Annotated in this window: 101 protein-coding genes, 3 tRNA genes, 8 pseudogenes and 1 riboswitch (2 of these 113 cut by a window edge); of the genes and pseudogenes, 29 read left to right on the top strand and 83 right to left on the bottom strand. The window is 40.3% G+C overall.

Annotated elements, in window-relative coordinates:
• On the bottom strand, nt 1-746 hold the 5' end (the start) of the coding sequence (locus NQ550_RS05405; RefSeq protein WP_025581025.1) for a TOTE conflict system archaeo-eukaryotic primase domain-containing protein. It extends 2,227 nt beyond the left edge of the window; only the first 746 of its 2,973 coding nucleotides appear in the window; it begins with the start codon at nt 744-746; its stop codon lies off the left edge, out of view.
• Between the two features lie 355 nt (nt 747-1,101).
• Here NQ550_RS05405 and NQ550_RS05400 point away from each other — a divergent pair, with 355 nt between their 5' ends.
• Nucleotides 1,102-1,287, top strand: a complete 186-nt coding sequence (locus NQ550_RS05400) for a hypothetical protein (protein ID WP_014080774.1) — start codon at nt 1,102-1,104, stop codon at nt 1,285-1,287.
• Entirely contained in the window at nt 1,280-1,888 is a 609-nt protein-coding gene (locus NQ550_RS05395) for a hypothetical protein (protein WP_025581026.1), read from the top strand. Before NQ550_RS05400 ends, NQ550_RS05395 begins: the two co-directional genes overlap by 8 nt.
• 47 nt (nt 1,889-1,935) lie before the next feature.
• On the opposite strand, the gene NQ550_RS05390 is transcribed toward NQ550_RS05395, so the two are convergent.
• Nucleotides 1,936-2,070 (bottom strand): hypothetical protein, encoded by a 135-nt coding sequence (locus NQ550_RS05390; protein ID WP_255610876.1) that lies wholly within the window; start codon nt 2,068-2,070, stop codon nt 1,936-1,938.
• A 251-nt stretch (nt 2,071-2,321) separates the two neighbouring features.
• Between NQ550_RS05390 and NQ550_RS05385 the strand changes: the two are divergent.
• The 3 genes and pseudogenes from NQ550_RS05385 to NQ550_RS05375 all read left to right on the top strand — a co-directional run.
• Nucleotides 2,322-2,756, top strand: a pseudogene (locus tag NQ550_RS05385) (tetratricopeptide repeat protein); the annotation flags it as partial.
• 315 nt (nt 2,757-3,071) lie between these two features.
• Nucleotides 3,072-4,403 (top strand): hypothetical protein, encoded by a 1,332-nt coding sequence (locus tag NQ550_RS05380; protein ID WP_259839443.1) that lies wholly within the window; start codon nt 3,072-3,074, stop codon nt 4,401-4,403.
• Between the two features lie 591 nt (nt 4,404-4,994).
• Nucleotides 4,995-5,468, top strand: coding sequence for a hypothetical protein (locus NQ550_RS05375; RefSeq protein ID WP_025581274.1), 474 nt, complete (start codon nt 4,995-4,997; stop codon nt 5,466-5,468).
• 40 nt (nt 5,469-5,508) lie between these two features.
• Here the strand turns inward: NQ550_RS05375 and NQ550_RS05370 are convergent, their stop codons facing one another.
• Both NQ550_RS05370 and NQ550_RS05365 read right to left on the bottom strand, forming a co-directional pair.
• A complete protein-coding gene (locus NQ550_RS05370) occupies nt 5,509-5,775 on the bottom strand; it encodes an HNH endonuclease signature motif containing protein (protein ID WP_025581273.1) in 267 nt (88 codons plus the stop codon).
• Nucleotides 5,747-5,995: a hypothetical protein gene (locus NQ550_RS05365; protein WP_025581272.1), complete on the bottom strand. Its 249-nt coding sequence runs from the start codon at nt 5,993-5,995 to the stop codon at nt 5,747-5,749. The genes NQ550_RS05370 and NQ550_RS05365 overlap by 29 nt, the downstream gene beginning before the upstream one ends.
• Before the next feature lie 310 nt (nt 5,996-6,305).
• Between NQ550_RS05365 and NQ550_RS05360 the strand changes: the two genes are divergently transcribed.
• The 4 genes and pseudogenes from NQ550_RS05360 (at nt 6,306) to NQ550_RS05345 (ending at nt 8,247) form a co-directional block, all read left to right on the top strand.
• Nucleotides 6,306-6,530, top strand: coding sequence for a hypothetical protein (locus NQ550_RS05360; protein ID WP_025581271.1), 225 nt, complete (start codon nt 6,306-6,308; stop codon nt 6,528-6,530).
• Nucleotides 6,531-6,576: 46 nt separating this feature from the next.
• A complete protein-coding gene (locus NQ550_RS05355) occupies nt 6,577-6,942 on the top strand; it encodes a hypothetical protein (RefSeq protein WP_259839440.1) in 366 nt (121 codons plus the stop codon).
• A 302-nt stretch (nt 6,943-7,244) separates the two neighbouring features.
• A pseudogene (locus tag NQ550_RS23025) lies at nt 7,245-7,518 on the top strand (transposase); the annotation flags it as partial.
• A gap of 201 nt (nt 7,519-7,719) precedes the next feature.
• Entirely contained in the window at nt 7,720-8,247 is a 528-nt protein-coding gene (locus NQ550_RS05345; RefSeq protein WP_172730354.1) for a hypothetical protein, read from the top strand.
• A gap of 341 nt (nt 8,248-8,588) precedes the next feature.
• Here the strand turns inward: NQ550_RS05345 and NQ550_RS05340 are convergent, their stop codons facing one another.
• The 14 genes from NQ550_RS05340 to NQ550_RS05275 form a co-directional block, all read right to left on the bottom strand.
• Nucleotides 8,589-8,909, bottom strand: coding sequence for a SymE family type I addiction module toxin (locus tag NQ550_RS05340; RefSeq protein WP_025580718.1), 321 nt, complete (start codon nt 8,907-8,909; stop codon nt 8,589-8,591).
• Nucleotides 8,910-9,064: 155 nt separating this feature from the next.
• Nucleotides 9,065-9,286, bottom strand: coding sequence for a helix-turn-helix domain-containing protein (locus tag NQ550_RS05335; protein ID WP_025580720.1), 222 nt, complete (start codon nt 9,284-9,286; stop codon nt 9,065-9,067).
• Nucleotides 9,258-9,710 carry a sigma factor-like helix-turn-helix DNA-binding protein gene (locus NQ550_RS05330; protein ID WP_025580721.1) on the bottom strand — a complete coding sequence of 151 codons (453 nt, stop codon included), beginning with the start codon at nt 9,708-9,710 and terminating at the stop codon, nt 9,258-9,260. The genes NQ550_RS05335 and NQ550_RS05330 overlap by 29 nt, the downstream gene beginning before the upstream one ends.
• A 171-nt stretch (nt 9,711-9,881) precedes the next feature.
• On the bottom strand, nt 9,882-10,454 hold the full coding sequence (locus tag NQ550_RS05325; protein ID WP_025580722.1) for an accessory gene regulator B family protein: 573 nt from the start codon (nt 10,452-10,454) through the stop codon (nt 9,882-9,884).
• Between the two features lie 43 nt (nt 10,455-10,497).
• A complete protein-coding gene (locus tag NQ550_RS05320; protein ID WP_207719683.1) occupies nt 10,498-11,364 on the bottom strand; it encodes a hypothetical protein in 867 nt (288 codons plus the stop codon).
• A gap of 192 nt (nt 11,365-11,556) precedes the next feature.
• Nucleotides 11,557-11,937 carry a hypothetical protein gene (locus NQ550_RS05315; protein ID WP_156331211.1) on the bottom strand — a complete coding sequence of 127 codons (381 nt, stop codon included), beginning with the start codon at nt 11,935-11,937 and terminating at the stop codon, nt 11,557-11,559.
• A gap of 43 nt (nt 11,938-11,980) precedes the next feature.
• The gene (locus NQ550_RS05310) at nt 11,981-12,643 is read right to left on the bottom strand and encodes an ABC transporter ATP-binding protein (protein ID WP_025580726.1); all 663 of its coding nucleotides are present in this window, start codon (nt 12,641-12,643) and stop codon (nt 11,981-11,983) included.
• 15 nt (nt 12,644-12,658) lie between these two features.
• On the bottom strand, nt 12,659-13,519 hold the full coding sequence (locus tag NQ550_RS05305; RefSeq protein WP_025580728.1) for a hypothetical protein: 861 nt from the start codon (nt 13,517-13,519) through the stop codon (nt 12,659-12,661).
• Nucleotides 13,520-13,529: 10 nt separating this feature from the next.
• Nucleotides 13,530-14,297, bottom strand: coding sequence for a hypothetical protein (locus NQ550_RS05300; protein WP_025580729.1), 768 nt, complete (start codon nt 14,295-14,297; stop codon nt 13,530-13,532).
• Complete coding sequence (locus tag NQ550_RS05295; protein ID WP_025580731.1) at nt 14,290-14,595, bottom strand: hypothetical protein; 306 nt, start codon at nt 14,593-14,595, stop codon at nt 14,290-14,292. The genes NQ550_RS05300 and NQ550_RS05295 overlap by 8 nt, the downstream gene beginning before the upstream one ends.
• A gap of 22 nt (nt 14,596-14,617) precedes the next feature.
• A complete protein-coding gene (locus NQ550_RS05290; protein ID WP_025580732.1) occupies nt 14,618-15,724 on the bottom strand; it encodes a hypothetical protein in 1,107 nt (368 codons plus the stop codon).
• Between the two features lie 482 nt (nt 15,725-16,206).
• Nucleotides 16,207-16,356, bottom strand: coding sequence for a cyclic lactone autoinducer peptide (locus NQ550_RS05285; RefSeq protein WP_156331212.1), 150 nt, complete (start codon nt 16,354-16,356; stop codon nt 16,207-16,209).
• Between the two features lie 137 nt (nt 16,357-16,493).
• The gene (locus NQ550_RS05280) at nt 16,494-17,771 is read right to left on the bottom strand and encodes a sensor histidine kinase (protein WP_025580734.1); all 1,278 of its coding nucleotides are present in this window, start codon (nt 17,769-17,771) and stop codon (nt 16,494-16,496) included.
• Nucleotides 17,752-18,519, bottom strand: coding sequence for a LytR/AlgR family response regulator transcription factor (locus NQ550_RS05275; RefSeq protein ID WP_049947386.1), 768 nt, complete (start codon nt 18,517-18,519; stop codon nt 17,752-17,754). Before NQ550_RS05275 ends, NQ550_RS05280 begins: the two co-directional genes overlap by 20 nt.
• A gap of 140 nt (nt 18,520-18,659) precedes the next feature.
• On the opposite strand from NQ550_RS05275, the gene NQ550_RS05270 reads away from it, so the two are divergent.
• The 6 genes from NQ550_RS05270 (at nt 18,660) to NQ550_RS05245 (ending at nt 22,264) form a co-directional block, all read left to right on the top strand.
• Entirely contained in the window at nt 18,660-18,986 is a 327-nt protein-coding gene (locus NQ550_RS05270; protein ID WP_081703318.1) for a helix-turn-helix transcriptional regulator, read from the top strand.
• A gap of 331 nt (nt 18,987-19,317) precedes the next feature.
• Complete coding sequence (locus tag NQ550_RS05265) at nt 19,318-19,695, top strand: plasmid mobilization protein (RefSeq protein WP_025580738.1); 378 nt, start codon at nt 19,318-19,320, stop codon at nt 19,693-19,695.
• Nucleotides 19,682-20,341, top strand: a complete 660-nt coding sequence (locus tag NQ550_RS05260) for a relaxase/mobilization nuclease domain-containing protein (RefSeq protein ID WP_242833670.1) — start codon at nt 19,682-19,684, stop codon at nt 20,339-20,341. Before NQ550_RS05265 ends, NQ550_RS05260 begins: the two co-directional genes overlap by 14 nt.
• An 8-nt stretch (nt 20,342-20,349) precedes the next feature.
• Nucleotides 20,350-21,009 (top strand): hypothetical protein, encoded by a 660-nt coding sequence (locus NQ550_RS05255; RefSeq protein ID WP_242833672.1) that lies wholly within the window; start codon nt 20,350-20,352, stop codon nt 21,007-21,009.
• A gap of 135 nt (nt 21,010-21,144) precedes the next feature.
• Nucleotides 21,145-21,942, top strand: coding sequence for an Rpn family recombination-promoting nuclease/putative transposase (locus tag NQ550_RS05250; protein ID WP_020993387.1), 798 nt, complete (start codon nt 21,145-21,147; stop codon nt 21,940-21,942).
• 103 nt (nt 21,943-22,045) lie between these two features.
• Complete coding sequence (locus tag NQ550_RS05245) at nt 22,046-22,264, top strand: DUF6219 family protein (RefSeq protein ID WP_008705630.1); 219 nt, start codon at nt 22,046-22,048, stop codon at nt 22,262-22,264.
• Between the two features lie 396 nt (nt 22,265-22,660).
• Here NQ550_RS05245 and NQ550_RS05240 read toward each other — a convergent pair.
• From NQ550_RS05240 to NQ550_RS05140, 22 genes and pseudogenes are all read right to left on the bottom strand, one after another.
• Nucleotides 22,661-22,846: pseudogene (locus tag NQ550_RS05240) on the bottom strand (ABC transporter ATP-binding protein); the annotation flags it as partial.
• A gap of 232 nt (nt 22,847-23,078) precedes the next feature.
• A pseudogene (locus NQ550_RS05235) lies at nt 23,079-23,333 on the bottom strand (reverse transcriptase/maturase family protein); the annotation flags it as partial.
• 86 nt (nt 23,334-23,419) lie between these two features.
• Nucleotides 23,420-24,184 (bottom strand): ATP-binding protein, encoded by a 765-nt coding sequence (locus tag NQ550_RS05230; protein ID WP_055057942.1) that lies wholly within the window; start codon nt 24,182-24,184, stop codon nt 23,420-23,422.
• Nucleotides 24,181-25,752 carry a Mu transposase domain-containing protein gene (locus tag NQ550_RS05225; RefSeq protein WP_055057941.1) on the bottom strand — a complete coding sequence of 524 codons (1,572 nt, stop codon included), beginning with the start codon at nt 25,750-25,752 and terminating at the stop codon, nt 24,181-24,183. Before NQ550_RS05225 ends, NQ550_RS05230 begins: the two co-directional genes overlap by 4 nt.
• A gap of 150 nt (nt 25,753-25,902) precedes the next feature.
• A pseudogene (locus NQ550_RS05220) lies at nt 25,903-26,067 on the bottom strand (reverse transcriptase domain-containing protein); the annotation flags it as partial.
• Entirely contained in the window at nt 26,060-26,119 is a 60-nt protein-coding gene (locus NQ550_RS22760) for a hypothetical protein (RefSeq protein ID WP_416386328.1), read from the bottom strand. The gene NQ550_RS22760 and the pseudogene NQ550_RS05220, both read right to left, overlap by 8 nt.
• Before the next feature lie 758 nt (nt 26,120-26,877).
• A complete protein-coding gene (locus NQ550_RS05215) occupies nt 26,878-31,548 on the bottom strand; it encodes a P-loop NTPase family protein (protein ID WP_025580498.1) in 4,671 nt (1,556 codons plus the stop codon).
• Nucleotides 31,541-31,747 (bottom strand): helix-turn-helix domain-containing protein, encoded by a 207-nt coding sequence (locus tag NQ550_RS05210; RefSeq protein ID WP_465221264.1) that lies wholly within the window; start codon nt 31,745-31,747, stop codon nt 31,541-31,543. The genes NQ550_RS05215 and NQ550_RS05210 overlap by 8 nt, the downstream gene beginning before the upstream one ends.
• Complete coding sequence (locus NQ550_RS05205) at nt 31,731-31,913, bottom strand: hypothetical protein (RefSeq protein WP_259840331.1); 183 nt, start codon at nt 31,911-31,913, stop codon at nt 31,731-31,733. Before NQ550_RS05205 ends, NQ550_RS05210 begins: the two co-directional genes overlap by 17 nt.
• Nucleotides 31,914-31,926: 13 nt before the next feature.
• Nucleotides 31,927-33,498 carry a recombinase family protein gene (locus tag NQ550_RS05200; protein WP_025580495.1) on the bottom strand — a complete coding sequence of 524 codons (1,572 nt, stop codon included), beginning with the start codon at nt 33,496-33,498 and terminating at the stop codon, nt 31,927-31,929.
• On the bottom strand, nt 33,485-33,916 hold the full coding sequence (locus NQ550_RS05195) for a recombinase (protein ID WP_025580493.1): 432 nt from the start codon (nt 33,914-33,916) through the stop codon (nt 33,485-33,487). The genes NQ550_RS05200 and NQ550_RS05195 overlap by 14 nt, the downstream gene beginning before the upstream one ends.
• Nucleotides 33,917-34,474, bottom strand: coding sequence for a recombinase zinc ribbon domain-containing protein (locus tag NQ550_RS05190; RefSeq protein ID WP_025580491.1), 558 nt, complete (start codon nt 34,472-34,474; stop codon nt 33,917-33,919).
• Between the two features lie 6 nt (nt 34,475-34,480).
• On the bottom strand, nt 34,481-34,900 hold the full coding sequence (locus NQ550_RS05185) for a very short patch repair endonuclease (protein ID WP_025580490.1): 420 nt from the start codon (nt 34,898-34,900) through the stop codon (nt 34,481-34,483).
• Nucleotides 34,869-35,129, bottom strand: a pseudogene (locus tag NQ550_RS05180) (ParA family protein); the annotation flags it as partial. The pseudogene NQ550_RS05180 and the gene NQ550_RS05185, both read right to left, overlap by 32 nt.
• 125 nt (nt 35,130-35,254) lie before the next feature.
• Nucleotides 35,255-35,434 (bottom strand): hypothetical protein, encoded by a 180-nt coding sequence (locus NQ550_RS05175; protein WP_025580488.1) that lies wholly within the window; start codon nt 35,432-35,434, stop codon nt 35,255-35,257.
• A gap of 305 nt (nt 35,435-35,739) precedes the next feature.
• Nucleotides 35,740-37,239: a UvrD-helicase domain-containing protein gene (locus NQ550_RS05170; RefSeq protein WP_025580487.1), complete on the bottom strand. Its 1,500-nt coding sequence runs from the start codon at nt 37,237-37,239 to the stop codon at nt 35,740-35,742.
• Nucleotides 37,236-38,915 (bottom strand): ATP-dependent nuclease, encoded by a 1,680-nt coding sequence (locus tag NQ550_RS05165; protein WP_025580486.1) that lies wholly within the window; start codon nt 38,913-38,915, stop codon nt 37,236-37,238. The genes NQ550_RS05170 and NQ550_RS05165 overlap by 4 nt, the downstream gene beginning before the upstream one ends.
• A gap of 65 nt (nt 38,916-38,980) precedes the next feature.
• Nucleotides 38,981-39,865 (bottom strand): DUF2971 domain-containing protein, encoded by an 885-nt coding sequence (locus NQ550_RS05160; protein WP_025580485.1) that lies wholly within the window; start codon nt 39,863-39,865, stop codon nt 38,981-38,983.
• A 98-nt stretch (nt 39,866-39,963) separates the two neighbouring features.
• Complete coding sequence (rlmD, locus tag NQ550_RS05155; RefSeq protein WP_025580483.1) at nt 39,964-41,640, bottom strand: 23S rRNA (uracil(1939)-C(5))-methyltransferase RlmD; 1,677 nt, start codon at nt 41,638-41,640, stop codon at nt 39,964-39,966.
• A gap of 5 nt (nt 41,641-41,645) precedes the next feature.
• The gene (locus tag NQ550_RS05150; protein ID WP_022380962.1) at nt 41,646-42,593 is read right to left on the bottom strand and encodes a 3'-5' exoribonuclease YhaM family protein; all 948 of its coding nucleotides are present in this window, start codon (nt 42,591-42,593) and stop codon (nt 41,646-41,648) included.
• 84 nt (nt 42,594-42,677) lie between these two features.
• Complete coding sequence (locus tag NQ550_RS05145; RefSeq protein WP_161233701.1) at nt 42,678-43,943, bottom strand: S1C family serine protease; 1,266 nt, start codon at nt 43,941-43,943, stop codon at nt 42,678-42,680.
• A 312-nt stretch (nt 43,944-44,255) separates the two neighbouring features.
• Nucleotides 44,256-44,340 (bottom strand) — tRNA-Leu (locus tag NQ550_RS05140).
• Between the two features lie 480 nt (nt 44,341-44,820).
• Between NQ550_RS05140 and NQ550_RS05135 the strand changes: the two genes are divergently transcribed.
• Genes NQ550_RS05135 through NQ550_RS05125 form a run of 3 tightly spaced genes read left to right on the top strand, consistent with a single transcriptional unit; the run spans nt 44,821 to nt 49,324 of the window.
• Nucleotides 44,821-47,202 carry an endonuclease MutS2 gene (locus NQ550_RS05135; protein WP_025579808.1) on the top strand — a complete coding sequence of 794 codons (2,382 nt, stop codon included), beginning with the start codon at nt 44,821-44,823 and terminating at the stop codon, nt 47,200-47,202.
• 11 nt (nt 47,203-47,213) lie between these two features.
• On the top strand, nt 47,214-47,915 hold the full coding sequence (locus NQ550_RS05130; protein WP_025579807.1) for a response regulator transcription factor: 702 nt from the start codon (nt 47,214-47,216) through the stop codon (nt 47,913-47,915).
• The gene (locus NQ550_RS05125; protein ID WP_008705652.1) at nt 47,912-49,324 is read left to right on the top strand and encodes a sensor histidine kinase; all 1,413 of its coding nucleotides are present in this window, start codon (nt 47,912-47,914) and stop codon (nt 49,322-49,324) included. The genes NQ550_RS05130 and NQ550_RS05125 overlap by 4 nt, the downstream gene beginning before the upstream one ends.
• Nucleotides 49,325-49,509: 185 nt before the next feature.
• Here NQ550_RS05125 and ade read toward each other — a convergent pair whose 3' ends face one another.
• From ade to NQ550_RS05045, 16 genes are all read right to left on the bottom strand, one after another.
• On the bottom strand, nt 49,510-51,234 hold the full coding sequence (gene ade, locus NQ550_RS05120; protein ID WP_025579806.1) for an adenine deaminase: 1,725 nt from the start codon (nt 51,232-51,234) through the stop codon (nt 49,510-49,512).
• A gap of 278 nt (nt 51,235-51,512) precedes the next feature.
• The gene (locus NQ550_RS05115) at nt 51,513-53,489 is read right to left on the bottom strand and encodes an oleate hydratase (RefSeq protein ID WP_025579804.1); all 1,977 of its coding nucleotides are present in this window, start codon (nt 53,487-53,489) and stop codon (nt 51,513-51,515) included.
• Between the two features lie 324 nt (nt 53,490-53,813).
• Nucleotides 53,814-54,383, bottom strand: a complete 570-nt coding sequence (locus NQ550_RS05110) for a TetR/AcrR family transcriptional regulator (RefSeq protein ID WP_008705658.1) — start codon at nt 54,381-54,383, stop codon at nt 53,814-53,816.
• A 27-nt stretch (nt 54,384-54,410) separates the two neighbouring features.
• Nucleotides 54,411-54,911: a tRNA (cytidine(34)-2'-O)-methyltransferase gene (locus NQ550_RS05105; protein ID WP_008705660.1), complete on the bottom strand. Its 501-nt coding sequence runs from the start codon at nt 54,909-54,911 to the stop codon at nt 54,411-54,413.
• A 70-nt stretch (nt 54,912-54,981) separates the two neighbouring features.
• Nucleotides 54,982-55,578 carry an AIR synthase-related protein gene (locus tag NQ550_RS05100; RefSeq protein ID WP_020993393.1) on the bottom strand — a complete coding sequence of 199 codons (597 nt, stop codon included), beginning with the start codon at nt 55,576-55,578 and terminating at the stop codon, nt 54,982-54,984.
• Nucleotides 55,579-55,719: 141 nt separating this feature from the next.
• Nucleotides 55,720-57,396 carry a B12-binding domain-containing radical SAM protein gene (locus NQ550_RS05095; RefSeq protein WP_008705665.1) on the bottom strand — a complete coding sequence of 559 codons (1,677 nt, stop codon included), beginning with the start codon at nt 57,394-57,396 and terminating at the stop codon, nt 55,720-55,722.
• 6 nt (nt 57,397-57,402) lie between these two features.
• Nucleotides 57,403-57,705 (bottom strand): thioredoxin, encoded by a 303-nt coding sequence (trxA, locus tag NQ550_RS05090; RefSeq protein WP_008705666.1) that lies wholly within the window; start codon nt 57,703-57,705, stop codon nt 57,403-57,405.
• 111 nt (nt 57,706-57,816) lie between these two features.
• Nucleotides 57,817-58,725 carry an NAD(P)/FAD-dependent oxidoreductase gene (locus NQ550_RS05085; protein ID WP_020993394.1) on the bottom strand — a complete coding sequence of 303 codons (909 nt, stop codon included), beginning with the start codon at nt 58,723-58,725 and terminating at the stop codon, nt 57,817-57,819.
• 261 nt (nt 58,726-58,986) lie between these two features.
• Nucleotides 58,987-60,225 carry a serine hydroxymethyltransferase gene (gene glyA, locus NQ550_RS05080; protein WP_008705668.1) on the bottom strand — a complete coding sequence of 413 codons (1,239 nt, stop codon included), beginning with the start codon at nt 60,223-60,225 and terminating at the stop codon, nt 58,987-58,989.
• 179 nt (nt 60,226-60,404) lie between these two features.
• The gene (locus tag NQ550_RS05075; RefSeq protein ID WP_020993395.1) at nt 60,405-61,475 is read right to left on the bottom strand and encodes a hypothetical protein; all 1,071 of its coding nucleotides are present in this window, start codon (nt 61,473-61,475) and stop codon (nt 60,405-60,407) included.
• A gap of 85 nt (nt 61,476-61,560) precedes the next feature.
• A complete protein-coding gene (locus tag NQ550_RS05070) occupies nt 61,561-63,681 on the bottom strand; it encodes a glycoside hydrolase family 3 C-terminal domain-containing protein (RefSeq protein ID WP_025579801.1) in 2,121 nt (706 codons plus the stop codon).
• A gap of 80 nt (nt 63,682-63,761) precedes the next feature.
• Entirely contained in the window at nt 63,762-65,321 is a 1,560-nt protein-coding gene (locus tag NQ550_RS05065; RefSeq protein WP_025579799.1) for a response regulator, read from the bottom strand.
• Nucleotides 65,314-67,101: a sensor histidine kinase gene (locus NQ550_RS05060; protein WP_025579797.1), complete on the bottom strand. Its 1,788-nt coding sequence runs from the start codon at nt 67,099-67,101 to the stop codon at nt 65,314-65,316. Before NQ550_RS05060 ends, NQ550_RS05065 begins: the two co-directional genes overlap by 8 nt.
• A 121-nt stretch (nt 67,102-67,222) precedes the next feature.
• Nucleotides 67,223-68,071, bottom strand: a complete 849-nt coding sequence (locus NQ550_RS05055) for a carbohydrate ABC transporter permease (RefSeq protein WP_025579796.1) — start codon at nt 68,069-68,071, stop codon at nt 67,223-67,225.
• Between the two features lie 3 nt (nt 68,072-68,074).
• Entirely contained in the window at nt 68,075-68,977 is a 903-nt protein-coding gene (locus tag NQ550_RS05050) for a carbohydrate ABC transporter permease (RefSeq protein ID WP_025579795.1), read from the bottom strand.
• Nucleotides 68,978-69,272: 295 nt separating this feature from the next.
• Nucleotides 69,273-70,640 carry an extracellular solute-binding protein gene (locus NQ550_RS05045; protein WP_025579794.1) on the bottom strand — a complete coding sequence of 456 codons (1,368 nt, stop codon included), beginning with the start codon at nt 70,638-70,640 and terminating at the stop codon, nt 69,273-69,275.
• Nucleotides 70,641-70,997: 357 nt separating this feature from the next.
• Here NQ550_RS05045 and NQ550_RS05040 point away from each other — a divergent pair, with 357 nt between their 5' ends.
• Both NQ550_RS05040 and NQ550_RS05035 read left to right on the top strand, forming a co-directional pair.
• The gene (locus NQ550_RS05040) at nt 70,998-72,182 is read left to right on the top strand and encodes an iron-containing alcohol dehydrogenase (RefSeq protein WP_008705680.1); all 1,185 of its coding nucleotides are present in this window, start codon (nt 70,998-71,000) and stop codon (nt 72,180-72,182) included.
• 116 nt (nt 72,183-72,298) lie between these two features.
• Nucleotides 72,299-72,371, top strand: a tRNA-Phe gene (locus tag NQ550_RS05035).
• A 155-nt stretch (nt 72,372-72,526) separates the two neighbouring features.
• Here NQ550_RS05035 and NQ550_RS22755 read toward each other — a convergent pair.
• Nucleotides 72,527-72,628, bottom strand: coding sequence for a DUF6783 domain-containing protein (locus NQ550_RS22755; RefSeq protein ID WP_349826277.1), 102 nt, complete (start codon nt 72,626-72,628; stop codon nt 72,527-72,529).
• Here NQ550_RS22755 and NQ550_RS22430 point away from each other — a divergent pair.
• Nucleotides 72,591-72,764: pseudogene (locus tag NQ550_RS22430) on the top strand (DUF6783 domain-containing protein); the annotation flags it as partial. The gene NQ550_RS22755 and the pseudogene NQ550_RS22430 overlap by 38 nt on opposite strands.
• On the opposite strand, the pseudogene NQ550_RS23020 reads toward NQ550_RS22430, so the two are convergent.
• Nucleotides 72,747-72,800, bottom strand: a pseudogene (locus NQ550_RS23020) (DUF6783 domain-containing protein); the annotation flags it as partial. The pseudogenes NQ550_RS22430 and NQ550_RS23020 sit on opposite strands and share 18 nt — an antisense overlap.
• Nucleotides 72,801-72,910: 110 nt before the next feature.
• Between NQ550_RS23020 and NQ550_RS05030 the strand changes: the two are divergent.
• Nucleotides 72,911-74,194 carry an O-acetylhomoserine aminocarboxypropyltransferase/cysteine synthase family protein gene (locus NQ550_RS05030; RefSeq protein WP_025581303.1) on the top strand — a complete coding sequence of 428 codons (1,284 nt, stop codon included), beginning with the start codon at nt 72,911-72,913 and terminating at the stop codon, nt 74,192-74,194.
• Between the two features lie 149 nt (nt 74,195-74,343).
• Here the strand turns inward: NQ550_RS05030 and NQ550_RS05025 are convergent, their stop codons facing one another.
• Entirely contained in the window at nt 74,344-75,483 is a 1,140-nt protein-coding gene (locus tag NQ550_RS05025) for a 3D domain-containing protein (RefSeq protein ID WP_025581302.1), read from the bottom strand.
• Nucleotides 75,484-75,789: 306 nt separating this feature from the next.
• On the opposite strand from NQ550_RS05025, the gene NQ550_RS05020 reads away from it, so the two are divergent.
• The 3 genes from NQ550_RS05020 (at nt 75,790) to NQ550_RS05010 (ending at nt 76,516) form a co-directional block, all read left to right on the top strand.
• Nucleotides 75,790-76,035 (top strand): type II toxin-antitoxin system RelE family toxin, encoded by a 246-nt coding sequence (locus NQ550_RS05020; protein ID WP_008705686.1) that lies wholly within the window; start codon nt 75,790-75,792, stop codon nt 76,033-76,035.
• Nucleotides 76,036-76,039: 4 nt separating this feature from the next.
• Nucleotides 76,040-76,273 carry a hypothetical protein gene (locus tag NQ550_RS05015; RefSeq protein ID WP_008705688.1) on the top strand — a complete coding sequence of 78 codons (234 nt, stop codon included), beginning with the start codon at nt 76,040-76,042 and terminating at the stop codon, nt 76,271-76,273.
• 170 nt (nt 76,274-76,443) lie between these two features.
• Nucleotides 76,444-76,516 (top strand) — tRNA-Gly (locus NQ550_RS05010).
• Between the two features lie 323 nt (nt 76,517-76,839).
• Here the strand turns inward: NQ550_RS05010 and NQ550_RS05005 are convergent.
• The 11 genes from NQ550_RS05005 to NQ550_RS04955 form a co-directional block, all read right to left on the bottom strand.
• A complete protein-coding gene (locus NQ550_RS05005; protein ID WP_008705691.1) occupies nt 76,840-78,024 on the bottom strand; it encodes a phosphoribosylaminoimidazolecarboxamide formyltransferase in 1,185 nt (394 codons plus the stop codon).
• A 129-nt stretch (nt 78,025-78,153) separates the two neighbouring features.
• Entirely contained in the window at nt 78,154-78,867 is a 714-nt protein-coding gene (locus tag NQ550_RS05000) for an IMP cyclohydrolase (protein ID WP_008705693.1), read from the bottom strand.
• A gap of 71 nt (nt 78,868-78,938) precedes the next feature.
• A riboswitch (ZMP/ZTP riboswitch) is annotated at nt 78,939-79,019 on the bottom strand.
• A gap of 91 nt (nt 79,020-79,110) precedes the next feature.
• Nucleotides 79,111-79,815: a peptidoglycan recognition protein family protein gene (locus NQ550_RS04995; RefSeq protein WP_081703264.1), complete on the bottom strand. Its 705-nt coding sequence runs from the start codon at nt 79,813-79,815 to the stop codon at nt 79,111-79,113.
• A 245-nt stretch (nt 79,816-80,060) separates the two neighbouring features.
• Complete coding sequence (guaB, locus tag NQ550_RS04990) at nt 80,061-81,518, bottom strand: IMP dehydrogenase (protein ID WP_008705695.1); 1,458 nt, start codon at nt 81,516-81,518, stop codon at nt 80,061-80,063.
• A 109-nt stretch (nt 81,519-81,627) separates the two neighbouring features.
• Nucleotides 81,628-82,131, bottom strand: coding sequence for a DUF6106 family protein (locus NQ550_RS04985; RefSeq protein ID WP_025579651.1), 504 nt, complete (start codon nt 82,129-82,131; stop codon nt 81,628-81,630).
• 369 nt (nt 82,132-82,500) lie between these two features.
• Nucleotides 82,501-84,120 (bottom strand): chaperonin GroEL, encoded by a 1,620-nt coding sequence (gene groL / locus NQ550_RS04980; RefSeq protein ID WP_025579650.1) that lies wholly within the window; start codon nt 84,118-84,120, stop codon nt 82,501-82,503.
• Nucleotides 84,121-84,251: 131 nt separating this feature from the next.
• Nucleotides 84,252-84,536, bottom strand: a complete 285-nt coding sequence (gene groES, locus NQ550_RS04975; protein ID WP_008705701.1) for a co-chaperone GroES — start codon at nt 84,534-84,536, stop codon at nt 84,252-84,254.
• 415 nt (nt 84,537-84,951) lie between these two features.
• Nucleotides 84,952-85,737 (bottom strand): GTP-sensing pleiotropic transcriptional regulator CodY, encoded by a 786-nt coding sequence (gene codY, locus NQ550_RS04970; RefSeq protein ID WP_008705703.1) that lies wholly within the window; start codon nt 85,735-85,737, stop codon nt 84,952-84,954.
• Between the two features lie 371 nt (nt 85,738-86,108).
• A complete protein-coding gene (gene topA / locus NQ550_RS04965) occupies nt 86,109-88,178 on the bottom strand; it encodes a type I DNA topoisomerase (RefSeq protein ID WP_025579645.1) in 2,070 nt (689 codons plus the stop codon).
• 131 nt (nt 88,179-88,309) lie between these two features.
• Nucleotides 88,310-89,227, bottom strand: a complete 918-nt coding sequence (dprA, locus tag NQ550_RS04960; protein ID WP_022380743.1) for a DNA-processing protein DprA — start codon at nt 89,225-89,227, stop codon at nt 88,310-88,312.
• Nucleotides 89,228-89,247: 20 nt separating this feature from the next.
• On the bottom strand, nt 89,248-90,804 hold the full coding sequence (locus NQ550_RS04955; RefSeq protein WP_227194685.1) for a YifB family Mg chelatase-like AAA ATPase: 1,557 nt from the start codon (nt 90,802-90,804) through the stop codon (nt 89,248-89,250).
• A 244-nt stretch (nt 90,805-91,048) separates the two neighbouring features.
• Between NQ550_RS04955 and NQ550_RS04950 the strand changes: the two genes are divergently transcribed.
• On the top strand, nt 91,049-91,264 hold the full coding sequence (locus tag NQ550_RS04950) for a helix-turn-helix domain-containing protein (protein ID WP_020993399.1): 216 nt from the start codon (nt 91,049-91,051) through the stop codon (nt 91,262-91,264).
• 78 nt (nt 91,265-91,342) lie between these two features.
• Here NQ550_RS04950 and NQ550_RS04945 read toward each other — a convergent pair whose 3' ends face one another.
• The 7 genes from NQ550_RS04945 to NQ550_RS04915 form a co-directional block, all read right to left on the bottom strand.
• Nucleotides 91,343-91,945, bottom strand: coding sequence for a hypothetical protein (locus NQ550_RS04945; RefSeq protein ID WP_025579643.1), 603 nt, complete (start codon nt 91,943-91,945; stop codon nt 91,343-91,345).
• A 34-nt stretch (nt 91,946-91,979) separates the two neighbouring features.
• Nucleotides 91,980-93,395: an amidophosphoribosyltransferase gene (locus NQ550_RS04940; protein WP_008705709.1), complete on the bottom strand. Its 1,416-nt coding sequence runs from the start codon at nt 93,393-93,395 to the stop codon at nt 91,980-91,982.
• Nucleotides 93,396-93,603: 208 nt separating this feature from the next.
• Nucleotides 93,604-95,559, bottom strand: coding sequence for a fructose-bisphosphatase class III (locus tag NQ550_RS04935; RefSeq protein ID WP_025579640.1), 1,956 nt, complete (start codon nt 95,557-95,559; stop codon nt 93,604-93,606).
• Between the two features lie 97 nt (nt 95,560-95,656).
• On the bottom strand, nt 95,657-100,147 hold the full coding sequence (locus NQ550_RS04930; RefSeq protein ID WP_025579639.1) for a PolC-type DNA polymerase III: 4,491 nt from the start codon (nt 100,145-100,147) through the stop codon (nt 95,657-95,659).
• A 46-nt stretch (nt 100,148-100,193) separates the two neighbouring features.
• On the bottom strand, nt 100,194-101,246 hold the full coding sequence (ispG, locus tag NQ550_RS04925) for a flavodoxin-dependent (E)-4-hydroxy-3-methylbut-2-enyl-diphosphate synthase (RefSeq protein ID WP_008705719.1): 1,053 nt from the start codon (nt 101,244-101,246) through the stop codon (nt 100,194-100,196).
• Nucleotides 101,247-101,297: 51 nt separating this feature from the next.
• A complete protein-coding gene (locus tag NQ550_RS04920) occupies nt 101,298-102,437 on the bottom strand; it encodes a toxic anion resistance protein (RefSeq protein ID WP_025579637.1) in 1,140 nt (379 codons plus the stop codon).
• A 34-nt stretch (nt 102,438-102,471) separates the two neighbouring features.
• Nucleotides 102,472-103,770 carry a 5-bromo-4-chloroindolyl phosphate hydrolysis family protein gene (locus tag NQ550_RS04915; protein WP_025579634.1) on the bottom strand — a complete coding sequence of 433 codons (1,299 nt, stop codon included), beginning with the start codon at nt 103,768-103,770 and terminating at the stop codon, nt 102,472-102,474.
• Between the two features lie 226 nt (nt 103,771-103,996).
• On the opposite strand from NQ550_RS04915, the gene NQ550_RS04910 reads away from it, so the two are divergent.
• Nucleotides 103,997-105,022 carry a branched-chain amino acid aminotransferase gene (locus tag NQ550_RS04910; RefSeq protein ID WP_008705724.1) on the top strand — a complete coding sequence of 342 codons (1,026 nt, stop codon included), beginning with the start codon at nt 103,997-103,999 and terminating at the stop codon, nt 105,020-105,022.
• Between the two features lie 302 nt (nt 105,023-105,324).
• On the opposite strand, the gene NQ550_RS04905 is transcribed toward NQ550_RS04910, so the two are convergent.
• The 4 genes from NQ550_RS04905 to NQ550_RS04890 form a co-directional block, all read right to left on the bottom strand.
• Entirely contained in the window at nt 105,325-105,816 is a 492-nt protein-coding gene (locus NQ550_RS04905) for a dihydrofolate reductase (protein WP_025580581.1), read from the bottom strand.
• Between the two features lie 125 nt (nt 105,817-105,941).
• Nucleotides 105,942-106,790 (bottom strand): thymidylate synthase, encoded by an 849-nt coding sequence (thyA, locus tag NQ550_RS04900; RefSeq protein WP_025580579.1) that lies wholly within the window; start codon nt 106,788-106,790, stop codon nt 105,942-105,944.
• Between the two features lie 22 nt (nt 106,791-106,812).
• Nucleotides 106,813-108,384 carry an AAA family ATPase gene (locus tag NQ550_RS04895; protein WP_025580578.1) on the bottom strand — a complete coding sequence of 524 codons (1,572 nt, stop codon included), beginning with the start codon at nt 108,382-108,384 and terminating at the stop codon, nt 106,813-106,815.
• Nucleotides 108,385-109,350, bottom strand: a complete 966-nt coding sequence (locus NQ550_RS04890; RefSeq protein ID WP_025580577.1) for a diacylglycerol/lipid kinase family protein — start codon at nt 109,348-109,350, stop codon at nt 108,385-108,387. It lies immediately after the preceding gene.
• 350 nt (nt 109,351-109,700) lie between these two features.
• On the opposite strand from NQ550_RS04890, the gene NQ550_RS04885 reads away from it, so the two are divergent.
• Both NQ550_RS04885 and NQ550_RS04880 read left to right on the top strand, forming a co-directional pair.
• Nucleotides 109,701-111,380 (top strand): glycoside hydrolase family 13 protein, encoded by a 1,680-nt coding sequence (locus tag NQ550_RS04885; protein ID WP_025580576.1) that lies wholly within the window; start codon nt 109,701-109,703, stop codon nt 111,378-111,380.
• Between the two features lie 346 nt (nt 111,381-111,726).
• Entirely contained in the window at nt 111,727-112,758 is a 1,032-nt protein-coding gene (locus tag NQ550_RS04880; RefSeq protein WP_025580574.1) for a LacI family DNA-binding transcriptional regulator, read from the top strand.
• 210 nt (nt 112,759-112,968) lie between these two features.
• Here NQ550_RS04880 and NQ550_RS04875 read toward each other — a convergent pair whose 3' ends face one another.
• Complete coding sequence (locus tag NQ550_RS04875) at nt 112,969-114,633, bottom strand: alpha-glucosidase (protein ID WP_025580573.1); 1,665 nt, start codon at nt 114,631-114,633, stop codon at nt 112,969-112,971.
• 261 nt (nt 114,634-114,894) lie between these two features.
• Nucleotides 114,895-115,343: the 3' end of an AraC family transcriptional regulator gene (locus NQ550_RS04870; protein WP_025580572.1), read on the bottom strand. Its footprint extends 487 nt past the window's final position; only the last 449 of its 936 coding nucleotides appear in the window; the start codon falls outside the window, past its right edge; its stop codon occupies nt 114,895-114,897.

Raw genomic sequence — 115,343 nt, 5'->3', positions numbered from 1 at the left:
AACGATTTCAGATTGATGGAAGTTGAACCCTTGTCTAACAGGAGAAATCCAAAATTCCTTGCTGTTGCTGCAGGTATTGCTTTTTTAAAGAAAATCCATACATGGGCACCTTTTCCAGATCGAGATCTCTCAACTAAAGGTCTGATACCATTAAGCTCACACATTTTTCTAAGCGCATCCACTTCTTTATGCCACTCATTATCCGTATTTGCAAAGTCCGTAACCTCTGCTCCTTTTTCGTGATTATCAAAATCAAATACAATAAATCTGCATGTACCATTTGGCAGTAAAGGATATACACCTATTACATCTGATCCATCTTCTTTTGTGCCTAACAAATGATCAATTATTTTTTTCACATCCAAACTAATCCATTGGGTATTTTCACATTCATCACACAATACCTTCTCTTTACGTTGTTTAGGGCAAAGCCGGTCATTCCAACGATTCGCACATTGTGGAAAATAGCCCCCGTTCTTTCCTCTTCTGGCATATACATCTTCTCTTCCCCAAAACATCGAAAAGAAACGTATTGCCATTTTCTCTGTAATATACGGTGGATTTACAATACGATTCCCTTGATCCAGGTCATATTCTTCTGCACTTTCTATTTTTTCTTCAAAAGGATTCACCTCTTCATATGAAATGCCTGCTTTCTTCAATTTATCTTTTAATATCTTGTTCTCATATTCAAGCAACCTAACCATCTTTCTCAATGAATCCGCATCATATGCTTCTATGTTCAAACCTTCCACCTACAATTCTTATTATCTCGTAACATAACTTTCATTTAATGTCCCAACTTTATTTTAGTACTTGTTCCAACCATTTTCAATACTTATTTTCCGTATTGACGCATTTCTTCGCCAATCGTATAATTAAGTTAGATACAGAACATTTCTGTTATCAAAATATTGCCCGCCCACCATTGGCGACTTATAAATGATTGGCTCGAAAATATTGTTCGCTTACCGGAAGCGTCTAATAAATGTCCGGCTTGAAAATTATTTAGAAATAATTTCTGTTTTTGATATTGTGTTTTTATCACACATTGCATATACTATAAATACACAAAAAAGCCAAAAAAGAGGAGGTGTTAGTATGGCTACTTCAAGTATTACTCATAATTTTGTCGTATCCAATCCAAATAGCGTAAAGCGTTTTGTCGCAGCAATTGACGAAGCCGACCGTGACCGCACACCAAAGCAGACACTTCCCGGACGTCAGTTAACGAACCCACAGGAAATCTTAGCTTTAATGTCAAAAAGGAAGAAAAAACATGTCTGATAAATATTTTACCGTTAATATTCGGGCATATTTGGATAAAGACGAACCGACATATATCGGAGAGGAAAGTCTTTACGACTTACTCTCCGATTTTTCTTGTCCCAAAAATCCCGATGTGGAATACTTTTTATTACATAATGCGATTGAGTTTACCAAAAAAGATCAATCTATCACTTATCTGGTATTTGATGCTGAAGATGCTTCACTGGTTGGTTATTTTTCACTTACAGTAAAACCCATCTCTGTCCGTGCTTCAAATATCAGCAAGACAATGGCAAAAAAGCTGTCCCGTGTCAGTATTTTGGATGAAGAAACACAATCCTATACTACCGCAGCTTACCTGATCGCCCAGTTGGGAAAGAACTATTCTCTTCCAAAGGAAAAACGAATTCCTGGAAATATTCTACTGGGATTTGCACTGGAAACCATATCCAGTCTCAAATATTCCGTAGGTGGCATTATGGAGTTTCTTGAATGCGAAGATAATGAATTTCTTCTGAGCTTTTATACGCAGAATCATTTCAAGCCATTTGATACTCGTATTACCGCTTCTCAGAATAATGAGCCACACACTCTGCATCAGCTTTTAAAATTTATTTGATTTAAAAATGCATGAAAAAAGCGACAGTCTGATTTACATTTTGTATTTCAGGAAACTGCCGCTTCTTTTTCTTGCTTATTCTGTTTTTCTTCCTCCAACTCACGGAGGACTTCATCGCCGTACTTATCAATCATCCGTACCAGAAAATCAATGCACCGCTCAAATTCAATATTCTGTTGCATAAGCTCCTCCCGTCATTGTTTTAATCTGAGCTTATTTTACAGAATCTGCCGGAAAACCACATTGAATAGAAATTGATTGTAAATTGACACAATCAATTTAAAAATATCCGCGTTTTCTTGAATTGAATATATGTTCGTATTAAGTATAGATATACTTAATCTTAACTACGAAAGGGGAATTTCTATTGAATCGATGCAATTTTTCTTCTATTAGCACTTGCTTAAAAAATCATATCAGCGAAAGTAATCAAATGAGTCAGCCTGATTTTTTATACGAATTATTTGAAGATTTTATGGATGATCCGGCAAATCAGGATTTTTCAATGGACAACGGTCTGGTTTGCCGCTGGATGACTGGTCAGGCTAAAATCAGTCCTAAAATATCCGCTTACTATTCCAAGCCATCCAATCAGGAAAAATTAGCTCATACTATCCACCAGAATCTTCTTCCACTGATGTCTGACTGTAATATGGCTATGCAAGATATTTACACTTTATTCATTCAGGATGACAGCATTTCAGATGCGAAAAAGAAAAACCTGACTTTCTTATATAAACCAGCCAGTTCAAGACTACTTTTTCTTGCAAAACTGATTTCTTTTGGCATGGAACGCCAATTCATCAAACGTAATACCAAAAATCAGAAGCTACTCGCCAGAGAATCTTTATCCCCCATTGTGCTGGAATGATCTCTCGGAATCTTCGGCCCAGTAAAATCAAGGCTTTCTGATTCCTTTTTATTAAAATCCCCCACTTTTTTTGCCAAAAACACTTGACAAATCGCTCAAAATTTGCGACGAAGCCGATTGAATATATTTTATTTTATCGACTGGAGGGCGATTTTTATGTTACCTGTTAATTGTGGCAGTCATGCTGACTACCAAAACTTTGTTGTTACTAATCTTCGTAAATATTATCCTAATCCAAATGCTCTTGCTCGTTCCACCTGGGATATCATTGAGCGGTTTTAGAATCTCGATTTATCTTTTACTGATACTTTTATGGCTGATAAATATTCAAAATTCGGACCAGCTCCACGAACTCCTTCTTGCATGCAGCGTTCTTATCTTCTTTCCATTGACTTTAAAATTACTTCATTAACGGAGTGGGCTGCTCAGCTTAAAATGAATCCTCTTTATGCTATCCTTAGTGGATTTGAAGTTGGTAACACTCCCGGTGTTGGTACTTTTTATGATTTTTTAAACCGCTTATGGAACTCTGATGATGATCATATGTCACCACACATCCATCCGCTGAAGACTAAGGTCAAAAAGCCTAAAACAAAAGGTACAAAAGCTGATTCCGTGGAAAAAGTTACAGTTGCCGATCTTCTTCCGACCTTGGAGAAAACAGATTTTAAACTTGATGAACAGCCTTATTCTTCTCTCTTTAAAATCTATCAAAAGGAATTCCTTGAGATTTCTGTTTTTACAGGGCTTATCCATGCAGATGCTTTAGCATTAGCGGGTGATGGAACGCCTGTTGTAACTTCACACAGAGAACGAAAAAAACGTATCTGCAAATGTAAAGAGAATGGTATCCATGACTGTAATTGTGACCGCTATTTTTCCCAGCCTGACTGTGATATCGGATGGGATTCCTCTCGGGACTGTTATTATCACGGATATGACTTGTATATGCTTGTTGATTCACAGAGTGACTTACCTGTATTCCCTCATTTTTCCTGTGCTTCAAAACATGATTCACATGGATTCCTGCACGCTTTTTTCAGAATGAAATCATTTCTTCCTGAATACTCAGTTTCTAAAGTACTTTTAGATTCTGCCCATGATGCAATGCCTTACTATCAATACTTCAAGCGTGAAAATATAACGCCTTTTATTGACCTTAACGGAAAAGGTGGAAGACCTCCTATTTACAAAAACGACTTTACAATTGATAAAGATGGTGTTCCTATTTGTCCTTCTGGATATCGTATGCGTCGAGATGGTATTGAAGTTGCTAAAGGCAGAATGAAATTCAAATGTCCTAAGATCAGTCACACCAGTGGCTGTATCTCCTGTACATGCGAAAACCCTTGCTCAAATGTCAAATACGGACGTACAGTCCATCTGGTTCTGAAAGATAATCTAAGATTGTTTAATAATCCGCCAAGAAGCAGTAAGGAATGGAAACTGGAATACAATGCAAGAACTTCTGCTGAACGCTCTAACAAACATGAGAAATTAGACTTTAAACTAGAAGACGACAGACACCGCTCAACTAAGATGTGGTACTGCCGCCTCTATCACATCCTGATGTTACAGCATCTGGATGCTTGGAATCTGCCATCTGAAGTCACCCCGCGAAAGTTGATTTTGGATGTAGCATAATCCTGTAGATTATTATATCTCATTTTTTAAAACATAGCGACAGTTATGTTTATTTCTTGCGTTCATTTTTACGTTCAAGAATAATATTTACTTTTCAAAGTTCAATGCCAGAGTTTTGCTGGCATGATCACTCAAGATTCCGGGAGATCATAAAATCATTTTTCATTTCGCGATTTTGCACAGAAGAGGGGGCGCCGGTCTTTAAGCGTTTTGATTTCAGAGATTCGTACCGCCCCTAGTTCCATTATATTTGTAAAGTATCGTTCTACTATTGATATCAACATCTTTTATTGTTATTATTGTTTCAAGCAATGATGTGAGTCGTAATCCGAGAAGATGCATAGCGACTATCACTGCTTGGTTAGGCTTCGTTTACCACAAATTTCCATTGACAATCTACAATTATTTGCATATAATATAAGCAAGAAAGCAAAGCTTTCTTTTGAGGCTTTTGTCGGAATCGCCTGGCTAATAAAAAACCGAAGAAATTGTGAGGGGTTTTTCGGAAGCACCTGGCTAATAAAAAACCGAAGAAATTAGCGATGAAGGAGAAGCACATCAGCTTCTCCTTTTTTACTGGGAGAATAAATCATGAGTATCACTTGTTGCTATATAAAAGAACAATACTTCAAAGACCATTCATCATTTGTAAAAATGCTTGACCCTGGAAACACTGCAAAGCAGTCACACCGATCCTATTTGTGTTTAAAAATAACTAACGATGGAAATGATTATTATCTTCCGCTTAGGAATAATCTAGGTGCTGATGTGCGCCCTTATGGTAGAATCGGTCACTCGGTTCCTTCGGCTTCTCGATCGGATGCTGGATTGGATTATCGCTATGCGCTTATTGTTAATGACAGCAAATACATAGAAATACCAACAACACAAAAAATACCTAACAGGCAGTGGAACAAAATAACTGCTGACTACAATAATATTATCTCAGAGTTCACCGTGTATCTTTCTGGATTTAAAAGAGCGTTAAAGAAAAACCGTATTAACAGAGAAGCGCTATATAGAGAATCATCTCTTATTAATTTCACTTCTGAACTAACATCTTAATATATCATCCCTTCACCTTCGCTTCTTCGGCGAAGGTTTTTTAATATCTATACACAGGATTAATATCTTCCGTCAGAGTTTTTCTGTCGTGGCATCTCTTGCAAAGGGCCTGCCAGTTCCCACGATCCCAGAAGAGTTTCTGATCACCACGATGAGGTTTGATATGATCCACGACTGTAGCTTTCGTAAGATGTCCTTCCTCATAACATTTCACACAGAATGGATTGCTATCTAAAAACTTCCTTCTCTCACGTTGCCACTTGGCACCGTAACCACGCTCACTTGCATAAATCCACTTCTGTAACAATAGAATTTTCATCCTTAGTATCAACATTCGCGAGCTGAATCAATATGTATTCATTATTTTTGAATAGATCCATAAATAGACGTTTCTTCTTTAGTTCAGCTTCTCCGTTTCTAGCAGGATGAAACTCCTTTGAAGCTATATACTTTTTACCTTCAGATTCTATTATCTGATAGGTCCCAACATAATTGTCAACCCAAAAACCAATATCTGATGTAATCATTTTAACCTCCAATGTCATACGGTGCGGTATATAGAAAGTATGACATATAGGGTTTAAAATGTAAACATACAAATAATCTTGCGCCAAGAGCTGAGGTGCATTACAAATACGCTCTTCATTCGACTGATTGCTACCACCGTGGCCAAGGTGAAGGCTCTTCCGTCAGAAGAATGAAGCAACTCGTAAACGTCAGCCCTAAGAAGAGCAGCTGACCGGATTATAGGAGGAACCCTATGAACGGTCGACTGATAGGACAAAAGAATATTTCCCGTGAGGTTTCCTCCAACGCAAATCAATGGAGGAAAATCCTATGGGAAGAATTGCAAATTACAGCAACACACAGAAGTACAGTGACAAAAAGAGTTTTGATGGCAAGCCAGTAGAAGAAGGAAAGGTATTGGTTCCATTCAAAAAAGAAGACATGAATCTCATGCCAGGTGAATACATCTATGATAATTTCACGACTTTTCACCTCGGAGAATTCAAAATTGTAGTAGTGCTGTATCCGGTTAGTAACAATACTTTACAGTACTGAAAAAATTTGCTATACTCCATCAAAAACGGTATTGGAGGACGCAGATATGCCACGCTACATTGTCACGCTGACAAACGATGAAATACAGGAGCTGAAAGCAATAATACAAAAAGGCGGAAAGGGCTACCGCATAAAGCATGCACAGATACTGCTAAAGTTGGACCAAAAGCCTGAAAACAAGGCATGGACATATGACCGCATCAAAGATGCGTATGGAGCCGCCCGTTCCACCATTGCAGGTATTGCGCAACGGTTTGTCATGGGAGGGATGGAGGCAGCCCTTGGGCGGAAGGTACAAGAAAACCGCCGTCGCAAGGTGACGGGCGATGTGGAGGCCCGGATATGTGCCATAGCCTGTTCGGAACCGCCGGAAGGAGCCTCACGGCCGGACTATGCAGGCAATCGCGGATGAACTGATCCGCCTGGAAGTGGTCGATTACATTACGGACAGTACCGTCTGCGAGGTTATGAAAAAAATGAAATCAAGCCGTGGCTCGTAAAGGAATGGTGCATTCCGGAAGCAGACGCCGAGTTCGTAGCGAAGATGGAGGACGTCTTTGAGGTATATCAGCGCCCGTATGACCCTCTCCGTCCTGTCGTTTGCATAGATGAAACGAACAAACAGCTCATAAAGAAAACACGTATTCCCTGTGAACCAGGCCACCTGAAAAAGTAGATTCCGTGTATGTCCGCAACGGTGTTGCAGATGTCTTCATGATTTCTGAACCCCTGGCAGGCAGGAGGGAAACGGTTGTAACACAGACCCGCACAGCATTGGATTTTGCAGAAATTCTCCGGTATACTTCCGACACCCTGTACCCACGGACGGAAAAAATAGTTCTTGTTACCGACAATCTAAATACCCATTCTCCAGCTTCATTATATAAGGCTTTCCCACCGGAAGAAGCACGCAGGCTTGCAGAACGCTTTGAATGGCATTACACGCCAAAACATGGTAGCTGGCTGGACATGGCAGAGATAGAAATCGGCATCATGAGCCGCCAGGCCCTGGGGAAGCCACTGCCAGATTTGGAAAGCTTTAAACAACAGGTTCGTACATGGACTATCAGGCGTAATGCAGAATGTGCAAAAATCAACTGGCAGTTTAAGACGCAGGATGCACGAATTAAATTGGCCAGGTTGTATCCGGTTATAGTTTAGAAACTAACCGGATGCAGTAGTAGGCTTTATGGCAATTAGTGAAGGTTACTTTGCGTCATACATGCAGGAATTTTGGGACAAGCTTAACAAAGAACTTGAAGCCGGACGTGAGGGTCGCTGCGTCATCGTTAAGAATGCAGATGGTACGGACAAGCTCTGCCCTTACACCCGCAAGTGCAAGGGATGCCAAAATAAGGGACTGCTTGAACGTCGTAACACCCACCGTGTAGAAATCATTTCGTTAGATTATGAATATGAGGGAGACGGTTTTGATATCGAAGACACCAGCACTCCTTCTGTAGAAGACCAGGTTCTTGAAAAGATTGACCCAGAACCCACTGAGGACGAACTCAAACTTCAGATGTTGGCTCACTTCGATAAGACCAACCCTCGCTACGGACAGATTATCCGTCTCAGCTTAAGCGGAATGTCAATTGACGATATCTGCATTACCATCGGCCTTAAGTCAAGTCGTGGCAGACAGGAAATCAATAACGCACATGATGCCGTTTGTGATTACCTCAAGCTTCGTCATCACAAGAAAAACCGTAAGTAGTACCAAGAGAGCGGTAACACTATATCTGTGCTACCGCTCTCGTTTTTAATGTCTATGAACAGGTCTTCTGCCATTTAACTGAAATTGATCGTGCGATTTGATATCCTTTATTGCTTTTTTTAAGGTACCACACCATGAGTGGTTGTGATATGGATGAGAAGCTTTATGCTTATGAAAGACTATACACAATTCCCTATCAGGAAGTTCAACATTATGTATATACCAGACATGATGCGTATTGTTCGAAACAAGAGTAATATCATATTCATTCGCAACTATAACTGTAAAATACTTTCTATCAATTGATTCTATATCTTCTTTCTTGAACAATAAGTGCCTCCTTAATCTGTTACATCAACAGTTGCATATCCGGCACCCTGCTCCGCTACAAACTGAGCATGAAGTTTCGCCTTTTCTACCTCGAACTTTTTCTTTAATGATTCTATTTCTCTTTCCATAAAATCCGCTTCGGCTTCTGCAATAGCAGCTCTCTCCGCATCCGGTGTAATAACAAGCTTACCATTCTCACAAGTGATAGAAACATAATCTCCGATATCAAAACCTAACTTCTTAAGCCACTGCCCCTTCAACATGATTGTCGGCGTTGCCTTATAGTTATGCCCGCTCTGGCTGATAACCTTAATACTTCTTTTCTTTGCCATAATCGAAATCTCCTTTTCATAATTTGTCATTGATTGCTTGTAACTCTGTCTCTAATTCATTCAGCCCAATGGCACCACCTCCCTCCAGCGAAAAAAATAAGCTGCAAATGCTTTCGCATCAGCAGCTTATCGCTTAAGTTCGGTATATTATGAAGTTATTTCTTTTCCGCTTTTTCCTTATCCATGATGTCGTAATACTCGTCCATATCAAGGGAAAGCTTTATATGAGAGTCTGCTTTTCGGTTGCTCAAGAGGCAGATTGTCTCCACATGTTTCAGAATTTTATTTATCGCCTGAATGTCACCCTCCAATGCTCTTTCGATTACCCAAAACGGTATCAATTTTTTATTATTTACACTTTTTTCTTCCGTTTTCATCTGCATTTTCCTCCAGCATAATCTTTAGTATTTCAAGCGATCGTGTACGATGCTCATGTACCGTACTTCTGACAAGGTTCAGTTTTCTTGCTATATCCGCATCATTCATTTCCACAAAGTATGACAAAAGAATAATGTCCCTTTTTCTCTCTGTCAGTGCAGTTAATGCTTCTGCCAATAGAGCATTTTTTACCTCCACATCATAACCGCCTGCCCGAAAATAGCTTTTTTCCAATTCATATTCATCAAATATAGAAAGGCTCTCCATCTCTTGTTCGGATAATTCTGAAAACAAAGTTTCATGTTTTCTAAGATAGGCTAAATGTCTTTCATAATCCACTATTTCGCCCTTTAATGCCAATTTACATTTTCGATCAAACTGGTGCATTACCGTTTTTTCATCATAGGAAGAAGATTGCTCCATAGAGTTCACCTCCTCCCCGACCATGAGATATGAGCAAAGGTCTTTTTCCCTTTCACTCTTATCCCGTTTGAACAATGCGTTTTGTTCGAATCTGAAAGAAAATTTCTTAAAAATGACATAAAAAAACGTCCTCATAGGTCAAACCTACTGGACGTTTTTAATTTATATTTTTCACAAAACGAATACTCGCTTCCTGTACTTCCATTTTCCTGCCAATGCAGATATTCCTACTATCAAAACTGTGTATATAATTGAATCTCTTAAAACCATAATTCGCAGAGCTATACTTATTACAAGCAAGAAGCTGTACCCCAAAATTAATTGCCTCGATCTTTTTGCATAGAACCTACTATCGACTTTTGACAATGGATGTATCGGATTATCTACAGGAGAAAACAGAACAATTACACAAATGAAGCATAAATAAATAACAAACATACAATCCAACGAAATCACGTTGATTTTTCTTACTAGCATTGCAATATTCACGATTCCTACAGAAATCATACAGCATTTTATTTCTGTATCAGCATGATAACCGCCCGCATACGGGCGCAAAAAATATATTTCCAAAAAGACCAAGATACTAAAACAAAATTCGTGCCACAAAACACCTGATATTGCAATTGCAAAAAAATTTAATAGTATCCAAAAAAGCTGATTTAAACCATATTGAATAATTTCCTTTTCGTTCTGATTTTCACATATTTGGTTTGATATTTTCCTGCTCCACTCACCTATCATTCAATTTTCTCCTACAGAATCTCTCTCTTTAATCATATTAACCCTACATTAAATATATCTCTTTACCTGTTTCAGCATTAACCAGCATGACGTATTTTTGAGAATTATTATCATTTATCTCCAAATACCAGATTGGTTCTGCCGTATATTGCTGATCTTCATTTATGTATGCACGCTCATAAAATTTTGCCCGAGTCACTGTATAAGTAGATTCATCTAATAAGTTTTCATACTTTGTTTCTACCGTTGCTGCGATTTCGTCAAAACCTTTTAACGGTACATTTTCCCCATCTTCCTGGAAATCATAAAGACCATACACACGCAGGCTTTCTATCCCCCGTGTAGAACAAACAGCAACCACTGGACTGGACTCTGGCGTATCATATGCAAGCGCCTGTGCCATAACCGATAATTCAGGATACACAGGAATCCCACTTACTGTCTGCCTTGCATATACGATACATACATCATCCTCGTTTGTCCACTCAGGCTTTCGTTTACTCTCTTCCAGCAATCCTTCAGCAACATATTGGTTTTCAATTTCCCGAAGTATATCCGCGCTCAAAGAAGAAGTCTGAAAAACTAAATTTTCTACTGCATATCCGGCATTTTCAAGAGTTTCTTTTACTTTTTGTACAGCATCCTGATCGTTTACAATAGATTCTGTCGCAGAAGTAAACTTCTCCATATTCTCCGTATTAGTCACCCCTATTTGAGCATAATAAGCCGATTTTTCCGTTGATACTCCAAACTCCATTCCAATCCCTACATTTGTACCATCCGCTAAAACATAATAGTTTTCTTCCGGATATAGATCACTAGCAGGAGTATTATAATGCTCGAGAATTTCTTTTCCTTCTACAAAATTTGCATATGTCTTTTCACTATCCACAAAATGCACACTTTCCAAAATAAATTTGGGAATCTCTTTTCCGTTCCAATTCTCCGGAACTTCTAACTCACACTGAAACCTAACTTTACCGGATTCGGATTCCTTTTCATACGTCTGCGCATACGCATTTTGAGTCAGCATAATAAGCGATAACGCACATATACCTGAAATCATTATGTCTTTTCTCATTTTTCTGCTCTCACTTACAAATCACGGTGTATAACGTCCTTCTACATGTAAACTGCCTACACTTGCTGTACAATGCATAAAATATTCGTACCTGGGCAGCGCGTAGCTCGTATAGGAAGCACTTGCACTTGGAGTATTTTTTGAAATCGTTGCAGTATTAGATGTTGTTGTCGCATGCAGTCTACTGGATTTACAATATAATTTTCCTGAACTACTGAACTTAGTACCTGTCACATAAAACTTCTGCTCATCATCAGCTTTCACCGATCTTTTAGAAATAATATCACCCGGTATAGTAATGTTAAATGTAACTGTATCTGCAAATACCGGAACAGTGCTTCCTGTCAAACATAAACATGCTGCTACTCCACATAACCATTTTTTTCTGTTCATCTTCATCATAATCTTCTCCTTTTCTCTGCATTTTTGCTGCCATCTTTAACTTTTAATTTGTTTCATCTTTTACTTTACTGATCACACCTCCCTCCATCTCATATACCTCGTCGCAAAGAACCTCTATATCCTCCCGGTTATGGCTAGCCAGGATAATCAGTTTATTTTCTTCTTTCATTTTTAACAGAAGCTCCCTGATTTCTCTTACCCCGTTTTTGTCCAGACCATTCATAGGTTCATCCAAAATCAAAATTCCCGGATCTTCCATGATGGCCTGTGCAAGAGCAAGTCTCTGACGCATACCCAGTGAATATTTTCCAACCGGACGCTTCAATGCAGGATCCAAACCAACCTTTCTCAGAACAGAGCAGAGATAATCTTTATTCTTTTTGTTTCGCAAAGTATAAAGAAATTCCAGATTATGATAGCCACTCCAGGTCCGCAAAAAACCCGGATCCTCAATAATGATCCCCGCATCGGTCAGCATATCCTTATCTTTCCCCATCACTTTACCATTGACAGTTATCGTTCCCTCATCACAGGAAAGAAAACCGCAGATAGACTTAAACAAAACAGTCTTTCCAGAACCGTTGTGCCCTACAAGACCATAAATTTTGCCACTTTCACATAAAAGTGAAACATCCTTTAAAACTTTGTTATCTTTGAAGCTTTTACTTACATGAGATACTTCAATTACGTAATCCTGCCTGTCCATATATTTCACTCCTCGCTATATATCCTCATTTTCCCAGTTAAATTCTATTTTTTTTACCTTTATTAAAATAATGACCGTCATACACAAAATCCCTGCTATTAAAAATCCAAACATATAAGGTATAGATGGCAGCCAATAGTAACCATAATCCGGGGTTGCAATCCTTGCCAGTTCAGCCCATATCGTCGGGATAAAAAAAGCCAGTTTATGACGTATCATAGGATGTATATTCAGCACGGGAAATAGAGCGATTGCCAGGGCAAGACCACCTGCAACTGCAGCAATCTTATTCAAAAACAAACTTAGCAGGAACATCAGAACCCCAATAAATGTACAGATACAGGCACAAAGAAGAATCTCCAGCCCTATAAGCTGTAATGGCGAAAATTCAGAGAAAATCTCGTAATAAATAAACACAGAACTATCAAACTGCGTAAGAGCCCTTGTCGTTGCTGCCGTTCTCAGCAGCTTTCCCCATTCATTGCTCCATTCAATGTCCGGTAAAAGCGGGAGTATTGTGCAGATGACTGCCACAACAGTAAGAACAACGGAACGGATAAAAATCCCTCCTATTTGCCCTAATGCCCAACACTTTCTTCCTACACGGATTGCATGATACATATTCACATGCTGCATAAAAGGCACATCCGAGTTCGCATAAATTACTCCAAACCAAAACATAATCAGATAAGAAAAACTACACATCGCAAATGGAAATACGCACCAAGAGGACGGGTAGTCCACTGCAACTGAAAACTGTCGGATAGCCCCTACATATGACCGGCTGACTACAATCATCAATATTACAAAAACTGCCATTTTGCTATTGGCGATTTTCATCATGGAATTTTTCCAGGTATACTGTAATAACTTCATACTCCCACCTCTATAATCTGCTTTTTATTTTTTTGTATATTCCCCAGGTAAGCAGTGCCGAAAAACACAAGCTACAGCCAAAGACTGTAAGAAAGTACTGTATATCCGTCGAAAACCGATTCAAGGTCGGATATATCAGCATTACGCTGAACCAGCCCTTTCCACGATATTCCAATAATATTTGCTGTATTAAAATAGGTGTGATCAATATCAGCATTTTATTAGAAACAAACATAGACAGAAATGAAGCCGCCAATGACAAGGTCCCTGCAAACATCCCCATTTGCAATGCGGACAAAAAAACATAAGGCCAGTAGTGTTTTCCGACAATCAGGGAACCGTACATTCCTTCCATAAAAAAAGCATCCTGTAATCCCTCGGAAGTCCAGGGTATCTTTAACCGTATAGACGCAACAAACAGAAGGCTTCCCAAAACCATAGTGATCACAGACGCTCCATAGACAACCACTGCCTTGGATACCACATATTTCCATGTATTTCCTCTGTTGATGCTGTATCTGGCATATTTATACTCCAAATCCTCGCAAAACACCGTTGCATAAGAGAATGCGCAAAAAGCATAGGCAATCATAATCCCGGACATACTAACAGCGAAACCGTATGTATCTAGCGCATTTCCATTTACCATTCCCTCAGTAAACGCATAATCTTCAAGGGAAAACCACATGGATACTGCAACACCCACAATGGCCAAATATATTGGGTAATTTTTTATCAGACGACGGATATCCGTTTTTAAATAATGTGCTCTATTCATCCGTTTCTCTCCTTTTGTAAACAGCTCTTTTTCCACAGAAAAAAATAAATACACAAATACCTGCAGCAAAGCCACTTACATTTATCAGGAATAACATCCTTTTTTTTCTTTGTTTCTCTTTCTTTTTAATCAGCTCTTTGCTTGTTTCGAGAATTGTATCCAATTTGTCATAAGGTATCTTCATGTCTCTGATTTTTTTATATATTTCTCTTTCCCACTCATTCGGGGCATTTTCTATACATTTATTAAGCCTTCTTCGTTCTTCTACAATCGAATAAGGAATTGTGGATCTATTCATAAAACATCCCTTTCGCTAATTTTTATTGCAAGAATATTTCCTTTCCTGTTTCCGCATTAATTAATGTTACAGATTTACTTATATTATTTTCGACTACTTCAAAATACCAGATAGGATCTGCCTTATATTTTTGTCCCTCATCCAGATATACCCTCTCATAGAATTTTGCTCTCGTCACTTCATACTCCGCATCGTTTAAAATATTCTCAAATTTTTCCTCAACCACAGCAGCAATATCCTCGAAAGGCTTCAGTAAAACTTGTTGTTCTCCCTTTTCAAATTCATAAACGCCGCCAATATCCAGAATTTCAATTCCCCGGGTAGAATATATCGCCTGGACAGGAGCATTATCCGGAGTATCATATGCCATGCTTCTGGCAATACTCATCATTTCATGAAAAATAGGAATGTCTTCATATTTTTGATACCCATAAATAAAATACGCATCATCTTCCTGACTCCAGCTTTCCTTTCTTTTTTCTTCTGTTAAACGACCTTCCTGTAAATATTGTTCTTCCAAATTTTTCATTGTCTGAGAATTTAAGGGGTAACAAGCAAATATAAAGTCTTCTGAATGGTATCCCAATTCATCTATTATTTTTTGTAATTCTGTAATACATTCTTCGCCGCTTTTAAAGGAAACATCTGACTCTTCAAACACAACCTGATTATTTGAATTTCGCGCACCGATGGATGAATAATATTTGGAATTGCTGCTTCCGTAAGTAATGCCTTCATTTATATCAAGACATTCATCATTTGCAAATAGATAATAGTCTTCTGGTGCCCTCCCTTCATTTACCGGAATTTCCGATTTTTCAATTATTTCTTTTCCTTCACCGAATATAGTCCATGCTTTTTCCCTGTCACAGCTATATAGTCCCTTTACATCAACTGTGCTTATAGCTTGTCCTTTTATATTTTCCGGCACTTCCAACTCACAATTAAATTTTACCTTCCCCGAATCAGAGGTTTTTTCATACTTTTCCGGGAAACTATATTCTGCTTCTTCCATTGAGACTATTTCTTCCCCTGCTTTTTCTTTGACATCTACAGAACTCTTGTTACATCCAGCCAAAACCGAACATATACATAATGTCAGGCAAAACCATCTTATTTTTTTCAGCATATTTTTCTCCTTAAATTCAGCTAAGGGATACCGTATGTGTATCCCCTAACTGAACTTGTTATTTTAAATGTTATTCGTAAATATTACGGAGTATATCGTCCCTTCACTCGAAGATATGATACACTGGCAGATGTTGTCATGTAATACGTCTGCCCTGATGGTGCATTACTGTAATATAGTGCGCTACTCGACAAATAACTCGGAGAAATTGACGCTATCCTTGACTGTATTGCACTATTCGTACGATTAATAGACCTGCAATCCAATCTTCCCGTCTTATTAAACAAAGTTCCTGTTACATAAAACCTCTGTTCCGAATCAAATTTAGCAGCTCTCGGAGAAAGGATATCTCCTGGTACCGTGACGTCAAAATCAACTGTTTCAGCAAATACCGGAACTGTACTGCCTACCAAACATAAAGAAGCAACTAAACCACACAATGTTCTTTTAATCTTTTTGTTCAACATAATTTGAATCTCCTTTCATTTTGAATTCTTTAATTTTTTTACGGCCGTTGGGAGTTTAGGCTGGTATCCTAAGAAAGGACAGGTTGTATTGGCATCTCTTACAGCTATCCTCTTTGCTATGTACCCCAATACCTTGTTCCCATTTGTAGAAGTTCTCTTATCCATTGGCTTGCACCTCCCTTTGAAGTGATTGAATTGTAGCATATAATTATTGATTATTTATTCAATTGTCAAAATTCGCCCACGATTTTGTCAAAATTAGACTTTTCTTTCAAGTAAAAAAGAGACCCCTAACGAGTCTCTTAGTTTTTAATCCGCGACATATATAAAAGGACCTGAACACAGAATCTATTAGATGTATAATCTATTTTTATTTCTCCTCCATTGGCAATGACCACTTTTTTTACATTTTCTAATCCAATACCATGTATTGCAAGTTCTGGCTGAGTTGTCTGCAGTCCATTTCTCTTTTCAAGGATTTTTCCTGAATAGCTGTTTTCTATAAAGATTAATAACACCTCTTGTTTTATTTGCATTTTTATAGTTAGTAACTTTTCCTTCGATTTACTGGCCTCTCTTACTGCATTATCTACCAGATTCCCCAAAATCACGCAAATATTAAAATTATTAAAATATAGATCTTCCGGAATATTTATTTGAACATCTACTTGATTCAGCGTCTTGTTTGCTTTCTGCAGCGTATAATTTAATACTCCGTCTATTTCCTGATTACCTGTAGTTGAATATTCTTTTGGATTTAGCATAAAATCCTTCATGCCGCTTAAATATTTTATCATGTCGTCATTATTATTTTTTTTAGCCATTGCAGACAACTCAATGATATGATGTTTTATATCATGCCTCAATGCTTTCACCCGTTCTTCCGATTCTCTGGCTATATCTAATTGATAAGAATAAACTTCTAACATCTGTTTAAACACCTGCTCATTCATACGGGCAGAATAAAATTTAAGGAGTGAATGATACAGATAAAAAATGAGAATATTAATAAAAAGAAGTGCCAGTGATGCAAAAATAACAATTTCTTTTATTTCATGCGCAACAATAATCAGATAATATATATATACAATACTGACAACAGGAACCATTAAAAGTGCAGCCATATTTAATGCCGGTAATGTAATTTCTTTTTCGGGTTCTGTTGTCCTCTGGATAATAATTGCAATAAATAATAAAGCAAAGCTGGTAATACATTCACATACCTGATTCACCGGCTGTCCCATCGTATATTTTGTTAAAGATAAAATGACAATGCTGTCAACCAATGCATTAATCACATATATAATAAATACAGCCAAACATTTCTTTATTTTCTTTATGCGGTATGGAAAAAAAATCAAAAAAAGACTTGTAATGTTTGACAAAATATTCATAGCCGGAAAGGAAAATAGCAAGCTTATCGCACTTGTCCATGCCCAGCCTATAATATATAAAATAGAGACATGCTTCCATCTGCTCTCTTCTTTTTGCACAAAAATACCAACAAAATACTTCAATGCGTAAAAACGTAATGCATTTGCCAGTAACGCTATAATACCATTAAATATTTTTAAACTCATCTGCAGCACTCTCCAAAATCTTTCTTCGTACATCTGCACGATTAATTTTACTTATATTTAGTACATCTCCATTCAGCATTTTTACCCACTCGTATGTAAATTCCTTTACATAATTTTTATTTACTAAATACGATTTATGTATTCTTAAAAAAACATTTTCTGGAATTCGTTTTTCAATCTCATTCAATTTTCCATAAAATGTTCTGATCTCTTTTTTCATTACAATATTAATTTTTCGTCCAGTACTTTGAAAATACAAAATATCTTTATACGAAATGCGATATGTACTATTTTGAGTTTGGAACTCAAATCCCACACTATTTTTTTCCGATATACGATAAATATTATCCAAAACATGATATATCTTCGCCGGTTCTATTGGCTTTACCAAAAAATCAAATGGTCGATTTTGAAAAAGCTGTAATGCATAATTTTCCTTTGAAGATATATATATCAAAAATATATTCTCTTCTTCAAGAACCTCTCTTATATATTTGCCTACCATAACTCCATCTTTTCCTGGCAATTCTATATCCAGAAAAAGAATGTTTATTTTCTCTCTTTTCAAATAATCCAACAAAGTATCTCCAGAATAAAAAACTTCTGTCACAAGTGAAACGCTCTTCTCTTTCGCATATTTCAGTATAATCTCTTCTAGCTCGGAACATGTGCTTTTTTCATCATCGCAAATTACAGTCTTCATTATTTTTCCCTCCTGAAAGTATAATACTCTCTCGGTATCATTCATGCAAGTCATCTCCTTTTTAACCTTCATTCAAAGCTGTCTTTAGATATTTATGGTATACTTTAAGCAAAATCATTGTCAAATAGATATTTAAAATCGAATAAAATTATTTTAAAACACTTACAATATGTATAGGAGGTGTCATGAATGAGGAAACTGATTTTTCAGCATTTATCAAAAATAGAATTACTGAATTACGTTGTCAAAAAGGAATCTCCGAATACACTTTGAGCTTAGCAATCGGTCGTTCGCAAGGATATATACAATCAATTAGTTCTGGCAGAATATTACCCTCTATGAATACTTTTTTAGATATTTGTAAGTACTTCGATATTACTCCTACTGAATTTTTTGATCCATCTTTTCAGAACCCTACTTTGTTACATTCTATTATTTCAGATATTAGTAAATTTTCTGAAGAAGATTTATTATTACTTTCATCCGTTTTAAAGCGACTAACAAGGAATTAAATTCTATTATCCAATAGATGAACAAGAATTAACTTTATTTTAATCTTGCTCACCTATTTTTTCTGGTTTATATATATTTATAAGCAGCAATTTTTCAACACTATAGAGCAAGTTTCGCAATGTAGCACAATAACCCCTTTCCGGGTTCTTGGCGACTTGCAACTTGATGGGGATTTCGTTTCCCCATACCCTCGACCACAATCACAGATATGTGTATTGGTTTCCATTTACATGGTCACAGTGCGATAATTTTTCATCACTTACTTTCCCTGCAGGCCGCAAAATTTGGATTTTCTTATGAAACCACTACCACGAAGAAAGGAAGTTATCAATGACAAGACCTAAGAAAGAGGAAACTCTTGCAAAAACTAAAGATGTGCATTTACGCATGAATGAAACTGAATATGATCTTCTTGCAGAAAGAGCCAATGCTAACAGCATGACGGTTTCTGATTTTATCCGAAATGCCTTGGTCAACCAGAAAGTCATCATCAAATACGAAATTACCGCAGATGTTCCCGAAATAAAAAAACTTATTAGCGAGTTTGGTAAAATTGGCAGCAACCTAAATCAGATTGCCCGATATTTTAATCAGGGTGGAATCCTCTCTTCTGAAATGAGAAATGAAATCCGAAAGTCTCTCCGGGATATTTATGAAATGAAATATGAAGTGATGAAAATGACAGGTGATTTTCGTGGCAGTAATTAAACATATCGCAAACAAAAACTCTGACTATGGAGAATCGGAACGGTATCTTATCTTCCAGCACAACGAGTATACGCAAAAACCGATTCTTGATGAAGAAGGGCATATGATACTGAGAGAAGAATATTATCTGGACGGTCTGAACTGTGATCCATTCTCTTTTGCATCTGAATGTCAGGAACTGAACAGCTACTATCACAAGAACAAAAACTTCAATGAAATAAAATCCCATCACTATATCATCAGCTTCGACCCAAAAGACAGGGATGAATGTGGATTGACCGGTGAACGTGCCCAGCAACTCGGATTGACTTTTGCAAAGAAAAACTTTCCCGGTCATCAGGCTTTAGTCTGTACTCATACCGACGGTCATAACAAAAGTGGAAACATCCATGTGCATATCGTAATTAACAGTCTCCGTAAATATGATATACCACAAGAACCCTATATGGAATTTGACTGTGAAGCAAAAGCCGGATACAAACACCACCTAAGCACAGCATACCTTACCCATTTAAAACAGGAAGTTATGGATATGTGTAAAAAAAAGGACTACATCAGGTTGATCTGCTCACTCCTGCTGAAAGAAAAATCACAGAAAAAGAATATTGGGCACAACGCCGGGGACAGGAAAAACTCGATAAGTTAAATCAGAAAATGAAAGAAGATGGAATCACTCCAAAGGAAACTCGTTACCAGACAGAGAAACAATTTCTTCGTGACGCTATTGATGATGCCGCAAGTACCGCCCGATCACTAGAAGAATTTTCAAAAATCCTTGATGTAAAATATCACATCATCTTCAAGATCAGTCGAAACCGGTACAGTTATCTTCACCCTGGCAGGAACAAATATATCACTGGAAAGAATCTTGGAACTAGATACACAGAAGATTTTCTCTTGAAAGCATTTGAGGAAAACACAAAATCCCATAAAGAACAAAAAGAAGAAATTCTGGAACAGCAGGCTCCGAATACTTCCACAGATTTACCAACTGTTCCTTTCTCTGATACTTCTGCTATCTCTACACCATTCATTTTCATAAAATCAGATCTCCGGCTTGTCATAGATCTGCAAACCTGTATTAAAGCACAGCAAAGTGGAGCCTATGCTCAAAAAGTAAAGCTCACCAATTTGAAGCAGATGGCTCAGACTGTTGCCTACATACAGGAACATGGCTATGATTCTCTTGATGATTTCCATGTAGAACTCAATCAGGCATCAGACCAGACCAGTGCTCCCAGAAAATCTTTAAAAGATACTGAACAGCAACTTAAAGATGTGAATGAACAGATTGAAAAAGTAAAAGATTTATAGACTGTTATTTTTTATCGGCATTTGTCATTTCAAAATTCAGGTATTGAGGATTGCTATTTGCCATGTTAAAATAATGATATAGGAATCCATGTTTACTATATCCCATTCTAAAGGAAAGCAGGTGGTGTTTTTACAATGAATAATACAGAAGAAACACTGGATTTTGAGCAAAAACATAAAGAAGATCTACAACGCCTTAGGGGTTTTCGTCTTTTAGATGATGATTTTATGAGTAAAGTTTTTGAAGATAAGGCATGTGCGGAATTTCTACTTCAAATTATTTTGCAAAGACATGACCTTAAAGTACAATCTGTGCAGGGACAATACGATATAAAAAATTTACAGGGACGTTCTATTCGCTTGGATATATTAGCTGTTGATTCCAATAACCGCATTTATAATATAGAAATTCAAAGAAGTGATCGTGGTGCTGATGCAAAACGTGCAAGATACAATAGCAGTCTTATAGATGCCAATATAACTGAAGCTGGCGATAAATATGATGCTCTCACTGAAACCTATGTGATTTTTATTACCGAAAATGATGTATTAAAAGCCGGGCTTCCAATTTATCATGTTGACCGCATCATCCAGGAAACCGGTGAACCATTCGGTGATGAAGCTCATATTATTTATATAAATTCCCAAATCAAAGATGAAACAGAACTCGGAAAACTAATGCACGATTTTTCCTGTACCAATCCGAAAGACATGTATTATAAAATCCTTGCTGACAGAGTACGTTATTTTAAAGAAGATGAGGAAGGAGTTTTGACTATGTGCAGAGAAATGGAAAATATGCGAAAAGCTGAACGCATTGAAATTGCTAAACGTATGCTGGCCTCCGGTAAACTCACTTACGAAGATATTGCCGCTTTTACAGACCTGACCTTAGAAGAAATCGAAGCGCTGGCTGTACAAAAAACCGCATAACAAAAAGAGGAACCATCTCGCTATATACAGATGTGTTCCTCATTTCTTTATAAATAAAAGAAAAAAACTGAATCATAATAAAAAAACGCAGGAGAAATCTAAGATGAAAGCACATAAATATTGGTCACTTGGTGCATTGGCAGCAATGTTTGGAATCTTTTATGCTGGCTATAAAAATATGAAATCCGCTCATAAGTATTTTGCTTGTAGCTCTCTGTTCTGCATGATCATAGCTATCTATTCTGGGCATGAAATGATTTCTGGTAAGTCTAAAAAAAGAAAGACTCTGTTTCCGATGGAGAATAGCAAGCCGAACCTGTGAAAAGGAGACTTCGACGGTCTTACAAATGCTATGAAAAGAAGTATTCTATGCTGTTTTTTCTTCTTTATTCTATTTTTTTTCCTCCAACTCCCGGAGGACTTCTTCGCCGTACTTATCAATCATCCGTACCAGAAAATCAATGCACCGCTCAAATTCAATATTCTGTTGCATAAGCTCCTCCCGTCATTGTTTTAATCTGAGCTTATTTTACAGAACCTACCGGAAAACCACATTGAATAGAAATTGATTTTAAATTGACACAATCAATTTAAAAATATCCGCATTTTCTTGATCAGGAGTTATATCCACAGATTGGATTTTCCATTGGAAAAACTCTATCCGGTCTTTTAACAAAACAAACATAATTTACGGCGGGCAACTTGCCCGCCGTTATATTCAACTATTCGTCAAATAAATATATGCATCTTCCAAAGTGATATCATTATCCGGGACACACTTCTCATTTGGCTTTCCTTTGCTTAATATTTTCATATGAATTCCATTTTCTACATACTGCTTAGATGAAATAGAATAATTGGCTTCTAACAAACGGGCTTCTTCTGCATTTTGTGTGTAGTAATTAATCCATCCTTGCACTACTTTGTTTATCATGTTCCCAATATCTTTTAATGAGAGATCCGCGTTTTCTTTATTCGACCGGAATCCTTGCCGTTAATTATACTGAAAAAATCCATATGCCCGCAGTTTCCAAAAGTGCCAAAATACCTTCCGCATGGAAACTTGATGAATTGAAAGCAATGCTTGCGACCATTGACAGAAACAGTCCTATTGGAAAACGTGACTATGCGATGATTCCAGCTTTCAGAAACTTCCATATTAGCTGGATAAACATTTCGTCGTCGATTCTCTTTTTCAGAATCTCGACAATTACATGATGGTCGAAGCTGTCGAAATAGGCGTGTATATCTCCTTCTACAAACCAGTTTGTCCCCGTAAAGGTTTTCTGTATCTGCATTAGGGCTGTCTGACAACTCCTGTTTGGTCTGAACCCGTGAGATTTATTACTGAATACGGGTTCATAAATACTTTCCAAAATCATCTTAACGATGCAAATTACGCTCAAACGGAATGCCAGTTCCGCTACTGCGGAACGGCTATTCCATTTTTAACGGTACGAAGTACCGCTAGATGATATCATTCTGTTTCACGCATATTTATACCGTTCATCTCCAGACGATATGTATGATGTTTATCTGTGATTCGTGTAAGGCACGCATCAGCGTAGGTATTGTCAGCAAACATATCAAACCATGTACTGACTGGAAACTGTGAGATGACTACAGTTGATTTTCTTCCATCCCTGGTGTCAAGGACCTCAAAAAGATCCCGGCATTTATCAAGATCGAGATCCATAAGGCCAAAATCATCGATCACAAGAAGATCCAGCTTGGTCAGCTTATTCAGGTAATCCAGATTTGTGGATTTGATACGTGCCTGTTCCATTTCGCTCATAAGAGTGTTCGCTTTTATATACTTTACACTCTTAGACTGCTTCATTGCAGTTACACAAAAAGCATTGATTAGATAAGTTTTTCCACTGGCGGAAGATCCTGTTACAATGAGATTCTTTCCTTCCTCTATCCAATGGCAGGTACTCAGTCGCTCTATTGTCTGGGTATCAAGCTGACGTTCTGGACGGTAAATAGTTTCGTCAAGATCCGCCGCCGGGTATCGCAGATGTGCTTCTTTCATCAGACGATTAAAGCGTTTATCTGCCCGTGCCTGCCACTCTGCATCAATCATTGATGCTATGCGTTCCATAAAAGTGTTCAGATCTGCATTGGGATCTTTCAACTGTTCTTCCAGGATATGTGCCATTTCTGGAACACGGAAACTCTTCAGACGCATGATCAGAGCCTGTTCCTGAGGTGTTAATGTAATGTCATGGGATGAACTCATTTGTATGCCTCCTTTCCACGGATGTTTGTATGGGAAGGAAGTTTTCCGGTTCCGTTTATAGCACTACTGGAATGATTATTCTGAACCATGCTAAGTACTTTCTTGAAATAAGAATACTTGCAAGCATTGGCTTCTACGCATTTCTCAGCAGCCTCCTGAACCAGCCTGTGAGGAACATCTTTACAGGAATGGAGTACACCGGCACAGCTGTTGTATGCCTGTTCCTCATGCTTGGAACTGCGGAGTATCCTGTCAATAAGAGTTACCATAGATTCTCCATAAACAGATGCCCATCGTCTGTAATAAGCTCCGTCATGTGCATTCACTTCTTTGTAATACAGGTGTTCTGGAGGCATGTGATTGTCATCTGTAATGTAAAGAGGAAAATCACGGTAAGATCTTGGATGGCGGCAGATCAGCCGGTTATACTCATCACAGATCCGTATCTCCGTCATTGTAGCCTTAAGAATTGCAGGCTTCCCTTTATAGGTATACAATACAGAATAGTAGTGGGCATCATACTCAAGGTGGTAATTATCTGGAACTTTAAGAAAGTATTTATAATCACAAAGTGTATAACTTTCGCCTGGAAGCTGGTTCATACGCGGTTTGTCGTACTTTTCAAATCCATTCATGCGGGATTTCCGAATGTCAGATTTTTTCTGGAAAGGACGCTGGTTGATGTCCGCTACGATCTTTTTGACCGCAGCATTCAGAGCTTCCAGAGAGATATAAGTATCTTTCTTTAACTCTTCTACCAGATGCGTCTCCAAGAAACGCACATGATTTTCAACTGTTGGTTTGCCTTTCGGTTTCCTTGGTGGCGGCGGCAGAACGATCGTATCATAAAAAGTTTCCAGATCTGAAAAAGCTGACTGCAGCACAAGTTCATCTTTACTATGCCTGGTAACAGCTGTTCTTAGATTGTCCGGGACAAGATATTTAGGAACTGCCCCATAATAAGACAGTGCATGTACTGTACCGGTAATAAAATGTGGAAGTTTTTCATCCGGAAAGATCTCTGCATAAACAAGGCTGCTAAAACCAAGTGTAGTTGTAAAAATGTGAACTTTCCGAAGTTCGCCAGTTGTTGTGTCCAATAGCAGTTCCGGCTGGTCGCCTACCCAGTCAATATACATCTTTTCACCAGGGATCCGTTCCACAGGCATAGATGTTTTTGAAGTACCATAAGCATCTACCATAAAATCACGATACAGCTTATAAAACTGAGCGAGCTGGTAACCGTTGGGATGCTCTTTTTTATAATCAATCCATAGAAAACTCAAGTCAGCATGTTTTCCCATTTGGATCATCTGCTCATGTATTTTTTCAAAATCAGGCAGTGGAATATCCTTATGTCGAAGGTTTTCTTTTGGATAGATGAGATCAACCACCTTTGAGGCTGGCATTTGCCGAAGATCATCCAATGATAAGCCTGAATCCTTGTAGCGGTTCATGATCAATGCAATCCCGCTCCGTCCGATCCGGTAACGTTTTTGTACAGAGTCATAACTGACTTTACTGAGCCGAAGTTCTATGACTCCAAGAATAGTATTGTAGTCGTGCATAATAGTTCCTCCTTTGCACTGTGATGAATAATAGTTACATCACAATAATAAAGGAAAAACGTACCGTTTTGAGCAGAAAACGCGTACCGCTAAATCAGAATGAATGTACCGCTGATTTCAGAATAGGCGTACCGTTCGAGCAGAATTTGCAATCTTAACGACTTCCTGCACGAGTTTGTCATTGCCGGACTGAATGCCCAGCAGACGTTTTTTATTGCTGTTTTTCTTGGCAATATATACCCGCTTTGCAGGCTTGGGACGGTAACTCCTGTCTCTTAGTGACGCAATTATCCCATTGATTCTTTCATTACTCATGGATATGCGGAGTTGCTTCGTCCATATGCAGTGCCCAGTCGATGATATGCACATTCGAACCAAACCGATTCTCAAACTTTTTTTTAATTCCTCAAATATCTTTACAAGTGTTTCTGCCGAAGCATGTTTATCTATTGTTCCAAGCTGATAGATACTTTCTTCCGGACAGGTTTTTTTGTTTTTTCAAACAACTTCTACTTCTTTGCATCTGTCGGGGTGTCTGGCTTTCACATGTATATACTGCTTCATTCTGGCCCCTTTCCACCTCCCGACAATTTGTCGGGAAGTGCACTTATAAAAAAAAGCCGACAGATCCAATCTCAATTAAACTGAACCTGTCGGCTATGTAAAACTATATGTAATTGTAATATCTGATTAACAGTATGGGCATTTCTATACTTTTATGATATCAGCATTTTTAATACTATTTCCCTCTATAAGATAGTCCACTATTCACTTTCATATTCAGGATTTTCTGTGTTCCCCGTACCGAGGTCTAAGGCAACAACTACGGTTACACTCTGTACAAGTATCTTTTCCTTGTGATTTTCACCGATTTTGTTGAAACCGAAAAACTCTACAAAGTGCGTAAATTCAAGGATTTCTAGGTATCTTTCCTTTGTAGTCCCGCCACCGTCTCCACATGGCACGAGAGGACAGGAAGTACGTCAAATGCCCCTTCACTCCGTCCGACTTAATCCACCGCTGATTTTATAAGGACTGGTGTTGGAGGGAACATATCCATAATTTTAAATATTCACTATTACGAATTATCTGAAAAAGCATCCCTTTCGTTAAATTACATATCATTTAACCTGCAGTTGATATTGAAGCCGTAATATTTTTATCTGTTTCTAACCGATTCCAGAAATCCGACCACCCATTAATATGCTCTTCCATACCAACTTTGTATATGTTTTCTATTTCTAAAGTCTCAGTACCATTCAGCCACATGCAGTGCATTTTCAATATTTCTTGTAGTGCCCAAATGTTATCTTCCACATTATAACGGGAAAATATTGCAAATGCGAAATTTTCCATATCTGTCATCAAACCATAGTCAGCAGACGCCCACCCTTCATCTCTGTGGTGACGATATACGGTCAGTATTCCTACTAATACCTCTGTTACTTCAGCCTCTGTTAAATATGGAAATAGCACATTGTACAGTCTGTTTACTCCATCATAATCTAATTGTTCTGCCTTTCTTTTCTTTAACATATCCATAATTTCTTCCTTATGTCTAGCGATACTGTGTGAGTCCAGCCTCTCTGCTGTCTGAATAAAATATTCTATGTAGTCCCATGAAAAATCACTTTGTCCATATTTCTTTTTTATATGTTCAAATATTTCATCACAATCCATTCCTCTCACACTTTCAAGAAATGGCTTCATATTATCATAATATTCTAACTCATACCACCTTGACGGAATAATACAACCATGTTCTGATCTTTCCAATCTTCTTTGCGCATACTCACGAGGTGCCAGTTGTTCCATACGTTCCTCCAGTTCAGGATATCTCAATCTGTGAATACATAAAGAGAGTGCCTTATGGACATCTGCACAGTAAATTTTATGCCTAGTATTTTGAGAATCATATGGTTTTGCTTGTTCACTTATTGTGAAATACTTAGCTGTTTTTTCCCATAGTTGTATAAGTTCTCCTTCAGTAAAAAAGCCATTTTCCAAAGCTGATATAACCCCATCAAACACTACTTCACTCCAGTCCTCTTTAACAAATTTAACCATTTGAGCAAACTGAAAAAAACTATCTACACTCATGTTTGCAGCAGCAGTAGATACTGCATTGCCTATTTGAACAAAAGCTCTATTATCTCCAATTCTTGATGCATATTCAGAAATATTCATCAAAAGGATTCCTAACTCCTTCCAAATCTCGTTTTTTTCTTTAGATATTCTCTCAAACCATTGTAATGGATTAAAAAGACTGTAATCTTTGCGTCCAACATAACCTATACTTCTTGCATTTATTAGCTCAGCAGCCTTTTTTATTCTTTCCTCCCAGCCCATTGCCTTTGCTATTTTTAATAGTATATCGGAAATATAATCTCGCTCAGACAATTCTTCTTCCCATATCTTACCACCAGAATTCATCCAAGTATCGAAAAATAATTCTACATAATCTCCTTTTCCCCTTGCTACCAGATATCTCCAATATGTTTCCAAAAGTGCTATTCCAGAGCATGTATCCGCTTTCACACACAAACTTTTTTCTAAAGATTCTTGAAATATATGAGGAAGCCCATCTATTATTCGTATAATGCTTTCTAATACTTTTTTTCTAAAGAAAATTGTATCAATGTTAAAACAACCATTATAATATCTATCATCTAAAATGATATCCAACAATGCTTCAAAATCTTCCATTTTTACTTTTTGCACACATCCAAACAAAACACATTGTTCCATATATGCAATCTGATTTACCGCCACTAGTAGATTTCCAGCAACAATATTATCACTTCTATCATTTCTGAATTCACACTTTTCTAAAGCCTTGGTCCTCAGCTCATCAAATTTGTCTTTAGACACATATGTAAGAATATACATAATATCAGTAATTATTTTAAATCTATCCCTTTTGTTTTCTACTTCCGTATACTTTTGCTTATACCATTTCTCGGATATATATTCAAATTTTTTATCATTGAGTTCATTCAACCACTCCTCGCACAAGTCAATCCGACAATTTCTTACTGCCCATGCACACACGGAAATTTTATTTCTTTCAGAAAAGGTAGTTCTCATTTTCCCATTTAAAATGAACTCCATTTCTTCCATCAGACCACGTTTTATTACCTGCTGCAGAAAATCTTCGATATCAGCATTAAAATAATAACTCCCATTTTCCAAAGTATATTTTAACTGTTCTTTTCCTGAATAATTAACTGCTTCTTTAAGCCAACCGCTATAAAAATAAGCATCTGCATTTTTTGCTGATATTTCTTCATAATATTTTTTCTCTGGTGCTATTCTAAACTTCCTAGCATACTTTCCCCAAGTTTCTAGCAACTCTTTTATCGCGTCTTCGTCATTATTTTTCCCCATACAACTAATTATATCACCAGGTATTCTTTTATCCATCCAGCGCAAAAAGATATGTTTAGCTCTATCAATTTCATTCTTCAAAATCAGAATATCTATATTACTAAATATTTCTTTAAAATCATCCACGGAAAAAAAGCCTTCCACAACTGGCTTTTTCTCACTATCCAATGCAAAAGGTAATTCGATATCACTTTGATATTCCCTATCCAGCCAACGCAATGATTCTCCATGCTGTTGCATAGTTGTAACTGCACAACTGAATTTTACAATTTTTCTTTTATCCTCAATTCGAGGTAATATTGCCAATGTATCAAGCATTTGCTGCCGAAGCTCTCTTAAATCTCTTTTCAATAAGTATGCCTTCATTACATACTTACAGGTAAAAACATCTACATATTTTTCTTCTTGTCTGGCCTCCTTTAGTAATTTGAATATCACTTCATGTTTAACTTTTTCGTCAAAATCCTCGTTCATTAAATAATTTGCAATTTTCCCACTTATAGTTGTAAGCAGCTGTTTAGCTTTTTTATAATGAGCTGTTAAGAACAGTCTAACATCATTATGAAATACACTATATCCTAAGGCATCATATGTAACGATTGGAAATAAATTTTGCAGAATATCTTCCCACTGCCACACTGATATTTCTTCTCCATAAATATCTGCCATTGTCTGAGCCGAAACTCTTCTATTAATAATTGAAAAAGTTGCGGCTAAATACATATCTATAGTATATCCAATGTCTCCTGCCTGCCGGGTAGCAGTTTTCCAAATATACTCATAATATGACTGAATACCAGAACTTAACTTTTTGACATTGCTATTCTGCTCAAAATCGCTAAAACTGCTATACTTAGTTGCCTCTTGCATTGCAAATACTCCAGAAAGTGTATTGCCCTTTGCAATTTCCGCAATATAATTTATAACCAATACTTTTTCATGTTCGGCATATTTCATTAATGAATTATTCTTTTCATATAATAATTCTAAGTCACTTTTTTCAATATTGGGTACCTGTATCTCTTCTATCCTATCCGTATCAGATAAAAAGTCAGGATATTCAGAAAACTGGTGTGTCGGCTGCCCTGCAAGTATAAATCGAACATTTTCTGGAACAGTTTCTGGTAATGGTAGTGTTCTTAAAAAAGTATTTGTGTTTCCACTACGTGCCGCATGGTCAATCCCGTCAACAGCAATAACCGTTGGCCTTCCTGTGATGTCCGCCCAAGCAGATGCTAACCGCAATACCTCATTTCTTAGTGTATCAATCGAATCTATCAATTCTATTGATATGGGTACATCATACTCATAAAGCCTACCTTTAAATAGCTTTCTAAGCATAATCAGTAAACTTCCCCAGAAATCCATAGGATCGCTAATTCCAGGATCAGCAGAAACATATAAATCTCCTGGTATAATCGGTTTAAATGCATGAAAACGCAAAGTAACAATGCTATCTGGCTTACATGCCAAATAACTCACTATGTTAGTTTTTCCGCATCCTGGATCACCAGTTAAAAAAGTTACTTTTGACTTTCCATTTAAAATTGTATTTTCCAAGTCTGCTACAAATATAATCCGTGATTGAAAAAAAGGCTCACAAATAGGGAAAAAATGTTCTCCCTTTACACTATCCCCGTATAAGGAAAGCGCCTCCATTACGTCTTCTTTCTCTATTTCCTTTTTATTTCCAATCGATGTTGCCCACCACATCAGCTGATAACACAATTTTTGATGTAGATTCACTGCCTTTTCATGTGTTGTTTTGAATTTTTTCTCCAACTCATTAGCAATGGAAACAATCATTTCGTCGAGATCTTCCTGATTAGATAATACTTCGAAATTTTGCAAAAAAAGAAGCTGCTCTTTTGCATTTAGATCACTCATGCAATTTTTCCAATTATCCCATGCAACTTTCCATTCTTTCTTCACAACAACCTTACTAATATCAACATCCTCATTAGATGCCTTTTCTAAAGAATTTACTTGATCTTTTATCGTTTTCCAAAACAGTTTCATTGAGGGTCTTTCCCATTCCTGTTTAGGCGTATATTTTTGATTTCCCATCTCTCGATTCGTAAAAAATACAACCCTGTTTTTTCCCTTGTTCCTGCCCTCCATAATTTTCCACTCAGATGAGTATTTATACAAGTAAGATTGTTTAGGCTTTCCCTCTATCATGTCTGAATAGGTAAGTTTATCATCTTTCCTCGTATTTTTTACTTGAATATATTCAATCATTCCATCTTCATAAGTTATCACAACATCATCTAAACTTTGGCTATCCTGTGACTGCAATACAACATTTTTGATTCCATTATCCGGATTTAGCATCTTAACCATATATAATAAACCGACAGACCATTCATACCAATATGGATCGCCTGTTCCAGCTGTTAAATTACTCATGCTCCACCTCACGATTAGTTATTTCAATACTACTTTTTCCCTTTATTATAAATCTCTGCTCAAATACAATTCCCAATACATCCGCAATTTTAAGCATTTCCCCTGTACTAACAGTTCCACGCTTCAACTTTTTATTAAAATTCTGCGGAGTCTGCCCAATACGCCTACAAAGCTCCGCCAAACTAATATTCTGTTTCACACACAACTCTCTTATCATGTCCGATGTTGTCATGATCCACCTCCACAAATATATCTCCCATTATAAACCGTCTGGTTGATAAACACAAGATACCTCTATGATAGTTTACTGAAAATTCATCAAAATCAAGAAAACACCCTGCATTTCTGCAAGGTGCCGTTCTCACAATTTTTTCTGCCCTACCTCTCCACATCCACCGCCATCCCGGATTTGAATTCCACCTCAAACCGTTCATCGTAGACCGTGACCTTTTCAATCAGCCGCCGTACAAGTTGCTCATCATACTCCAAGACCTCCGTTGACTGGCTGTCCAGAAATTCCCGCATCTCGGCAATCCGCTTTTGCAGACCCTTCCGCTCTGCACTTTCCGCCAAAGCGTTCTGTTTCAACTCCCGTAAGCGGTGTATCTCATCGGCTATGTCGTTGTAGTCCTTTTGGGAATTTGCCCTTTGCAGCAGTTCTTTTTGCAGCTCCTCCAGCTTGACCTCAATGCCCTCTGTCGAGGATTCATCCTCCTGCCGAATGACCGCCTCCACATTCTCCTGCAAGGCAGCCATCATACTGTCCCTGTTGCCAAATGCCATATTGATAGCCTTTATCACTGCCACCTGCAGTTCTGATTCCTGAATGGTCGGCGCATCACAGTCGGATGGGCCATGCTCCACACGGGTGCAGCACCTCAAAACAGTGGAATGTTTCCCGCGGTTATTCCATGCAATCCTGCGGTAAATATCGCCGCACTTGGGGCAATAAACGATGCTAGATAAAGCGTATTTGCTGCTGTAGACCCGCTTCTTCCGTTTCTCCCCACTGTGGAGGTTTGCCCGCCGCACCATTTCCTCCTGCACCTGCATATAGAGATCACGGGGAATAATAGGGGAATGGCTGTTTTCCACATAATACTGAGGGACAATCCCATGGTTCTGTACCCGCTTTTTATTAAGGAAATCCACCGTATAGTTTTTCTGCAAAAGGGCATCCCCAATGTACTTCTCGTTCTGCAAAATCTTCCGCAGCGTTTCTGGTCGCCACTTCGCTTTTCCCGCCGCCGTCAGGATTCCATCCGCCTCAAGCCCTCTTCCTATCTGGAGCAGACTACTGCCCTCCAGATACTCCCGATAGATGCGTTTTACAACCTCTGCCTCCGTAGGCTCAATGATCAAATGCCCATCCTCGTCTTTTGTGTATCCGAGGAAACGGTTGTGGTTGACCTGCACCTCGCCGTTTTGGTATCGGTACTGCAATCCCAATTTGATGTTCTGGCTCAAGGACTGGCTTTCCTGCTGTGCAAGGCTTACCATGATGGTAAGCAGCACCTCTCCTTTGGAATCCATCGTGTTAATGTTCTCTTTCTCAAAGAAAACAGGAATGTTCTTCTCCTTCAGTTTCCGGATATATTTCAGGCAGTCCAGCGTATTCCGGGCAAACCGGCTGATGGATTTCGTGATGATCATATCAATCCTGCCTGCCATACATTCCTCTATCATGAGGTTGAATTCATCACGCTTTTTGGTATTACAGCCACTGATTCCATCGTCCGCAAATATTCCCGCCAGTTCCCATTCCGGATTTTTCTGAATGAACTGGGTGTAATGTTCCACCTGCACCTCGTAGCTGCTTGCCTGTTCATCACTGTCCGTGGAAACACGGCAGTAAGCGGCAACCCTGAGTTTTGGTTTTTCTTCTGCTGTCACGGTATTTCCCACCCGTTTCCGGGCGGGGATAACAGTAATATTCTTATTCAGTTCCATACGTTGCCACCTCGCTCTCTATCAGGCTGCAGGCATAAGCCGCCTGCACAAAAGGGTCATCATAGATTATTTTTACAGCAGGTATTGTAAATTTTGTCGGGAAAGGCTCCACCTGCTTCACTTCCAGTTCTCTCACACGGCCAAGTGCTTTTGCACGGCCCATCCGTATTTCCTCTGCTTTATCAAAGGTTGCCTTATCAATAATCGCCGGATAATAATCATCTCCGAGATATTTCACATTCCTCAGTATCCGCCCGGCACTCCCGTGGTAGAGTTTCAATCCTACCTTCTCGGCTGCTGCCATGAGCGCAAGACCGGAAATGTAATAGTCAAAAAATTTCCGCACGGCGTCAGCTTCCGCTTCGTCCACGACCGCCATCCCGTTTTCAATCCGGTATCCGTATGGTATGTGCTTCATTCAGTCCACCAACCTTTCTTTCAGAGATACTCCGCATTTCAATTCAAAGGCAGCCTCGCTTCTGGAATGGATTGTGATGCTATCCACATAGGTAAGGAACGCTTCATCATCAAAACCGTCCATCATGATCCCCTTTGACACAAACCGGAACAACTTCTGCAATTCATCCGTCTTTACCATATTTCCGTTAAGGGAATGCATAAGGCTGTCCTTTTCCTGCCGCAGCGCTTCGGCCTCCACTGCCAGGGCATTGCTTTCCTTATTAAAAAGAGCAGGCTCAAGGTAACCGCCCGCCATAAGGCTCGTCAGCACCTGCCGCTGCTCCATATTTTTCTCAATCTGTGATTCCAAGTCCTGCATTTTTAAGAGCTGCGACTTGTCATTCATGCCTCTGAGACTTTGAAGCAGGGGACGAAGCACGATCTGGTGTCCGAATACTAGCTTATTCATCATCGTTACAAATGCCCGCTTCAATACATCATCGGTAATGTATTTCATGGAGCAGATGCCCTTGTCCGTCAGGTGGGTGGCACAGCACCATTCATGGTAGATGTGCATTAAAAATCACTCTATTTCCTGATCTAATATTTGATTTTGCATTTTCAAATCGAATATTGTTTCTTCAATTACATGCACACACTCATCAGGTTTTTTCTTGATATCTTTACCCCAAAATCGAATCACTGTCCATCCAAGAAACAATAATCTTTTATTGACTTCGTCATCTCTTTCTCTATTTCTGGATATTTTACTTATCCAAAAGTCACTATTATTGCTTTTTTCTAACTTTGGTTTTAAAACTTCCCAGTCCTTTCCATGAAAAAATTCTCCATCACAGAAAATAGCGATCTTATATTTTTTTAGGATAATATCCGGTTTACCAGGAAGTTCCTTATAATTTTTTCTGTATCTGTAACCTTTCTTCCATAAAGCCTTCCTAAGAAGCACCTCGATCTTTGTATCTGATGCTTTGATATGCTGCATCAAGCGTTTTATCGTCTATGATGTTCTGCATCACAGTAGAGAGCGTTATGGGAATATCGTCTGGTCTGTTATAACCCAGAGCCATCGTGAGATTTGCCTGTGCATCGGCATCAATCAGCAGGACTTTTTTACCCTGCTGCACCAGACTTACACCCAGATTGACCGCTGTGGTTGTTTTTCCGACACCGCCTTTCTGGTTAGTCAGAGCAATCACTTTGCAATTTGACATAGATGCGTCCTCCTTTCGCATAGATTTAGCCACTTTGTCAAGGTGGCTATGTAAACAGTACCAGAAAACGCAAAAAAGCCGCCTATTCTTAAAATTAATAAGAATAAGCGGCTTCGCAATTTGCCTTAGACATATTCAATTTTCATTCTCTTGGACGGTGCATTTATGACCTTAAAAATAAGCTCGTCAACACAATCCGTATATCTGCCTTGCTGAATAAGCTGATTTTTTAACTCTATAAGGCTATGTATCAAAAGTTTTCTTTCGTGGCTATCCAAATACATATGATTAAATTTCTCTCTCATAAGCACACCTCCATTTCTTTAGCTTCATTATATTTGAAAGCGGGTGAAAGGACAAATCTGCAAAAATGGGCAAAAAATAAGCGTACCACTATTTCTAATGATACGCTTATCGTATTAACTGCTAATCAAGGTCTATGAATACTCTTACATTGGTATCTCTCCACTGATTTTTTCTTACATACTGTCCGTTAACCTTTCGATAGGCTGCTGCCTGCTCGAAACTAAGCGGCAATTCAAAGGAAAGAGAACTCCTACCTATTCGTAATAGCTGCCTGTATTATTGGTTTATAAATAATCTATTCTGTTCAAAATAAAACGACATCTTCTATATTATGACCGCTTTCAGAAAATATCTTTTGTAAATTATTCTGAAAACAATTCGCATTGTAATTGTTTAACTTAACGATAATCAATTTGCTTTTTGCACGTGTAACCGCTACATAATGGTTGTATATACTCGACATATCAGACAATCGATAATCCTCTGCAAATACAATTACCTGTTCAAACTCCAATCCCTTTGAAGAGTGGAATGTAATTGCGATGTGTTTGTATTTATCCGCTTCAAATGCCACATGAAAACTGGTATCAGAAATTGTTTTGAATAATTTGTTTATGTGATCAGGGCGAGTATCATATCCAAGATATTCAGCCAATGCTGTGACACACGAGCCGAAAGACTGCTCATCATCTATAGTCTCTTCAATTCTTTTGAGTAATCTTTTTACGGTGGATACTGTTTTGCGACTTTCATTTCCTTCAACAGGTATTTCTGAAATTACATCATATGCAGAATACTTTTCAATTATAAGGTATTTAGCAATTGCTGTATAAAGCCACGCTGTATCTGTTGTAATATCAGCAATAGGAGTCTGTGGGATATAAACATACTCTAAACCGTTTGTTGTTAATTCGCTTGCTCCTATTCGTGCGTTATCATTAGAAAACCGCAATAATGCTGACTTTTTATCGGGAACAATATTAGACAATACTTCTGTTGCCCAATTTGCCTTTGTAGGAGAAAGCCACACAATATTATCTATATTTTCCGTAGGATTGTAAAGACTTCTTGTCTCATCACATAATAGATTAGAATAATTCTGTATTTGTTGACAAGAGCGAAAATTATCTCCCATAAATATCTTTTTAAAATTGGGTTTGTTCCAGATGCTTTTAAAAGCCTCTGGATAAGCACCCCTCCATATATAAATCGATTGTTTTTCATCTCCCACAACAAAGGTTTCGATATTCAATTCATCACATAAATACATAAAGAATTTATGCATTGATTTGTCGCAATCTTGATATTCATCGATATATATTTTAAAATATTTTGCTTGAAGATAAAGCCTACAAGCCGAAGAATTTTCTACAATTTTTTGAGCCAAATCAAAAATAAAGTTCCTTTTATTATCTCGATATGAGCAGAGGATACCTTCATTCCTTATTTTTTCAATAGCTTCTTGAAAAGTATCAACTTTAGCTGAATAGTCCGTACTCATGTCCAAATCGAAATCAGCACCATAGACATCCTTCATAAAAGGCTTTATAACTTCCTCAATAACGAAACTGTTATTTGTTCCAATGAAGTGTTGAACTACATCGACAGACAATCTATCCTTTATTTCTTGTGCTGCTTTTATTGTAAAAGTAATTGCAGCAATAACTTTATGTGTATGATTATCATCAATTTCCTTAGCAATTTTATTAACCATTGTATGGGTTTTTCCTGTTCCTGCACTTGCCCTTACTATTAAGTTACCGGGAGTTTCTACTATTTTCTCTTGAATTGGAGATAGTTTCATTCGGCAACCTCCTTCAAACATGCAAAGTTGTAATGATTATAGATTGTTCTGCAATCTGTATCCGAAAGTTTCTCAATCAACTCCACCATATGATAGTGCTTTGCATCTTGTAAATATTTAACAGGATTATCATTATCCAATAAAGCTGATAATCTATCATGCAAAAACTCGTCTAAATCATTTTCTAAATCCACTTTTGATAAGAAAATATGAAAGTCACTTCGTATTTTATCCAAAGTATTTATATTTGAATTATATAAACTCCTCTTGGCAGAAACAGAATTCTCTTGAATTTGTTTAGTAGGCAGACGCTTTTCCCCAATATAATTATTACAGCGTGAAAAGCCTAAAACGCTATATGTACCTTTTCCTGTTACTGCTCTCAAATCATTGTCAGTTTTTACCACATTAAAAATTTCAAGTTCATCCAGGATAGAAAAATATGTTTCAAATCCCACACCATCAACTGGTAAAATATATATTCCATCTACTTCATAAAAAGGATGCACTACTGAAAGGACTTTGCTAAATAGCATATATTCAGATGGTCCTTCAACCAAAAGTACTTTGTTAGCAAAGATTGCTTCTGACAAACAACGGTTTAACATTTTCCTGTTTTTCTCATAAGCATCAGGCACTTTATAAAATGTGCTAATACTATTGATTTTTCGCTCACTATATATTCGAACTAAATTTACATTATCCATTTCATAAAGAACAAAAGGCGAATGAGTTGTTACAAACAAGTATGTGTATTTGCTATCGGTAAAAAGTATTTGTGATAATGCAATCTGCATAGACTTATGAAGATGGTTTTCAGGCTCCTCAATTAAAAACAAATTGATTTTCTTTTCCGCATTTTCATCTGACAGTATGTCGTATATTGAATATGCCAATAACTTTTTCCTACCTTCCCCAGCAGTAGGATATAAATTATCATCATTATCTTGTTTAATATATGGGATAATATTTGAGTACAATCCCTTTACTGCGATTTCGGATTTTATTGAAACAGATATCCCTTCATCATGGAATTTTTGATATTCTGGCGTAAGTTTATCCTCAAATTCTTTAATTCCAGACAGAGAAGCAATATGACCATTCAAATCATCAACTGTATTTTGAATTTTTGCCAGAATATCTTTATCTTCGTCCTTTTCATTTCTGACAAGCTGGCTCACATTCTTTTTAAATAGGGAATACAAATCAACATAAGAGTCAATATAAATGACATTAAATACATAGTCTATTTCATATAGATATCCTCTTTGCTTCATTTCGTAAAGATGATTAATATCGCCACCCCACGATAATATCGGTAGAGCGAGCATTTCTGTTTTGCTATATTCTGCAAAAAGCTTTATATATACCTTATTATGCTCACTTAGCAATGCACCTTTTAGCTGTGCACGGAGTTTTTGACAATCGCTGTCAGCAACATCACTAATATCTATAGTAACAACAATCTCAATTGGTTTATCAAGCTGCTTACTATGAAAATCCGAATCTAAAAGGTTTTGTTTACGAATATCTTTATCAAATACATATCGTAGAGCGTACAAGAAATTTGTTTTCCCCACATCATTTAGACCAAAAAATATGTTTTTATTTGATAAGTCAAGTTCAACATTATCAAAATTTCTAAAATTTTTAATAACTACTTTTTCAAATTTCATATATGTTCTTTCACCATCCATCTTGTTTGTATAATAAGAAAATTATACCATTATTCCATAATTAATCATATGATTTTCTTTGCATTTAGCTCATATGTACTGGGTGATAAAACCATCTGATAAATATCAATACTATTCTTTTTTCCAAATTGAATTATCTCTTCTTTAAAATTCTCAGAGATTTTCGCTCCTAAATAAAACGCTTTTATATTTTCTTTCAAATCCAAGACATATTTTCCATTTGGACATTTCAATTTTTCTGGCATTACTTTATTGAAATTAGCCGTCACAATTCGCCATTCTTTCTCGTACGACCAAACATCGGATTTACGACAAGTCGTCTTATAAATCCATTCTGTATTTTCACTTAACATATCTGCTTTAGAAACAGCATATCTATCCTTTGTATATATTACTGGGTATAAATGTTTATAAAGCATATCACTTTCTTTAAAATCATACTCTATACAAAATCCAGTATGATTCTGAGCATAATGGCTCCACATAAGCATAGAGTCATACACCTCAGATAAACAGACAACTCTTACAGCATCCTTGATTGTACTCATACAATCATTTAATCCATTTTGCAAAATATTCATCCAAGAGTCAGAAAGCCTTCCTCCATGAGCCTGCAAAACTATTTGCATCGCCCTTTCAATATTGTCAGAATAAAGAATTCTATTTTTTTCTTCCTGTTTAAGTGAAAATCTTCTTTCCAAAAGATGTATATATGTTTCTCTATCAAGTACACCTTCCAATGCATCTGACTGAAAGCAAAATTCACAATCATAGGGGTCGTTGAAATAAAGTGGTGATGATGGATATACTAATCCTTCAAAAGCTTCAAACTTCCATTTTTCAATGTTAATTATCCTCTGATGAATATAGCTATAATCATTCAGTTTTTCCGTATTAAATGACCTGTACCTGAATAACGTTCTTCTCATACGTATCCTCTCCCTTTACTCTCGAACAAGCTTTATTATATTACACTAATTATAATAAAGCAGCCGCTTACCCATTCAATAAGCAAGCGGCTTTGTCATTAAATCACCTCAAAATGTTTCAATGCATCCTTTATTGCTTCAACCTTCTCTGGAGTCGGATGCTTCCTCGGCTGTTTCAATTCCTCTACCGCATTAGGAGCATCGTACATCGGCAAGCCTAAATCTCTCTTTACCTCTGCAATATATGCGGTATGTACTTTGAAGCCGTATTTAGCTTCTATGTACTCCTTTATCATTTTGTAGGTCACTCGCTCTTTGGGCTTGTATGTTTCGGCTCTTTTTGCGATATTATCAAGCGGAACTTTTCCCTCACCCTCACCAAACTCAACTTTTACGTTGATATGTCCGTCTGGCTTTTTGTGGGAAAGCAGTACTACCGTCTCCACATGAACAGTCATCCCAAATTGATCAACCGGGCATACTTTTCTAAGCTCATATCCCCTCTCACACAGATACTTCAGATCCCTTGCCAACGTCGCACTGTCGCAACTTACATACACAATCCTATCCGGGTTCATCTCGACCATGGTCTCCAGCAGGGTTTCATCACAGCCTTTTCTTGGCGGATCTACGACGATGACATCTGCATAAACGCCATTTTTCTTATACTCTCTTGGCAGCACTTCTTCTGCTTTTCCCACAAAGAACTCTGTATTCTCCAGGCCATTAAGTTTCGCATTTTCTTTCGCATTCTCTATAGCTGCCGGAACAATTTCCACACCGCGGACAAATTTTGCTTTCTGTGCCAGGAACAGGGAAATTGTTCCGATCCCACAGTAGAGATCCCATACTGTCTCTTCCCCATGAAGATCTGCGTATTCCAGTGCCTTTGCATAAAGCTTCTGGGTCTGCATAGGATTTACCTGATAGAAAGACAGAGGTGAAATCTGATAGGAAATATCTCCGATTCTGTCTGTGATATATTCCTGGCCCCAGAGCAGACGAATTTCCTCACCAAGGATTACATTACTGTGTTTCTTATTTACATTGATGGTGATGCTTGTCATTCCCGGAATCTCACACAGAGATTTTACAAGCTGTTCCTCTTTCGGAATCTTATTTCCGTTCAGGATCAGACAGACCATCACTTCTTTTGTGAAGTATCCGTAACGGATCAGGACATGGCGCACCAGCCCTTTGCCTGTTGCTTCATTATATGGTTCAATCCCGTATTTCTCCATATGTGCGATTACACAGTCCAGAACTTCTTTATTCTCAGCTACACCAAGTGCACAGTCACGGTTTTCGATAATGTTGTGGGTTCTTCCCGCATAGAAACCTGTAACGATTTTTCCCTCTTTATTTCTGCCTACAGGAAACTGTGCCTTATTTCTGTAATGAAAAAGTTCATCCATGCCAATGATCGGCTCCATGGGGATATCTGTAAAGCCACCGATACGTTCCAGATGTCCCTTCACCTTATTTGTCTTAAATACAAGCTGCTGGTCATAGGAAAGTGCCTGAAGCTGGCATCCGCCACACTGACGGGCAAATTCGCACTTGGGCTCAACTCTGTACGGAGATGGCTTCAGCACCTCCATAAGACGGCCGTAACCATAATTTTTCTTTGCCTTGATAATTTTGGCTGTTACTGTATCACCGATCACTGCGTCCTTGACAAAAACGGTGAAGCCATCGGCTTTTCCGATACCTTCACCGTCAATTCCGCAATCTTCTATCTCTAACGTAACAAGATCGTTCTTACGAAATTCCATAAAGATTACACCTCATCTGTTCTTCTTAAGTTGGATTCAAACAATTTATTATATCCAAGCCACTCTTTTTTACTCTTGTTTGCTGCAAAAATCTCTGTGATGGTTTCCATTCTTGCATCTGTATTATCTGCAAGATTGAGGGCTACGGCCTCCACCAATGCAGGTTTTTTCGGGGAACCATATTCCAGTTCTCCATGGTGGGACAGGATACAATGGATCAGTTCATTCTTAAGCACCTCCGGAAATTCCGGTATCTGGCGCGCAAGATCATTGATCATCTGCGCTCCCATATAAATATGTCCCAGAAGCTGGCCTTCATCTGTATAATCATTTAACGGAAATGCAGATAATTCTTTTGTCTTTCCGATATCATGAAGAAGTGATGCTGTGATCAGTAAATCCCTGTTGATGACCGGGTATGCCTTTGACATATAATCGCAGAGTCTGGTCACTCCCAGAGTATGCTCCATCAGACCGCCGATAAATCCGTGATGTACTGTCTTCGCTGCAGAATGTCCTTCAAACGCTTTCACAAAAGCTTCATCTTCCACAAATAATTTCTTCAGAAGTGCAGACAGATAAGTATTCTCCACACTGTCAATAAATGCTCTCAGCTGGCTGTACATATCATCTGTGCTGTTCTCACTTACAGGAAGATAATCTGCAGGATCATATTCATCTTCAGCAGCCTTGCGCACACGCTTGATATTCAGCTGCATAGCCCCTGCAAAACTGGTCACATCTCCCACAACATCTATATAATCCAGTGCATCAAAATCATCAATTCCAAGAGAATTCGGATCCCAGATCTTTCCATCCATGATTCCGGTTTTATCCTGTAGGATAATATTCTCATAGGGTTTTCCATTCTTCGTTACCGCAGACTGTTTCTGCTTGCACAGATAAATCCCATTAATTCTGTCTCCCTCATGTAACTCATTTAAAAAACGCATAAAGCCTGCCTCTCTATCCTTTATTTTTAGTATTATAACAATTCCACAAGAAAGAATCCCGCTTGTAGGATTCTCCGCCTGTCACTATCTCTCTCCAACTGTTACCTTATAATCTTTCTCCGCATACTCACCATCGGAATTTTTGCGAAGAACCGTTATGGTAAGATTTTCTCCCTGCTTTTTTGTCTGAAGATATGTATAGTAAGACTGCATACTCTCTGTGGGAGTTCCATCAATCTTACTTATAATATCTCCACACTGTATCCCTGCCTTCATCGCAGGAGATTCTTCTTGTGTACGCTCCACGTAAAGTCCCTGATCAATTCCCAGTTTTCTACATTGTGCCTGAGTTATCTCTGTTCCATAAATACCTGTATATCTGATTGTCTCTTTGTTAGCCAGATGTTCTATCAACGGAAGAATCTGCGAAATGGAAACTGCATGAATATTATCTCCGTCGTTTTCATTCTTCTTCAGTATCATACCTGCCACATTTCCGTCAGAATCAAGCAGCACACCACTTCCATCTTCATTCCCCTGCACATCTGTAGCCAACACATTATACTCCGTATCCGCTACCGATAGTTTTTCAGAAACAGAAGTGATCATTCCATAAACCACCGCATCACTGTCACCGGCAGGACTTCCGATAGCAATTACTATATCGCTCTGCCCCAGTTTCTTTGTGTCTGTCAGATCAGATACCACGATACCTTCTCTTGTACTGTCATTGAGAAGATTTTTTCTCACAGTTGCAACTGCAAATCCGGAATCTGCATCTCCCCTGCATATCTCTCCCTGCACTGTCGAACCATCTGCAAAAGTCACCTGCAGTTCCTGCAGATTTTCCAGTTCTTCCTCATAGGTCAGGATATAAAATTGCGTCTCTGTTTCAAGAAAGACAAGACCTTCCGTATCTTCCTGCTGAAAATAAGAATTATTCAGCAAATCCTCATCCTTTGAAATTCCTCTCACGTTTACAAGAGATTTTCGGGATTTTTGGGAAACCTTCAGCACTTCCCTATACATCTCCTGACGCATTGCCAGAAGACTCTTCTCCTCTTGTTCAGAAACTGAAGCGACAGATTTCCTCTCTGTTGCCTGTTCTTCAGATATCGTCTCCGCTACATCCGATCCTGTCAGTTCGATTTTCTGCTGTGTATTCTCTTCTCTGTCCGCCATAACCGGAAACACACTGGCAAAGGTTACGGCTGCGCAGCCTCCAAACAAAACGCCACATCCTGCTATCATAAGCAGCCTGCGCAACAGACTGCCATTCTCTTTTGGCTGTTTTTTTACCGTTTCTTTTATAAACTGATATTCCTGTGTGTCCATTTTGTTTTTTTTCATACCTGATTCTCCTGCCGCACTCCATTCAGGATAACTGCCCAGTGTCATACAAAACAGCAATCTGCCAAACAGTTACCATTCAGGTTCAATATCGCTTGTATTCAAACAAATTATATCGTAACAATCTACACATTATTTTAACAAAAAGATATGAATTTTTTATGAATATACTATAAGTAATTTCCCACAGTACAAAAAAGAAGCTCCTACTGAAACACTTATCGTATCAGCGAAACACTGCAGCTCAGGTTATTATGATGACACAAAAAAACGGCTTAAATGCACATATAATAGCATTCAAACCGTTTCTTATGCGGAAGATGGGACTTGAACCCACACGAGCGCAATGCTCACAAGATCCTTAGTCTTGCTCGTCTGCCAGTTCCGACACTTCCGCATATCGCATTTCTGTTATAAGTTTTACTTATTGTTGCGACAATTGGTACTATACCAAAAACTATATAAACTGTCAATAGCTTTTTTGAATTTTTTTTATTTTTTTGTAAAAACTATCATTTTTATGTATTTCTATCCTTTTTGCTTTCCATAGATTCCAAAATCATATATAATAGGAAAAGTATTTGTAACTGCTTATTTCACAGTAACACAGTTACAATTATGTTACTATTCACACACCACTATTCCGCGAGGTGTTTTGGCATGAATATGCCAAAATCCCGAGACATACAAGCCAAAATTCCATTGCCGCAGGCAATCTGGAATGAATTTTGGCTACGTTACTGTGAACGGAGTGAACAGTAACACAATTATTTTTTTAGAATTGCTATAATCCCGGAGTACATTTCCATAACAAAAAATGCTATAATATCAGGGACAGCAAATTATAAAGATATCTATCAGGAGATTTAAACAGACAATGAATCAGAAAGCATATAAAGCACTTGAATATTATAAAATCATCAATATGCTGACAGACAAGGCTTCCTCTTCCATGGGAAAAGAAATCTGCCGGAAGCTGGAGCCATCCACAGATATTGATGAAATCCGACATATGCAGACTCAGACCAGAGATGCACTTACCCGTCTTTTCCAGAAAGGAAATATTTCCTTTGGCAGCGTCAAAGATGTGCGTGGTTCTCTGAAACGTCTGGAAATCGGAAGTTCTCTGGGGATTGGTGAACTTCTTGCCATCTGCAGCCTTCTTGAGAACACCAATCGTGTCAAAGCTTATTCCAGAAGTGAGCGCGGTGATTCTCTCCCGGACTCTCTGGACGGGATGTTCGAGGCACTGGAACCACTGACTCCTCTTACAACAGAGATCCGCAGATGCATCCTCTCAGAAGATGAGATCAGTGATGATGCAAGCAGCAACCTCCGCCAGATTCGAAGAAACATGAAGATTACCGGAGACAGGATCCATACACAGCTCTCCTCTCTTGTAAACGGAAGTGCCCGCAATTATCTGCAGGATTCCGTTATTACCATGAGAAACGGACGCTACTGCATTCCGGTCAAGGCAGAATACAAAGGACAAGTTCCGGGTATGGTACACGATCAGTCCTCCACAGGTTCTACTTTATTTATCGAACCTATGGCAATCGTAAAACTAAATAATGACATCCGCGAGCTGGAACTGGAAGAACAAAAAGAGATTGAAGTGATCCTTTCCACCCTGAGCCAGCAAACTGCAGAACAGACCGACTCTATCCGCGCAGATCTTAATATCATGGTACAGCTTGACGTCATTTTTGCCAGAGCATCCCTTGCCATGGATATGAATGCAACAGAACCAATCTTCAATGATGAAGGACGCATCCGTCTGAAACAGGCACGCCACCCTCTCATTGATAAGAAGAAAGCTGTTCCCATTGATATCCGTCTCGGCGATGATTTCGACTTGCTTGTTATCACCGGTCCGAACACCGGTGGTAAAACTGTATCTTTAAAGACTGTCGGACTTCTCACTCTCATGGGCCAGTCCGGTCTTCATATTCCCACACTGGACCGCTCAGAGCTTGCACTGTTTGAAGAAGTTTATGCTGATATCGGTGATGAACAGAGTATTGAACAGTCATTAAGTACATTCTCCTCACATATGACCAACGTGGTTTCTTTCCTGAAAAAAGCCAACCGTCACTCTCTTGTCCTTTTCGATGAGCTTGGTGCAGGTACAGATCCGACAGAGGGTGCTGCCCTTGCCATTGCGATCCTTTCCCATCTTCATGAACAGGGAATCCGCACTATGGCAACCACCCATTACAGTGAGCTGAAGGTATATGCACTCTCCACCTCAGGTGTAGAAAATGCCTGCTGCGAATTTGACGTGGAAACGCTCCGCCCGACCTACCGCCTGCTGATCGGTGTTCCCGGGAAAAGTAATGCATTCGCCATTTCTTCCAAGCTTGGACTTCCGGACTATATCATCGATAAGGCCAAAGAACAGATCAGTGAACAGGATGAATCTTTCGAAGATGTTCTCAGTTCCCTGGAAAGCAGCCGTATAACTATTGAAAATGAACGCCGCGAGATTGAACAATATAAACAGGAAATTGCCTCTCTGAAATCCGAAATGGAATCCAAGCAGGAGAAGTTGAACGAGCAGCGAGACCGCATCATCCGTCAGGCCAATGAGGAAGCTCATGCAGTTCTCCGCGAAGCCAAGGAATATGCAGACCAGACTATGAAGATGTTCCACAAATTCCAGAAAGACCATGTGGATCTCTCTGCTGTGGAAAAAGAACGCCAGAATCTGCGCAAACATATGAATAAAGCAGAGAAAGGCATGACTCAGAAAACTGCTGCAAAGAAACCGAAGAAGGAACTCACAGCCAAAGATATCTCCCTCGGCGATGCAGTTAAGGTTCTCAGCATGAATCTTAAAGGTACTGTCAGCAGCCGTCCGGACAACAAAGGTTTCCTCTTCGTTCAGATGGGTATCATCCGTTCCAAGGTTCACATCTCTGATCTGGAACTGATCGATGAAGCAGAGATTACCACCCCAACCATGCAGCGTACAGGTGCAGGTAAAATCCGCATGTCAAAAGCAGCCCATGTATCCACAGAGATCAACCTGCTTGGCAAAACGGTAGATGAAGCAGTTGCAGAGCTTGACAAATATCTGGATGATGCTTATATCGCTCATCTGAAATCTGTCCGTATTGTTCATGGTAAAGGAACCGGTGCTCTAAGAAAAGGTGTACACAATTATCTGAAGCGCCAGAAGCATGTGGAATCCTTCCGCCTTGGAGAATTCGGCGAAGGAGATGCAGGTGTTACTATTGTAGAATTTAAGAAATAGGAGGGACCGCCATGGTTTCCAAACAGAAAATCCTTATTGTTGATGATGATAACAATATCGCAGAGCTTATTGCCCTGTATCTTACCAAAGAATGCTTCGAGACAAAAATCGTAAATGACGGAGAAGAAGCGTTAAGGGAATTTGCCTCCTTCCGCCCGGATCTGATCATTCTGGATCTGATGCTTCCCGGAATTGACGGTTATCAGGTATGTCGTGAAATCCGACATACCTCTGATGTTCCCATCATTATGCTTTCAGCAAAAGGCGAAACCTTTGACAAGGTTCTCGGACTTGAACTGGGTGCAGATGACTATATGATCAAACCCTTTGATTCCAAGGAACTGGTTGCCCGTGTACGTGCTGTCCTGCGCCGTTTCCAGGTTAAACAGCCAGCGCCTTCTTCCAGTGAAAAATGTGTTACTTACCCGGATCTGACCGTTAATCTGACAAACTATGCAGTCACATATATGGGTCGTCAGGTTGATATGCCGCCAAAGGAACTGGAACTTCTCTATTTCCTTGCAGCATCACCAAACCAGGTATTTACCCGTGAACAGCTTCTGGATCATATCTGGGGTTACGAATACATCGGTGATACCCGTACTGTAGACGTTCATATCAAACGTCTTCGTGAAAAGATCAAAGACAATCCTCACTGGTCCATTGCCACCGTATGGGGAATCGGATACAAATTTGAGGTAAAAAATCCATGAAACAGCATCATCTTTCCACAAAATTCCTGAGATTTTATATTCTCATCGGGATTTTGGGATTTTTCCTCATAACCCTCGGCGGTTCTTATATGGTGGAAAAGCATCTGGAACACTCTTTAAGTGCCGCACTTTATACAGAAGCGCACAATATCGCATCTAACGAAGCAGTTAAAAGCAATATCTCTTCCAGTACAGTAGATACTCTTCAGGAACACTTATGTGCAATTTCCGATTTTCAGGATGCTGTATTGTGGATCATCAACAGTAACGGTGAAATCATTGTAAGTACACAGAAAAATATTGATGTCCGGGATCCAATCCCACTGGAAGAATTCGATGCTTCCAAATGGGGAAGCAACTATTATCAGATTGGAAAGTTTTATGGTTTCTTTAAAACAGATCATTTGAGTGTTATTGCCCCGATCACCTCTGATATGGAAACCAAAGGTTACGTGGCAATCCATTATTCGATGACAAACCTTTATCAGAGCCGAAGCAGTATTCTTTTTATCATGCAGGTAATCTTTCTCCTGTGCTATGCAGCCACCAGTCTTCTGCTCTGGGCTTACAGCCACTACATACGTAAGCCCCTGGCCAGGATCATGAAAGGTGCCAGTGAATATGCAGGAGGTAATCTTGCATATAAAATAGACGTTACTTCTGATGATGAAATGGGATATCTTGCCAAAACTCTGAATTATATGTCCGATGAACTGAACAAAAACGGAGAATATCAGCGTAAATTCATTGCAAATGTCTCTCATGATTTCCGTTCTCCCCTTACCTCCATCAAGGGATATGTCAATGCCATACTGGACGGTACCATCCCCTATGAGATGCAGGAACGGTATCTGAAGATCATCGCTTTTGAATCTGAACGTCTTGAAAAACTCACCCGCAGTCTTCTGACTCTGAATGAACTGGATATGAAAAAACGGATGATGCACATTCAGCGTTTTGATATCAATGATACCATCAAAAACACAGCAGCTACATTTGAAGGCATCTGCACCAGCCGCCAGATCCGTCTGGAGCTGCTTCTCTCCGGACATGAACTTTATGTCAGAGCTGATATGGAACAAATTCAGCAGGTTCTTTACAACCTTCTTGATAATGCCATTAAATTCAGCAATGATAATTCCTCTGTTCAGATTGAAACAACTGTAAAAAGCGGTAAGGTCTTCGTTTCTGTAAAAGATTACGGAACCGGCATTCCCAAAGAAAGCCTGGGCAAAATCTGGGATCGTTTCTACAAAATTGATGCATCCCGCGGAAAAGACCGTAAAGGCACCGGACTTGGACTTTCTATAGTCAAAGAGATCATCAATGCACATAACCAGAATATTGATGTGATCAGTACAGAAGGTGTGGGAACCGAATTTATCTTTACTCTGGAGAAAACGAAATAAATTTCTTTCACTTGAAAAATATTGTCTTAAATATACCTGTAACAACCCTCTTACCTGGAGCGTGTCTGAGAGGACTGCTATAAAAAATACCGTAACAAAAGTATATATCATTTACTTTTATTACGGTATTTTTTTTATTCTATGGCAATCCTCGTAAATAATGCATTTAAGACATTTCACCCACCTTAACTAAACGGTGTTCTCAGCATTCTGTCTTCATTTACGAGATAGATTCCTCTCGGTGTGATCCTGATTTCAGGAATCACAGGAAGTGCCATAAATGACAGGGTAATAAACGGATCAAATCCTTCTTTCACTCCCATCTCATGGGCCTTCGGAATCATTTTTGCAAGTGCTTCGTTTACACTCTCGTAGCCGGCATCGCTCATCAGTCCCATGACAGGAAGTGGTAAGGTTCCATAAATCTCTCCATTGCATACCAGAGTATAACCACCTTGCGTCCGCATCATTTCTTTTACAGCAATAGCCATATCACGATCATTATCTCCTACTACAATAATATTGTGGGAATCATGGGAAACACTGGAAGCAATAGCTCCGCCGTGGATTCCATAGCCTTTTACAATGCCCACTCCCATCTTGCCCGTATTCTTATGACGCTCGATCACTGCAATCTTCTGATATTCTCCGTCCGGAGCAAAATATTTCTCACCATCCGATTCTATCCATGGAACCTCTTCCAGAACATCCTTTGTCACAATCTGTTTCTCAAGCATCTGAATCACTCTTGCCTTTGTTCCCGGATGTTTCAGTTTCAGACGTTCCTCACTGAACCCAGATACATGAACTGTATTTTTCAGATATGGAGGACATGGTTTCAATTCTGCTTTCTCATCTTTAATGATCTTCTTACCACAATGATATACATCTACAACATTCAAATCTACCACATTATCCAGAATGACAAAATCTGCCTGTCTTCCGGGTGCGATCATTCCAAGTCTGTATAAACCATAGCATCTTGCAGGCTGGATCGTTGCCATCTGCAGTGCTTTCTCAACCGGAAGTCCAAGCTGTACAGCCCGTTTCACATTATAATTGATATGCCCCTCTTTACGGATTTCTTCGATATGCTTATCATCAGTACAGAAGCAGAAACCTGACGTATCTGTATGGTGTTCCACAATCCCCTTCACAATAGCATCCAGATTTCTTGCTGCACTTCCCTCACGTATCAATACCTGCATTCCATTTCTTGCCTCAGCCATTGCATACTCATAATCCACACACTCATGATCTGTGTCAATTCCGCCAAGTACATATGCAGCCAGATCCCCAGATGCCAGAAACGGTGCATGGCCATCCTTCACTCTGTCCTGAAACAGCTGGAGCTTTTCATGCATGGCAACACTTCCGTTAATCACAGAAGGCGCATCCATCACTTCACCAAGTCCCAGAATCCTCGGATGTTCCAGATATCCCTTCATCTTTCCTGCTGTAAGAATACACCCGTTATCATCCACATGAGTCGCCGGAACACAGGAAGGCATCATCACATATACATTCGCCGGTGCATCTTCTGTCTGATCCAGGATATAATCAATTCCATCCGTACCGGATACATTTGCAGACTCATGAGGATCTACAATAAATGTTGTAGTTCCACACTGTGCAGCCTGCCGGACCAGCTCACCCGGCGTCACCAGAGTAGATTCCAGATGCAGATGACTGTCGATAAATCCCGGACAGATTACTTTTCCTTCCAGATCAATCTCTGTCTCTCCTTCATATGTACCGACTCCGATCACAATTCCATCTGCAACAGCCACATCACCATCAATAAATTCTCCCGTACCAGAGCTGAACACACGCCCATTTTTAAACACCAACTCAGCCTTCTCAATACCTCTTGCCATCTGCGAATACCTGCGATACATCTCAAGTTCCATAAAAAAACCTCCTTTCGCTCCCTTGAAAGCCCTCCTGCGCCACACATTCATTATTACAGTAAAGCTTCCAATATATTATCATATTTACTTGTTTTTTCAGACTTTTTATTGTCCCAATCATTTTTTTCTATATATTTCATTATATATTATCATCTGTCTTTTTAATTTGCAACCTGTTTTTTCTTTACCAAAGCAACTTTCCATCAACTTTTAACGGCTTTACAAAAAGGCTGCCGGATATCTCCTGCAGCCTTTTCATATCACTTACATCTCTATATTTACATCATATAATCTTTGATCACATCATGATCTCTGAGTACTTTCTCGATCACAGTTCCCTTAACAGCTTTCAGAAGCGGTTTCTTCAGCATATCCAGTGGTCCCGGAAGTTCGATCTCCAGTGGAGATTTTCCATCCATCAGCTTCACACTGCTATCCAGTAATTCTCTGATATCATAAACACTGCCCCATACTTCCGGCACACCTCTGTCAACACCCAGAAGTCCATACACAGCCTCCATAGCAGTTCTTACGGAATATTCAGTAGTAAATACAGTATCTCTTGGTGTATCGGCAAACTGTCCGAGGAATGCGAAGTTTACACAGCCATCCGGAATAACATCAGGTCTGTCACCCTTTGTTCTCGGCATAAAGAATGCTGTAATATAAGGCATCATGGTCGGTACACAAACTGCACTGTTCTCAGCCATGTCTTCAATCTGGTCAACCGGAACGCCAAGATGATAGAGCCACTCTTCTGTGATTTCCTTACCTGTACACTCCTTCATAGGCTTCTTGATATAATCACCAGGTACATCTGTAAACAGACCATATACCCATACACAAACCTTGTCTTTGTCCTGATCCTTGAACTGTCCCTGTCTATTGATCGTCCAGCTTAATAACCAGCTGGAATCCTGACAGCTTACAATACCGCCTGTAACAACCTTGCCTGTTCTCGGATCACGTTTGCAGATATCTGTAATATAAGGAATGATCTTATCATCCAGAGTAGTCACTGTTGCTGACTCCCAATTTGTCTTAGCAATATCAGAACAGAATTTCTCAGGATGTCCGAAGGACGGATCCTGTTTTGCGATATTTTTCCAGAGACTCCAGCATCCACTTGTACGAACTTCTGCATCTCCGTTCGGTGCATGATTCTGATCGCCATAGATGGTTCCCTCTGTACAGCTTCCGTTTGTCACAAATACAAAGTCGTTTTCTGTAAGAACAATTCCCTTTTCTACGCCATTCACCTTACACTCGATTGCTTTTGCAATCTTCTTATTGCCTTCAAACTCAAAAAGTACGTTTGTAACCTCTGTATTGAACTGGAATTCAACACCTGCTTCTTCCAGATATTTCTGCATTGGCAGGATCAGGGATTCGTACTGATTATATTTTGTGAATTTCAGGGCACTGAAATCCGGAAGTCCGGAAATGTGATGGATAAATCTCTGGAAGTACAGTTTCATTTCCAGTGCACTGTGCCAGTTCTCAAATGCGAACATGGTTCTCCAGTATAACCAGAATGTGGAATCAAATACTTCATCGTCAAATACATCTTCAATTGTCTTGTCATAAAGATCTTCATCCTTTGTCATGAACAGCTTCATGATCTCCATGCAGCCCTTCTGGCTCAGATTGAATTTACCGTCTGTATGAGCATCCTTGCCTCTCTCTTTTGTTGCACGACAGAGAGAATAGTTGGGGTCTTCCTTATTCAGCCAGTAATATTCATCAAGTACAGATATACCAGGTGTTTCAATGGATGGAATACTTCTGAAAAGATCCCATAAGCACTCGAAATGGTTTTCCATCTCACGTCCCCCACGCATCACATATCCGCGGCTCGGATCAAAGATACCGTCACATGCTCCGCCTGCAATATCCATTGCTTCCAGAATGTGGATATTCTTTCCGGGCATCTGTCCGTCACGTACAAGGAAACAGGCTGCTGCAAGAGAAGCCAGTCCGCTTCCTACGATATAAGCATGTTTATCATCTACGCCTTCCGGCTTTCTTGGACGTGCAAATGCTTCATAGTTACCGTTTGTATAATAAATTCCCTTACTGTTTTTCTCATATTTTCCACGTTCTGTATTGCGATATTCACTTGTATTATGAAGTGCGTCATAATCTTCTTTTTTCTTTGTCTCAGCTGTTTTATACTTCTTTCCTACTGCCACTGCTGCCACGCCTGCTCCAACTGCCAATGCGGATATAAGTCCTAAACCTTTATTTTTACTCATAATACACATCCACCTTTCTTGAATTCTTCTTTAGAAGTTCTTTCAGATTCGTTATCTTAAATGCTTTTTACTCTCTGCTTTACCCATTTCCCGGAAACTCTTTTCGCCTGCCGGAAATCTCTTGATCTCCCGGCAAGACATCTTCATGACTTTTACATTCTTATCTGTATGTTTCCCACATCATAAGCATTTCATCCGTCTGAATTATCTGTTTGTTGCTATGGCTGTATATTAACAGTTAAAATATGATTCTACAATTTACAAAAGCCGCCGAATGATAAGTTTTTTATCACCCTGCGGCTTTTGTAAAGAATTTTTATATGATTATTTTTCCATATTATTTTTCTGAAAGTTATGAATAGATGTAGTCACTGTATCGCGAAGTGTCAAATCCATCATTCTTACCAGATCTTCAATATTTTCTTTCATCCCTTCCCTGATCCACTCAAGTATGATTCCCACAAAACCATATTTATAGAAGTCTGCAATAAATTTTTTATCCTCTTCTGTGATATTCAGACCCTTGCTTTTTTCTTCCACCACACCCACGATCAGATCATAGGTTAATTTAAAAAGATAATTTTCTATCCGCTCCCTGTCCACATTTCTGTAAACATTCATAATAAACGGTTTGTTTTCCAGCACTGCCTCAAATATCTGGGTCAGCCCTTCTGTCCAGGATTCAGAAGTCTTTTTGCCCTGAAGGGCTTTTGTCCCATCTTCCACGCAGGACCATTCAACCAGATCATAAATATCCTTGAAATGATAGTAGAAAGCCATGCGGCTTATCCCGCAGTCCGTGGTAATATCTGTTATCGTGATCTTGTCCAGAGGTTTCTTCAGAAGAAGCCGTTTCAGGGATTCTTCCAGAGCTGCTTTTGTGGTATTTGGCATATAACTCCTCCTGTCTGCTTACTGTGATTATTTCCAGTCGTAGTTTCTCAGGTGTCCTTCCAGATTCATGTGGTCAAAATTATTCTGGCGCAGTGCTTCGTACAGAACGATTGCTACGGAATTGCTCAGATTCAGAGAACGGATATCTCCGATCATAGGGATTCTTACGCAGGTTTCCTGATTATTGACCAGAATATCCTCCGGGATCCCTGCACTCTCTTTTCCAAACATGATGTAGCAGTCTTCTTCATAATGAACGTCTGTATAAGTCTGAGGCGCTTTTGTTGTTGCATAGTAAATTTTTGCCCCGGGATTCTTCTCCAGAAAGTCCTCAAAGTCCAGATATGTAGTTACATCCAGATCTTTCCAGTAATCCATTCCTGCTCTCTTTAAGGCTTTCTCACTTAAGGAAAATCCCAGAGGCTCGATAAGATGGAGTCTGGTTCCTGTTGCCACACAGGTACGGCCGATATTTCCTGTGTTTGCAGGAATCTCCGGCTCGTGAAGTACAATATTTAATTTTGCCATTTTCTTTTTATTCCTCTTGTTATTAATCGTCTGTCTCTTCTTAGAAAATTGTCTCTTAAGTTTCCTGCAGTTACTCTTTGAGAAGTTGCTGCAGTTCATCCTCTGCCGGACGTTCCAGATAGCGGGCACTGCCGCCACTGTAGAGAAGCCGGTCATTACCGCTGTTTGTCTGTCCGATGATCTCTGCCATAAATCCTTCATTGCGAAGCCTCTGTACCAGTGCTTCACCTCCGCGGATTCCAATCAATACTGCTCCATCTGCCTGAAGCTTATATGGATTCAGGTCAAAAATCTCGCACACTTCTATGGTCTCCTGACGAATCGGTACCTTACGGAAGTCTGCTTCCAGTCCTACTTCTGAAGCTTCTGCCATCTTCCAGAGCGCACTTAAAAAGCCGCCCTCACCCATAGCATATAATGCGCTGGCATCTGCCTCCTGCGCAATTTTCCAGACAATACTGCCAGCTCCATAATCGTCCCGAAGTGAAACGCAATTCTGAATAAAACCGGCAGAGAATCTCTCTGCCAGTTTGTCCTTTTTATTTTTTGCTATTACAGAGGTTCCTTTCAGAGCCACCGGACATGCCACCACCAGTTCATCTCCCGGTTTCAGGCATCCGGTTATTTCTGCCCTCAGAGCCTCTATTGCCGCCTGTCCCAGTCTCATTTGTTTTCTCCTGAAAAATTTATTATACAAGCAGAGACAGAACTGTCGGCACTACCATTGCCAGTACCAGAATGATTGCAATAATTGCTGTGATCACTTTACGATTCTTTGGATTAAACATTCCCATTTCTCTTCACCTCTTTAATCTCTGTTCAGGTTCTCAAACACATCTTTCGTCACATCTGTCACATGAGCGTTGTTAGTCAGCGGATCACGGTCTGCATAGTCAAACAGCAGTACTTTTCCATCTGCAAATACTTCCACATGTGCATTCTTTGCCACCTTTTCCCGTTTTCTGAAGTCCCATATCTGTCTCTCAAAAGGCTTCTGGTCTCTGGCAAAGCCGGGACGGCTTTTCAGGTTCTCTCTCAGATAGAGATCATATACCATCTGGTCTTTTACCTGATCCACGGAAATCTCCGGCATATCCTCCAGAAATTCCAGCAGAATCTCATATCTTCGCATTCTTGTATGAGAAACATCACCATAGCCTTTTTCCATGTAAAAACTGCCCAGTCTCTCGTAAATTGAGAAAGCATCCGGGAAAAAATTTTCCAGATATTCAAGTGTATTCTGGAATTGTCCACTATTATAATACACTTCCACCATATTTTCCACAGTTTTCAGCTTCAAAACGTGGTCATAATCCAGCCACTTCGTGGAAAGTACCTCATAAGGCTCCTGTGTTTTGTATACAATACCATATTCCCTGCACATCTCCATCATATGGGAACCCTTTAACACCTTCAAAAAGCCCAGCTGAAGCTGCTGTGGTTTCAGCGCATAGACATCATTAAAGGAATTCCGGAAGCTGTCGTAATCTTCATAGGGAAGTCCTGCGATCAGGTCCAGATGCTGATGGATATTTCCAAAGCTGTGGATTCTGTCAACAATTCCTTTCAGTTTTTCAAAATCCATAGTTCTGTGAATTGCCTTAATCGTATCCGGATTTGTTGACTGTACTCCGATCTCCAACTGAATCAGGCCCGGACGCATAGTGGACATTTCCTGCAGTTCCTCTTCTCTTAACAGATCTGCCGAAATCTCGAAATGAAAGTTTGTTACACCGTTATCGTGTTCATTAATATACTTCCAGATTGCCATTGCATGGTCATGTTTACAGTTAAAGGTACGGTCTACAAACTTTACCTGCGGAACCTTATTGTCTATAAAAAACTGCAGCTCTTTCTTTACGGTCTCTGTATCTCTGAAACGCAGTTTCTTATCAATGGAAGAAAGACAGTAACTGCAGGAGAAAGGACATCCTCTGCTGCTTTCATAATAAATGATCCTGTTCTTAAACTCAGACAGATCTTTGTAAATGAACGGAATACTGCTTAAGTCCATGATCTGGCGCCATCCATTATGTATGATCTGATCTCCGTCTCTGTAACAGATTCCTGTCATATCTTTCAGGTTCTGCGGATTTTTTTCCACATAATATCCGGCAAGTTCTTTAAATGTTTCTTCACCTTCCCCGACCATAACACCTTTAAATTCTGAGTTTTCTGTCAGGAATTTCTCCGCATCATAAGAAACTTCCGGACCGCCGGCCCAGAAGTCGGCGCCCGGAAGAATCTTTATCAGATCTGCCATCAGTTCTTTTACAAAAGAAAGGTTCCAGATATAACAGGACACACATACCACATCAGGATGCTCCAGATAAATATCACGCATGATATCATCTTTCTGCTGGTTGATGGTATATTCCTTTAATACAATATGATCTGCGTAATCGGATGCATATGCCTGCAGATCATAAACAGCAAGATTGGAATGAATATATTTTGCATTGCATGCCGCTAATAAAATCTTCATAAATCTTTAGCCTTCCAGTGCACTCTTCAGCTCTTCTTTGGAAGTAAGACCTACGAAGCGTTTCACTTCCGCACCGTCTTTAAACAGGATCAGTGTCGGAATGCTGACTACACGAAACTGCTGTGCAAGTGCCATATTCTGATCTACGTCTACTTTTCCTACTGCGTATCCCTCTTCTGCCAGTTCTTCTACAACCGGACCCTGACGCATACATGGTCCACACCATGTTGCCCAGAAATCTATAAGAACCGGTTTCTCAGATTTTAATACTTCTGTTTCAAAATTTGCTGTTGTAATCTCTTTTGCCATAATTCATATCTCCTTTGCTTATTCTTTATAAAAATTTGCAATGTAAGTTCTCTGGTTTTATAATATCAACACTATAACCCTGTTAAATTTTCAGTTTTTATTTTAGATTTTTTATTTTAAAGATCTTACATACTTCCCTGCATTAATACCTGCCTTTGCTCCCTCATACACAGCTTTCGCCACTTGAAGAAGTCCGCCTGTACAGTCACCTGCCGCATAGAGTCCCGGGATGGTTGTTTCCATATTTTCGTTAACTTTAATGTTTCCTTTTTCCGTAAGTTCAGCTCCCATCTGGCGGGCAATCTCAGTACTGCCTGCAGTTCCCATTGCAATAAATACACCCTCTGCAGGACAGAAATCATTTGCCTGCTGACCTGCTCCTGCCTTTATTTCCTCTGCCTGCACATCAGGTGCAAGACGGATTCCGGATACCAGATCATCGCCCTCTACAGACTGGATCTTCATTGTGTTTACACTGATATTTTCTTCAGATGTAAATTCCGGTTCTTCACCGTTTGTATAAATGGTTACTGTAGAAGCAGTATTAGACAATTCCTTTGCTTCATGCATGGCGAAATCACCGTTTCCAAGAACTGCTACATCCTTGCCTCTGTAAAAGAAAGCATCGCAGATTGCACAGTAGCTGACACCTTTTCCCTCAAATTCTTTAACACCCGGGATCTTCGGTGCAGCGCGCTTACTTCCTGTTGCAAGAATCAGACTCTGAGTCTCGAATTCACCTTCTGTAGTTTTTACCACAAAAGTATCAAACCCGCCGACTCCCAGAACCTGTGCATCCAATATTCGTACGCCCAGTGCTTTCGCCTGAGCGATTCCTGTATCATATAATTCCTGACCGGACAGCGGATGTTCCAGTCCGTAATAGTTTTCTATTTTCTCTGCTTTTTCCAAAGCACCGATCCCATTATTGATCACCAGGGGATCCAGATTTCCACGAACTGCATAAAGCGCAGCGGAAATTCCTGCAGGTCCGGCACCTATGATTATCACTTTTTCCAAATTCTGTCACCTGCTCTCTGTTATTGTTTTCAATATACTGTGATATATCATCGTTACTGTTCACTCTGTTCTCAGTAACTTATTATCAGCTATTGTTACTATACTACGTTTTCTGAAAAAAATCCATGATTTTATTTGGATAATTTTGGTATAATTTGGTTAAATAAGTTTCTCGATTCAGCGACATAATAAATAAAAGCGAAGTGCTGTTCACTCATGAACCATGCATTTCGCTTTTATACATTATTTTGTATGATTTATTTATCCAACCAGAGGATATTTGTCTGTAAGTTCTTTGACGATTGCCTTTGCCTTTTCCTGGCTGCCTTCTTCTTTTAAGGTCATAGCAATTGCTTCTGCAATCTTGTCCATATCTTCCGGTTTCATGCCTCGTGAAGTAACTGCTGCTGTTCCGAGACGTACACCGCTTGTAACAAATGGAGACTGGGGATCATTTGGAATTGCATTCTTATTGCAGGTAATGTTTACTTCATCAAGAAGATTCTCCATCTGCTTGCCTGTAACGCCCAGACTTCTGAGATCTACAAGCATCAGATGATTGTCTGTCCCACCGGAAACAATATCAATTCCTCTCTTCTGAAGCCCTTTGCAAAGTGCCTGCGCATTCTCAACGATCATCTTTGCATAGTCCTTAAATTCCGGCTGAAGCGCTTCTTTGAAACATACTGCCTTGGCAGCGATCACGTGCATCAGAGGACCACCCTGGATTCCCGGAAATACTGCTTTATTAAAGTTAAATTTCTTTGCATTCTCTGCGCTGCTTAAGATCAGGCCGCCTCTTGGTCCACGCAGAGTTTTGTGTGTGGTTGTAGTCACAACGTCTGCATAAGGAATCGGGCTTGGATGCTGTCCTCCTGCTACCAGACCGGCGATATGCGCCATATCCACCATCAGATAAGCCCCAACTTCATCTGCGATCTCACGGAATTTCTTAAAATCAATAACTCTGGCATAGGCACTTGCACCTGCTACGATCAGCTTTGGTTTATTCTCAATGGCGATTCTTCTGACTTCTTCATAATCGATCACACCGTCATCATTGACTCCATAATATACCGGCTTAAAGTAGGTTCCGGACATATTTGCAGGACTTCCATGTGTCAGATGTCCACCATGATCCAGATTCATACCCATTACAGTATCTCCCGGCTGCAGCATTGCAAAAAAGACTGCCATGTTTGCCTGTGCTCCGGAGTGCGGCTGTACATTTGCATATTCACATCCGAATAATTCTTTCGCACGTTCGATTGCAAGAGCTTCCACCTCATCCACGCAGGAACATCCGCCGTAAAATCTCTTCCCCGGATATCCTTCCGCATATTTATTAGTAAGAGGGCTTCCCATTGCTGCCATAACTGCTTTACTTACCCAGTTCTCTGAAGCGATCAGCTCAATATGGGAATTCTGGCGTGCAAGCTCCGCCTCGATCAGATCTGCGATATCCTTGTCTGTCTTTGCTACGTCGTCGATTGAATACATCTTCGTGCTCCTCCTTTGTTATACGCTCAGTAATTATTCCGATTATAACCAATTCTATCCATCATGTCAATCACCAAAAGACATTTGTCCGTGTACCAAAATATTTTATGATATAAATTAGGATACCACATATTATGTTTCTCTGCTGAGCTCTGTAGCAAATAACAGATTCGATTCGATTAAAACGCTTTTTTAATCTGTTTTACCAGTGCATCCACATCTTCCGCTTTCACAAGAAATCTCTCGGTTCCATTGATTTCCAGACTATCATAAGTATCATCATATGCAAAATATTTCAGAGTTACTTCCGGAGCTTCTTCTGTGTTTCTGTGGAATGTTACAGTCAGCACTTCTTCCTTATCTGCTGCATCTTTTGTTTCTTCAACTTCCGAATCAAGCATTATACTTTGAAGCGCCTGATACAATTCAGTAAATTTCTCCTTCTTTACAGTTTTCTTTCCGAATTTATAATCGCTGCCATCCAGCTTCATGGTATAGGTTTTCTTTCCAATGCTTATATCCACACTGTCAAGTGTATCAATATTTACCAATGCCGGAATCTTCAGGATCAAATTAAATGGTTTCAGTTCCAGAAGACTGTTCACCGACTCTTTTGAAAGCAGATAAACAGCCTCTTCGTATCCTTTTACGCATGCATAATAATCACCATTCTCATCTGTATTTCCGATAAGGATCGTTGCTGTTGCATCTGCATCCTGCGTTTCTTTTGCTGTGTCATCGTTAACTGTATTTACAAAATCTACTGTAAAATATGTCTTTGTATTATCCAGTCCGGTATCTGTATTTGCTGCATCGACGCCGTTGCTGAGATCAAAAGCAGCCAGCACTCCAAACATTTCATACATATTCTCTGTGTTTACTGTTGCAGTCTCATCATACGGATTGGTAATTTCCCAGTAGTCGAAATCCATCTTATAATCTGCCGGTTCCTGTTTGATCTGAAATACTTCTTCGCCGTCCTTTACAATGGAAAATCTGCGAATGGAATAGGCAGACATTCTTGGATGTTCTACAGTTTTTAAATCTGTGTTTTCTGTTTTATCATCTGTCTGATCAGCAATTTCTTCTTCCACAGCTGCATCTTCTGCTTTTGGCTCTTCTGCAGTCTCAGAGTTTTGTTCTGCTTCATCTGCCCATACAGGACAGGATATAACTGCTGTGCCTGCTGCACCGGCAGTAAACATGGCTGTCATTCCAAGAAGTAATATTTTTTTAATTTTGTTTTTCATGTCTGTGTTCCTCCTGTCCATATATAATATGGTTTTTATTTTATGTTACTTTTCGCAATTGAAACAGAATACTTACTCCGTTCGGTTAAAGTGCAATTTCTACCTCAGCAGGCTTATGTCCTGTCAGTTCTGCACTTCTTGTATCCGGCTGGGATACTCCTGCAAATAAACGGAAATGTTTTCCTGCGATGTAACGATTTCCATCTTCATCAACTATATTCATTGCTTTATTAGAAATTGTAAATTCTACAGTTTTCTCTTCTCCCGCTTTCAGAGATACTCTCTTAAATCCGCAGAGACTGTAGTTACGAACTGCAAGCGGAGAATCAAGGTCTTTGATATACACCTGAACAACTTCATCTGTATCTACTGTTCCATTGTTCTTAACAGTTGCTTTTAACATGATATCGGACTCTGCTGATACTTCACTGACAACCTCTGCTTCTGTTACGCAGGTATCACTGTATGTAAGTCCGTATCCAAATGGATAAAGTGCCTCTTTTTCCATATAACGGTAAGTTCTGTTTTTCATAGAGTAATCTGTGAATTCCGGCATTCCTTCCAGGTCTTTATAGAAGGTTATCGGAAGTTTTCCTGATGGAGATTCTTTTCCGAAGAGAAGATCTGCTATTGCACGTCCGCCTCTTGCTCCCGGATACCATGCAAGAAGGATTCCATTACAGTTATCCTGCGCATAATTCAGGTCAATCGCACTTCCTGCCATCAGAACTACGATGGTAGGTTTTCCTACTGCTGTTACTTTCTCGATCAGTTCTTCCTGTACTTTCGGAAGATGAAGATCAACTTTGTCCCCGGATGCATCACTGTTTCCGGTATCTCCTTCTTCTCCCTCCAGAGTCTCATCAAGACCTACGCAGAGTATGACTACATCGCTGTTTTCCGCTGTAATTACTGCCTCAGAAATTCTGTCCTGATCCCATGCCAGATTTTCAACTTTGTCTTTATATAAATCACATCCCTGAGAGTAAAGGATCCTTACATCGTCACCTGCTTCTTCACGGATTCCTTCAAGAACAGTAATATATTCTGAAGATGTTCCATGATAATTTCCAATAAGAGCTGCACGGCTATTTGCATTCGGGCCGATGACACCAATAGTATTTACTTTTGTTTTATCAATCGGAAGAACTCCATCATTCTTCAGAAGTACGCAGCTCTTTCTTGCCATCTTAAGAGCTTCATCAATGTGCTCTTTGCACTCTACCACACTATACGGTATCTTATCATATTCACTTCCGTCAAACAGGCCCAGCAGATATCTGGTTGTCAGCAGTCTGACTGCAGATTCTGTGATTTTTTCTTCTGTTACCAGTCCATCCTGATAAGCTCCCATCATATGAAGATATGTATTACCGCAATTCAGGTCACAGCCTGCATTTAATGCCATAGCAGCGGACTGTCTTGGCGTAGAAGTTACCATGTGATGTTCATGGAAGTCACGGATTGCCCAGCAGTCAGAAGTATAATGACCTTCGAATTTCCATTTTCCTCTCAGGACATCTTCCATAAGATATTTATGTGCACAGCAGGGTTCTCCGTTTGTCCTGTTATAAGCACCCATTACAGCCTCAACATCCGCTTCTGTTACAAGCGCTTCAAAAGCCGGAAGATATGTTTCCCACATATCCTTCATGCTTGCCTGTGCATCAAATTCATGTCTGAGCGATTCCGGACCGCTGTGCACTGCATAATGCTTTGCACATGCTGCCGCTTTCATTACAGGTCCGTCACCCTGAAGTCCTTCTACGAATTTCACGCCAAGTCTGGACGTCAGATATGGATCCTCACCATAGGTTTCATGCCCTCTGCCCCATCTCGGATCTCTGAAAATGTTTACATTGGGGGACCAGAAAGTAAGACCCTTGTAAATATCTCTGTCTTCTTTTGCAGAATATGCATTGTATTTTGCTCTTCCCTCAGTTGCAATGATATCGCCAACTTTTTTCATCTCTTCATCGTCAAATACTGCAGCCATCGCAATTGCCTGTGGGAACATGGTTGCCACACCTGCTCTGGCCACTCCATGCAGTGCTTCATTCCAGTAATTGTATGCCGGAACACCCAGTCTTTTCACGGGAGCAGCATCGTATTTTAACTGGGAAGCCTTCTCCAGAAGCGTCATCTGTGATACCAGTTTTTCTGCTTTTTTTCTTGCTTCTGCTCTTTCTTTTCTGTGATCTTTCATTTCAGATCCTCCTGTTTATATAATTTGATAATTATTCAGCAGGTATTAACAAAGCCTCAGCGCAGCCCGCTACTCCTGCATTATGTATTCTGCATTTCTTCTCTGTATTTCGTCGGAGATTTTCCTGTATGTTTCTTAAATGCCAGTGAGAAATAATTCGTATCTCTGTATCCTACCATCATAGCAATCTTTCCAGTCTTGATGCTGGTAGTTTCCAGAAGGCTCTTCGCCTTCTCAATCCTCTTTCTGACAATGTATTCATTACATCCTTCACCTGTAATCCGCTTAAATAATCTGGAAAAATAATTCGGTGTGATATAGAGACTTTCCGCAATGCTGGAAACCGAAATATCCTCTGCAAGATGCTCATCTATATAGTGTCTGGCATTGGAAATGGTATAATGTACATCCTCTTCATCATTTTCAATAAGCTGCTCAATAAACATTCTCGTAATCTCACAGGCCTCTTCTTTTCCTGCTGATGACAGACTCTTGGAGAGTGCATCCAACTTTCCTTCTTCCACCTCACACGATTCTTCCATGTAGGAAAAAATCAAAGAGGAGGCAATCTCGAAACAACATCTGCGCACAGCAGAAGGAGAAAGATTATAGGATTCCGTTGCCTTAGTAAAGGTATTAAATGCCTTTAGTACATAATCTGGAGTTCCTATATTGGAAATCATGATATTTCGCAGTTCTGCATAGATTTCCCAGAAGATTTTCTTCTTGTTCTGAGCCCCCATCGTCTGTATAATGTCCTGAATATTCTTTTTTTCATGTTCCAGAAGATATCTGGCATCATTGTAGGAAATTGCCAGATTTTCAAATCCTTGCACAGCACTTCCAACCGTAATCTTTGGTTTATATTCAAATTCATCCTTCAGTACATCCGACAATTCTTCAATCTGTTCCAGAACGCTGTCGTCATCATCCTTTTCAAAACAGACAATCGCAATCGTACCGTCATCATCTACAAATGTGATTCCTCTGTTTTGGGAATCCACCATGCTCATGCAGACATTTTTAACAGTCATTGCACGGAATTTTCCGTCATTCTGCTGTTCTGTATACATTCCCTGTTCCAGAAGAATCAAGCTCATTTTCTGCTTAATATCAAACTGAAAATCTTTCTGGAGAATATACAACTGCATCTCTTTATCTGCTTTTGTATGCACCAAATTCCTCATGCACTGCTCCAGTCTCATCTGCACTACAGAGCCTTGAGAGCGCCACACTCTGGCCTGATTCTGCTCTTTGTTTTCCTGCTCTTTCAGTTCTTTTATCTGCTTTTCTATCGCATTGAAAAGATCATCTTCATCAATCGGTTTCAGGAAGAAATCCTGCACCTGAAGCCGCAGGCTCTCTCTTGCATACTCAAAATTATCAAAGCCTGTAAGCACGATCACACGCAGTTCAGGTACTGATTCTCTGGCCGCTTTAATCAGTTCCAGTCCTGTCATTTCTGTCATCTGGATATCTGTAACCATAATTTCAGGACCTTCTTCTTTAAGAATCTTCAAAGCCTCGTTTCCTGATGCAGCAGTAAATACGTCATCTACTTCCAGTTTCTTCCAGTCTATGGCATTTTTCATACCCATACGTATCATCTTTTCGTCATCAACAATCAGTACTCTATACACACGTCCACTCACCTCCTGCTGTATTCTTTTTGATTTCTGTCTGATATGGCAGATGGATCACGACAGTTACCCCACCCAAATCATTCTTCTGATAATTAAGACCATATCCCTCTCCAAAAAGAAGTTCAATCCTCTTGTTTACGTTTCGCACTCCATATCCAAAGGAATCCTCGTATCTGGAGAGCTGTTCATTCATTTCATCTATCTGTTCCTGACTCATTCCTGTGCCTGTATCTGATACCTTTATGATAACTTCATCCTCATTTTTATATGCTGTAAGATAAAGTGTACCTGTTTTTCCCTCTTTTACTTTCATTCCATGATAAATAGAATTCTCCACCAGTGGCTGCAGAGTCAGCTTCGGTATCAGGCTTTCTTCCACCTGAGATTCTACAACAATCTCACTTCCGATAATGTTGTCGTATCTCATGTTCTGGATAATCATATAATTCCTGATATGCTCTACTTCTTCTCTGATCGTGATCACGTCATGTCCTTTGCTGAGACAGATCCTGTAATATTTCGCCAGCGCCTTTACCATTGTGGAAATCTCTTTATTTCCTTCGGCAATCGCCTGCCAGTGGATACATTCCAGTGTATTATAAAGAAAATGCGGCTGAATCTGCGACTGAAGGGCATTAAAACGAATCTGCTCCAGCTGATGCTGTTCCAGTTTTACCTGTTCCATCAACACCTCGATTTCATCCATCATAGAGTTAAAACCAATTGCAAGCTTTGTGAAATCTTCACCCATATTGTCAACATTGATCCTTGTTCTCAGGGAACCTGTTGCAACATGATCCATCTTAGATACTACCTTATTAAGGGGCTGATACATTTTCCTGACCAGTGCTCTTATAATAATGCTTACTATGATCAGCACTATGATCAGAACCAGAATCACAACAACCATTATATGGAATCCTGATTCCATCAGTTTATAAAAAGAAATCGAACTGACTACATAATAATTCCAATTCTTAATCTTCTGGCATACATACATATTCCCATTCTTTGTAAATATCTGTATCCCTTTTTCCATCTCATCTATATAATTTACGTAACGGCCTGTCTCCTCTTTATCATTCGAAAGCAGTATCATTCCACCTGTGTCAACTACTCTTGTTTCTGCTGAAGAATCTCCTACAGCCAGCATCTTCTGTACTGCCGGATCATCGAAATTCATGCACAGAAGCCCTCTTGCATCAGATACTTTTCTGGTATCATATAATGGATAATACAGACTCAATGTATATCTGTTCCCTTTATAATAATCGTTATTATAGGCAACTTTCAGCGTTCCTTTCTTCGCATATTTGCTTCTCTCATATGCCTGGGGATACACTTCTTCAAACTGCGTAACTGATAAAGAACCCTTTCCTCTGTAGTAGTAACTCTTATAATCCGAACTGACAATGGCAGCAAAGTTCAGACTCTCATACATATTATTCAGATTCTCCAGCTTGCTGTAAACTGCATCAATGTCTGCTGTCTTCAGCTCATTTCTCTGCACCTGCCTGCAGTAATTCTGCACAGAATCATCCATGATCGTACCCAATACGATTTCTTTATATGAATCCATTGATCCCTTAAAAGATTCCGCAACTGTATTATTCTGCATCTGCAGAAGTTCTACAGACTGCTCTTTCATCGATGCTATAGAAAAAGTCAGAGAAACACCTGCAACCGTCAGCGTTACAATAAGAATACTGACGGTCACAAGTAAAAGTATTTTTTTATCAAATTTCCAGTGGCTGAATTTTGTTTTCCATTTGTTCATGTTGTCTTTCCTCATCTGTCACATAATTTCACATATACCCACATGATCAGGGGGGATTTTATCTCCCCAATATCATACCATGTTCAATGGTAAATGGACACAACAGATTCTGCAGAAAGAATCAACCCTTTACAGCACCTGCAGTCATACCTTTTACCAGTTTATCCTGGAAAATAATGAACATGATAACCATTGGTAAAAGTGTTAATGTAAGAACTGCCATGATCATTGGTGTATTCATAGAATACTGTCCCTGGAATTCCCAGATTGCCAGCGGCAGGGTACGATTCTGTGAGGACTGTGTCAGTGTATTTGCGAAAGAGAACTCATTCCACATATTTACACCATTGTAAATTGCCAGTGTCGCCATTCCGGGTTTGGAAAGCGGCAGAATCATGGAGAAGAACATCTGAATCTTTCCACATCCGTCAATTTCAGCAGATTCTTCGATTTCCCTCGGAATCTCTTTCATAAAGCTGGTCAGGATAAATACGGAAATCGGAACTGCGAATGCGACATACGGTCCGATCAGTGACCAGATTGTATCATAAAGTCCTGTTGACTTTGACATTTTGAACACAGGGATCAATGTAATATGTACAGGAATAGACATACAGGCTACAATGATCGCATAAATCGGCTGTGCCATTTTAAACTTAAATCTTGCCAGAGGATAAGAAGCACATGCTGAAATAAACAGCAGCAGGATCAGGGAAATTGCAAGAACGATCACACTGTTCTTGAAGTAATTTGCAAACCCTCCTGTAAGTACCTCAGTGTAATTGGACCAGTTCAGTTTATCAGGAAGCTGGAATACACCCTTGGTAAGCATCTCAAATTTCTCTTTGAATGAGTTCAGCACCATGAATATAAAAGGTGTAAATGATACAATTGCTGCACCGATAGCAAGAACAAAAGCAATGACCCAGGCTATGATGCTTTTTCTTCTACTTTTCTTATAGCTGTCCATCCCTTAATCCTCCTGTTTTCCGTTTATAAGTTTCATAGTAATCATAGATACCATTGTAATCAGGATAAACATACCTCCTGCAATGGCTGAGCCATAACCCATGTTAAAGTTCTTGAATGATTCTTTGTACATATAGGTTGCCATCAGCTCTGTAGCAGTACCAGGACCGCCCCCTGTCATAACATAGATCAGATCGAAGTATTTCAAAGATCCAACCATTGAAAGGATAGCTGCACTCTTAATTGACGGAATAAGAAGTGGAAGTGCAATCTTCCAGAAATACTGTCCTCTTGTAGCACCATCGATTCTGGCTGCTTCAAATACATCATATGGAATGTTTGTATAACCAGCCATAAAGTAAACCATGTAGAATGGTGTAAACTGCCATGCAATGATAAGAATAACTGTGATCAATGCTAATTTCGGATTACCAAGAAGGTCAATATTGCCCCCTCCGAACCATCCGGAAATTGTGCTGGCAATACCTCCGTTTGTTGCAAGTGCGTATGTGAAAAGGAAACCAATTGCAACAGAAGACATAAGCATTGGAATAAACCAGATAACCTTGAAAATTGTAAGTTTCTTACCGCCAAAGTCAAGGAATGTTGCCATTGCAAGTCCTAACGGAATCTGGATAATGATAGATAAGATCATGATAATAACGTTGTTCTTAAATGCTGTCCAGAATTTTGTATCTTTGATCAGTTTTGCCCAGTTTGCAAGTCCTACCATCTTCTTGTCTGCGGAAATACCATTCCACTGGTATCCGCTTGTAATAAATGTATCAATAATCGGATATGCGATAAATACTACTAATAAAATGATAACAGGTGCCAGAAAAAGTGCTGCTGTCTGACGTGTTTTTCTCTGTCTTAACTGAACCAGAGATATCCCTTTTTCATTCATTTTGGTGCCTCCTTTTTAATACTTTCTGAGATTTGATCATCTGACCTAACGTATGCCAGAGTATGTTTGAAAAATGCTTTCGGAATATGTTAGAGATATATTTCTGAGATGGTTTTTATATATTTTCTGACATGCTGTCTGATACGTAATTTGACATTGAAATGATTTTTCAAGCACGCTCTGTGTACTCACATATTGTTTTTCAAGATAAAGGGTTCTGCACTTTCGGCATGTGCAGAACCCTTCTTTTCTACCCTTACTCAGGTCAGAATGAATGCCTGCTTTCCTTTAAAGATTATTCAGCATCATCTGCTGCTGCATCATCTGTAGCTTCTTCTGCAGTATCATCTGCTGCGCCGGAATCAGATTTGGTACTTAAATATTCGTCCATTGCTTTCTGCATTTCTTCCTGTGCTTCCTGAGGAGTCTTTGTCAGACCAAATACTTCCTGTAAGCCATCAAGATGTGCAGATGCAACAGATGTTGGCAGATACTGGTCATACCACAACTGGATAGAAGATGCTTCCTGAGCTGCATCAAAAATTTCCTTTACAACAGGGTCTGAAATGTGGTCTCCTGCATCTTTTACAGGAACAATCTTGTTGTTAGAGTATGTCATGTCTGCAACTTCATCAGATAAATGATCTGTTGCACATTCAAATGCTGCTGCAAGTTTATCACCTTCACAGTTGAAGGAAATGAACTGATCACCTACAGTACCGATCTGGATTGTAGGATCAGCATCGGAATCATCAATTGCAGGGAATGGGAACCAGCCGATCTTCTGATAGAATTCCTCACTGTCAGACTGGAATGTTCCTGTATACCATGAGCCACAGAGAAGCATACCTGCGGTCTCCTGATACATTAACTGTTTTGCCTGTCCGTCATCTTCGCTTAAGGAGTTTACGCCATCCGGGAAGTATCCGTTGTTAACCCACTCCTGAATCTTCTCACCTGCTTTGATGAAGCAGTCATCTGTGAATTTGCCGGTTCCTGCAACTGCATTCTGGAATGGTTCCAGTCCGCCATAACGTGCTGCCAGAGACATGAAGTACATGGAACCTGTCCATTTGGAACCATTAGCAAGTGCAAAAGGTGTAATTCCGTTTTCTTTTAATGTTGCACAGATATTTTCCAGATCAGCTAATGTCTTCGGTTCTTCAAGTCCGTACTGTTCAAACATATCTTTGTTGTAGAAGATACCTGCCAGAGAAACATTCAGATATGGGATCGCATATACATGTCCGTTGTAGCTTCCCTGTTCAATAGCTGCATCCAGAAGTTTATCTTTAACATCGGACTTATCAAGAAGATCATCAATCGGCTGAGCAAATCCGGAATCAATATATTCATACATCGGACCACCGGACCAGCTTGAGTACATATCAGGACACTCACCGGAGCTCATTGCGATAACAAGTTTTTCTTTGTATGTATCGTTCTGAATGGATACCTGATTTACAGTGTAGCCTGACTTTGTTTCTTTGTTGAACTTATCTACTGCTGCGGTAACAATATCTTTATCCGGACTCTCTACCGCGATATTCCAGTAGGTAATTTCTTTGTCGTCAGCTGCAAATACCGTTGTCTGCGCTGCCATAGGTACCACCATAGCTGCTGTCATGGCAAGTGCCATAATCTTATACATTCTTTTTTTCATTTCTTGTTTCCTCCTTTTTTTGTTCACTTTGTATATTTAAGTGTATTTATCATAGCATTCCATTCACATAATGCCCATAAAATATTCTGTCCAAAATCTATAAATTTCTGTCTTTCCGTTTTCTGTGTGCAGAAAATTATAGATATCTGTACTGGAATCTTTCCAAAAATGTCTTCTGAGAACCAGCAAAAATTACTTTCAAATTTTAATTTTTTTATTATTTTTTGACTATTTTTCCATTATTTGCTTTAATATAAAAAGGAAGTCCCACCTACTGCTCATTACATTTTACAATTAAAGCAGAGGACTTACCTGATTCAGTTAACCTTTCAATCTATAGGAGGTCGTTTACATATTATGAGAAATTTTGAATATTATACACCAACACAGGTTCTCTTTGGCAAAGATACCCACCTTCAGGCAGGTTCCCTGCTGAAGAAGTATGGAGCAAAAAAAGTTTTGATCCATTATGGAGGTCAGAGTGCTGTCCGTTCCGGACTGATTGATGAGATCACTTCTAATCTGAAAGAAGAAGGTCTTGAATACATCACCCTGGGTGGTGTCATTCCTAATCCACTTCTTTCCAAAGTCCGCGAGGGAATCGAATTATGCCAAAAAGAACATGTAGACTTTATCCTTGCTGTAGGAGGAGGAAGTGTTATTGACTCTTCCAAAGCCATCGGCTATGGCGTTGCCAATCCGAACAATGATGTCTGGGATTTCTGTCTGAAAAAAGCTGTTCCAACCGGCTGTCTGCCCATTGGTGTCATCCTTACAATTGCGGCTTCCGGAAGTGAAATGAGCAGTTCCAGTGTTATCACAAATGAAGAAACAAAAGAAAAACGTGGATGTGCAAAGACAGATTACTGCAGGCCGAAATTTGCCATCTTAAATCCACGTCTCACCTACACACTCCCACAGTATCAGACAGAAAGCGGATGTGTAGATATCCTCATGCACACCATGGAGCGATATTTTGTAAATATTGAAACTATGGAGATTACAGATAGTATCAGCGAAGCTCTGATGCAGACAGTCATTTACAATGCCCGTATTCTTATGAAAGAACCAGACAATTACAGCGCCAGGGCAGAAATTATGTGGGCAGGAAGCCTTTCCCACAACGGTCTGACCGGATGCGGTACAGGTGGTGGTGACTGGGCATGCCACCAGCTTGAACATGAACTGGGAGGTGTCTACAATGTAACTCACGGAGCAGGTCTGGCAGCTATCTGGGGAAGCTGGGCACGATACGTCTACGAGGTGAACCCTGAACGTTTTGCTCAGTTTGCCACCAATGTATTTGACATTCCATGTGGAACTGATTATAAAGAAACAGCCCTTGCAGGAATTGAAGCAATGGAAAATTTCTTCCGGTCTGTAGAAATGCCCACCAGTTTACATGAACTGGGGCTGGATCTCACAGATCAGCAAATTCATGATCTTGCATTCAAATGCAGTTTTGAGGACACTCGCACCATTGGAGTCTTTAAACAGCTCAATATGAGAGATATGGAAAAAATCTACCTTATGGCAAGATAAAATAAATTTTTGTTATAATTTTCTCTTTTTTCGCAAAAATCATAAAAATTACTTGCATTCAAACAATCGATATGCTATTATAAGGCCTGTGATACACAACAGTTCACAGACCAAATGCCCAGATAGCTCAGTTGGTAGAGCAGAGGACTGAAAATCCTCGTGTCGCTGGTTCGATTCCGGCTCTGGGCATTTTTTATTTTCTTTTTTGCTCACGGCTGGTTAGAAAAAGCCTGGGCATTTTTTATTTTCTTTTTTGCTCACGGCTGGTTAGAAAAAGCCTGGGCATTTTTTATTTTCTTTTTTTGCTCACGGCTGGTTAGAAAAAGCCTGAGCATTTTTTTATTTCATTTTTTAATATTGTCTTCTCTCACTTTCAGCAGTATAATTTTTCCAGAGTATGTTTGAAAAATGCTTTCCGCAAGATGTGCGTCACAATTTGTGGGAATGATTTTTCAAACACGCTCTAGAGTGTGTCTGAAAAAGGCTTTCTGCAAGATGTGCGTCACAATTTGTGGGATATTTTGCCCGGATGAGGGCGCCGTAGCGGGCTACGGCAACTGAATTCGGGTGAAATATCCCGCAAAGTGGGGCGTGCAGATTGCGGGAATGATTTTTCAGACACGCTCTAAGACTATCATGAAATTTTGTATCAATATCATCACAATTTTCCCAATATTAATACAATATTTTATTGAAGCAATATTTCACATAAGAAAGGAACTAAACTCATGAGTGACTTTAAAGTCGAGACTAAATGTCTCCATTCCGGTTACACTCCGTCTAAGGGTGAACCATGCGCACTCCCGATTTATCAGAGTACCACTTATAAATATGATACTACTGATGAAATGGGACAGCTCTTCGATCTTAAGGCAGAAGGATACTTCTATACCCGTCTGCAGAACCCCACAAATGATGCTGTAGCAGCAAAAATTGCAGATCTGGAGGGTGGTGTTGCCGCTATCCTTACCTCTTCCGGACAGGCTGCCAACTTCTATGCAGTCTTCAATATCTGCGAAGCAGGTGATCATGTTGTGGCGGCTTCTACTATTTACGGAGGAACCTTTAACCTCCTGGCTGTTACCTTCAAAAAGCTTGGCATTGACTGCACTTTCGTTGACACCGATGCTAGCCCTGAAGAAATTGCAGCTGCCTTCCGTCCTAATACAAAGGTACTTTTCGCAGAGACCATCGCAAACCCGGCCCTGGTAATTCTTGATATTGAAAAATTCGCAAAGGTTGCTCACGAACATGAAGTTCCGCTTATTGTAGACAACACCTTCGCTACACCTGTAAACTGCCGTCCTTTTGAATGGGGAGCTGATATCGTCACCCATTCCACAACCAAATATATGGACGGACATGCTGTGCAGGTTGGCGGAGCTATCGTTGACAGCGGTAACTTTGACTGGGATGCCTATGGACATAAATATCATGGACTGACTGAACCGGATGAATCTTATCATGGTGTTATTTATACTAAACAGTTTGGAAAGAAGGCTTATATCACAAAGGCAACCTCTCAGTTAATGCGTGACCTGGGCTCTATCCCGTCTCCTACAAACTGCTTCCTGTTAAACCTGGGACTTGAAACTCTTCCTCTCCGCGTGGAACGTCACTGCTATAATGCACAAAGAATTGCAGAATTTCTGAATGCCCATGAGAAAGTATCTCATGTAAACTATGCAGGACTTCCTGATGACAAATACTATCCACTTGCTCAGAAATACATGAACGAAGGCAGAACCTGCGGCGTTATCTCCTTTGAACTGACAGGAGGCCGAGAAGCTGCAGTCCGCTTTATGGACAGCTTAAAGCTTGCCACCATCGCAACGCACGTAGCAGCATCCAAAACCATGATCCTGCATCCTGCAAGCCATACTCACCGTCAGATGAACGACGAACAACTTGCAGAAGCCGGTGTATCACCGGGAATGATCCGTCTCTCCGTTGGTATTGAAAATGTTGAAGACATCATTGCTGACATCGAACAGGCATTAAAAAACGCATAAAAGATAATTTCAAAAAATCCGAAAGAACTTCTGAAATGATTACAGATATAACAGATCATTTCCAGATTCTTCCGGATTTTTATTTTCAGGTCAAACGGATATTCGCAATCCGCTTTGCTACTTGATTCGGTTAAATTCTTTCTTATTTTCTACTTTAACAAATAAACATCTGTATAATATACCCCTTTGTCCTCCCCTTCCTGATGGGTAGCAACATAAATATCTATACAATTATGTTTAATCGCACCACCACAGTCCTCTGCAACATAAACCTGTCCATTGATCACAACCTTAGATCCATATGGAATCTGTGTAGGGTCCACCGCAATCGTACGGTTTGTCGTAGCAGTCACCCCTGTAGAAGTAATGCCATTTGCCCAAGGGCCACAACAAATACTGCAGGGACAATAATGAGTAATCTTAAAGGTTCCCAGCGGAACCAGTGACGCATCTGAAGACACAGCTACCGGAGTTCCCACCTTCACTCCATCCACAGACTCTCCCTTTGAAGCAGTTACACCATCCACAGCCTCTGCAAAAACGCCTTTGCCCTCACTCTTATGAATCGTTCCAGCTTCTTCGCCGTCTACTTTAGCGACCTTTGACTCTTCCGTATTCTCCTCTGCTGCTGTATTCTCCAGAACACTGGTTGGAATATATCCAATGCCTCTTTTTCCATTCTCTTTTTTATAGTAAATCTGACTCCAGATGCCATTTACTGTAGCCAGGCGCTTCACTTCATCCTCCTGAATGACCTCACCTACTACCTGTCCATCCTTCTTTCCCGGATAATCCAGAATATCACTGTCCTTCAGTGCTGTAAAAGTTCCCTTTGCCTGAGCAACCTGATCACTGTCATTGATATGTTTTGTGGGCACATAGCCACTGATCTTTTCCGTACCCTTTTTGCTCTTTTTCTCATAAGTCACTTTACTCCAGCCATTATCACATACGGCCACTCTCTCTACACCGGTACCAAGATACACTCTTACAAGCTTCTTTCCGTTTTTCCCCGGCATAGAGCGTATATAAGTTGCCTTTGCAGAAACAGAAACCTTATCCGACTTGGCAACTGCCGTTACCTTCTCTCCACTTCCATCATCAATCTCAAATGTCTGCGGTATCTTATTATCCTCCTTATAAGCATTAATTGTCCCCTCATAATCCAGAATATCCGCAGAAACTGTTGTTGGTAAAGTAAGCATACTGCAAACTAATAATACTAAAATTTTTTTCTTCATAAACTGAGCCTCAACTCCTTTATAGTCTCTCTCCGTCTGTCCTATCATAGCACACCCCCTCCCAATTTGCAATTTTCCAGTTACTGTTCACTCCGTTCTCAGTAACGTAGCCAAAATTCATTCCAGATTGCCTGCGGCAATGGAATTTTGGCTTGTATGTCTCGGGATTTTGGCATATTCATGCCAAAACACCTCGCGGGATAGTGGTGTGTGAACAGTAACATTTTCCACCCCATCCTTCACGGAATCTTCATAAACTATGTTGCTTCTATGATTTCTATATGCTATAGTAAAATTATCAGAATTCTATTCTGCCTTACGAAAGATAAGATATAAATATTTTTTCGTAAAGGAGTGAGAAATCTGGAAATTAAATATTCAAAACAAGCCCTTAAATTTTTAAAGAAACAAGATACTATTACTCAAAAGAGGATTCTTAATGCAATATCAGTGCTCCCAAAGGGAGATGTTAAAGCATTGCAAGGCAAAGACGGTTATCGACTACGAATAGGCGATTATCGTGTAATTTTTAATAATATTGACAATATTATTTTTATTAGAATGATTGGCAATCGTGGACAGATTTATAAAGGAGTGTGATTTTATGACTGCTGTTAAAGAACGTATTATAGGTGCTGTATCAATTATGAGTGATAAAGATGCTAATATATTCTGGCATATTATTCAAAAACATTTTAAACTGCCTGATACATTCGCAGATATAGAAAAAGTAGAACCCGATGAAACAGATTTAATAATGTTAAAGGAAATCGAAAACAACCCTGACTGTCACGAATTCATTTCTCAGGAAGAATTAATGAAAGAACTTAATATGTAAGTATTGTTCCCTGAAAAGTGCCAATTTCAGCACTTTTCAGGGAGTCATAATTTTTCAATAAAACCATTATATAAAATTTCAAAATAAATAAAAAAACATTTGACAAACTCCACTGTATATAGTATCATATATTTTGTCGCTGAGGTATTCCCTCAAACGACATCATAAATGCGATAGTGGCGTAGTTGGTAACGCGCGACCTTGCCAAGGTCGAGACCGCGGGTTCGAGCCCCGTCTATCGCTCTTAAAGCATCAGCTAAGGCTGATGCTTTTTTCATCCCCTTCTATTAACTTTCCATGACTATAGCAATTCCATATCTGCGAATAACATCTATAGCCAATATTCAGTGTGAAAAAAATAATGGTTTGGGGCGCATTTGCAGGAGTCTTAGAAAAAATTAGCGTCAGGAAATCTGCGTTATGTAAAAAAATCTCACTGTCTGAGCCGCATTTGCGGCGAGTTTGAGATTTTTTTACATGTTTTTAGCAGATTCCCTGACGCTTAGTTTTTCTTAGGCTCCGAAACCGCGCCCCAAACCATTATTTTTTTCACACGTCACTTGGATTTAGTGATGGAACAATCTGATACCAGTAAAACTCATCACCATTCCATATTTATTGCAAGTCTCGATCACAGCATCATCACGCACAGATCCACCCGGCTGCGCAATATACTTCACGCCACTCTTATGAGCACGCTCAATATTATCACTGAATGGGAAGAATGCATCAGATCCCAGTGTAACATCCGTCATCTGATCCAGCCATGCACGTTTCTCTTCTTTTGTAAATACTTCCGGTTTCTCCGTGAAAGTTTTCTCCCACATACCATCAGCAAGTACATCCATATATTCATCCCCGATATAAACATCAATGGCATTGTCACGTTCCGCACGTGAAATTGTATCTTTAAATGGCAGATTCAGCACTTTCGGGCACTGGCGAAGGAACCAGTTGTCTGCCTTCTGTCCTGCAAGTCTTGTACAATGTACACGTGACTGCTGTCCTGCACCAACACCGATAGCCTGTCCATCTTTTACGAAACATACAGAGTTGGACTGTGTATATTTCAGGATGATCAGAGAAATCTTCATATCTCGTTTTGCTTCCTCTGTAAGCTCTTTATTCTCTGTCACAATATTGGAAAGCATTGCATCATCGATCTCAAGCTCCTGACGGCCCTGCTCAAAAGTTACACCAAATACTTCTTTGTGTTCCAGCGGAGCCGGTACAAAGTTCTCATCGATCTGGATCACATTGTAGTTTCCTTTTTTCTTCTGCTTCAGGATCTCCAGTGCTTCCTCTGTGTATCCAGGTGCAATAACACCGTCAGATACCTCTCTCTTGATCAGAAGTGCTGTATCTTTATCACACACATCAGAAAGAGAAATAAAATCACCAAAAGAGGACATTCTGTCAGCACCGCGAGCTCTTGCATAAGCGCATGCTAATGGTGAAAAATTCTTCCAGTCCATATCATTTACCCAGTAGATCTTTGCCAGAGTCTCTGTAAGAGGAAGTCCTACAGCAGCACCGGCAGGAGATACATGTTTAAAAGATGTAGCTGCAGGAAGTCCTGTTGCTTTCTTCAGATTGGATACCAGCTGCCAGCCATTAAAAGCATCCAGGAAATTGATATATCCCGGTCTTCCGGAAAGGATCTTTACCGGAAGCTCAGATCCGTCTGCCATATAAATTTTTGCAGGTTTCTGATTCGGGTTACAGCCATATTTTAATTCGAATTCTTTCATTATATAAATCCTCCGTATGAACCAAATAAGTATTTTAAAATTAATTCCTGTAAATAATTTCTTACTGCGAAAGCATCGTCTTATGTTCACAATAATCTATGAGCACTATCTGTACTCAGTAAGTGACTATTATTTATTCTTATTAATGATCTTGCTTTCGTACTTACCTGTCTCAATATCAATATATCTTACAAACAGAGATACTTTGTTATCTTCGTTCAGGCTGTTCCAGAGAAGTTCTGCAAACTCATCCATATCATCCGGAATTGCTACCAATTTCGGTTCGCCTTCAAAGCTTGGAAGTGGATTTCCGTCACATTTATAAGTATGGATGAAATGTCCCTCTCCTGCAATGGCATTCTCGTATGCAAATGTGTATCTGTTACATGCATCCGGATTTCCGTTGTTGCTCTTGAGAATTGACATTGCATAGTTGAATTTTCCGTTCTCTACGTGCATAACACCGGAGATACGAGGTGTATAGTTCGGACCGTCCGGCTCGAATTCTCTGCTTCTTAAGGACTGCTCAAAAGTAAGCTGATGATCCATTCCCTCATAAATGGTATCTGTCTGATCTCCGTTAGTTACGATTGTTTTGTTTCCCAGTACACGTACAGGTGCATAGATGATCAGACTCGGATCTGTAAGTTTGGACGGATCAAATGCCTGGGTACGGATTCCCTCACCATCCTCTACAAATACTCTGTTTCTGCTGTTCTCGCTTCTGCCCATGATGAAATAAGCTGTCACTGCTTTCTTACCGTCTGCGGAACGTCCAATCACAATTCCTCTGCCAGGATAGGAATTCTCTTTCAGTTCTTTTTCCAGTGATAACATTTCCATAATTTTTCTCCTTTTCGTTAAAAATAAGGTTAAAAAAAGCCTGGGAAACCTATTTATTCATTGAATAATTTCCAGGCTGCCCAGGCGGTCGGCTCATATACTCGCTGCACTCCCTGTAGGTAATCCTACTTCCGCCAGTCATGCAGGCACTGTTGTGAAAAAAAATCACACGTTGTTATTATAGTACAATACTTCTTTGTAGATTTCAAGGCAAATTTTTTTGTACTGTGCTGAATTTTCGTTTTACTGAACATCCTGCAAACCATAATCAACATCAATCTGCACCGCAATATCCGATTTCATCTGTATCCATGCATCCGGATTCTCCACATAATATTTCGGACAGTTTTTTCCGGTAACATCATAATGCCGGATCACGTTCTCTGATGTAAGCCCAAACCGCACGCACAACCACGCAGAAAGCTTCACTGCCGAATCATAAGTTGCCTCATTAAATTTCCCCGTCTCATCCGGATGACAGCACTCGATGGACAAAGTATCTACATTACGTGAGTTCGTCGCATAGGACATCTCTGACGTAGGAATACACTGCACCACTTCCCCATCCAGCCCCACCACAAAATGACTGCTCACCTTTGTGTCATGAGTAGTCGCCAGATTCTCAAAGTAGTTCCTGTTTGCAATGGCTGTTGCCCCCGGATTTGCAGTATAATGAATGGCAATATACTGTACACTCTCAATGGGAATCTGCGGTCTGGAATATTCATTCGGCGTCAGCAGTTCCACATCTATGTACGGCGCCCCTTCTTTTTGCCATTGTTCCGGTCCGCCTGAAGAATCCGCATTATCTGTTCCTGACTGTTCCGCATCAGAAATCATCGTGTCAGAATTATGTAAAAAGTCCCCAATACTCCATCCATTTTCACTGGCCCGATTTATTATGATCCACCCACTCAGAACTATGATCACGAGCAGCATAAGGCTCATAAGAATTCTCTGATTTCTCTGCCTTACTCTGCTGCTCTTTCGTCTTTTCGACCTGCTGTTTTTCTTTTTTACTGCAGTTTTCCCTGTTCTGGTATCTGTTTTTTTCTTTTTGTTTATATGCTTTTGCATTTTTACCTTCTCTTACGGGATTTTACTCCCTGCAAAAATACCCCGGCCGGCATGCCTGGAAATCTTATTTCTTTCCATCAGCAGCCAGCCGGGGCATATATTACACCTGAAATTTATTATTTGTCATCTACGCTATAGTTCGGAGCTTCTTTTGTGATATGAATATCATGTGGATGAGATTCCTTAAGAGATGCAGCAGAAATCTTGATGAATCTGCCTGTTTCTTTAAGCTTCTCAATAGTTTCTGCTCCACAATATCCCATACCGGAACGGAGACCGCCCATGAGCTGGAATACAGTATCCTCAACATGTCCTTTGTAAGCAACACGTCCTTCTACGCCTTCCGGAACAAGTTTCTTCGCATTCTCCTGGAAGTAACGGTCTTTACTTCCGTTCTCCATAGCTGCGATAGATCCCATACCGCGGTATACTTTATATTTTCTGCCCTGATACAGTTCGAATGTTCCCGGGCTCTCGTCGCATCCTGCAAACATGCTTCCCATCATGCAGACATTCGCACCGGCTGCGATTGCCTTTGTGACATCTCCGGAATACTTGATACCACCGTCTGCAATAATCGGGATTCCATATTCTTTTGCAGCTTCGTAGCAGTCCATAACAGCAGTGATCTGCGGAACACCGATACCTGCAACAACTCGTGTGGTACAGATAGATCCAGGTCCGATACCAACCTTAACTGCATCTACACCGGCCTCGATCAGAGCCTTTGTCGCAGCACCTGTTGCTACGTTACCTGCGATCACCTGCAGTTCCGGATATGCTGCCTTGATCTCGCGTACAGCCTTCAGAATGTTCTCTGAATGTCCATGTGCAGAATCAATTACGATCACGTCTACAGATGCCTTTACAAGTGCATCAACACGTGCAAGTACATTAGCAGTGATTCCTACCGCAGCACCGCAGAGAAGACGTCCCTGCTCATCCTTTGCAGCCAGAGGATATTTGATCTGTTTCTCAATATCTTTAATAGTAATTAAGCCTTTTAAGTTAAAGTCATCATCTACAATGGGTAATTTCTCTTTACGTGATTTTGCCAGAATCTTCTTGGCATCTTCCAGTGTAATTCCCTCTTTGGCTGTAATCAGTCCCTCAGAAGTCATGCACTCTTTAATCTTCTTGCTGAAATCTGTCTCAAACTTCAGATCACGATTGGTAATGATTCCGACCAGTTTTCTGCCCTCTGTGATCGGCACACCGGAGATACGGAACTTTGCCATTAACTCATCTGCGTCCTTAAGTGTATGTTCAGGAGATAAATAGAAAGGATCTGTGATAACACCGTTCTCAGAACGTTTTACCTTGTCTACCTCTTCTGCCTGCGCTTCAATGGACATATTCTTATGAATAATACCAATACCACCCTGTCTCGCCATGGCGATCGCCATGCGATGCTCGGTTACTGTATCCATTCCTGCACTCATCATAGGAATGTTCAGTTTAACCTTCTTTGTTAAGTAAGTTGTGACATCTACCTGATTCGGAATTACCTTTGAATATGCCGGAACTAACAGCACGTCATCAAAAGTAATGCCTTCACCAATGATAGTACCCATTGCATTTCCTCCCTTGCGTATATGAAATTAAATTACTATTGTAATGTAAAAAGGAACCAGCAACTGGTCCTTTTATTTTCAACAAGTGTAACAAAAATCAGATTCTATGTCAATCCAAAAAAACTTTGCTCGGTGCTGAATTTTTCATAGCCTGTGCAAGTGACTCATCCGGTTCCAGGATGATCTTGCATAAATTTCCGTCCAGTCTTGTGATAACACCAAAGCGTTTATGCTCCGGATTTCCTGATGAAAAGTCCAGTACTTTCATGTTCTGGTTTCCGTTGTAATAGTCCATTCTGTGGGAATCCAGCGGTGCTGCCAGATCTGCTTCTGATAATTTGAAGCTCTTTACTTTCTTTCTTTTTGTCTTTGACATGATCATGTCGATGTCAAAATCGCCATTGATAAACAGATATTCATATTCTACATCTGTTTTCGGGATTACAAAATAGCATGCAATTCCAAGCGCTACGGCAATGATCAGTGCCAGCGGTGTGATGATAAGTCCGGCAAATACTGCCAGCACTGTCAAAACGATCAGACCGTATTTGAGCAGGCTGTCTTTAGCCGTCTTATCTTTCTTTACCAGTAATTCTGAATACAAGTCGCCCATTGTTTCGTCTCCTTTTCATTTGTTCAGCTGTTGAAAGCAGCTTTTTTTGCACAGCATATTTAACAATTATATTTTATTCATCATGCTGTTTTTCTGCATTATATCACAAAACGGAACCATCGTCTATGACGACGGTTCCGTTTCACATATTTCCGCCTGCGCTGTTTTTATCTATAGCAATCCTCGTAAATAATGCATTTAAGACAGTTCAGCAGAGTGCGAAAGACAAGGAAGATATCTGCAGGCGTGCTGACACATGGCAAAGATATCTGACGCAGGATTTCACACTCTGATGGGCTGGATTAAGATGCATTATTTCAGAGAATTGCTATAAGCATACTGCGGTATAATTTTATCGTTTATTAAAGATTACATCATTCCCATTCCCGGGTTAGCAGCCGGTGCAGGTGTGTCTTCTTTAATAATTGCAACAGCAGATTCTGTTGTAAGTAATGTAGAAGCAACGCTTGTAGCGTTCTGAAGAGCGCTTCTTGTAACCTTTGCAGGGTCAAGGATGCCTTCGCTTACCATGTCTACATATCTTTCATTCAGAGCATCGAAACCGATTCCTGGTTCGGATTCTCTTACTTTGTTGATGATTACGGAACCTTCAAGTCCTGCATTTGCAGAAATACGGAACAGAGGAGCTTCCAGAGCTTTCAGGATGATATTTGCACCTGTCTTCTCGTCACCTTCCAGAGTTGCTGCAAGTTTTGCAACTTCTTTGGATGCGTGGATGTAAGCAGATCCGCCACCTGCGATGATACCTTCTTCTACTGCTGCTCTTGTAGCTGCAAGAGCATCTTCCAGGCGAAGCTTAGCTTCTTTCATTTCTGTCTCAGTGGAAGCACCAACACGGATAACAGCTACGCCGCCAGCCAGTTTTGCAAGTCTTTCCTGTAATTTTTCTTTATCAAATTCAGATTTTGTTTCTTCAATCTGTCCACGGATCTGAGCAACACGGTTTGCGATTGCATCTTTGTCACCCATACCGTCAACGATAACTGTGTTCTCTTTTGCAACTTTAACAGATTTTGCACGTCCTAACTGCTCCATAGTTGCGTCTTTCAGTTCCAGACCAACTTCTTCGGAGATTACCTGGCCGCCTGTAAGGATTGCGATATCCTGAAGCATTTCTTTTCTTCTGTCACCATATCCCGGAGCTTTGACAGCTACTACCTGGAAGGTTCCTCTTAATTTGTTTACGATCAGAGTTGTAAGAGCTTCACCCTCTACATCTTCAGCAATGATAAGAAGTTTCGCACCAACTTTTACGATCTGCTCCAGTAATGGAAGGATTTCCTGGATGTTGCTGATCTTCTTGTCTGTGATCAGGATATATGGATCTTCCAGATTTGCTTCCATTTTTTCCATATCTGTTGACATATATGCGGATACATATCCACGATCGAACTGCATACCTTCTACAAGGTCAAGTTCTGTGTGCATTGTCTTGGATTCTTCTACTGTGATAACGCCATCTTTGGAAACTTTTTCCATAGCATCTGCTACTAACTGTCCAACAGTCTCATCGCTTGCGGAAATAGATGCAACGTTTGCGATCTGTTTCTTGCCGCTGATTGTCTGGCTCATGTTCTTGATTGCTTCTACAGCTACATCTGTAGCTTTCTTCATTCCTTTTCTGAGGATGATCGGGTTAGCGCCTGCTGCCAGGTTTCTCATTCCTTCGTGAACCATAGCCTGTGCAAGAACAGTAGCTGTTGTTGTACCATCACCTGCTACATCGTTTGTTTTGGAAGCAACTTCTTTGATCAGCTGTGCGCCCATGTTTTCAAATCCGTCTTCCAGTTCAATTTCTTTTGCGATTGTAACACCGTCGTTTGTGATAAGCGGAGCACCGTATGGTTTGTCAAGAACTACGTTTCTTCCTTTCGGTCCTAATGTTACTCTTACTGTATCAGCTAATTTATTTACACCAGCTTCAAGAGCTGCTCTGGCTTCTGCGCCGAATTTAATTTCTTTTGCCATGATAATATGACCTCCTGATTCAAATTTTGATCTCTATGAATTCTTTCTGATACTTAGCCGGTATTTCATGTTACATCCTGTAAATATTATCTTATAAGTATCTTCATTTATGTTTTCTATTTTGATATTGCTTATTTAACAATTGCAAGAATATCATTCTGTTTTACGATAATGTATTCTGTGCCATCCATCTTTACTTCTGTTCCTGAATATTTGGAGTAGATAACTTTATCACCTACAGCTACTTCCATTTTTACTTCTTTGCCGTCAACAACTCCGCCAGGTCCTACAGCTACAACTTCTGCCTGCTGTGGTTTCTCCTGTGCCTGTCCCGGAAGAACGATTCCGGATTTTGTTGTTTCTTCTGCTTCAACCTGTTTTAATACAACTCTGTCACCTAAAGGTACTAATGTCATGATCTATATCCTCCTTTATTCTCCAACCTGGAATCTCTGTTACCGTCTCTGCTATTCTTAATATCCGGCAACTGTTTCGGCACTCTGTCTAATTCTGCCGATTTTTGCTAGCACTCATTTACTTCGAGTGCTAATCACTGTCCTTATATTATTGAAAATGAGTCGATTTCGCAAGTGCTTTTATCATTATAAAATAATCTATATTCTCTTTTTTACTTATATATACTCTTTTTTTCTTTTGTTTTCTTAATTTACAAATAATTTTGTCATATCTTCCTTGTCTTTCGCATTCAGTTGAATTGTCTTCAAATACATCAATTAAGAGGCTTGCTATAATTCCTGTAACATAATAAAAAGACCGTCCACCATACAGCAGACAGCCTTCTTGCATTCATTATTTATGGAAGCTTCTATATCAGGATTTCTTATTTCTCTGAGCTTTAATCTCTTCCAGTTCATCAAAGATGACTTCATTCAGCACTTTAATGTAGGTTCCTTTCATACCGGAAGATCTGGATTCAATCACACCGGCACTTTCAAACTTCCTCAAAGCGTTTACGATAACAGATCTGGTGATTCCCACGCGGTCTGCGATCTTACTTGCAACCAGGATTCCCTCATCTCCGTCAAGTTCATCAAAAATATGGATGATCGCCTCCAGTTCGGAGAAAGATAAAGTATTAAACGCAGATTTCACTACCTGCTGCTTTCTGTCCTCCTCAGCATTCTCTTCATGAACCGCTCTCATCATCTCAAGCCCTACAACGGTTGTTCCATATTCACTGACAATAATATCTTCAATGTCATATGGTTTCTCATAACGATACATAAATACAGTACCCAGTCGTTCCCCTGCAATATCTATCGGATTAATGATTCCCTGATAACTGCTTGATACATGTTCAAATCCCAGTGTCTGAAGATTTACATTCTCTTTTGTTGACAGGACACCCAGAAATCTCTCGTTTAACAGGGAATCTACATATCCGCCAACCTTGTCCTCGATCAGTTCAGTGATCTCCTCTACTCCCGGGCATAAACTGACACCCAGAACCTTTCCTTTTTTACTGAGAACCAGAATGTTGGAACTCAGTGTCTCCATCAGAACCTGACAGATGTCATTAAATACCACTTTGCTGGAACTGCTGTTATGCAGAAGTTTATTAATTTTTCTTGTTCTATCCAGCAGCTGAACACTCATATTGTCCTCCTTTCACCCTGTACATATCCGAAATCTTTCTGTCATTATTTCATAAATGAGCAGTCACTTTCTTTTGCTCGCAAGGAAGATTCAGACACACATGGTCATTAACATTACTGATACTTTGATTTTACACGTTTTAAAGTCAAATTACAAGACAAATTTTACTATTTTTTTATTTATTTTTGCTTTTCTGAAAATAGATTCCTTTTATAATATTATTCAATAAATATCATCATCAAAAATTCAAAGGATTGAAGACAAAAAGTCAGAAAGTCACTGACTGTAAGACAAAAAACGGAACTGTTGCATTAATGAAATTCATTTTCAACTGCTGCAACAGTCCCATTTATAACATTTACAATCCGTTATTATTCTTTCTCGTCCTTTGTCTCTACATATCCACATGTCTCCTGGCTGCAGACAAGCTTATTCCCCTTTTCCACCATATAGCTTCCACATTTCGGGCATTTCTTTGCTGATGGTTTCTGCCAGGACATGAAATCACAATCCGGATTATCCTCACATCCGTAGTACTTACGTCCTTTTTTTGTTTTCTTAAGCACAATCTCTTTTCCACATTTCGGACATGCCACCCCGATCTTCTCAAAATATGGTTTGGTATTTTTGCATTCCGGAAATCCCGGACATGCAAGGAATCGTCCATGAGGACCATATTTGATCACCATATGTCTGCCACAGTTTTCGCAGATCACATCTGTCACTTCATCCTGAATATCAACCTTTTCAAGTTCTTCCTCTGCAGCATCTACATCCTTCTTCAGATCCGGATAGAAGTTGCTTACTACTGTCTTCCACTTTACAGTTCCTGCTGCCACACAGTCCAGAAGCCCTTCCATAGTCGCAGTGAAATTTACATCTACAATACTCGGGAAAGCCTGTTTCATAATATTATTGACAACTTCCCCCAACTCTGTAACATACAGGTTCTTCTGTTCTTTTGCAACATAACGGCGGCTGATGATCGTTGTGATCGTCGGCGCATAGGTACTTGGACGTCCGATTCCCAGTTCTTCCATAGTCTTGACCAGAGATGCCTCTGTATAATGTGCAGGCGGCTGCGTGAAATGCTGTTCTGGTTTCAGTTCCTTAAGACTAAGCTTCATTCCTCTTTCAAGACTCTGATTCAGAACATTTCCTTTTTTCTGGTCCTCTTCATCTGTGTATACAGACATAAATCCGTCAAATATGATCTTGGAGGCAGAGACTGTAAAAATATACTGGTCTGCACCAATCTTTACAGATGTTGTTTCGTATTTTGCAGGAGCCATTCTGCTGGCCGCAAAACGTCTCCAGATAAGCTGATACAGTCTGAACTGATCTCTTGAAAGAGATTCCTTCAGTACAGCCGGTGTACGGCTGATGTCTGTAGGACGGATCGCTTCGTGAGCATCCTGGATCTTCTGTCCCTTTTTCACAGCTTTCTCAGACTTTGAAACATAATCCTCTCCGTACTGAGCAGTGATATATTCTCTTGCAGCAGCATCTGCTTCCTCTGAGATTCGGGTAGAATCTGTACGCAGATAAGAGATCACACCTACCGTTCCATTTCCTTTGATATCAATTCCTTCATACAGCTGCTGTGCCAGACGCATTGTCTTCTGTGTGGAAAAGTTTAAGGTCTTGGCTGCTTCCTGCTGTAAGGTACTTGTAGTAAAGGGAAGCGGTGCATTCTTGATCCTCTCGCCTTTCTTTACTTCATTGATCTCATATTCTTTATCTTTCAGAGAGGCCAGAAGTTTATCCATTTCCTCTTTGCTGTGGATATCCATCTTTTTATCTGTTCCATAAAACTTCGCCTGCAGCGGTTTCTTCTCACCCTTCACCTGAAAATCTCCCTCCAGGCTCCAGTATTCTTCCGGAATAAACGCATTGATCTCATCTTCTCTGTCACAGATGATACGAAGCGCAACAGACTGTACGCGCCCCGCACTTAAGCCTCTCTTGACTTTTGCCCAGAGAAGCGGGCTGATGGTATAACCTACCATACGGTCAAGCATACGTCTTGCCTGCTGTGCATCTACCAGATCCATATCCAGGTCTCTGGCCTGTTTGATCGATGATTTTACTGCTGTCTTGGTAATCTCGTTAAAGGTAATCCTGTGCATCTTCTTCGGATCTTCTTTTAATGCCTGCATCAGATGCCAGGAAATTGCCTCTCCCTCGCGGTCAGGGTCAGTTGCAAGATAAATCTTATCTGCTTTCTTTGCAGCCTTGCGAAGCTTTGCAAGCAGTTCTCCCTTTCCTCTGATCGTTATATATTTGGGTTCAAAATCATGCTCAACATCAATTCCGAACTGACTCTTCGGGAAATCACGGACATGTCCGTTAGAAGCTTCCACATCGTAATTCGCACCGAGAAATTTCTTTATTGTTTTCACTTTTGCAGGTGATTCTACTATCACCAGATATTTCGCCATGCTACCTCTCCTAGTCGTAATCTGTTATTCTTCACAGTGTCCCTGAACGGGCACATTGCCTGACAGCGATATTGTTACATATGAAAATCGCCCTGCGCCGCAGAAACGTGAAGCACAATAATCATAAATCGTCAACTGTCTTTTACATAATAATGTCTCCCGCTCTCTCTTATGAGCCCCCGCAGTGTCAGTTCCACAAGACAGTTGCTTACCTGTGCCGGGGAAAAGCCTGTTTTTCTCACAATGTAGTCGGGATTTTTTGGTCGTAAATCGAGACAACTATACACCATATTCAAATCTCTTGCAAGTCCCAAGTTGTTTTTTTCACCGTTTTGTGTTACTTTTTCCATCGAAATTCCAAGTTCTTCCAGCATAATTTCCGGACAGTATGCAATCCCTGCGCCGTCGTAGATCAGCTTATGACAGCCTCTGCTAAGTTCATCTGTCACTGCCCCCGGAATCGCATAGACCATCTTTCCCTGTTCCAGTGCAAATCCCGCAGTGATCAGCGAACCGCTGTTTTCTTTTGCTTCCACTACCAGAACCGCGTCTGACAAAGCACTGATGATCCGGTTTCGCGCCGGGAAATGCCAGGAAACAGGTCCTGAACCCAGTGGACATTCACTGATGATCCCACCATTTTCCCACAAGATCCTCTCATAGAGTTTTCTGTTAGATTTCGGGTAGCATACATCAACACCACTTCCAAGCACCGCAAATGTAGGCATCTTTCCTTCCAGTGCGCCTTTATGTCCTTCTGAATCAATGCCAAGTGCCATACCGCTGATAATCTGGACTCCAGCTACACTTAACGCTTTCGCATACCGGAATGCCTGCATCCTTCCATAAGGACTGCACATTCTGGCACCGATCACTGCCACCGTTCTTCTCTTAGGATCAGGAAGTCTGCCTTTTACATAAAGCTTTGCCGGCATGGAGGCATACTGCTTCATTATCTGAGGATATTCCGGATCTGATTTCTCAATACATCGTATCTGACCTGTACTGTATTCTTCTGTATGATTATTTTTCACATCAGTTCTTTCCATATAAAATACCTCACTGACCTTTATTTTATGACAGAATCTTTGTCAAATGCCCTGTACGAAAGTGCTTCTCCGATATGATGACCGGCAATCATTTCTTCCCCTTCCATATCCGCAATTGTTCTGGCTACCTTCAGGATCCTGTGATAGGATCTGGCACTGAATGCGATTTTTTCAAAGGCTCTTGCCAGAAGTCGGGATGCGCTGTCTGTAAGAGGGCAGAATTTATCGATCAGACTGCTCTTCAGCTGCCCGTTAAAATTTATTTTCTCATCTTTATACCGTTCTTCCTGGATCTTCTGTACTTTTTCCACTCTTTTTCTGATAGCAGCGGAATTTTCTCCCTTTCTTCCACAGTGAAGCTGTGAAAAAGAAACCGGCGGTACCTCAGTGCTGATATCAATTCTGTCCAGAAGAGGGCGACTGATTTTTCCCATATAATGTGTGATCTCACCTGCTGTACAGGTGCATCTGTTTAAATCCGGATAATAACCGCAGGGACAGGGATTCATCGCTGCACATAACATAAAATCCGCCGGAAAGTTGTAAGTTCCGCTTGCTCTGGCTATCTGGATCACTTTATCCTCCATGGGCTGTCGCAGAAGTTCCAGACTTGCTCTGGAAAATTCCGGCATTTCATCCAGAAAGAGTACACCTTTATGCGCAAGAGTGATTTCGCCGGGTCTGGGATTACGCCCGCCTCCTGCAATTGCCTGCGGAGTACTTGTATGATGAGGGCTGCGAAATGGTCGCTCATCGATCAGAGGATGTTCTCTTGAAAGAAGTCCTGCAATACTGTAAATTCTGGTAAGCTCCAGCTTTTCTTCAAAGCCAAGCCCAGGCATGATCGTCGGCAGTCTTCTGGCAAGCATGGTTTTGCCCGTTCCCGGAGGTCCGATAAGAAGAAGATTGTGAAATCCGCTTACTGCAATTTCCGCCGCTCTTTTTGCCCCTTCCTGTCCTTCAATGTCTGAAAAATCCATTCCCATATCTGTATTTATAATAGAAGGAATTTCTTCCTGTATTTCCCTCTTCAGATAGGGTTCCGGATTCTTAAGACACTCGACCAGTTCCCGTAAATTTTTTACTCCTGCTACCGGCACATCCCTGATCAGTCTTCCTTCTTTCAGATTCTCATAGGGAACTACGCAAAAACGACTGCCCAAACTTCTTGCACACAATACAATCGGCAGGATTCCGGATATCCCATGGATTTCTCCGTCCAGACCGATCTCCCCTGCCATCATAACTCTGCTGACAACCTGAGGGCTGATCATCTCAAAAGCAGCTAACACTGCTGCTGCCACCGGTACATCAAAACCGGCTCCCTCTTTCTTCATGTCTGCAGGAGCAAAATTGACGGTAATTCTCTTTGGTGGAAACTGATAACCATTATTCTTGAGTGCTGTGCGTACCCGTTCCTGCGCTTCCTTTACCTGCGCAGAAGGAAATCCTACCATGATAAAGGAAGGAAGTCCGTTACTTACATCAGCTTCTACCTGCACAGGGCATACTTCCACCCCAAAAATTGCAGCTGATAATACACTTGCAAACAAATATAAACTCCTTTCTTCCGGCATAAATCTCCCCCGATATTTATGCTCACCAAACAGCGGACGACTGAATAGTTACATCACTTAAATTGTATTGGAAATTATTTCAGAAATCAGATTAGAAAAAAGATTATTTTTATAATAGACCATTTTGCTCTGTTTTGCAACCGTTCATTTTGTTCTGTTTTATACTTTTTTTCAGTACATAATCTGCGAAGGCTTTTCACAGATCATGTTTGGGAGTACACTACAAAACAGAGAGGTGAACTATATGAAATTTCAGCGTATTCAGGATTTACGTACAGATGCTGACATGTCACAGAAACAGCTCAGCGAAATTCTTCACATCAGCCAGCGTTCCTACTCTCACTATGAGACAGGTTCACGCAATATCCCGGTTGAAATGCTTATCAGACTGGCAAATTATTACGACATAAGTGTTGATTATCTGGTAGGACGCACTGATAAAAAAGAGATGAATAAATAAGTAAAATCACTTTTTTAAATATAAAAGGATTCCTGTAACTGTTTATGTTACTGAATCCTTTTATATTTTTCGTATCTTTTATTCTTTTATCATAACAGTATCCACAGAAGGATGGACTTTTGCACCCTCCGCTTTTGTTTTTGTCTTAATATTCACATAAAGACGACCATTATCAAAGGTAAGATAACCCTTTGCTACATTTCCCAGCGAGTCTGTAAACGAGAATCTGGTTGCATTTCCTGCGACGGATTTCTTTACTTTTGCCTTGCAGGTGGCTGTCTTTTTCTTATTTGTCTGTGAATAAGTAAAGGTAACCGACTTCTGACTGAGTTTCTTAATTTTGATTTTAACCCTGCCGTTCTTACTGCGCCAGGTTCCCAGATAATCCTCCGGATTAAAAACATAAGCCCGTTCCAGAACCGGTGTGGGCGTTACCGTAGGAATCGGTGTTGGGGTAGGTGTGGGCGTAGCTGCAGGTGTCGGTGTTACAGTGGGAACTCTTTCCAATGCCGCGATCGCTTCTGCTTTTCTCTGCTCTCTGTCCACATTCTTTCTGTGTTGAAGCAACAGAGTGCCTGCCAGCATAAGCAGGATAAACAGGATAATTACAATTATCAGAAGTTTTATAAGTCTTTTTTTCTTTTTATTCCGTTTCTGTTTCCCGTTGTTTGTTACCGACAAATCTGCATCTCCTCTTCTGTTTCTTGTTCGTTACTTATTCTTTTCCATCCCAGCAATAGGTACAGAGTTTACATGGTGAAATTCCAATGGAAGCTTTCAGATCATCAAGTCTGTGGAATTTCAGTGATGTGAAATTCAGCTCCTTACGGATTTCTTCTAGCATTTCTTTATAATTTGTTGAATTTGGATCTGCATAGTCTGCCAGGACTTTATCACTGACATTCTCTCCCTCGCGTTTGGCGATCACACGTCTTGTGATCAGATCCATCTCCGATTTAGAACGTGAGAAATTCAGATATTTGCATCCATAAAGTAAAGGCGGACACGCAGGACGGATATGTACTTCCTTTGCACCATTTCTGTAAAGAAATTCCGTTGTTTCTCTTAACTGTGTTCCACGTACAATAGAATCATCGATCATCAGAAGGCTCTTATCCTTGATCAGACGATGTACAGGAATCAGCTTCATTCTTGCGATAAGATTTCTCTGGCTCTGCTGTGTAGGCATAAATGATCTTGGCCAGGTTGGTGTATATTTGATAAACGGACGGGCAAAAGGCACACCGGACTGGTTCGCATATCCGATTGCATGGGCAATACCGGAATCCGGAACACCGGCTACAATATCGGGATTTACTTCTCCCCTGTCTCTCCTGGCCAGCATATCACCGCAATGATAACGCATTTCTTCTACATTCACACCCTCGTATGCCGAAGTAGGATATCCGTAATATACCCAGAGGAAAGAACAGATTCGCATCTCTTCCCCTGGTTTCTGCAGGGTTTCCACACCGTCCGGAGTCACTGCAACAATTTCTCCGGGGCCCAGTTCTTTCAGGTCTTCATATCCAAGATTCAGGTATGCAAAGCTTTCAAAAGATACACAACAGGCATCTTCTTTCTTTCCCACGATCAGTGGAGTCCTTCCCAGACGGTCACGTGCTGCCAGAATCCCCTTTGGTGTCAGGATCAGCATGGTCATGGAACCTTCTATCACTTCCTGCGCATAACGGATTCCCTCAATCATGTTGTCTTTCTGATTGATCAGTGCAGCTACCATTTCTGTGGGATTTACGCTTCCTCCACTCATTTCCAGAAAATGAGTGCATCCGTTTTTAAAACAGTTGGCAATCAGTTCATCCATGTTATTGATCTTTCCAACTGTGGTAATTGCAAAGTTGCCAAGATGAGAGCGCACCAGAAGAGGCTGAGGTTCATTATCTGAAATACATCCGATTCCCAGATTTCCCTCCATCTCACCAATGTCACCATCAAATTTGGTCCTGAACGGCGCATTTTCAATGTTATGAATCACGCGGTCAAAACCACGTTTCTTATCATACACTGCCATTCCGCCTCTGCGTGTTCCCAGATGGGAATGATAATCAATTCCGAAGAAAAGGTCCAGAATGCAACTGGACTTTGATGCTACTCCAAAAATTCCACCCATTATCGTATTCTCCTTTTGTTCATCATCTTCAGGCAACTTTTATAATAATCCTCTTCGATAATCCATTTAAAAAGATTACTATAGCCCGTTTCATAACGTTTTCCTTCACTATAACAGTTCTTATCCTGCCAAATTGCTGTAAAAACAGTTATATCACACAACACTCCCATTATATAGAATGAAAATTTAGAAGTAAAGAGTTTTAATCTTATTTCTTTTCCTTGATGATACCTGTTCTGTATGCATCCAGCAGCTGGATCAATTCCTGTATTCTCTCTTTCAGTGCATGACCTGTATCTGTATCACCCACAAGCTGGCGTCTGGACATGTAGCTGACTGCCACGCGGTTCGATACAATATCAGTCTCTCTTGCCACAGCATCTGCTTTGGACGTAAACGGTTCATGAGCAGTAAGATTCAGTCCATAGGAATTATAGATCAGCGTATATCCGGCAATTCCCGTTACTTTCTGATATGGCTTGGAAAAACCACCGTCAATCACGATAACCTTTCCATCACATTTTACAGGACTTTCTCCTTCACTCTGGTGTACCGGAACATGGCCATTGATGATATGCCCTTTTTCCGGATCCAGACCAAATTCACGAAGCATATTATCTACCACTTCTTCATTCTCCCAGAGGCGGTAATAAGCATTCTTCTTCTCTTCATGTGTGGAAGGATCCTCTATGAAATATCTTTCAAAAGTACTCATCTTGCTCTTGCCAAACAATGGTGAATTCGGAGCAGCCCAGATATACCACATAATATCTCTGCCCTTCTTCTGTTCTTCTTTTCCTACAGAATAGAATGCTCTGCGCACATAGGTTTCCAGTACATCGTACAGTTCTTTTCCCTTGTAGCTTTTTCCATAAATCTGTACTTCCCGGAATGTTCCGTCTTCATTCAGAGGAATGCTTCCATGAAACAGAAGATTTCCGTTATATACTGTATAAAGCCCGCCTTTGTCAAGTAGGAGACGGATGTGGTTTTGCAGTTTTTCACAGTTTCTGAATGCAGAGGACAGTTTGTCCATAACTTCTTTCTCTCCGGCTGTAAGTTCGTATGGATGTTTCCAGTCAATAGTCGGAAAATTATTGTCGCGAAGCGGATATTCCTTTCCGTCAGGCAGTGTGATTGTCCCTTTTTCCGGATTGATCCGATGAAGAAGTGCTCTGTCTTCCATCTGGAATTCTTTATGTCTGCGCACCAGTTTACCTTCTAATTTAAACTGGATCACAGCAATAGCCTTGTGCATTTTTTTGCCCAGTTCTTCCTCAAGAACATTATAATTGGAAGCACCTTTCATGGCAAAAATCTCGCAGGGATCATCCTTATACGCCTCCATCACAAAGGTCGCCAGCGGCAGCATATTGATTCCGTATCCATCCTCAAGAATATCCAGATTTCCGTAACGGATGCTGTTTCTTACCACTGTTGCAATACAGGCTTTCTGTCCTGCTGCCGCACCCATCCAGACAACATCATGGTTTCCCCACTGAATATCCAGGGAGTGATACTGCATCAGGCGATCCATAATGAAATGTGGAGCAGGACCTCTGTCATAAATATCACCCAGAATATGTAAATGATCCACGACCAGACGCTGGATCAGTTCTGCAAGCGCAATGATAAAATTCTCCGCACTGCCGATCTCAATGATCGTATTTACAATGGAATCATAATATGCCTCTTTATCGAGAACTTCCGCTTTCTCTGTGATCAGTTCTTCAATCACATAGGCATAATCTGTGGGAAGAGCTTTTCGTACTTTGGATCTGGTATATTTGGAGGCTGTTGTCTTACAAATTTCAATAAGACGGTAGAGAGTGATCTTATACCAGTTTTCCATATCTTCTTCCGTATCTTTAACAAGATCCATCTTCTCTTTCGGATAATAGATCAGAGTTGCCAGAGAACGCTTATCATTGTTACTTAATGTATGTCCAAACACATCATCAATCTTCTTCCTCACTGCACCGGAACCATTTCTGAGCACATGTGAAAACGCCTGATACTCCCCATGAAGGTCTGACATAAAGTGTTCCGTTCCCTTCGGCAGATTCAGGATTGACTGAAGATTGATAATCTCCGTAGATGCCTTTCCGATTGTAGGATAAATTTCTGCAAGTCTCTGTAAATATCTAAGTTCGTCTTTCTTCATATCCATCTCCTGTTATCATATATTATGATGTCAGGGCATTTTATGTTGCTGTCTGCACCATGCCCTGCAACACACTTTGCGGTCACAGAATTTATGCTCATCCTGTAAAGTCAAATAATGACATCTGGTTCGACTGCGGGATATCTCCGAATAATTTCAGATCATCCATCAGATCAATAACCGTTTTGCTGACCTTTGTTCTGTCGCGGAAGTCGTCTTTTGACAAGAATTTTCCCTGTTTTGCGGCATCAACCACTGCATCTGCCGCCTTATCTCCCAGTCCGTCAATAGTTGCAAGTGACGGCATCAGTTTCCCATCCACGATCTGAAATCTCTGTGCCTTGGCAGTATAAAGATCAATCGGTACAAATTCAAATCCACGTGCGTACATTTCCTGTACAATACGCATATCCTTCAGGGTATCCAGTTCTTTTTTAGATGCTGAATCACCTTTTTTGCGAATTTCTGCCATATAATACTCCAGGCGTTCCTTTCCCATACACATCAGCTCATAGGAGAACGCTGTGGCGCGGATACTAAAATATGCCGCATAGTATGCCAGTGGCTGAAACACCTTATACCACGCAATTCTGTATGCCATCATAACGTATGCTGCTGCGTGGGCCTTAGGGAACATATACTTGATCAGCTTACAGGACCAGATATACCAGTCCGGAACTCCATGCTCTTTCATGGTCTCGATCCACTCATCACGAAGACCTTTTCCCTTACGGACACTCTCCATGATCGTAAATGCAAGGCCACTTTCCACTCCTTTTCCGATAAGGTAGATCATAATATCGTCTCGGGTACAGATAGCTGTGGAAATGGTTGCCTTACCCTCCTGGATCAACACCTGGGCATTACCCAGCCATACATCCGTACCATGAGAAAGCCCTGCAATACGGATCAGGTCAGAGAAGTATTTCGGCTTGGTGTCAATAAGCATCTGCATGGCGAAATCTGTACCAAATTCCGGGATTCCCAGACATCCGAGCTTACATCCGCCAATATCTTCCGGTTCAATTTTCAAAGCCTTTGTACTTGCAAACAATGACATGACATCCCTCTGATCCAGGGGAACATCCCTTGCACTGATTCCCGTTAAATCCTCCAGCATTCGGATCATAGTGGGATCATCGTGTCCAAGTATATCAAGCTTCAGCAGGTTTCCGTCAATAGAATGGTAATCAAAATGTGTGGTGATAATGTCACTGTTCACATCATTCGCAGGGTGCTGGACAGGAGTAAATTTCTCAATCTCCTCACCTACAGGAAGTACGATAATGCCTCCCGGATGCTGTCCTGTTGTACGCCGCACGCCTGTACATCCCTGTACGATGCGGTTGATCTCACAGTAACGTTTATGCACACCACGCTCTTCAAAATAATTCTTCACATAACCAAATGCAGTTTTCTCCGCAAGCGTACCGATAGTCCCTGCCTTGAATGTCTGCCCCTTACCGAAAATAACCTCTGTATATCTGTGTGCATTAGCCTGATACTCTCCTGAAAAGTTAAGGTCAATATCCGGTTCCTTATCTCCCTTGAATCCAAGGAATGTCTCAAAAGGAATGTCAAACCCTTCTTTTTTCATCCTGGTTCCACATTTCGGACAGATCTTATCCGGCATATCACACCCCGCCATACCTGCATACTGCTTTACTTCCGGTGAATCAAAATCACTGTATTTGCAGTCCGGATTAGGACAGAGATAATGCGGTGGCAGAGGATTTACCTCTGTGATACCGGACATGGTAGCTGCCAGAGAAGATCCTACAGAACCTCGCGAACCTACCAGATAACCATCTTCATTTGACTTCCATACAAGCTTCTGTGCAATGATATACATTACGGCATACCCATTGGAAATGATTGAATTCAGTTCCCTGTCAAGCCTGCTTTCCACAATCTCCGGCAATGGATCTCCATACATTTCATGCGCTTTTGTAAAACAGATATTCTTCAGATCCTGGTCGGAATTCTCAATGACCGGCGGGAATTTGTCCGGATGAATAGGTGATATCTTCTCAATCATATCTGCGATCTTATTTGTATTTGTAATGACAACTTCTTCTGCTTTCTCGCTTCCCAGATAGGCAAATTCTTCCAGCATTTCCTCTGTGGTACGTAAATACAACGGTGCCTGCTCATCTGCATCTGAGAATCCGTTTCCGGCCATAATGATCCTTCTGTAAATCTCATCCTGTGGATCCATGAAATGCACATCACAGGTTGCAACTACCGGTTTCTTAAACTGCTCTCCAAGCTTAACGATCTTCCTGTTTATCTCCTTCAGGTCTTCTTCGGAACTGATCATATCATGCTTATCATCTGCTATCATAAATCTGTTATTTCCAACAGGCTGGATCTCCAGATAATCATAGAAATTTACCAGTCTGGCTATCTCAGTATCCGGTGCATTTCTCAGAATTGCCTGATACAGTTCCCCTGCTTCACAGGCACTTCCCACCAGAAGTCCGTCTCTGTACTGCTCCAGCACACTTTTGGGGACACGTGGACGTCTGTGATAATACTTCAGGTGCGACTGACTCACTAATTTATACAGATTAATGCGCCCTGTCTCATTTCTGGCAAAAATGATCACATGGTAGGTCGGCAGTTTCCTGATAGTATTTACAGAAACAGCTCCCTGCTCATTCAGCATATCCACATCCCGGATATCACGCTCTTCCAGCATCTTTACAAACTTCACAAAAATCTCTGCAGTACATGCGGCATCATCTACTGCCCGGTGATGATTTTCCAGTGAAACCCCAACTGCTTTTGCTACCGTATCCAGCTTAAATCTGTTCAATGCAGGAAGCAGGAAACGGGCCATACCGACCGTATCTACATAAGTAAAATCATGTGCGATTCCCAGTCTGTCACAGTTTTTCATAATAAATCCCATATCAAAGTCCGCATTGTGTGCAACCATAACCGCATCCTTGCTGAATTCAAGGAATTTCGGAAGCACTTCTTCGATAGTCGGGGCATCCATGACCATACTGTCATTGATACTGGTCAGCTGTTCAATGCGAAAAGGAATCGGTACCTTTGGATTTACAAATGTGGAAAAACGGTCCGTAATCTCACCATTTTCTACCAGTACGGCGCCAATCTCTATGATCTGACAGGTCAGCGAAGAAAAACCTGTTGTCTCAATATCAAAGACCACAAATCTACCGTTCAGCTTCTGACCTTTTCCATTGGTCACCATACCTTTTAAATCATCTACCAGATAGCCTTCCATTCCATAAAGAACCTTAAAATCAGAATCCTTCGGCACACATCCGCCCCAGGCATCGAAACAGTGATTTGCCTCCGGAAATGCCTGTACAACCCCATGGTCTGTAATGGCAATGGCAGGATGTCCCCACTCATAAGCACGTTTCACCAGAGATTTGGCATCCGTAACCCCATCCATATCGCTCATCTTTGTATGACAGTGAAGCTCTACTCTTTTCTGTGGGCTGGTATCTACTCTGGCAGTTGTAAAATTGGCAATTTTCTTAATTCCGGCTATGGATGCAATAGTCAATTCACTGTCAAAACGGTCTACTGTTGTCACACCGCGAAACTTCAGAAAAGCCCCCTTCTTTACATGTTCTGTCACTTCCGGCACCTGTTCATTGCGCAAAAACATCTTCACAACAATACTGTCCGTAAAGTCTGTGATCGGGAAGATAAGAATTGTTTTTTCATTACGGATTTCTCTGGCTTCAACCTCCATAACCTGTCCGCGGACGATCACCTCACCCATCTCACCGGTAATCGTCTCAAGTGCAACAGGCTCTCCTTCGAAATCTCTTCCATAGATAACATCCGGATTGCTGTCCCTTCTGAATCCACCCCGGAAATCTCCCTTCCTGTTGTCTTTGCGGTCTGCAAATGCAGCTTTTTTGTCCTTCCTTTCCTGCTGTCCCTTATCAGTCTTTTTCTCTGCTTTCTTCTCTGCTGTTCCTGCTTCTTCAGACTGAGCCGGCTCTTCATTCTTACTGTTTAATTTCGCATGACGGATTACATTTTCCACTTCCTGAGCGATCTGCACTGCTGCATTCTTACGGTACTTACTTTCCTGCGTCTCCCTGAACTCAAGTTCCACCTTTAAGTCCATTCCGCATCTTTCGCAGAAAACCTTCTGCAGATATTCGATCAGGATCCCGCTCTTTTCTCTGGCTATTACAGAATCAGGAAGGATCATATGAAGATCATTTTCTCCGGGAAAAGAAATCTGCGCCTGTCTGAACATATTGTATTCCAGCATATTGTAGCTGCGCAGTTCCAGTTCCATGCTGGATCTGTAAGTTTCCAGAAAGTTCTGAGGATTGTACTGACCGGAAAGGCGGAATTTCTCAATAACTGTAACTGTTACATTCAGTCCTGCAAAAATCTGTCTCTCTATCTGTTCTTCCAGTTCAAAGATATGCTTCTTATGAATCCAGCGTTCACTTTTTATATACACCCATATATGAGTTCTGGAAGGATTGCAGGACACTCTGGTCACAAAAACCATGTCCAGCAGTTCTTCCAGTTCTTTCTTCACTTTTAAGCTGGGAAATACGTCAAAAAAGTCTTTTTCCAAAATAAAATCTCCTCGTTGATCTGACAGGAAGTCTTCGTTCCAAATGTTACTTCCAGTTCAGAAGTTCTTCCCGCAACGTATCCAAAAGCTGATCTTCCGGAACTTTCTTTATGATCTCACCATGTTTGATCAGAAGTCCCACACCAACTCCGCCTGCAATTCCGATATCTGCCTCTTTTGCTTCTCCGGGTCCGTTTACCACACAGCCCATAACTGCTACTTTAATATCAAGCGGGATATCCTGCACCATGGTTTCTACCTTATTTGCAAGACCGATCAGATCGATCTGTGTGCGTCCACAGGTTGGACATGACACAACTTCTATGCCACCTTTGCGAAGCCCCAGAGTTTTCAGGATACGTTTTGCGGATTTAATCTCTTCTAAAGGTGCTCCTGTAAGAGAGACACGAATGGTATCACCGATTCCCTGATTCAGGATGATCCCCAGTCCGATAGCAGATTTAATGTTTCCGGAATAAAGAGTTCCGGCTTCTGTGATTCCTACATGAAGTGGATAATTCGTCTTCTCCGCGATCAGTTCATGAGCCTTTGCACACATAAGGACATCCGAAGATTTGATGCTGATCACCAGATTGTCATATCCCAGGTCTTCGATGATATGAACTTTATCCAGCGCACTCTCCACCAGTCCCTCTGCAGTGACTCCATGATATTTCTCCACAAGTTCTTTCTCAAGAGAACCACTGTTTACACCAACACGAATGGGTATTCCTCGCTCCTTTGCCACATCAACCACTGCTTTGATTCGCTCTGTACTGCCGATATTTCCGGGATTGATCCGGATCTTATCTGCACCGTTTTCCATGGCTGCAATAGCAAGACGATAATCAAAATGGATATCTGCCACAAGTGGTATATGGATCTGTTTTTTGATTTCCTTCAGTGCTTTTGCAGCTTCCATAGTCGGTACTGCACAACGGATAATATCACAGCCAGCCTGCTCCAGTGCCAGGATCTGAGCTACTGTCTGTTCTACATCTTCAGTTTTTGTATTTGTCATGGACTGGATTAAAATCGGGTTGCCGCCGCCAATCTTTCTGTCTCCGATCTGAATCACTTTTGTATGATCTCTGTACATAATTTTCCTCTTCTCTCATTTATAGCAATTCCATAAATTACTGCTGAACAGTTATCTGATTTCCAGAAGTTTTCTCTTCAGTTCTTCTTCCATGCGATGCATTTCCATCTCTGCTGCCTGTCTCTTCTGACGGCCTTCCATCTGGATCCGCATCACATCATCCAGAGTCTGGATCAAATCTGCATTTGTCTTCTGGAGTGTTTCAAGGTCAACTATTCCACGCTCTGATTCTTTCGCTGTCTCAACCGTTGCCATATGAAGTGTCTCTGCATTCTTTCTGAGAAGTTCATTGGTAATATCTGTTACCTGTCTCTGTGCCTGTGCCGCTTCTGCAGAGTGAGCAATTCCCAGAGCAAGCACCATCTGACTTTTCCATAATGGAATTGTGTTTACGATCGTTGTCTGTATTTTCTCAACCATTACCGTATCATTATTCTGGATCAGCCGGATCTGAGGCGCTGTCTGCATGGCAATCGTACGGGTAAGTTCCAGATCATGCAGTTTCTTTTCAAATCTGCTGCATTTCTCATCCAGGTCTCTGGCTGCCTGCGCGTCTTCGGGAAGCCCGCTCAGAGCTGCCTTATTTTTCATTTCTGCAAGCTTTCCGTTTCTGGTTTCTTCCAGTTTCTTTTTTCCGGCAAGGATATACATGGTAAGTTCTTTAAAATAATTCAGGTTCTGTTCATACATCTTGTCCAGCATAGCAGAATCTTTCATAAGGCGCACCTGATGTTGCTGAAGAGAATCTGTGATCTTCTCCACATTGACTTGTGCTTTGTCATATTTGTTTTTCAGATTTTCAATCTTAGAAGTCTGCTTTCTGAAAAATCCAAAGAATTTTCCCTCCTCCTGTACATCAAAATCTTTCAGTTCTCCCACAACATTACTGATCAGTTCTCCAATCTCACCGAGATCCTGTGTCTTTACATTCTCAAGAGCTGTATCAGAAAAGTCCGCCATTTTTTTCTGAGTTCCTGCACCATACTGAAGAATCTGATTAGTATTCTCAATATCAATCTTTGCAGCAAAATCATTTACCATTTTCTGTTCTTCCGGTGTCAGTACAGGCACTTCTTCCTTCTGTGTCTGCTTTTTGGGGAGCACTTCTTCTTTCTTTTCAAACTCTCCAAGATCCGGCTCCAGTGTTAATGATGGTGTTTCCATTTCAAAATCTTTAAATTCGTTTCCCATGTCCTCTGCCGCTCCTTTTTATCCTTTTTTATTTTCAGTTCTTTTTCATTTTTGCAAAGTCATCATCTGTCAGACCTTCCTGTGCAAGCAGCGTATGAAGCACTGAAATATCACTTGAAACATCCCACGCAGTATCCTGAAAGACAGAATCCAGAAGTTTTTCAAATGCCTGATTCAGTGTATCCAGTGTATCCTCTATCTCCTTTTTGGATGCCTGGATATTCTCTCCCTGCACAGGCTGCTGATCCATTTCTTCATATGCATCCAGCAGCTTTACTGTCATGGGCAGATAATAATTCATCAGTTTCTTCAGATCCGGAATAATCTCCGGATGCTTCTGCGCCCGTTCAAAAATCTTCTCCACGATCAGTTCCATTCTGGATATTTTTGCAGAAATCTCCTCTCCCGGAATCGCATCGTTGCTCCTGTGGATCTTATCCAGAAATTCATTTCCTTTATTCAGCACTTCCTGTACTTCGGGCGGTGTGTTCTTTCTGTTTCTCTCCTGTTCAGCCTGATGTTTTTCTTCTTCCTGTTTCTTCTGCTCAAGTGCCTTCTGCGTCTGCGTATATTGCAGATAAGTCTCATTACTGGTAATCAGACAGGTTTCCTGTTCATCAATATGTCCCTGACGGAACCATCTGTCATCAATCATCTTTTTAATATCTTTTTTAACGAATTTCACCGGCTTATTTACTGCTGCTGACAATTGTTCAAAATTACAGTATGTGTGATTTCCCAGTGTATCAATATACTTCTGAAAACGTTCCAGTTTACCCAGTTTTTTAATGCCGCCTGCGAGAAGTCCCACTCCTGTCAAAGCTCCGACTGCCATAAAACAGGTTCCACCGGTCACAAGAGAACTCATATGTCCCACCGCTCCAAAGATGCTGAGGACCAGAGTTCCCAGTCCCATTCCACTGGCAAGGATTCCACCTGAAACAGCAATCATCATACCTTTCATTCTTCCCCCGGTGTTCCTTTCATAAAGAGTCAGCATCTTCTCTTTTGCTTTCTCCTTCTCAATTCTCTGACGTTCCTGCTCCTGTTCACGCTCCCGCCTGCGCTTTTCTTCAAATTCTTTTGTTTTATTGCGGTATACCCCGGAATCACCGGACTGACTGTTTCCGGTTCCAAATACATTATTCAGACCATTTTTGATTGCCTCGCTTCCGGAATCTACAGCAGAATTTACTGCGCTGTTAACAGTCTGTCCCACCGTCTGCTTAATATCCTCGGTCATCTGGCGGTAATCTTTAGTAGAAACTGCTGTGTCTATGATCTTTTTTATTTTGTCTCCAAGTTCTCCTAATTCATCAAAATTCTCGCTCATATTTTCCTCCATTTTCTATTCCATATTATAGCGAAATCCTCTATAAAAAACAAGACTGCCGGATTTTTTGTTACTGTATGTGAACAGTAACGATTTTTCAATTTTTCATTAAAATTGGAAATTTCCCATTGAACTTAGCAGACAAAAGTTTTACAATGGTAAAGAGATAAACAGTAATCACACTTGTAAATACTGTAAATATGTGTGAACGGAGGAAAGATTCATTATGGAAAAAAAGAATATCGACTGGAGCAGCTTAGGCTTCGGTTACGTACAGACCGATTATCGTTATGTATCTAAATTCAAAGACGGCGCATGGGATGCCGGAGAACTGACAACAGATCCTAATGTAACACTGAACGAATGTGCAGGTGTTTTCCAGTATGCGCAGACAGTTTTCGAAGGAATGAAGGCTTACACTACAGAAGACGGACATATCGTTACTTTCCGTCCTGACTTAAATGCAGAACGTATGGCAAACTCAGCAAAGAGACTTGAGATGCCTGTATTCCCGGAAGACCGTTTTGTTGATGCAATTGTTCAGACTGTAAAAGCTAACGCAGCATATGTTCCGCCATACGGTTCAGGCGCAACTTTATATGTTCGTCCATATATGATGGGTACTAACCCGGTTATCGGTGTAAAACCTGCTGATGAGTATATGTTCCGTGTATTCACTACACCTGTAGGACCATACTTCAAAGGTGGTGCTAAACCGATCACAATCCGTGTCAGTGATTTCGACCGCGCTGCACCTCATGGAACAGGCCATATCAAAGCAGGTCTTAACTATGCAATGAGCTTACATGCAATCGTAGATGCTCACAAAAACGGATTCGATGAGAACATGTATCTTGATGCAGCTACACGTACCAAAGTAGAAGAAACAGGCGGTGCTAACTTCATCTTCGTTACAAAAGACGGCAAAGTTGTCACACCGAAGTCCAACAGTATCCTTCCTTCTATCACACGTCGTTCCTTAATCTATGTTGCCAAGGAATACCTGGGATTAGAAGCTGAGGAAAGAGAAATATACTTCGATGAAGTGAAAGATTTCGCTGAATGTGGTCTCTGCGGTACTGCTGCAGTTATCTCTCCTGTCGGAAAGATTGTTGACCATGGTAAAGAAATCTGTTTCCCAAGCGGAATGGAGAAAATGGGTCCGGTTATCCAGAAACTCTATGATACATTAACAGGAATCCAGATGGGACGTATCCAGGCTCCTGAAGGATGGTTAAAGGTTATCGAATAATTTTTTCTGTAAATAGCAAATCCTGCAGAACACCGTTTCTTGTTTCTGCAGGATTTTTTGTTTAAACATTTCTGTAACTATTCAGCAGTCTACTATCCCGCGAGGTGTTTTGGCATGAACATGCCAAAATCCCGAGACATACAAGTCAAAATCCCATCGCCGAAGGCGATTTTTAATGGATTTTGACTCGTAACTGTGAAGGTACTGAACAGTTACACATTTATTTTGTCTCTCAAAGCCGGCTATTCTGATTTTCTTTTCCTGGCTTGCTCGTTATTGCCGTCAATCTTTTATTTTCTGTCTTATTTCTTTCTCTCATACTTCACAAACTGGTATTCCAGGTCAAAATATGTCTGCTCATCGCTCTCTGCCGTAATCTCCCATTCATCATCTTCATCCAGATTCGGGAAGTGGCTGTCTGCTTCGTAAGCGAAGTCAATCTTTGTAACGTGTGCCACATCACAGTATGGGAGCATCTGTTCATAAATACTGTCACCGCCAATACAGTAAACATCTTCTGTCGGATATTTCTTTATTTCTTCCAGTGCCTCTTCAATGCTGTGTACTACGATCGCACCTTTTGCGTCATAATCTTTATTTTTTGTGATTACAATGTTAGTTCTGTTTTTCAGAGGCAGGCCATTTGGAAAGCTTTCCAGCGTTTTTCTGCCCATTACAACTACTTTTCCACTTGTTTCTTCACGAAACATTTTCATATCTGCCGGAATACTTACCAGAAGCTTGTTGTCCTTGCCAATTCCCCAGTTCTGATCTGCTGCTACAATAACATTCATTATAAATTTTCCTCTCTTACTTGTTTTCTATAGTTTCGTTCTTTTAAAGGTATTTGCTCCAGTACTGTAAGCTATCTAATAAATAAAACTACTATCTCTTTGTATTTCATAAATCAGTAACAAAATTAAATAGCCACTGGAATATTCTTAATCTGCGGCCATGTCTCATAGTTCTCTACAATCAGATCATCCGTTGTAAACTGATAGAAGTCTTTCACTTCCGGATTAAGTTTAACGATTGGTGCCGGATAAGGTTTTCTCTTGATCATTTCTTTTACCACAGGAATGTGACGGTCATAGATATGGCAGTCAGCAACTACATGAAGCAGCTCTCCAGCTTCCATATCACATACCTGTGCGATCATCATAAGCAGAATTGCATACTGGCAGACATTCCAGTTATTTGCCGTAAGAATATCCTGTGAACGCTGATTGAGGATTGCATTCAATGTCAGTTTCTCATTTCCCGGTGTCTGAGTTACATTAAATGTCATAGAGTATGCACATGGATACAGGTTCATCTCATGCAGATCCTGATGCACATAAATATTTGTCATGATCCTACGGCTGAATGGATTGTTTTTCAGATCATAGATGACTCTGTCTACCTGATCCATCATGCCTTCTTTATACTGATGTTTCACTCCAAGCTGATATCCGTAAGCTTTACCGATAGAACCATTTTCATCTGCCCAGCTATCCCAGATATGACTGTGAAGCTCATGGATGTTATTGGATTTCTTCTGCCAGATCCAGAGAATCTCATCCATGGCGCTCCTTAATGCAGTACGTCTGAGTGTCATAGCCGGAAATTCTTTTCGAAGGTCATATCTGTTTACCACACCAAATTTCTTAATTGTGTAGGCAGGTGTTCCGTCCTCCCACACCGGGCGGACCTTCTCTCCTTCTGTGCTCGTACCATTCTCCAGGATATCCTGGCACATTTTTATAAATACATCATCTGCGTAACTCATTATTTTCTACTCTCTCGCTTTCTTATTTTTTATATTCTTCTATTATACAAGTATGTTCCCTTGTTTTCTTATTATAGTTGATACCTACCATCAAAAGATTACCTTTATATTCTTCCAGACTCGCGCAATATTCCTTATTTTTTATCTGTGAAATTGCACCCTCTGCGCTTTTATTCCACTTTAACTCCACAACCATTGCTGGTTTATCCGGAAATTTTTTTCTTGGAATAAATACAATATCTGCAAATCCTTTCCCACCAGCCAGTTCTCTGTGCATTGTATAAAAATTGCGGGCCGCATAGAGTGCCAGTGAAATCGTGTAGCTTAATGCATTTTCATCATTATATTGAAGATGTGATGTCTCAAAATGAGCCTCTTTTATCCCTTGTGCAACCTGCTTTGGTCTCATTTGCCAGATTGCCTTTAAGGTGTCCGCTGAATTTTTCAGTGCTTTTGATACTTCGCCCCAGTCAGCAACCGAAACCGTATTAACATATTCCTCACGTATTTCTGCATTTGGAATTGATACACACCGATTTTCATAATCATATGTCAGATATCCCAAATGCACCAATAATGTAAGAACATCATCTTCATTTCTGAACGTTGTCATATCATTTGTAAAGCTTCCCGTATTCACCGGAATGCTTTCACCTGCAATCATGCTTAACACATCATCCTTCAAACCTTCAAAATTCATTTCTATGTAAACTTTCAAAGCTTCAAAGGTCTCTGTCTGATTCCAGTAATTTCCAATCTCACCCAGTCTCATGCTGCTCACAACAGAACGCGGACTATATACAGAGGCAACTCCCTTAAATGAATAGCCATCATACCAGTTTTTAATCTCTTCCATATCCATCTGATACTTTGCGCACAATGTCTGAACTTCATCCTCAGTAAATCCCACATACTCACCCAGAGGTCCTGGATTCAACATAGAAAATTCATCAAACATATTCAAAGCAGAATGTGTTCCGTACTTCTTAACAGGAAGAATACCTGTCATATAAGCCAGATGGATATAGCCTTTATCCTTTAGTAAATCCCGTAAAAAGTCAAGATATTTCTCCTGTGCTTCTTTATCCTGCTTATACTCACGAAAAATACAATCCCATTCATCAATAATAACCACAAAAGGACATCTGCTGTAAGCATAGACATCCTGCATAGATTCAATCAAGTCATTTTCATCAAAAAAATCCACGTCCGGATAAGCGCTTCTCAGCTCTCGCAATACAATTTTCCTGACTCGTTCCATTAGCTCCTGAATATTATTACTGCGACTCAAAAAATCCTGCATATTCAAAAAAATCGTATCATATTTATTGAGATATTTTTCAAAATCTGTGTCTTTTGCAATTTTAAGATTAGAAAATAACTCTTTTGAATCGCACCCTTTACTGTAATATGCTGTCAGCATATTTGCAGCCATAGACTTTCCGAAACGTCTTGGTCTGCTGACACATATGTTCTTCTGTAAAGTGTGTAAAACAGAATTTGTATACCGTATCAAACCCGTCTTATCTACATAAATATCAGAATTGAGTGCTTCCTGAAATTTGGAGTTATCCGGATTCAAATAATTTCCCATTTAATCCCCCTCTTTTTCATGCAACAGCCACAGTCTCTTCTCCAGACATCTGAATTCTACCCTTGTTACATCTCCGCAATATTCTCCATCTGCATGAAGAACCATCGGTTTATCAAGCAGCACTCTGAACCCGTTTTCTTCCCTGATATTGAATCCGTTGATTCTCTCCTGCTTCGCTGCAACCAGAAATGGAAGGAGAAAAAAGGTCTGCCATTTTGCGATACCGGAAGCGCTGCTCAAAGACAGTCTGCCATCCTCCGGCGAAGCCTTTGGCGCCATTGGGACACCACCACCTTCTGCCGGCAGATTCATGGCAGCTGCGAAGATCATTTTCGGCAGGATAAATCCTCCATATTCTGTTATCACTTTTGCATTTGCAGTTTCCATTGTAAAAAGTGACTGGACCGTTAATGCAAGATATGTAAGTTTTCCCAGATGAAAGCGGTTTAAAACCTGTTTCAGTCTGGAATGCAAAGCTTTCTTACACACCAGTGCATCCAGTCCAAGTCCTGCACTGATGCCAAAAATTCTCGGCTTTTCACACCCTTCCCAGCTTACCTGACCAAGATCTATCCTGTAAAGTTCTTCTCCCCGCTGGTCTTTTCTGATACTGGCGCAGATTTGTTTCAGGCTTTCTTTCGGTGTTTTTGGCAATTTTAAGTTTCTGCCAAAATCATTTCCCGAACCTGTCGGAATTACTCCAAGCCGTACTCTGTCAAAATCTGTAATTCCATTCAGAACCTCGTTGAGCGTTCCATCGCCGCCAACTACGATCAGATAAATAGGGTCATCACCCTTCATGGAAGAAATCTTCTCTGCCAGCTTCGTCGCATGTCCCTGATATCTGGTTGTATGCGCCACATATTTTATTTTATACCCGCGAAGCAGACGCTGTGTCTCATTCCATACCCGGTGCGCCTGCCCCGTTCCCGCTCCGTTATTTACAATAATCTGTATTCTTCTCATTTTTCCTCACAATTATATCTGTTTTCACTGCCCAAAATATTCTTTATCCAGATACTCTCTGGAAACGCTATAGTATCTATACTATACAATATTTGGCTTCCACATACAAGAGCACAGCCAACCAAAATCCTTGTGATCGCCACATATTTATTACTGTTTTCTATTCTATATCAATTTTCATGCAAGAAGTCAAAATAATATACAAATCCGTCAAAATATTGAAAGCATTTTTCTCAAAAAGTATTTATAATGTAGGTAGAATATGTTGTGGTGCAATTTCAGCACCACAGCAGTCAATAAAACTTAAACATAAAAACTTATAAAATAAATCATTTCAGGAGGTTTTTACAATGGAAAAAAGATGGTGGAAAGAAAGCGTCGTATATCAGATTTATCCTCGCAGCTTCTGCGACAGCAACGGAGATGGTATCGGTGATCTGAACGGTATCACAAGCAAACTTGACTACTTAAAAGAGCTTGGTGTTGATGTTATCTGGCTCTCTCCTGTTTACAAATCACCGAATGATGATAACGGATACGATATCAGTGATTATCAGGATATCATGGACGAATTCGGAACAATGGAAGACTTCGACCGTATGCTCGCTACAGCTCACGAAAAAGGCATCAAAATTATGATGGACCTTGTTGTAAACCATACTTCTGACGAGCACAAATGGTTTATCGAGAGCCGTAAATCCACAGACAATCCATACAGAGATTACTATATCTGGCGTCCTGCAAAAGAAGACGGCAGCCTTCCGAACAACTGGGGCTCCTGCTTCTCCGGTCCTGCATGGGAATATGATAAAACAACAGATATGTATTTCCTGCATCTGTTCTCTAAAAAGCAGCCAGACCTCAACTGGGACAACCCGGTCGTACGTCAGGAAGTTTTCGACATGATGAACTGGTGGCTGGAAAAAGGTGTTGATGGATTCCGTATGGACGTTATCAGCCTGATCTCCAAAGAGCAGCCAGAACTCCCGGACAAAGAACCTGGAATCAACGGATATGCAACATTTAATGTATCTGCAAACGGTCCTCATGTACATGAATACCTTCAGGAAATGCGTCAGAAAGCATTAAACAATGCAGATACCATCACAGTAGGTGAATGCTCCGGTGTTACTCTCGAAGAAGCAAAGAAATACGCAAGAAGCGACGAAAAAGAACTGAACATGGTATTCCAGTTTGAACATATGGATGTTGACAGCGATGAAAAAGCCGGCAAATGGACAACCAGAAAAATGGATCTTCGTGACCTCAAAAAAATTCTTACCCGCTGGCAGAAAGGTCTCCAGGACATTGCATGGAACAGCCTTTACTGGGAGAACCACGACCAGCCAAGAAGCGTTTCCCGTTTCGGTAACGACAGCGATGAATACAGAGAAATCTCTGCAAAAATGCTTGCAACCTGTATTCATATGATGCAGGGTACTCCTTACGTATATCAGGGTGAAGAGCTTGGTATGACAAACTGCCCGTTCAACACTCTCGAAAACTTCCGCGACCTCGAAAGTATCAATGCTTTCCACGAATTAACGGAACAGGGCAAAATGACCGAGGAAGAAATGATGGCAGCGATCGGCTACAAAGGTCGTGACAATGCCAGAACTCCAATGCAGTGGGATGACAGTGCCAACGCAGGATTCTCCGGTGCCGATGCTACACCATGGATCATGGTGAACCCGAACTACACTAAGATTAATGCAAAAGACCAGGTAAGCCGCGAGGATTCCGTATTTAAATATTATCAGAAGCTGATCAGACTTCGTCACGAAAGTGATCTGATCGTTTACGGTACCTATGATCTGATTCTTGATGACGATAAAGATATTTACGCTTACATCCGTACACTCGGAGATGAAAAACTCATCGTATATTGCAACTTCAGTGAAAATACCCGCGAAGTAGAACTTCCGGAAGAATTCACAGACGGAAAGATTCTGATTTCCAACTACAACGATGCTAAAGTAAGCGAAAAGATTACCCTCAGACCTTATGAGGCAATCGTAATCCAGAAATAATAAATGATTTTGCTTCTTATGAATCACAGTAATTCCCAGATTACTGTAATTTTCTAAAGAATCAGTGACTGTGAAAAATACTGAACAGTTACCGGAAATATATTTTCTCATATACAACCTCAGAAGGATGCTGCCAGATTATTCTGGCGGCATTCTTCTATTTTATCCCCAAGGCTTATGAGCAACAGTGACAATTTTTTTGCATTTATTTCAAGTTTTTTTGTGCAATACTTGCGTTTTTGTATATCATTGTGCTAAAATATCCACATAACAGGATATAAGATTTCAAATACTTTTGCATTTTCACTCTTATATCTACAGACTTTTTTACATCGGGGTGTTTCAAATGATTACAATCAAAGAAATGGCAGAAATGCTGGGAATCAGTACCACAACGGTATCTAACGTCATTAACGGAAAAACCAGCGAAGTCTCTCAGAAAACTGCCGAAAAAGTCCAGAAGCTTCTGGATGAATATGACTATGTACCTAATATGAGTGCAAAGAACCTTGCGCAGAATCATTCCAGACTGATTGGAATTGTCCTAAAAGGACGCAAAGACAAATACGAAAATATTTTTGCAGATCCATTTCACGGAGAATTGCTTGGTGCCCTGGAGGCAGCGATCCGCGAACATGGATATTATATGATGCTTTATACATCCGAAGACATCAACGAAATCGTCCGCAATGTAGTAAGCTGGAACACCGAGGGACTGATTCTTATCGGTATGCTCCATGATGACTACCTGCGAATCAAGAGTAAATATAAGAATCCTGTTGTCCTCATCGACAGTTATACGCCAAAAAATATTGCCAAATATGTAAATATCGGTCTTGATGATGAGCAGGGTGGATATCTGATGACTAAATATCTTCTGGAGTGCGGTCACCGGAAGATTGCTTTCCTTGCTGATAATATGGAAGGTGTAGATTATGTCCGTTATACCGGTCATCAACGTGCTCTTCAGGAATATAACATAGATGTAGATCTCGACAATCTTATCGTAATCCGTCCATCTAAATATGAACGTCAGGGAAGTATGGAAGAGATTTACGCTGTCGCACACAAATTCACTGCATTTATGTGCTGCTCAGATTATTATGCAGTCACATTGATGAAATATCTCCGCGAAAGGGGCATCCGTTTTCCGGAAGACCTCTCTATCACGGGATTCGATGACAATCTGTATGCACAGGTAGTCTCTCCTCCCCTTACTACGATTCACCAGAATATCTCTCAGCGTGGAACTATGGCTGTCGAGTATCTGCTCAGAATGATTGACGGATGGGTCCCAAAGTCTACTAGTATTACACTTCCGGTCAAACTTGTTGTACGTGACAGTGTTAAAATTCTGAATTCCGATAAACAGGATTAATTCATCGCATAACTATATATAAAAAGAACGAAACTCTTTCAAAATGCTTTTCTGGATTTTCGTTCTTTTTTCTCTATATCTATGTACCAAATAAGAATCAATTCACTGCTACATTAGATTTCAGAAACAAAAACAGAGAGCATAGATTGCTCCATGCTCTCCATCATTCTTTCAATTTTATATTGCTTTTTAACTATCTCATTTTCCTTATTACATTTCAATAACAAGGAACTGATAACCCTTCAACTCAATCTTATTTCCATCCATAGCTACATCATCATAGTTATTGATCAGAACTTTCTTGCACTCTCCTGCGAGCTCGATTGTCTGCGGCTCTTTCTGATAGTTACCAACTACGAGAAGAGTCTTGTCACCTTTACGATAATATGCCATCAGGTTATGTACGTCTTCCCAGACAGGTTCCAGAGCACCATATACAACAGTCTCTTTGTACTCTGGATTCTTGCGCAGTGCAATCAGTTTCTTATAGAAGCTTCTTACAGAATTCGGATCATTGATCTGGCTCTCTGCATTGATCTTTTTGTAGTTTGCATTTACGCCAAGCCAAGGTGTACCTGTTGTAAATCCTGCATTTTCTTTATCATTCCACTGCATCGGTGTTCTGGCATTATCGCGGCTGAATCTGGAAACAGCTTTCAGCGCTTCCTCAGGTGTACATCCTGCTTCCAGAGCTACCTTGTACTCATCCAGACTGGAAATATCATCTACCTGATCAATAGATTCAAACTTCACATTCTCCATACCAAGTTCCTGTCCCTGATAGATAAACGGAAGTCCGCGAAGCATAAAGTTCAGACCGCCAAGCATTTTCTTACTTGCGTCACAGCAGTCACCTTCCGGGATATATCTGCTGACACCACGAGGCTCGTCATGATTTTCAATAATATTGGAAACAAATCCGATATCACCAATTTTTCTCTGTGTTGTAAAGCAACATTTCTTGTAGGCATCCGGAGTAATCTGTTTGCAGTCATACCATCCCTTGTCAGATGCCCCCCAGATAGTCTCTTCGAAGTCAAACATACTGGAGAAATATCCATTATCGCCGATGAAATCCGGAATCTCTTCATCCTTCTCATCGAAAACTTCACCGACAGAGAATGCATCGTATTTTTTAAAGGTACGGTCTCTCATCTCGCCAAGGAAGTCACCGATTCCCTTTGCTTCTTTCAGCATCTTCCTGATACTGCAAAGACCGTCTTCACGATCCGGCTCATAGTCATGCATCGGAAGTGCTTTCTTGATATTGATAATCGCATCAATACGGAATCCACCAAGACCTTTATCCAGCCACCAGTTGATATTCTTATAAACTTCTTCCCTTACTTCCGGGTTCTCCCAGTTCAGATCGGGCTGTTTCTTATGGAAAACATGCAGATACTGTTTATTTGTTCCTGGAAGATCTTCCCATACAGGTCCGCCGAAATAAGAACGCCAGTTAGTTGGAAGTTCTCCTTCTTTCTTGTCACGCAGATAGAAGAAATTACCATATTTACCATCCGGATCCTCACATGCTTTTTTAAACCATTCATGTTCATCAGAACAGTGGTTTACAACAAGATCCATCAGAATGTACATATCTCTCTTCTTAGCCTCAGCAATCAGTTCATCCATATCTGCCATGGTTCCGAAGCGAGGATCAATATCATAATAATCTGAAATATCATATCCCTGATCAGCTAACGGAGAGCGGTAGCAGGGGGAAAGCCAGATAATATCAACTCCCAGATCTTTCAGATAGTCAAGCTTCTCAATAACACCTCTCAGATCTCCAATTCCATCTCCATTGGTATCATAAAAACTCTTCGGGTAAATCTGATAAGCAACCTTTTCATTCCACCATTTCTTTACCATTGTAAAAATCCTCCTGTGTTTTTTATTAACCGGCGCTATTGTCTGCTTTGTTCCCAGTATTATACCTCTTACCTTTAGCGCCTAAGTTCTCTGTTCTATTTAAAAATAATTATATCAACATCCACTCCTTCTGTCTTATATTTTTTTGATAAAAAAATACATAATTTTGACTTTTTATATTACCAGCATTCTCTGTAATACAAAAATCAGATAAGTAAACTTTTATTCTCATTACCATAAGCTTACTTATCTAATCGTTATTTACTGTGTTTCTTTTAGTAAATGTCTGCGGTACTGCAGTGGTGTTGTTGATGTATATTTCCTGAACTCCCTGAGAAAGTTTCCCAGATTATTATATCCACATTCCAGACAGATTTCCGTAACTGTCAGATCTGATTCTTTCAGATAATGGATTGCTTTCTTAATCCTGTACTCGTTCACATATTCCATAGGCGAACGTCCGATAACTTTCTTAAAGAATCTGCAAAAATACTGTTCATTCATTCCAATCAGATCCGCCAGATCACGAATATATATCTTCTCTTTATAGTTCTCCTGAATATAAGTCAGAGTGGTCTTGATCGTCTCAATCCGACGGTCATGATTCTTCTCCGTTACCTCAAACAGATTATTCGCAGACAGAACTGCCAGAATCCGAAGCAGCGCTGATTTGATAAACAACTGTCGGGTGATATCATCCGTAACCGCCT

The organism is Blautia wexlerae DSM 19850 (genome assembly GCF_025148125.1).
In the GTDB taxonomy this organism is placed as follows: domain Bacteria; phylum Bacillota; class Clostridia; order Lachnospirales; family Lachnospiraceae; genus Blautia_A; species Blautia_A wexlerae.
This window is presented reverse-complemented; position numbering and strand designations above follow the sequence as displayed.

Bases quoted from the DNA above. Each gene is read 5' to 3' on its own strand.
- NQ550_RS05400 (WP_014080774.1), top strand. From the start codon at position 1,102: ATGGCTACTTCAAGTATTACTCATAATTTTGTCGTATCCAATCCAAAT.
- NQ550_RS05395 (WP_025581026.1), top strand. From the start codon at position 1,280: ATGTCTGATAAATATTTTACCGTTAATATTCGGGCATATTTGGATAAA.
- NQ550_RS05390 (WP_255610876.1), bottom strand. From the start codon at position 2,070: ATGCAACAGAATATTGAATTTGAGCGGTGCATTGATTTTCTGGTACGG.
- NQ550_RS05380 (WP_259839443.1), top strand. From the start codon at position 3,072: ATGGCTGATAAATATTCAAAATTCGGACCAGCTCCACGAACTCCTTCT.
- NQ550_RS05375 (WP_025581274.1), top strand. From the start codon at position 4,995: ATGAGTATCACTTGTTGCTATATAAAAGAACAATACTTCAAAGACCAT.
- NQ550_RS05365 (WP_025581272.1), bottom strand. From the start codon at position 5,995: ATGATTACATCAGATATTGGTTTTTGGGTTGACAATTATGTTGGGACC.
- NQ550_RS05360 (WP_025581271.1), top strand. From the start codon at position 6,306: ATGGGAAGAATTGCAAATTACAGCAACACACAGAAGTACAGTGACAAA.
- NQ550_RS05355 (WP_259839440.1), top strand. From the start codon at position 6,577: ATGCCACGCTACATTGTCACGCTGACAAACGATGAAATACAGGAGCTG.
- NQ550_RS05345 (WP_172730354.1), top strand. From the start codon at position 7,720: ATGGCAATTAGTGAAGGTTACTTTGCGTCATACATGCAGGAATTTTGG.
- NQ550_RS05340 (WP_025580718.1), bottom strand. From the start codon at position 8,909: ATGGCAAAGAAAAGAAGTATTAAGGTTATCAGCCAGAGCGGGCATAAC.
- NQ550_RS05335 (WP_025580720.1), bottom strand. From the start codon at position 9,286: ATGAAAACGGAAGAAAAAAGTGTAAATAATAAAAAATTGATACCGTTT.
- NQ550_RS05330 (WP_025580721.1), bottom strand. From the start codon at position 9,710: ATGGAGCAATCTTCTTCCTATGATGAAAAAACGGTAATGCACCAGTTT.
- NQ550_RS05325 (WP_025580722.1), bottom strand. From the start codon at position 10,454: ATGATAGGTGAGTGGAGCAGGAAAATATCAAACCAAATATGTGAAAAT.
- NQ550_RS05315 (WP_156331211.1), bottom strand. From the start codon at position 11,937: ATGATGAAGATGAACAGAAAAAAATGGTTATGTGGAGTAGCAGCATGT.
- NQ550_RS05310 (WP_025580726.1), bottom strand. From the start codon at position 12,643: ATGGACAGGCAGGATTACGTAATTGAAGTATCTCATGTAAGTAAAAGC.
- NQ550_RS05305 (WP_025580728.1), bottom strand. From the start codon at position 13,519: ATGAAGTTATTACAGTATACCTGGAAAAATTCCATGATGAAAATCGCC.
- NQ550_RS05300 (WP_025580729.1), bottom strand. From the start codon at position 14,297: ATGAATAGAGCACATTATTTAAAAACGGATATCCGTCGTCTGATAAAA.
- NQ550_RS05295 (WP_025580731.1), bottom strand. From the start codon at position 14,595: ATGAATAGATCCACAATTCCTTATTCGATTGTAGAAGAACGAAGAAGG.
- NQ550_RS05290 (WP_025580732.1), bottom strand. From the start codon at position 15,724: ATGCTGAAAAAAATAAGATGGTTTTGCCTGACATTATGTATATGTTCG.
- NQ550_RS05285 (WP_156331212.1), bottom strand. From the start codon at position 16,356: ATGGATAAGAGAACTTCTACAAATGGGAACAAGGTATTGGGGTACATA.
- NQ550_RS05280 (WP_025580734.1), bottom strand. From the start codon at position 17,771: ATGAGTTTAAAAATATTTAATGGTATTATAGCGTTACTGGCAAATGCA.
- NQ550_RS05275 (WP_049947386.1), bottom strand. From the start codon at position 18,519: ATGAATGATACCGAGAGAGTATTATACTTTCAGGAGGGAAAAATAATG.
- NQ550_RS05270 (WP_081703318.1), top strand. From the start codon at position 18,660: ATGAATGAGGAAACTGATTTTTCAGCATTTATCAAAAATAGAATTACT.
- NQ550_RS05265 (WP_025580738.1), top strand. From the start codon at position 19,318: ATGACAAGACCTAAGAAAGAGGAAACTCTTGCAAAAACTAAAGATGTG.
- NQ550_RS05255 (WP_242833672.1), top strand. From the start codon at position 20,350: ATGAAAGAAGATGGAATCACTCCAAAGGAAACTCGTTACCAGACAGAG.
- NQ550_RS05250 (WP_020993387.1), top strand. From the start codon at position 21,145: ATGAATAATACAGAAGAAACACTGGATTTTGAGCAAAAACATAAAGAA.
- NQ550_RS05245 (WP_008705630.1), top strand. From the start codon at position 22,046: ATGAAAGCACATAAATATTGGTCACTTGGTGCATTGGCAGCAATGTTT.
- NQ550_RS05230 (WP_055057942.1), bottom strand. From the start codon at position 24,184: ATGAGTTCATCCCATGACATTACATTAACACCTCAGGAACAGGCTCTG.
- NQ550_RS05225 (WP_055057941.1), bottom strand. From the start codon at position 25,752: ATGCACGACTACAATACTATTCTTGGAGTCATAGAACTTCGGCTCAGT.
- NQ550_RS05215 (WP_025580498.1), bottom strand. From the start codon at position 31,548: ATGAGTAATTTAACAGCTGGAACAGGCGATCCATATTGGTATGAATGG.
- NQ550_RS05200 (WP_025580495.1), bottom strand. From the start codon at position 33,498: ATGGAACTGAATAAGAATATTACTGTTATCCCCGCCCGGAAACGGGTG.
- NQ550_RS05195 (WP_025580493.1), bottom strand. From the start codon at position 33,916: ATGAAGCACATACCATACGGATACCGGATTGAAAACGGGATGGCGGTC.
- NQ550_RS05190 (WP_025580491.1), bottom strand. From the start codon at position 34,474: ATGCACATCTACCATGAATGGTGCTGTGCCACCCACCTGACGGACAAG.
- NQ550_RS05185 (WP_025580490.1), bottom strand. From the start codon at position 34,900: ATGCAGCATATCAAAGCATCAGATACAAAGATCGAGGTGCTTCTTAGG.
- NQ550_RS05175 (WP_025580488.1), bottom strand. From the start codon at position 35,434: ATGAGAGAGAAATTTAATCATATGTATTTGGATAGCCACGAAAGAAAA.
- NQ550_RS05170 (WP_025580487.1), bottom strand. From the start codon at position 37,239: ATGAAACTATCTCCAATTCAAGAGAAAATAGTAGAAACTCCCGGTAAC.
- NQ550_RS05165 (WP_025580486.1), bottom strand. From the start codon at position 38,915: ATGAAATTTGAAAAAGTAGTTATTAAAAATTTTAGAAATTTTGATAAT.
- NQ550_RS05160 (WP_025580485.1), bottom strand. From the start codon at position 39,865: ATGAGAAGAACGTTATTCAGGTACAGGTCATTTAATACGGAAAAACTG.
- rlmD (WP_025580483.1), bottom strand. From the start codon at position 41,640: ATGGAATTTCGTAAGAACGATCTTGTTACGTTAGAGATAGAAGATTGC.
- NQ550_RS05150 (WP_022380962.1), bottom strand. From the start codon at position 42,593: ATGCGTTTTTTAAATGAGTTACATGAGGGAGACAGAATTAATGGGATT.
- NQ550_RS05145 (WP_161233701.1), bottom strand. From the start codon at position 43,943: ATGAAAAAAAACAAAATGGACACACAGGAATATCAGTTTATAAAAGAA.
- NQ550_RS05135 (WP_025579808.1), top strand. From the start codon at position 44,821: ATGAATCAGAAAGCATATAAAGCACTTGAATATTATAAAATCATCAAT.
- NQ550_RS05130 (WP_025579807.1), top strand. From the start codon at position 47,214: ATGGTTTCCAAACAGAAAATCCTTATTGTTGATGATGATAACAATATC.
- NQ550_RS05125 (WP_008705652.1), top strand. From the start codon at position 47,912: ATGAAACAGCATCATCTTTCCACAAAATTCCTGAGATTTTATATTCTC.
- ade (WP_025579806.1), bottom strand. From the start codon at position 51,234: ATGGAACTTGAGATGTATCGCAGGTATTCGCAGATGGCAAGAGGTATT.
- NQ550_RS05115 (WP_025579804.1), bottom strand. From the start codon at position 53,489: ATGAGTAAAAATAAAGGTTTAGGACTTATATCCGCATTGGCAGTTGGA.
- NQ550_RS05110 (WP_008705658.1), bottom strand. From the start codon at position 54,383: ATGCCAAATACCACAAAAGCAGCTCTGGAAGAATCCCTGAAACGGCTT.
- NQ550_RS05105 (WP_008705660.1), bottom strand. From the start codon at position 54,911: ATGGCAAAATTAAATATTGTACTTCACGAGCCGGAGATTCCTGCAAAC.
- NQ550_RS05100 (WP_020993393.1), bottom strand. From the start codon at position 55,578: ATGAGACTGGGACAGGCGGCAATAGAGGCTCTGAGGGCAGAAATAACC.
- NQ550_RS05095 (WP_008705665.1), bottom strand. From the start codon at position 57,396: ATGAAGATTTTATTAGCGGCATGCAATGCAAAATATATTCATTCCAAT.
- trxA (WP_008705666.1), bottom strand. From the start codon at position 57,705: ATGGCAAAAGAGATTACAACAGCAAATTTTGAAACAGAAGTATTAAAA.
- glyA (WP_008705668.1), bottom strand. From the start codon at position 60,225: ATGTATTCAATCGACGACGTAGCAAAGACAGACAAGGATATCGCAGAT.
- NQ550_RS05075 (WP_020993395.1), bottom strand. From the start codon at position 61,475: ATGAAAAACAAAATTAAAAAAATATTACTTCTTGGAATGACAGCCATG.
- NQ550_RS05070 (WP_025579801.1), bottom strand. From the start codon at position 63,681: ATGAAAGATCACAGAAAAGAAAGAGCAGAAGCAAGAAAAAAAGCAGAA.
- NQ550_RS05060 (WP_025579797.1), bottom strand. From the start codon at position 67,101: ATGAACAAATGGAAAACAAAATTCAGCCACTGGAAATTTGATAAAAAA.
- NQ550_RS05055 (WP_025579796.1), bottom strand. From the start codon at position 68,071: ATGGACAGCTATAAGAAAAGTAGAAGAAAAAGCATCATAGCCTGGGTC.
- NQ550_RS05050 (WP_025579795.1), bottom strand. From the start codon at position 68,977: ATGAATGAAAAAGGGATATCTCTGGTTCAGTTAAGACAGAGAAAAACA.
- NQ550_RS05045 (WP_025579794.1), bottom strand. From the start codon at position 70,640: ATGAAAAAAAGAATGTATAAGATTATGGCACTTGCCATGACAGCAGCT.
- NQ550_RS05040 (WP_008705680.1), top strand. From the start codon at position 70,998: ATGAGAAATTTTGAATATTATACACCAACACAGGTTCTCTTTGGCAAA.
- NQ550_RS05030 (WP_025581303.1), top strand. From the start codon at position 72,911: ATGAGTGACTTTAAAGTCGAGACTAAATGTCTCCATTCCGGTTACACT.
- NQ550_RS05025 (WP_025581302.1), bottom strand. From the start codon at position 75,483: ATGATAGGACAGACGGAGAGAGACTATAAAGGAGTTGAGGCTCAGTTT.
- NQ550_RS05015 (WP_008705688.1), top strand. From the start codon at position 76,040: ATGACTGCTGTTAAAGAACGTATTATAGGTGCTGTATCAATTATGAGT.
- NQ550_RS05005 (WP_008705691.1), bottom strand. From the start codon at position 78,024: ATGAAAGAATTCGAATTAAAATATGGCTGTAACCCGAATCAGAAACCT.
- NQ550_RS05000 (WP_008705693.1), bottom strand. From the start codon at position 78,867: ATGGAAATGTTATCACTGGAAAAAGAACTGAAAGAGAATTCCTATCCT.
- NQ550_RS04995 (WP_081703264.1), bottom strand. From the start codon at position 79,815: ATGAGCCTTATGCTGCTCGTGATCATAGTTCTGAGTGGGTGGATCATA.
- guaB (WP_008705695.1), bottom strand. From the start codon at position 81,518: ATGGGTACTATCATTGGTGAAGGCATTACTTTTGATGACGTGCTGTTA.
- NQ550_RS04985 (WP_025579651.1), bottom strand. From the start codon at position 82,131: ATGGGCGACTTGTATTCAGAATTACTGGTAAAGAAAGATAAGACGGCT.
- groL (WP_025579650.1), bottom strand. From the start codon at position 84,120: ATGGCAAAAGAAATTAAATTCGGCGCAGAAGCCAGAGCAGCTCTTGAA.
- groES (WP_008705701.1), bottom strand. From the start codon at position 84,536: ATGACATTAGTACCTTTAGGTGACAGAGTTGTATTAAAACAGGTTGAA.
- codY (WP_008705703.1), bottom strand. From the start codon at position 85,737: ATGAGTGTTCAGCTGCTGGATAGAACAAGAAAAATTAATAAACTTCTG.
- topA (WP_025579645.1), bottom strand. From the start codon at position 88,178: ATGGCGAAATATCTGGTGATAGTAGAATCACCTGCAAAAGTGAAAACA.
- dprA (WP_022380743.1), bottom strand. From the start codon at position 89,227: ATGGAAAGAACTGATGTGAAAAATAATCATACAGAAGAATACAGTACA.
- NQ550_RS04955 (WP_227194685.1), bottom strand. From the start codon at position 90,804: ATGCCGGAAGAAAGGAGTTTATATTTGTTTGCAAGTGTATTATCAGCT.
- NQ550_RS04950 (WP_020993399.1), top strand. From the start codon at position 91,049: ATGAAATTTCAGCGTATTCAGGATTTACGTACAGATGCTGACATGTCA.
- NQ550_RS04940 (WP_008705709.1), bottom strand. From the start codon at position 93,395: ATGGGTGGAATTTTTGGAGTAGCATCAAAGTCCAGTTGCATTCTGGAC.
- NQ550_RS04935 (WP_025579640.1), bottom strand. From the start codon at position 95,559: ATGAAGAAAGACGAACTTAGATATTTACAGAGACTTGCAGAAATTTAT.
- ispG (WP_008705719.1), bottom strand. From the start codon at position 101,246: ATGTACAGAGATCATACAAAAGTGATTCAGATCGGAGACAGAAAGATT.
- NQ550_RS04920 (WP_025579637.1), bottom strand. From the start codon at position 102,437: ATGGGAAACGAATTTAAAGATTTTGAAATGGAAACACCATCATTAACA.
- NQ550_RS04915 (WP_025579634.1), bottom strand. From the start codon at position 103,770: ATGAGCGAGAATTTTGATGAATTAGGAGAACTTGGAGACAAAATAAAA.
- NQ550_RS04910 (WP_008705724.1), top strand. From the start codon at position 103,997: ATGGAAAAAAAGAATATCGACTGGAGCAGCTTAGGCTTCGGTTACGTA.
- NQ550_RS04905 (WP_025580581.1), bottom strand. From the start codon at position 105,816: ATGAATGTTATTGTAGCAGCAGATCAGAACTGGGGAATTGGCAAGGAC.
- thyA (WP_025580579.1), bottom strand. From the start codon at position 106,790: ATGAGTTACGCAGATGATGTATTTATAAAAATGTGCCAGGATATCCTG.
- NQ550_RS04895 (WP_025580578.1), bottom strand. From the start codon at position 108,384: ATGGGAAATTATTTGAATCCGGATAACTCCAAATTTCAGGAAGCACTC.
- NQ550_RS04890 (WP_025580577.1), bottom strand. From the start codon at position 109,350: ATGAGAAGAATACAGATTATTGTAAATAACGGAGCGGGAACGGGGCAG.
- NQ550_RS04885 (WP_025580576.1), top strand. From the start codon at position 109,701: ATGGAAAAAAGATGGTGGAAAGAAAGCGTCGTATATCAGATTTATCCT.
- NQ550_RS04880 (WP_025580574.1), top strand. From the start codon at position 111,727: ATGATTACAATCAAAGAAATGGCAGAAATGCTGGGAATCAGTACCACA.
- NQ550_RS04875 (WP_025580573.1), bottom strand. From the start codon at position 114,633: ATGGTAAAGAAATGGTGGAATGAAAAGGTTGCTTATCAGATTTACCCG.